At 34.8% G+C, this 115,343-nt stretch carries 100 protein-coding genes and 1 tRNA gene (2 of these 101 running past the window's edge); 48 read left to right on the top strand and 53 right to left on the bottom strand.

The window, feature by feature from the left end; translation table 11 throughout:
• The 4 genes from IPM51_10805 to era form a co-directional block, all read right to left on the bottom strand.
• Positions 1-445, bottom strand: partial view of a DUF58 domain-containing protein gene (locus IPM51_10805; GenBank protein ID MBK9284787.1) — the start only. It extends 935 nt beyond the left edge of the window; only the first 445 of its 1,380 coding nucleotides appear in the window; its start codon is at positions 443-445; the stop codon falls past the left edge of the window.
• Positions 446-526: 81 nt separating this feature from the next.
• Positions 527-1,345: a DUF4384 domain-containing protein gene (locus IPM51_10810; GenBank protein MBK9284788.1), complete on the bottom strand. Its 819-nt coding sequence runs from the start codon at positions 1,343-1,345 to the stop codon at positions 527-529.
• Positions 1,330-2,676, bottom strand: a complete 1,347-nt coding sequence (locus IPM51_10815; protein MBK9284789.1) for a caspase family protein — start codon at positions 2,674-2,676, stop codon at positions 1,330-1,332. Before IPM51_10815 ends, IPM51_10810 begins: the two co-directional genes overlap by 16 nt.
• A gap of 27 nt (positions 2,677-2,703) precedes the next feature.
• Positions 2,704-3,576, bottom strand: coding sequence for a GTPase Era (gene era, locus IPM51_10820; GenBank protein ID MBK9284790.1), 873 nt, complete (start codon positions 3,574-3,576; stop codon positions 2,704-2,706).
• A 98-nt stretch (positions 3,577-3,674) separates the two neighbouring features.
• On the opposite strand from era, the gene IPM51_10825 reads away from it, so the two are divergent.
• Positions 3,675-3,749: transfer RNA gene (locus IPM51_10825), tRNA-Met, on the top strand.
• Between the two features lie 267 nt (positions 3,750-4,016).
• On the opposite strand, the gene IPM51_10830 is transcribed toward IPM51_10825, so the two are convergent.
• Positions 4,017-4,373, bottom strand: a complete 357-nt coding sequence (locus IPM51_10830; GenBank protein MBK9284791.1) for a transcriptional regulator — start codon at positions 4,371-4,373, stop codon at positions 4,017-4,019.
• A gap of 10 nt (positions 4,374-4,383) precedes the next feature.
• Positions 4,384-4,716 carry a type II toxin-antitoxin system HigB family toxin gene (locus IPM51_10835; protein ID MBK9284792.1) on the bottom strand — a complete coding sequence of 111 codons (333 nt, stop codon included), beginning with the start codon at positions 4,714-4,716 and terminating at the stop codon, positions 4,384-4,386.
• Between the two features lie 597 nt (positions 4,717-5,313).
• On the opposite strand from IPM51_10835, the gene IPM51_10840 reads away from it, so the two are divergent.
• Positions 5,314-7,002 (top strand): tetratricopeptide repeat protein, encoded by a 1,689-nt coding sequence (locus IPM51_10840; GenBank protein ID MBK9284793.1) that lies wholly within the window; start codon positions 5,314-5,316, stop codon positions 7,000-7,002.
• 28 nt (positions 7,003-7,030) lie between these two features.
• Here IPM51_10840 and IPM51_10845 read toward each other — a convergent pair whose 3' ends face one another.
• Complete coding sequence (locus tag IPM51_10845; protein ID MBK9284794.1) at positions 7,031-7,972, bottom strand: nitronate monooxygenase; 942 nt, start codon at positions 7,970-7,972, stop codon at positions 7,031-7,033.
• 122 nt (positions 7,973-8,094) lie between these two features.
• Between IPM51_10845 and IPM51_10850 the strand changes: the two genes are divergently transcribed.
• The 7 genes from IPM51_10850 to IPM51_10880 all read left to right on the top strand — a co-directional run bounded on the left by IPM51_10850 (position 8,095) and on the right by IPM51_10880 (position 14,487).
• Entirely contained in the window at positions 8,095-9,000 is a 906-nt protein-coding gene (locus IPM51_10850; protein MBK9284795.1) for a hypothetical protein, read from the top strand.
• Positions 9,001-9,083: 83 nt separating this feature from the next.
• Positions 9,084-9,536, top strand: coding sequence for a DUF1573 domain-containing protein (locus IPM51_10855; GenBank protein ID MBK9284796.1), 453 nt, complete (start codon positions 9,084-9,086; stop codon positions 9,534-9,536).
• A 23-nt stretch (positions 9,537-9,559) separates the two neighbouring features.
• Positions 9,560-9,877, top strand: a complete 318-nt coding sequence (yajC, locus tag IPM51_10860) for a preprotein translocase subunit YajC (protein MBK9284797.1) — start codon at positions 9,560-9,562, stop codon at positions 9,875-9,877.
• 10 nt (positions 9,878-9,887) lie between these two features.
• Positions 9,888-10,838, top strand: a complete 951-nt coding sequence (locus IPM51_10865; GenBank protein MBK9284798.1) for a YbbR-like domain-containing protein — start codon at positions 9,888-9,890, stop codon at positions 10,836-10,838.
• Positions 10,835-11,428 carry a dephospho-CoA kinase gene (locus tag IPM51_10870; GenBank protein ID MBK9284799.1) on the top strand — a complete coding sequence of 198 codons (594 nt, stop codon included), beginning with the start codon at positions 10,835-10,837 and terminating at the stop codon, positions 11,426-11,428. Before IPM51_10865 ends, IPM51_10870 begins: the two co-directional genes overlap by 4 nt.
• 61 nt (positions 11,429-11,489) lie before the next feature.
• Positions 11,490-12,071 carry a 7-carboxy-7-deazaguanine synthase QueE gene (locus tag IPM51_10875; GenBank protein ID MBK9284800.1) on the top strand — a complete coding sequence of 194 codons (582 nt, stop codon included), beginning with the start codon at positions 11,490-11,492 and terminating at the stop codon, positions 12,069-12,071.
• Positions 12,072-12,219: 148 nt separating this feature from the next.
• Positions 12,220-14,487 (top strand): aconitate hydratase, encoded by a 2,268-nt coding sequence (locus IPM51_10880; GenBank protein MBK9284801.1) that lies wholly within the window; start codon positions 12,220-12,222, stop codon positions 14,485-14,487.
• Between the two features lie 46 nt (positions 14,488-14,533).
• Here the strand turns inward: IPM51_10880 and IPM51_10885 are convergent, their stop codons facing one another.
• The 3 genes from IPM51_10885 to IPM51_10895 form a co-directional block, all read right to left on the bottom strand.
• A complete protein-coding gene (locus IPM51_10885; protein ID MBK9284802.1) occupies positions 14,534-15,760 on the bottom strand; it encodes a hypothetical protein in 1,227 nt (408 codons plus the stop codon).
• A gap of 91 nt (positions 15,761-15,851) precedes the next feature.
• Positions 15,852-16,088, bottom strand: a complete 237-nt coding sequence (locus IPM51_10890) for a hypothetical protein (GenBank protein MBK9284803.1) — start codon at positions 16,086-16,088, stop codon at positions 15,852-15,854.
• A 114-nt stretch (positions 16,089-16,202) separates the two neighbouring features.
• Complete coding sequence (locus tag IPM51_10895; GenBank protein ID MBK9284804.1) at positions 16,203-17,654, bottom strand: Do family serine endopeptidase; 1,452 nt, start codon at positions 17,652-17,654, stop codon at positions 16,203-16,205.
• 120 nt (positions 17,655-17,774) lie between these two features.
• Here IPM51_10895 and IPM51_10900 point away from each other — a divergent pair, with 120 nt between their 5' ends.
• The 6 genes from IPM51_10900 to mltG are packed head-to-tail and all read left to right on the top strand — an operon-like array spanning position 17,775 to position 23,305.
• A complete protein-coding gene (locus tag IPM51_10900; GenBank protein ID MBK9284805.1) occupies positions 17,775-18,395 on the top strand; it encodes a hypothetical protein in 621 nt (206 codons plus the stop codon).
• Entirely contained in the window at positions 18,395-19,183 is a 789-nt protein-coding gene (locus tag IPM51_10905; protein MBK9284806.1) for a diaminopimelate epimerase, read from the top strand. Before IPM51_10900 ends, IPM51_10905 begins: the two co-directional genes overlap by 1 nt.
• Complete coding sequence (locus IPM51_10910; protein ID MBK9284807.1) at positions 19,180-19,734, top strand: hypothetical protein; 555 nt, start codon at positions 19,180-19,182, stop codon at positions 19,732-19,734. The genes IPM51_10905 and IPM51_10910 overlap by 4 nt, the downstream gene beginning before the upstream one ends.
• On the top strand, positions 19,734-20,264 hold the full coding sequence (locus IPM51_10915) for a GNAT family N-acetyltransferase (protein MBK9284808.1): 531 nt from the start codon (positions 19,734-19,736) through the stop codon (positions 20,262-20,264). The genes IPM51_10910 and IPM51_10915 overlap by 1 nt, the downstream gene beginning before the upstream one ends.
• Positions 20,257-22,269, top strand: coding sequence for a pilus assembly protein TadD (locus IPM51_10920; GenBank protein ID MBK9284809.1), 2,013 nt, complete (start codon positions 20,257-20,259; stop codon positions 22,267-22,269). The genes IPM51_10915 and IPM51_10920 overlap by 8 nt, the downstream gene beginning before the upstream one ends.
• Position 22,270: 1 nt before the next feature.
• Positions 22,271-23,305 carry an endolytic transglycosylase MltG gene (gene mltG / locus IPM51_10925; GenBank protein MBK9284810.1) on the top strand — a complete coding sequence of 345 codons (1,035 nt, stop codon included), beginning with the start codon at positions 22,271-22,273 and terminating at the stop codon, positions 23,303-23,305.
• 3 nt (positions 23,306-23,308) lie between these two features.
• On the opposite strand, the gene IPM51_10930 is transcribed toward mltG, so the two are convergent.
• The 9 genes from IPM51_10930 to IPM51_10970 form a co-directional block, all read right to left on the bottom strand.
• Positions 23,309-24,160: an SPFH domain-containing protein gene (locus IPM51_10930; protein ID MBK9284811.1), complete on the bottom strand. Its 852-nt coding sequence runs from the start codon at positions 24,158-24,160 to the stop codon at positions 23,309-23,311.
• Positions 24,161-24,221: 61 nt separating this feature from the next.
• Entirely contained in the window at positions 24,222-25,577 is a 1,356-nt protein-coding gene (gene mgtE / locus IPM51_10935) for a magnesium transporter (GenBank protein ID MBK9284812.1), read from the bottom strand.
• 41 nt (positions 25,578-25,618) lie between these two features.
• Positions 25,619-26,137: a hypothetical protein gene (locus IPM51_10940; GenBank protein ID MBK9284813.1), complete on the bottom strand. Its 519-nt coding sequence runs from the start codon at positions 26,135-26,137 to the stop codon at positions 25,619-25,621.
• Positions 26,128-26,925: a DMT family transporter gene (locus IPM51_10945; GenBank protein ID MBK9284814.1), complete on the bottom strand. Its 798-nt coding sequence runs from the start codon at positions 26,923-26,925 to the stop codon at positions 26,128-26,130. The genes IPM51_10940 and IPM51_10945 overlap by 10 nt, the downstream gene beginning before the upstream one ends.
• Before the next feature lie 147 nt (positions 26,926-27,072).
• On the bottom strand, positions 27,073-27,729 hold the full coding sequence (locus IPM51_10950) for a YggS family pyridoxal phosphate-dependent enzyme (GenBank protein MBK9284815.1): 657 nt from the start codon (positions 27,727-27,729) through the stop codon (positions 27,073-27,075).
• 12 nt (positions 27,730-27,741) lie between these two features.
• The gene (locus IPM51_10955) at positions 27,742-28,986 is read right to left on the bottom strand and encodes a DUF1015 domain-containing protein (protein MBK9284816.1); all 1,245 of its coding nucleotides are present in this window, start codon (positions 28,984-28,986) and stop codon (positions 27,742-27,744) included.
• A 32-nt stretch (positions 28,987-29,018) separates the two neighbouring features.
• Positions 29,019-29,969, bottom strand: coding sequence for a D-2-hydroxyacid dehydrogenase (locus tag IPM51_10960; GenBank protein ID MBK9284817.1), 951 nt, complete (start codon positions 29,967-29,969; stop codon positions 29,019-29,021).
• A gap of 57 nt (positions 29,970-30,026) precedes the next feature.
• The gene (locus tag IPM51_10965) at positions 30,027-31,547 is read right to left on the bottom strand and encodes a hypothetical protein (protein MBK9284818.1); all 1,521 of its coding nucleotides are present in this window, start codon (positions 31,545-31,547) and stop codon (positions 30,027-30,029) included.
• A gap of 5 nt (positions 31,548-31,552) precedes the next feature.
• Complete coding sequence (locus IPM51_10970) at positions 31,553-32,758, bottom strand: cell envelope integrity protein TolA (protein MBK9284819.1); 1,206 nt, start codon at positions 32,756-32,758, stop codon at positions 31,553-31,555.
• Positions 32,759-32,893: 135 nt separating this feature from the next.
• On the opposite strand from IPM51_10970, the gene IPM51_10975 reads away from it, so the two are divergent.
• From IPM51_10975 to IPM51_11005, 7 genes are all read left to right on the top strand, one after another.
• Positions 32,894-34,369, top strand: a complete 1,476-nt coding sequence (locus IPM51_10975; protein ID MBK9284820.1) for a proline--tRNA ligase — start codon at positions 32,894-32,896, stop codon at positions 34,367-34,369.
• 4 nt (positions 34,370-34,373) lie between these two features.
• Positions 34,374-35,090 (top strand): hypothetical protein, encoded by a 717-nt coding sequence (locus IPM51_10980; protein MBK9284821.1) that lies wholly within the window; start codon positions 34,374-34,376, stop codon positions 35,088-35,090.
• Positions 35,091-36,032, top strand: coding sequence for a UDP-3-O-(3-hydroxymyristoyl)glucosamine N-acyltransferase (locus tag IPM51_10985; GenBank protein MBK9284822.1), 942 nt, complete (start codon positions 35,091-35,093; stop codon positions 36,030-36,032). It abuts the gene before it with no gap.
• 12 nt (positions 36,033-36,044) lie between these two features.
• Entirely contained in the window at positions 36,045-37,175 is a 1,131-nt protein-coding gene (locus tag IPM51_10990) for a glycosyltransferase (GenBank protein MBK9284823.1), read from the top strand.
• Between the two features lie 199 nt (positions 37,176-37,374).
• Positions 37,375-38,622, top strand: coding sequence for a hypothetical protein (locus IPM51_10995; protein MBK9284824.1), 1,248 nt, complete (start codon positions 37,375-37,377; stop codon positions 38,620-38,622).
• 17 nt (positions 38,623-38,639) lie between these two features.
• On the top strand, positions 38,640-39,248 hold the full coding sequence (locus IPM51_11000) for a hypothetical protein (protein MBK9284825.1): 609 nt from the start codon (positions 38,640-38,642) through the stop codon (positions 39,246-39,248).
• A 40-nt stretch (positions 39,249-39,288) separates the two neighbouring features.
• Positions 39,289-42,972: an ATP-binding protein gene (locus IPM51_11005; protein ID MBK9284826.1), complete on the top strand. Its 3,684-nt coding sequence runs from the start codon at positions 39,289-39,291 to the stop codon at positions 42,970-42,972.
• A gap of 23 nt (positions 42,973-42,995) precedes the next feature.
• Here the strand turns inward: IPM51_11005 and smpB are convergent, their stop codons facing one another.
• Positions 42,996-43,463 (bottom strand): SsrA-binding protein SmpB, encoded by a 468-nt coding sequence (gene smpB, locus IPM51_11010; GenBank protein ID MBK9284827.1) that lies wholly within the window; start codon positions 43,461-43,463, stop codon positions 42,996-42,998.
• A gap of 5 nt (positions 43,464-43,468) precedes the next feature.
• On the opposite strand from smpB, the gene IPM51_11015 reads away from it, so the two are divergent.
• Positions 43,469-43,966, top strand: a complete 498-nt coding sequence (locus IPM51_11015) for a GNAT family N-acetyltransferase (protein MBK9284828.1) — start codon at positions 43,469-43,471, stop codon at positions 43,964-43,966.
• 74 nt (positions 43,967-44,040) lie between these two features.
• On the opposite strand, the gene IPM51_11020 is transcribed toward IPM51_11015, so the two are convergent.
• Complete coding sequence (locus IPM51_11020) at positions 44,041-44,910, bottom strand: YicC family protein (protein MBK9284829.1); 870 nt, start codon at positions 44,908-44,910, stop codon at positions 44,041-44,043.
• Entirely contained in the window at positions 44,903-45,799 is an 897-nt protein-coding gene (locus IPM51_11025) for a DMT family transporter (protein ID MBK9284830.1), read from the bottom strand. The genes IPM51_11020 and IPM51_11025 overlap by 8 nt, the downstream gene beginning before the upstream one ends.
• A gap of 31 nt (positions 45,800-45,830) precedes the next feature.
• Here IPM51_11025 and IPM51_11030 point away from each other — a divergent pair, with 31 nt between their 5' ends.
• A complete protein-coding gene (locus IPM51_11030) occupies positions 45,831-46,520 on the top strand; it encodes an ABC transporter substrate-binding protein (protein MBK9284831.1) in 690 nt (229 codons plus the stop codon).
• 88 nt (positions 46,521-46,608) lie between these two features.
• Here IPM51_11030 and IPM51_11035 read toward each other — a convergent pair whose 3' ends face one another.
• The 4 genes from IPM51_11035 to IPM51_11050 all read right to left on the bottom strand — a co-directional run bounded on the left by IPM51_11035 (position 46,609) and on the right by IPM51_11050 (position 52,264).
• Positions 46,609-47,433 carry a universal stress protein gene (locus tag IPM51_11035; protein ID MBK9284832.1) on the bottom strand — a complete coding sequence of 275 codons (825 nt, stop codon included), beginning with the start codon at positions 47,431-47,433 and terminating at the stop codon, positions 46,609-46,611.
• A 229-nt stretch (positions 47,434-47,662) separates the two neighbouring features.
• Positions 47,663-49,060, bottom strand: coding sequence for a class II fumarate hydratase (fumC, locus tag IPM51_11040; GenBank protein MBK9284833.1), 1,398 nt, complete (start codon positions 49,058-49,060; stop codon positions 47,663-47,665).
• Positions 49,061-49,151: 91 nt separating this feature from the next.
• Positions 49,152-49,469, bottom strand: a complete 318-nt coding sequence (gene trxA, locus IPM51_11045; protein MBK9284834.1) for a thioredoxin — start codon at positions 49,467-49,469, stop codon at positions 49,152-49,154.
• A gap of 116 nt (positions 49,470-49,585) precedes the next feature.
• The gene (locus IPM51_11050; GenBank protein MBK9284835.1) at positions 49,586-52,264 is read right to left on the bottom strand and encodes a YfhO family protein; all 2,679 of its coding nucleotides are present in this window, start codon (positions 52,262-52,264) and stop codon (positions 49,586-49,588) included.
• A 132-nt stretch (positions 52,265-52,396) separates the two neighbouring features.
• Between IPM51_11050 and IPM51_11055 the strand changes: the two genes are divergently transcribed.
• The 6 genes from IPM51_11055 (at position 52,397) to IPM51_11080 (ending at position 58,431) form a co-directional block, all read left to right on the top strand.
• A complete protein-coding gene (locus IPM51_11055) occupies positions 52,397-52,981 on the top strand; it encodes an N-acetyltransferase (protein MBK9284836.1) in 585 nt (194 codons plus the stop codon).
• 6 nt (positions 52,982-52,987) lie between these two features.
• Positions 52,988-54,034, top strand: coding sequence for a Gfo/Idh/MocA family oxidoreductase (locus tag IPM51_11060; protein ID MBK9284837.1), 1,047 nt, complete (start codon positions 52,988-52,990; stop codon positions 54,032-54,034).
• Positions 54,031-55,323 (top strand): nucleotide sugar dehydrogenase, encoded by a 1,293-nt coding sequence (locus IPM51_11065; protein ID MBK9284838.1) that lies wholly within the window; start codon positions 54,031-54,033, stop codon positions 55,321-55,323. Before IPM51_11060 ends, IPM51_11065 begins: the two co-directional genes overlap by 4 nt.
• Before the next feature lie 23 nt (positions 55,324-55,346).
• Positions 55,347-56,828, top strand: a complete 1,482-nt coding sequence (locus IPM51_11070; protein MBK9284839.1) for a hypothetical protein — start codon at positions 55,347-55,349, stop codon at positions 56,826-56,828.
• Positions 56,829-56,929: 101 nt separating this feature from the next.
• Positions 56,930-57,982 (top strand): dTDP-glucose 4,6-dehydratase, encoded by a 1,053-nt coding sequence (gene rfbB / locus IPM51_11075; GenBank protein ID MBK9284840.1) that lies wholly within the window; start codon positions 56,930-56,932, stop codon positions 57,980-57,982.
• A 17-nt stretch (positions 57,983-57,999) separates the two neighbouring features.
• The gene (locus IPM51_11080; protein ID MBK9284841.1) at positions 58,000-58,431 is read left to right on the top strand and encodes a CHAP domain-containing protein; all 432 of its coding nucleotides are present in this window, start codon (positions 58,000-58,002) and stop codon (positions 58,429-58,431) included.
• Between the two features lie 469 nt (positions 58,432-58,900).
• Here IPM51_11080 and IPM51_11085 read toward each other — a convergent pair whose 3' ends face one another.
• The 3 genes from IPM51_11085 to IPM51_11095 are packed head-to-tail and all read right to left on the bottom strand — an operon-like array spanning position 58,901 to position 61,792.
• Positions 58,901-59,317: a nucleoside deaminase gene (locus tag IPM51_11085; GenBank protein MBK9284842.1), complete on the bottom strand. Its 417-nt coding sequence runs from the start codon at positions 59,315-59,317 to the stop codon at positions 58,901-58,903.
• Positions 59,318-59,343: 26 nt separating this feature from the next.
• Positions 59,344-59,739, bottom strand: a complete 396-nt coding sequence (locus IPM51_11090; protein ID MBK9284843.1) for a hypothetical protein — start codon at positions 59,737-59,739, stop codon at positions 59,344-59,346.
• A gap of 13 nt (positions 59,740-59,752) precedes the next feature.
• The gene (locus IPM51_11095) at positions 59,753-61,792 is read right to left on the bottom strand and encodes a T9SS type A sorting domain-containing protein (protein ID MBK9284844.1); all 2,040 of its coding nucleotides are present in this window, start codon (positions 61,790-61,792) and stop codon (positions 59,753-59,755) included.
• A 62-nt stretch (positions 61,793-61,854) separates the two neighbouring features.
• On the opposite strand from IPM51_11095, the gene IPM51_11100 reads away from it, so the two are divergent.
• The 3 genes from IPM51_11100 (at position 61,855) to IPM51_11110 (ending at position 65,448) form a co-directional block, all read left to right on the top strand.
• On the top strand, positions 61,855-63,000 hold the full coding sequence (locus tag IPM51_11100; protein ID MBK9284845.1) for a 5-(carboxyamino)imidazole ribonucleotide synthase: 1,146 nt from the start codon (positions 61,855-61,857) through the stop codon (positions 62,998-63,000).
• 112 nt (positions 63,001-63,112) lie between these two features.
• Positions 63,113-65,074 carry a PD40 domain-containing protein gene (locus tag IPM51_11105; GenBank protein MBK9284846.1) on the top strand — a complete coding sequence of 654 codons (1,962 nt, stop codon included), beginning with the start codon at positions 63,113-63,115 and terminating at the stop codon, positions 65,072-65,074.
• Positions 65,071-65,448: a hypothetical protein gene (locus IPM51_11110; protein ID MBK9284847.1), complete on the top strand. Its 378-nt coding sequence runs from the start codon at positions 65,071-65,073 to the stop codon at positions 65,446-65,448. The genes IPM51_11105 and IPM51_11110 overlap by 4 nt, the downstream gene beginning before the upstream one ends.
• Here IPM51_11110 and IPM51_11115 read toward each other — a convergent pair.
• Positions 65,445-65,861: a hypothetical protein gene (locus IPM51_11115; protein ID MBK9284848.1), complete on the bottom strand. Its 417-nt coding sequence runs from the start codon at positions 65,859-65,861 to the stop codon at positions 65,445-65,447. The two genes, IPM51_11110 and IPM51_11115, sit on opposite strands and share 4 nt — an antisense overlap.
• Complete coding sequence (locus IPM51_11120) at positions 65,862-67,475, bottom strand: ATP-binding cassette domain-containing protein (GenBank protein MBK9284849.1); 1,614 nt, start codon at positions 67,473-67,475, stop codon at positions 65,862-65,864.
• A gap of 61 nt (positions 67,476-67,536) precedes the next feature.
• On the opposite strand from IPM51_11120, the gene IPM51_11125 reads away from it, so the two are divergent.
• Entirely contained in the window at positions 67,537-68,373 is an 837-nt protein-coding gene (locus IPM51_11125) for a carboxypeptidase-like regulatory domain-containing protein (protein MBK9284850.1), read from the top strand.
• 4 nt (positions 68,374-68,377) lie between these two features.
• Here IPM51_11125 and msrA read toward each other — a convergent pair whose 3' ends face one another.
• Positions 68,378-69,049: a peptide-methionine (S)-S-oxide reductase MsrA gene (gene msrA, locus IPM51_11130; protein ID MBK9284851.1), complete on the bottom strand. Its 672-nt coding sequence runs from the start codon at positions 69,047-69,049 to the stop codon at positions 68,378-68,380.
• 91 nt (positions 69,050-69,140) lie between these two features.
• Entirely contained in the window at positions 69,141-69,665 is a 525-nt protein-coding gene (locus IPM51_11135; protein MBK9284852.1) for a hypothetical protein, read from the bottom strand.
• A gap of 75 nt (positions 69,666-69,740) precedes the next feature.
• On the opposite strand from IPM51_11135, the gene IPM51_11140 reads away from it, so the two are divergent.
• The 3 genes from IPM51_11140 to IPM51_11150 all read left to right on the top strand — a co-directional run bounded on the left by IPM51_11140 (position 69,741) and on the right by IPM51_11150 (position 74,072).
• On the top strand, positions 69,741-71,012 hold the full coding sequence (locus IPM51_11140; GenBank protein ID MBK9284853.1) for a replication-associated recombination protein A: 1,272 nt from the start codon (positions 69,741-69,743) through the stop codon (positions 71,010-71,012).
• 103 nt (positions 71,013-71,115) lie between these two features.
• Complete coding sequence (gene rnr, locus IPM51_11145; GenBank protein MBK9284854.1) at positions 71,116-73,326, top strand: ribonuclease R; 2,211 nt, start codon at positions 71,116-71,118, stop codon at positions 73,324-73,326.
• 20 nt (positions 73,327-73,346) lie between these two features.
• Positions 73,347-74,072, top strand: a complete 726-nt coding sequence (locus IPM51_11150; protein ID MBK9284855.1) for a dienelactone hydrolase family protein — start codon at positions 73,347-73,349, stop codon at positions 74,070-74,072.
• Between the two features lies 1 nt (position 74,073).
• Here IPM51_11150 and panB read toward each other — a convergent pair whose 3' ends face one another.
• The 6 genes from panB to IPM51_11180 all read right to left on the bottom strand — a co-directional run bounded on the left by panB (position 74,074) and on the right by IPM51_11180 (position 84,780).
• Complete coding sequence (gene panB / locus IPM51_11155) at positions 74,074-74,889, bottom strand: 3-methyl-2-oxobutanoate hydroxymethyltransferase (GenBank protein ID MBK9284856.1); 816 nt, start codon at positions 74,887-74,889, stop codon at positions 74,074-74,076.
• 64 nt (positions 74,890-74,953) lie between these two features.
• Positions 74,954-75,439, bottom strand: coding sequence for a hypothetical protein (locus tag IPM51_11160; GenBank protein MBK9284857.1), 486 nt, complete (start codon positions 75,437-75,439; stop codon positions 74,954-74,956).
• Between the two features lie 9 nt (positions 75,440-75,448).
• Positions 75,449-76,342 carry a hypothetical protein gene (locus IPM51_11165; protein ID MBK9284858.1) on the bottom strand — a complete coding sequence of 298 codons (894 nt, stop codon included), beginning with the start codon at positions 76,340-76,342 and terminating at the stop codon, positions 75,449-75,451.
• Between the two features lie 21 nt (positions 76,343-76,363).
• Positions 76,364-77,560, bottom strand: a complete 1,197-nt coding sequence (gene sucC / locus IPM51_11170; protein ID MBK9284859.1) for an ADP-forming succinate--CoA ligase subunit beta — start codon at positions 77,558-77,560, stop codon at positions 76,364-76,366.
• 111 nt (positions 77,561-77,671) lie between these two features.
• Positions 77,672-81,478, bottom strand: a complete 3,807-nt coding sequence (locus IPM51_11175; protein ID MBK9284860.1) for a gliding motility-associated C-terminal domain-containing protein — start codon at positions 81,476-81,478, stop codon at positions 77,672-77,674.
• Positions 81,479-81,615: 137 nt separating this feature from the next.
• Positions 81,616-84,780, bottom strand: a complete 3,165-nt coding sequence (locus tag IPM51_11180) for a gliding motility-associated C-terminal domain-containing protein (protein ID MBK9284861.1) — start codon at positions 84,778-84,780, stop codon at positions 81,616-81,618.
• A gap of 146 nt (positions 84,781-84,926) precedes the next feature.
• Here IPM51_11180 and IPM51_11185 point away from each other — a divergent pair, with 146 nt between their 5' ends.
• A complete protein-coding gene (locus IPM51_11185) occupies positions 84,927-85,442 on the top strand; it encodes an acyl-CoA thioesterase (GenBank protein MBK9284862.1) in 516 nt (171 codons plus the stop codon).
• Here IPM51_11185 and uvrA read toward each other — a convergent pair.
• From uvrA to IPM51_11210, 5 genes are all read right to left on the bottom strand, one after another.
• On the bottom strand, positions 85,432-88,320 hold the full coding sequence (gene uvrA / locus IPM51_11190; GenBank protein ID MBK9284863.1) for an excinuclease ABC subunit UvrA: 2,889 nt from the start codon (positions 88,318-88,320) through the stop codon (positions 85,432-85,434). The genes IPM51_11185 and uvrA overlap by 11 nt on opposite strands.
• A 31-nt stretch (positions 88,321-88,351) precedes the next feature.
• Positions 88,352-88,636 carry a DUF2752 domain-containing protein gene (locus tag IPM51_11195; GenBank protein ID MBK9284864.1) on the bottom strand — a complete coding sequence of 95 codons (285 nt, stop codon included), beginning with the start codon at positions 88,634-88,636 and terminating at the stop codon, positions 88,352-88,354.
• Positions 88,637-88,638: 2 nt separating this feature from the next.
• A complete protein-coding gene (locus tag IPM51_11200) occupies positions 88,639-88,986 on the bottom strand; it encodes a hypothetical protein (GenBank protein ID MBK9284865.1) in 348 nt (115 codons plus the stop codon).
• A gap of 75 nt (positions 88,987-89,061) precedes the next feature.
• Entirely contained in the window at positions 89,062-90,063 is a 1,002-nt protein-coding gene (locus IPM51_11205) for a glycosyltransferase family 9 protein (protein MBK9284866.1), read from the bottom strand.
• A complete protein-coding gene (locus IPM51_11210) occupies positions 90,044-90,811 on the bottom strand; it encodes an FkbM family methyltransferase (GenBank protein MBK9284867.1) in 768 nt (255 codons plus the stop codon). Before IPM51_11210 ends, IPM51_11205 begins: the two co-directional genes overlap by 20 nt.
• A gap of 134 nt (positions 90,812-90,945) precedes the next feature.
• Here IPM51_11210 and IPM51_11215 point away from each other — a divergent pair, with 134 nt between their 5' ends.
• Positions 90,946-92,892, top strand: coding sequence for a T9SS type A sorting domain-containing protein (locus IPM51_11215; GenBank protein ID MBK9284868.1), 1,947 nt, complete (start codon positions 90,946-90,948; stop codon positions 92,890-92,892).
• Between the two features lie 308 nt (positions 92,893-93,200).
• Here the strand turns inward: IPM51_11215 and IPM51_11220 are convergent, their stop codons facing one another.
• Both IPM51_11220 and IPM51_11225 read right to left on the bottom strand, forming a co-directional pair.
• Positions 93,201-94,307, bottom strand: a complete 1,107-nt coding sequence (locus tag IPM51_11220) for a hypothetical protein (protein MBK9284869.1) — start codon at positions 94,305-94,307, stop codon at positions 93,201-93,203.
• A 1-nt stretch (position 94,308) separates the two neighbouring features.
• On the bottom strand, positions 94,309-95,736 hold the full coding sequence (locus tag IPM51_11225; GenBank protein ID MBK9284870.1) for a leucyl aminopeptidase: 1,428 nt from the start codon (positions 95,734-95,736) through the stop codon (positions 94,309-94,311).
• 132 nt (positions 95,737-95,868) lie between these two features.
• On the opposite strand from IPM51_11225, the gene IPM51_11230 reads away from it, so the two are divergent.
• The 3 genes from IPM51_11230 to IPM51_11240 are packed head-to-tail and all read left to right on the top strand — an operon-like array spanning position 95,869 to position 98,912.
• On the top strand, positions 95,869-97,884 hold the full coding sequence (locus IPM51_11230) for an OmpA family protein (protein ID MBK9284871.1): 2,016 nt from the start codon (positions 95,869-95,871) through the stop codon (positions 97,882-97,884).
• Positions 97,885-97,899: 15 nt separating this feature from the next.
• Positions 97,900-98,250 (top strand): fluoride efflux transporter CrcB, encoded by a 351-nt coding sequence (crcB, locus tag IPM51_11235; protein MBK9284872.1) that lies wholly within the window; start codon positions 97,900-97,902, stop codon positions 98,248-98,250.
• Entirely contained in the window at positions 98,250-98,912 is a 663-nt protein-coding gene (locus IPM51_11240; protein ID MBK9284873.1) for a queuosine precursor transporter, read from the top strand. Before crcB ends, IPM51_11240 begins: the two co-directional genes overlap by 1 nt.
• Here IPM51_11240 and IPM51_11245 read toward each other — a convergent pair.
• From IPM51_11245 to IPM51_11255, 3 genes are all read right to left on the bottom strand, one after another.
• Complete coding sequence (locus tag IPM51_11245; protein ID MBK9284874.1) at positions 98,909-99,298, bottom strand: hypothetical protein; 390 nt, start codon at positions 99,296-99,298, stop codon at positions 98,909-98,911. The genes IPM51_11240 and IPM51_11245 overlap by 4 nt on opposite strands.
• Before the next feature lie 107 nt (positions 99,299-99,405).
• On the bottom strand, positions 99,406-100,590 hold the full coding sequence (locus IPM51_11250) for a DEAD/DEAH box helicase (GenBank protein ID MBK9284875.1): 1,185 nt from the start codon (positions 100,588-100,590) through the stop codon (positions 99,406-99,408).
• A 100-nt stretch (positions 100,591-100,690) separates the two neighbouring features.
• Positions 100,691-101,743 carry a nucleoid-associated protein gene (locus IPM51_11255; protein MBK9284876.1) on the bottom strand — a complete coding sequence of 351 codons (1,053 nt, stop codon included), beginning with the start codon at positions 101,741-101,743 and terminating at the stop codon, positions 100,691-100,693.
• A 144-nt stretch (positions 101,744-101,887) separates the two neighbouring features.
• On the opposite strand from IPM51_11255, the gene IPM51_11260 reads away from it, so the two are divergent.
• Positions 101,888-103,981 (top strand): carboxy terminal-processing peptidase, encoded by a 2,094-nt coding sequence (locus tag IPM51_11260; GenBank protein ID MBK9284877.1) that lies wholly within the window; start codon positions 101,888-101,890, stop codon positions 103,979-103,981.
• Between the two features lie 7 nt (positions 103,982-103,988).
• On the opposite strand, the gene IPM51_11265 is transcribed toward IPM51_11260, so the two are convergent.
• Positions 103,989-105,251, bottom strand: a complete 1,263-nt coding sequence (locus tag IPM51_11265) for a patatin-like phospholipase family protein (protein MBK9284878.1) — start codon at positions 105,249-105,251, stop codon at positions 103,989-103,991.
• A gap of 51 nt (positions 105,252-105,302) precedes the next feature.
• Positions 105,303-105,626, bottom strand: a complete 324-nt coding sequence (locus tag IPM51_11270; GenBank protein MBK9284879.1) for a YegP family protein — start codon at positions 105,624-105,626, stop codon at positions 105,303-105,305.
• A gap of 378 nt (positions 105,627-106,004) precedes the next feature.
• Here IPM51_11270 and IPM51_11275 point away from each other — a divergent pair, with 378 nt between their 5' ends.
• The 3 genes from IPM51_11275 (at position 106,005) to IPM51_11285 (ending at position 112,021) form a co-directional block, all read left to right on the top strand.
• Positions 106,005-106,493, top strand: a complete 489-nt coding sequence (locus IPM51_11275) for a hypothetical protein (protein ID MBK9284880.1) — start codon at positions 106,005-106,007, stop codon at positions 106,491-106,493.
• A gap of 24 nt (positions 106,494-106,517) precedes the next feature.
• Positions 106,518-109,757: a gliding motility-associated C-terminal domain-containing protein gene (locus tag IPM51_11280; GenBank protein ID MBK9284881.1), complete on the top strand. Its 3,240-nt coding sequence runs from the start codon at positions 106,518-106,520 to the stop codon at positions 109,755-109,757.
• 80 nt (positions 109,758-109,837) lie between these two features.
• A complete protein-coding gene (locus IPM51_11285) occupies positions 109,838-112,021 on the top strand; it encodes an SBBP repeat-containing protein (protein MBK9284882.1) in 2,184 nt (727 codons plus the stop codon).
• Between the two features lie 289 nt (positions 112,022-112,310).
• Here IPM51_11285 and IPM51_11290 read toward each other — a convergent pair whose 3' ends face one another.
• Both IPM51_11290 and IPM51_11295 read right to left on the bottom strand, forming a co-directional pair.
• Positions 112,311-113,045 (bottom strand): tRNA threonylcarbamoyladenosine dehydratase, encoded by a 735-nt coding sequence (locus tag IPM51_11290; protein MBK9284883.1) that lies wholly within the window; start codon positions 113,043-113,045, stop codon positions 112,311-112,313.
• 1 nt (position 113,046) lies between these two features.
• Complete coding sequence (locus IPM51_11295; protein ID MBK9284884.1) at positions 113,047-113,694, bottom strand: TatD family hydrolase; 648 nt, start codon at positions 113,692-113,694, stop codon at positions 113,047-113,049.
• A 54-nt stretch (positions 113,695-113,748) separates the two neighbouring features.
• On the opposite strand from IPM51_11295, the gene IPM51_11300 reads away from it, so the two are divergent.
• Both IPM51_11300 and IPM51_11305 read left to right on the top strand, forming a co-directional pair.
• Positions 113,749-115,161 carry an FAD-binding protein gene (locus IPM51_11300; protein MBK9284885.1) on the top strand — a complete coding sequence of 471 codons (1,413 nt, stop codon included), beginning with the start codon at positions 113,749-113,751 and terminating at the stop codon, positions 115,159-115,161.
• A gap of 78 nt (positions 115,162-115,239) precedes the next feature.
• Positions 115,240-115,343, top strand: the 5' end (the start) of a protein-coding gene (locus tag IPM51_11305; protein MBK9284886.1) for a hypothetical protein. The gene runs 565 nt beyond the window's last position; 104 of the gene's 669 nt are visible here — the first part of the coding sequence; its start codon is at positions 115,240-115,242; its stop codon lies off the right edge, out of view.

Here is a 115,343-nt window from a genome sequence, read left to right on the forward strand (position 1 = left end):
ATATTTTACTTCCAAAAGGCGTAACCAATGAAAATTTAGAAGAATTTATCTCATCATTGTAAATTAATCGAACGCGTACGAAACCAAACAAAGGTTTTAAAATCGGTTTCAAAGTGATTCCAACTTTTTGTCGAAGTGCGTCGTTATTATTTTCGGGTGTTTCGAGATTTAAGGAAATACTTTTCTTTCGAATCTGTATATAACAATATAGCCAGGAAATCAAAACAGTTAGGAATCCCCAGACTAATATAATTACGCTGAAGGCAAGCGTTAAACGTATCATTAAATCAAAAACTGCGGCAAATGAAGAATCGGGATTTTCCGTTTTCCCAAACAACCATTTAAAACCGACGAACATTAATAAAGAAAAAAGAAGAAAATAAACAGTAAAGGGCAACACGTATCCCAAGTGCTTAAAACGTTTTTTCCAAATACCTAAATTCATACCTTATCGTGTTCCTATAAAGATAAGCGGTATTTTGTGTTTGCTTACTTTGAAATATTTAAAAATTGATAAAAAGTTCCATTACTTTTGAATAGTAAGGGTAAAGTACTCCGTACGGCGCTGATCAGGCGGAATAGCGTATAACCAGCTAAATATTGCTTCAGTACTGCAGATTTGTTCTTTGTCCATTTTAATGAAAGGAATTTGAGTTTTTGTAAAAACAAAAAGTAAACGATTCAATTCAACTTTTTTTTGTTCATTCCCTAAACTATATTCTATTTCTGCTTTCGGAAAGGCATATGGTTTAAGTTTGGATAATTCATTAGCAGACTCGTAATTATTAGGAAACAACAATGAAGAACCATTGTCTGTAATATTAAATATATTTAAAAAACAATCGGCTGAAACTTTTATCACAAAAGATAAATTATCACCATTGTTATAGTGCGCTTTTATTCCTTCAATATTACAGGTGAATGCAGGATCCGGTTTAGTATTATATTTAATCACCTCAGCATCGATAATCACTTCTGAAACGATGCGTTTATTTTCATTTAAATAAATTTGTTCCCCGGTAATGGTATAACTGCCAACAGCTCCTTGAATTTCCGACTGAATATCTGAACTGAAAAACTGTGAATAATCATTTTTCGCCTGACTCGTAAAAAGCATTTGATATGAATTAACGTGTTCGATGATGCCCGCTTCCTTCAATGATGCCGCTTTCGCTTCATTCAAAGCCTGAAGTTTAGCCTGATTAGGACTAATGTCACCTTCAATAAAAGATTGACCTTTTAAATTTTTAACTAAAACCGGTTGCTGTGCAAAGCAAGGAAAGTAGAAACACCCAAACAGTGAGCATGTAAAAAAAATATTTTTCATTTTTATTTCAGTTTCCATTGTTGCCAAATTAATTTCGATTCCGGACTTGCCTGCACATGCGGATTTTGTTCTTTGTTATTTAAAAGCAAACTTTCTACAGGGACATGTTTTCCTAAATAATCAAAGAGTTCTTTTAAACTTGTTTCGCCTTTACTTTCTTTGAGTTTCTTTAATAAATAGTAGGTGAACATCCCATGCTCCATCTCCTTATAACTTAATGAAGATTGATTTCCACTACTGGAAGATAAAACTACCATATTTCCTTTTAAAGTTTGCTCTTTCGGTTTTACGGTTATACTTCTTCCGGCAATCAATCCATCATTGCGCGCACCACCGGTAAAGCACGCGTCTAATATTACAAATATTTGTTTACTGGGAAACTCACTTAATTTTTCAAAACAGTCACTTAATTTAATTCCGTAATTAACATTAGCGCCACTAATATCAACAGGAATCAGATAAGGTTCTTTACTTTTTTCCTCGGGCATACCGTGTCCGGCATAATACAGAATAAGTTTAGCTTGTCCGCCGGTATTTTTGGCCAACAAATTTAATTTATGGATAGCCTGACTAATCTGACCGTATGTAGCATCCAATAAAAAAGTAATATTTTTTTCAGGAACCCCAAAAGTTTTTATTGCATATTCTTTAAAAGCAGAAGCATCATTACGAGCAAAAGGCACATTGGATTCCGATTTTAATTCTGTTTGAAAAGAGGTGTAATCTTCATTCCCAATGATCAGAGCAAATGTATTTTTATTTACCCCGTTAGTGATAGGAATATCTTGATCAACATCAGATTTGCGTTTGAATTCATATTTTTTATTCCCATTTACATAAACAATTTGTTTGATGGTATCGTTCTTAAACACCATATCTTCATCAGGAAAGTTTGCGTCTTTATGATTTTTACGGATGATGGGGTGATCTGTGTCCTCATAAATAGCGCTATATTTCTTTTTAGCCCTTTCCCAATCAGAAATTGCATAGGGTTCGTTAACCGACAGATAAATGCCGTATAGACTGCAACCTATGCGAACATAATATTTTTTATGAGGCTCTATCATTATAGAAGCGGTTCCCACATTATCACTTATGGTGTTTCGCACATAAACAAGCAGTTTTCCTGTGCTGTACATGTTGTATTCGAGCGAACCGGCCGGTTTTAAAGTGTGAATTCGGGTTTCATTTAAAATAATATCGAAACTCAGGGAGTTGCATAAGATAATATCACTACGGTAAAAATAAACTGAAGAGTATTTATTTTCCTGACCTTCAATTTTCAGTCCAAGAAATAATACGCACAATAGAAGAGATAATTTCTTGAATTGACCGCCAGTGCTGAACATGTGGTTAAAGTTAAACAAAAGGACGTTTTAATACCCGTAATTTTTCAATCTTTTGTCGTTACTGCGCCAATCTTTGTCAACTTTAACAAATAATTCAATGTGAATTTGTTTTTTGAAGAAAGCTTCTAATTCTTTTCGGGCCAGCATACCGGTTTTCTTCAGAGCCTCGCCTTTATTACCAATAATAATTCCCTTTTGTGTATCGCGTTCCGTAATAATATCTGCTTGAATGCGAATTATTTTTTCATCTTCCTTAAAGGAGTTTACTACAATTTCTACGCTATAGGGAATTTCTTTTTTGTAGTTCAGTAAAATTTTCTCCCGTATAATTTCACTTACAAAAAAACGTTCCGGTTTATCCGTAAATTCATTTTTATCGTAAAAAGCTTCGCCCGGAGGTAGCATTTCGATGATGCGTTGCATCACTTTATCCAGATTAAACTTTTCGAGTGCCGAAATGGGAATAATTTCTGCTCTTGGAAGTTTAGTTTGCCATTCCACAATTTTTTCTAATACTTTTTGCTGATTTACCGCATCCATTTTATTAATGAGTAATAAAACAGGGGTGTTAGATTTTTGAAGTTTAGCCAGATAATTCTCATCCAACTGAATATCTTCAAACACATCGGTAATGAGCAAAAATAAATCGGCATCCGTAAAAGCAGAAACCACAAATTGCATCATTTTTTCCTGCAGTTTGTATAGCGGTTTGATGATGCCCGGTGTATCCGAAAAAACAATTTGATAATCCTCTCCGCTAACAATACCCATAATTCGGTGACGGGTTGTTTGCGCTTTAGAGGTGATGATGCTGAGTCGCTCTCCTACCAGGGCATTCATCAAAGTAGATTTTCCCACATTGGGACAACCGATAATATTAACGAAACCGGCTCTATGTATTTTATTGCTGTTAATAAGATTTATTTGTTTTACAAAGAAAGTAAATATATCTTTGCGCCACAATTAAGTTGAATTTAACATTTCATTAATTGTTACAGTGCGGGATAGAGCAGGGGTAGCTCGTTGGGCTCATAACCCAAAGGTCGGAAGTTCGAATCTTCCTCCCGCTACCAACAAAACCCATCGACGAAAGGAGATGGGTTTTTTGTTTACGTGCTGAGCGTCAAACTTGTTTGAAAGCGAAGAACGGAAACAAAAAATACAATTCGCGAAGCGGATTGGGTTTTGTTGTAATCCCCTACCTGTAAGATCAACGGGGTTAATCTTCCTCCCGCTACAAGGTCTAACAAATTTGTTAGAAATAACAGTTCTGTTAGAGAACAAAAAAAGCCACATTTCAGTGACTTTTTTTGTTTAGTGTTAATTTGGTTAAGTTAGCATCAATAGGCTTGAACAAGAGTTTCATAAGGGATATTCAGTTTGTTGTGAAGATTCCTTATCATTTTTAAAGTCAATTTTCTTTCCTTACTTAAAATATCGCTTACGCGTGTGCTATATCCAAGTATCTTGCCAAGCTCCGATTTTGTTAGATTCATTTCTTCCATGCGATATTTAATTACTTCTACAGGATCCGGTGATTCCATAACAAAGTGCTTGTCTTCATAATCTTTTATGACCAAAGCCAGGAGCTGAGCTTCCTTTCCTTCTTTACTGTTTGACTTTGCGAGAAATATTTCTTCAAATCTCTTTAAAGCCTTCTCATACTGAGTTTTGCTATTGATAATTTCTACTTTCATGTTGAGTAAGTTATTTTGTTTTCTTATGTGATTTTGCTTGAAAAAGATTTATAGTGTTTGCATCTATTTTATCATACTCTGAATGTGTTCCAATAAACTTAATGAACACCCATTCATTCTCATAATTGATTTCTGCAACTAGCCTAAAATCATTTCCCTTAATGTTAAAAACTGCGCGGCTGTTTTTTAGTATACTAACATTTCCGCGGTATTCTTGTTTTATTTGATTTGGTGTTTTCCATTTTTTAGTTAAAACTTCTTCATACCATATTTCTAATGCTAATTTGGCATTCCTATGCTTTTTACAGGCCTCTGTCACAGTGCTTTTGTTGTAAATATTCATGCCTTATTATTTATACGCTAAAGATACAAAAAAGTTACCAATTTGGTAATAAAATAACCAATTTGGTAAATTTAACACTTTGGCAGTTTTCAATACCTTATTTTCCAACCCTCAATCTCCCAACCACACAGGCGTAGTTTGCGAAATCTTCGAGGGCCAATAGATCCTTTTCCAACTGCCGATAAAGACTGAGGTTCCGATATGTTAATTCGTGGGCTATGTTTGTGCTGGAAGGGTTCATAAATTTCTCAAGACTGTTCACTTCAAGAGGAATTTTTCCTACCAACAAAATCCATCGACGAAAGGAGATGGTTTTTTGTTTTTGAACTGAGCGAAAGATTAGTTTGTAAGAAAAGGGGCAGAACAAAAAAAATATGGTGCGAAGCGATTGGAAATTGTTACCTAACAAACTCAAGTAAGATTAATTTACGAAATTATCTAAACCTTAAATGAAATACTAATTTATTCTTTTAACAATTGGTAAATTGAAAAATATCGGATTGACAATCCATGAAAAATATTTCAAATAATATGCATAAATAGCCATTTAAATTTTATTTATTTTTTAAAACCCTTATTTTTATATTTCAGTAATTTATGAAAAGTTTTATAAGACTCAGAACATTGGTATTTCTTTTGTCGAGTTGCATAATGATGCATTCACAAACAAGAACCTTAGATTCTTTAAAGAATCTATTATCTCAAAACATAAATGACACCACTAAACTTAATGTTTATATTTCGCTTTGTGATGAATGGGGTATGGTTCTTCCCGACTCAATTCAGCCGGCTTTGCAAAAAGCCATGCGTATTATAAATTCTAAACCAAAAACATTAAATAAAATTGAAAATTACACTTATGAAAAAGCATACGCCGCTTTATTAAATGCGAAAGGCTTTTGTTTTGATCAGTTGGGAGAAACGGATAGTGCTTATCATTATTATAACAAAAGTTTTGATTTGTTCAAAAAATTAAAACTGCAGAACGAAGTTGCTTATACTTTAGTTAATATTGGTAATTTATCAAGAGATAAAGGTGATTTTGTTTTGGCGCTTGAAAAATATAATGAAGGTTTAAAATATGCAGAAGAATCACAAAATAAAAAATCAATTTCATATTGTCTTAATAACATAGGTCTTGTTCATCATTACCGAGGTGAGTTGCATGAAGCTTTAACATATTATCAGAAAGCGCTTAAATTAAGAGAAGAGGTTGGCTATTTACCTGATATATCACAATCCTATAACAATGTAGGAGCGATTTATAAAAATCAAGGGATTATAGAAAAAGCACTGGAATACTATAACAAGGCATTAAAAATCGACGAAAAGGTGAAAAACATAGAATCAATGGCAGGAACTATAAACAATATCGCCATGATTTATTATGGACAGGGAGATGGTAATAATGCAATTGATTATATGCAAAAAGCCTTAAAATATTTTGAATTACTGCATGATGAAAGGGGAATTTCACTCATTTATTCAAATTTAGGCCACGTCCACATGTCGTTAATGAAGTTTGATAAAGCCATGTATTATTTTAAAAAATGTTTAAACCAGCGTAACGCGCTTCAGGATAAAAGAGGTGTAGCATCAAGTTATAGTAACATTGGCACGTTATTTTCAAAAATAAATCAAACTGATAGTGCCTATTTTTATCATTATAAAAGTTTAGAGTTACGCAGATTAATGCAAGATCAGAGAGGTGTGGCAGAATCGCAAAATCTCCTTGCTAAGATCCTTTTAGAACAAAATAAACTGCTTATTGCTTCCCGTTATTGTGACAGCTCACTAAATATTTCAATTATAATACAAGATCCAAACAGTTTAAAAGATGCGTACTCAATTCAGTACCGCATAGATTCAGCATTCGGCAATTATAAAGAGGCGTTTTCATCCTTTAAAAAATTTATTACTTTCAGAGATAGTTTAAAAAACGATTCGCATCGCAAAGCGGGGATAAAAAATCAGTTGAAATATGACTTTGAGAAAAAGGAAATGTTATTGGTTGAACAAAACCTAAAAGAAAAAGCCATTGCCGAAGAAAAACAACGAAGTCAGCAATATATAATAATGGGCGTCAGCGCCATTTTAGTACTTGTGCTTGTTTTTGCCGTATATATTTTTAAAATATTGGGAATAACCAGGAAGCAGAAAGATATCATTCAGACACATCAAAATGAAATCTTAGATAGTATACATTATGCAAGGCGAATACAAATGGCTCAAATCCCAAGTGAAAAACAAATCGCTACTTATTTAAAGAAGTCAAATAAAAAATAAAACCTTAATTTTCAGTTCTTATTATTTCTCACCCACACAAATTCTTCAGCGTCTCCTCATACTCATTCATCAACTCATTCACAATCGTTGCTGCAGGTTTTATTTCTTTCAATGCATTACACACCTGCCCTATTTCCAATTCGCCTTCTTCTAAATCGCCCTCAAACATGCCTTTTTTAGCTCTGGCTCTTCCTAAAATATTTTTTAATTCTTCTCCACCCGCTCCTCTTCGCTCCGCTTCTTCAACCTCTTTATAAAATTTATTTTTCATTAATCGTACCGGCGTTAATTGTTTTAAAGCCAATTGCGTGGCGCCTTCTTCGGCCTGTATTACTGCATTTTTAAAATTAATGTGCGCACTACTCTCTTCACTTGCTACAAAACGGCTTCCTACCTGTACTGCTTCAGCTCCTAATGCAAAAGCAGCTGCCATCTGCCGACCGTTAGCTATTCCTCCGGCCGCAATTAAAGGCAGTTTTATTTTATCTCTTACTTGCGGAATTAAAACCATGGTAGTGGTCTCTTCCCTGCCGTTATGTCCCCCGGCCTCAAATCCTTCGGCCACTACAGCATCTACCCCAGCCTCTTCACATTTTACGGCAAACTTAACTGCACTCACCACATGCACCACCTTAATTCCTTTTTCTTGTAAATGTTTGGTCCATGTTTTTGGACTTCCGGCACTCGTAAAAACTATAGGTACTTTTTCGGCTACAATAATTTCAATTAATTGTTCAATATCGGGGTACAAAAGCGGCACATTTACCGCAAAAGGCTTTTGAGTGGCTGCCTTGCATTTTAGGATATGGGTCCTTAGAACTTCCGGGTACATACTGCCACTTCCTATAATACCCAATCCTCCGGCATTGCTCACTGCACTAGCCAATTCCCAGCCACTGCACCAAATCATACCTGCTTGAATAATGGGTTTTTCAATGCCAAATAATTCAATTATTCTGTTTTTTTTCATGCTCTTACGCAACTTTTTGCCATGAAATTTAACGATTATTTTCCATTTCAACTTATTAGTATTTAATAGAAATTCTTGGCAGAATTAATTAGAATTCATATATTTGGGTTTGTATTTAAACCATGAAAAGGTTACTTATTTTACTTTTCTTTTTCACTGCCCTTTCAGGCATACAGGCTCAATGGCTTTGGGACTATGGCTTTCGTTTAGGTGCCAGCAATTATTTAGGCGATATTGGGGGTAAAGAATTAACCCGTAGAGATTTTGTGGCCGATATGAAACTGGCCAAAACAAGATGGGATGCCGGGGCTTTTGTTCGTTATAAATGGCGTCCTCAAATCATGTTTAAGTTGGCTTTTGATTGGATCAGAATTGAAGGGGATGATAAATTATCAAGCAATCCGGGAAGACATTACCGTAATATGAATTTTAAAAATGATTTATTAGGACCTGAAGCAACCATAGAATGGGTATTTTATGAAGATCCTGATTTAGGGAATACCTATCGTTACCGCAATAGTTTTAAGGCCTATATTTTTAGCGGAGCAGGTGGAGTTTTAAGTAGTCCAAAAACAATTTATAAAGGTGAATATGTTAAATTGAAGAATTTTGACATTGAAGGGTATAATTACAAAAGCTTTCAATTTGTAATTCCTATGGGTGTTGGATTTTACTTTACCATTGATAAAAAACACCGTATTGGTTTTGAAATGAATTATCGCAAAACTTTTACCGATTATTTGGATGATATCAGCGGAGATTATCCAGATCAGGAACAAATTGGTGACCCGAATCTTACAATTAGAGCTTTAGCATTTGACCAGGCTAAAATTGATGAAAATCCAGGCGCTTATTACTCTCACACTTATGGGCAAAAACGTGGAGATCCAACTCATAAAGATGCTTATATGACTATGACTTTCAGTTATAGCTATGTAATTCGTGGTAAGAGTAGCTTTTATCGTGCCAAACGAAACGCTTTCTTTAGCCGTAAACGTAAAATGCGTAAAATAAGGGCTAAGTTTTAAACCAAACACTTCTGAAATCCCAAAATTATTTGGGATTTTTTTATTTTCATTTGCCTTACAAAAAACTATCTTTGTCTTTTCAAATGAAAAATATTTTAATACTCCTTAGCTTAAGTTTTATTTTTTCCTGCACGGAAAAAAAGGAAAACAAAACAGGAACCGATCTGATTAATAATAGTGCTAGTGCTACTGATAATGTAAAAATTGATTTACCTGAAATAAAATTCGAAGAAGAAGAATTTGACTTTGGGAAAATAACACAAGGCGAACGTGTGGAGCATAGCTTTAAATTTAAAAACATCGGCGCTAAAAACCTTGTTATTTCTGGCGCAAACGGAAGTTGCGGTTGCACCATTGCCGATTGGCCGAAAGAACCAATAGCAAGTGGCGCTGAAGGTAAAATTGAAGTGGTGTTCAACAGCGAAGGCAAAAGTGGTTTTCAGGAAAAAACCATTACTATTGTAACTAATTGTGAACCGGCAACAAGAATATTGAGAATAAAAACAGAAATAATCGTGGCGGAAACAGCCAAATAAACCAAACAATAAAAAAATAAACTATGAACTTAAATTTGATTTTGATGGCCGGACAACAAGGCCAGGGCGGATTGATGTCTTTTCTTCCATTAGTAGCAATTGTTGTAGTATTCTATTTTTTCATGATTAGACCGCAAATGAAAAAGGCAAAGGAGCAAAAAAAATATATTGAAGGATTAAAAAAAGGTGATAAAATCTTAACCATAGGTGGCATTTACGGCAAAGTATCGGAAGTAAATGAAGACGGTACAATTATAATGGAAGTAGAAGATGGCACAAAAATGAAAGTTTCTAAAAATGCTGTTTCAAATGAAGCATCTATATCATTAAACAGAAACTAAAAAAAGTGCATTGAATAATTTGTCAAAAAACATATTTAATTTTAAAAAGCCGGGTAAAACCACGGCTTTTTTTCTTTGTTTATTGGCCGCTACTTTTTTGTGGTTTTTGAAATCACTAAACACGTATTATATTTATAATATTAATATACCGGTTGTTTTTAAAAACTTACCTTCCGATAGAAAACCTTTAAGCCATATACCGGACGAGTTAAATATTGAAATTAAAGCGAGTGGCTTAAAATTATTTTTCATTTTATTAAATAAACCATTTAAGACACTTGAACTTGATTTAAAAAAGGTAAATAGTAGGAATAGCAATATTCCCATCGCCATCAACACTTCAAATCTTAAAAAAATATTAAAGTTTGAAGCAACAGTACGGCATATTAATCCCGATACCTTGTATTTTGCCTCTTACAATACAAAAAAAAGAAACGTACCCATTAAGTTTTCGGGCAAGATTGATTGCAAACAGGGATTTGGATATCATTTGGAACAATTAAATCCGGCATTTGTGAGTATCAGCGGCGATAGCCTTTCCGTTTATAATACAGATACGATTTTTACTCAATACTACAACATCACTAACCTCAACAGTTCTTTTCAAAAAGAATTAAAACTACAAACACCTGCCGGTAATTTATTTATGAGTGCCAATACGGTAACTATTGAATGTAAGGTTGAAAAGTTAATTGAACACAATCTTAAGTTAGAAGTCATTCCTGATCAGCTTCCCGAGGGATTAAAAGCAGAATACCTTTTTCCCAAATTCATAAATGTCAAATTTACGAGTTTGCAAAATCAATTTGATTTAGCAGATACTTCACTTTTTACAGCACGAGTAAATGCTTCTGAATTGAAAAATAAAAAAGGATACGTTTATTTAAGTCGTCAGCCTAAAAATGTCTCTATTCTTCAAATAAAACCCGAAAACGTTGAAATTATACTTTTAAAAAAATGATAGTAGGATTAACAGGTGGAATTGGAAGCGGTAAAAGCACCGTACTTAAAGTATTTGAAGTGCTTGGTTATTGCGTTTTTAAAAGTGATGAAGCGGCTAAAGCAGTTTACTTTTTAGAAGATGTGAAAAAACAAGTTTGTGATTTATTAGGTAGAGAAGTTTATCGAACAAATAATGAAATAGACCGGAAATTAATTGGAGAAAAAATATTTAATAATCCTGAACTGTTAAGTAAATTAAATGCAATCATACATCCACGTGTAAATTTAAAGTTCAAAGAATTTATTGAAAAAAATAAAAATCAACTCATTATAATTGAATCGGCTTTGTTGTTTGAAGCGGGTATTAACAATCAAGTGGATAAAACAATTGCAGTAATTGCACCCGATGAAATACGAATTAAACGAATAATTGACAGAGATGGATTAGATAAAAGTACTATTCAAAAAAGGATAGCACAACAAATGAATCAAGAAGAGAAAAAAAACTTATCCGACTTTCATATTCTAAATGATGATTTAAATCCGGTATTACCTCAAATTCTGGAAATTCATGAACGAATTTTAAAAATCAAAAACGCTGGAATATAAATTACATAATTTAGATGCGCTTCAAAAAGGAGCTTTGGATGCCGGTGAAATATTACCGGTGATGGAAATGTTTTATACCATCCAGGGCGAAGGTTACCATACCGGTAAACCTGCCTTTTTTATTCGCATTGGAGGTTGCGATATCGGTTGCCATTGGTGCGATGTAAAAGAAAGCTGGAATGCCAATCTACATCCCTTAACCCAAGTAAATGACATAGTAAATGAAGTTTCGAAAAGCAGTGCAAACAGCGTGGTAATTACCGGTGGAGAACCTCTAATATACAATCTGGAAATGCTAACTAAAACTTTGAAAAGCAAAAACATTGCCACGTTTATTGAAACCTCTGGAGCTTATCCGATTACCGGACAATGGGATTGGATTTGTCTGTCGCCCAAAAAAAACTCGCCGCCTCTTGAAGAGAATTACCAATATGCAGGTGAACTGAAAGTGATTGTACATAATAAAAATGATTTAGCTTGGGCCCAGCAACATGCAGTAAAGGTTAAAAAAGAAACCTTGCTATACTTGCAACCCGAATGGAGTAAAAGAGAAGAGATACTTCCGGCAATAATTGATTTCGTAAAATCCAATCCGTTATGGAGAATTTCCATTCAATCCCATAAATACATCAATATTCCTTAATTCTAAAGTAATGATTCAGAAACTTAAAAGATGTTGCTTTGAATCAAAATGAAATACTTATAATTTTTCAGAAATCTTAAATTTTAGTTGAATTACAGGTGCTTTTTACATCGAAAATTCGTAAATTCGTAGTCCTAAATTCAAAATTATGGCATTCGACATTGAAATGATAAAGCAGGTTTACGCTAATATGCCTGCGCGTATTGAAGCAGCACGTAAAATGCTTGGTCGTCCTTTAACTTTAGCAGAAAAAATTCTTTATTCACATTTAGATGGGCAATTACCGTCTGGCGCATACGAGCGAGGAAAATCTTATGTTGATTTTAATCCGGATAGAGTAGCTATGCAGGATGCCACAGCACAAATGGCTTTATTGCAATTTATGCAGGCCGGTCGCCCTAAAGTAGCTGTTCCTTCCACTGTACATTGTGATCACTTAATTACAGCAAAGGTTGGCGCTGAAAAAGATTTAGCGGTTGCTAATAGCGAAAGCAAAGAGGTTTATGATTTCCTGGCTTCTGTTTCTAATAAATACGGGATAGGATTCTGGAAACCGGGTGCCGGTATTATTCATCAGGTGGTATTAGAAAATTATGCATTTCCGGGTGGAATGATGATTGGTACTGATTCTCACACGGTGAATGCAGGTGGTTTAGGCATGATTGCCATAGGTGTTGGTGGAGCTGATGCATGCGATGTAATGGCAGGATTACCTTGGGAATTAAAAATGCCCAAATTAATTGGCGTTAAACTTACCGGTAAATTAAACGGTTGGGCAAGTGCCAAAGATGTGATATTAAAAGTTGCCGGTATACTTACCGTAAAAGGAGGAACTGATAAAGTGATTGAATATTTTGGAGAAGGAGCTATAAACTTAAGTTGTACCGGAAAAGGAACTATTTGCAATATGGGTGCAGAGGTTGGAGCAACCACTTCAACATTTGGATACGACGATAGTATGAGCCGTTATTTAAAAGCTACCGGCAGAGCTGATGTGGCTGCTTTGGCAGATGGAATTAAAGATCACCTAACCGGTGATAAGGAAGTTTATGCTGATCCTAAAAAATATTTTGATGAAATCATTGAAATTAATTTATCTGAACTTGAGCCACACGTTAACGGGCCATTCACTCCGGATTTAGCAACCCCAATTTCTCAATTAAAAGCTGCCGCAGAAAAAAACGGATGGCCTTTAAAGGTAGAAGCGGGTTTAATTGGCTCTTGTACCAACTCTTCATATGAAGATATTTCCAGAGCTGTTTCTTTGGCCAAACAAGTATCTGCCAAGAATTTAAAGTCTAAGGCAGAATTCATGATCAATCCGGGTTCTGAACAAATTCGCTTTACCATTGAAAGAGATGGATTTTTAAAGATTTTTGATGAAGTTGGTGCAACTGTATTTACTAACGCATGCGGACCCTGCATTGGTATGTGGGATCGTGTTGGTGCGGAGAAAAAGGAAAAAAACACCATCGTTCATTCCTTCAACCGTAACTTTGCGAAACGTGCGGATGGTAATCCAAACACCTACGCCTTTGTAGCTTCTCCTGAAATTGTAACGGCTTTAGCTATTGCCGGAAGTTTAGGATTCAATCCTTTAACTGATACTTTAACTAACGAAAAAGGAGAACAAGTTAAATTGGATCCTCCAACTGGCGATGAATTACCTAAAAAAGGTTTTGCGGTTGAAGATGCAGGGTTTCAAGCGCCTGCAGCCGATGGAAGTAAAGTAGAGGTATTGGTATCGCCAACATCTAAGCGTTTACAATTGTTAGATCCTTTTGCTGCCTGGAATGGTGTTGATTTGAAAGGATTGAAATTATTAATTAAAGCGAAAGGTAAATGTACAACCGATCATATTTCTATGGCCGGACCTTGGTTAAAATTCAGAGGTCACTTAGATAATATTTCAAACAACATGCTTATTGGTGCAGTAAATGCCTTTAATGAAAAAACAGATTCGGTGAAAAATCAATTAACCGGAACTTATGAAGGTGTTCCTGTAGTTCAGCGTCAATACAAAGCTAAAGGTATTGGAACTATTGTTGTGGGTGATGAAAATTATGGTGAAGGTTCATCTCGTGAGCATGCAGCCATGGAACCTCGACACTTGGGTGTAAAAGTGGTATTAGTAAAATCCTTTGCACGGATACATGAAACGAATTTGAAAAAACAAGGTATGTTGGCTTTAACTTTTGCCAATACGGCCGATTATGATAAAATTAAAGAAGATGATGTGATTGATGTTACCGGTTTAACTTCGTTTAGTCCCAATACTCCTTTAACTGTTACTTTAAGTCATGCTGACGGAAGTAAAGATGAATTTAAGGTGAATCACAGTTACAATGCCCAACAAATTGAATGGTTTAAAGCCGGAGGCGCTTTAAATATCATAAGAGCTAATGTAAAAGCTTAAATTTGTTTTGATTTATTAAAAGCCGTTTCTATTGAAGCGGCTTTTTTTATTGTGCCGACCTGCGGTAAATTCCCGAATTGAAAATGGAAACAAAAACGTAATTACTGTTGGCGCCTAAGCCATAAACACTCATTCCGTTTAAACCTTCATTGGCCGCAGTCCACCCCGCTCCACCATTAATTGACATAAAAACACCAGAATTCATATAACTGCCGCAATACACCTTGTTTGCATTGGCCGTTAAAGCAATAGGACCTGTAATGGATAATCCGGTATTGGCTATAGTAAAACTTTGTCCGTCATCTGCTGAACTATAAATACCGCCATTATTAAAGGTAGACGTTAACACGTAATTACCATTTACGGCTATTGAATTTACATCCGTACCCGCACCACTCACGCTAGTCCAACTAGTGCCAAAATCAGTAGATACAAATAAACCACCCCATGTGCCGGCATAAAATTTATTATTTTTAGCAGCCATAGCATTCACAGATAAATTACTTAAACCACTACTTGAAGTAGACCAACTTTGGCCGTTATCAGCCGATTTAAAAACACCGCTTGGCGTTCCGGCTAAAATGGTGTTGCCAATTACAGCCATTCCATAAACATTCATGTTGGTTAATCCGTTATTTACCGGCGCAAAACTAACACCATTATTAGAGGTTTTATAAATTCCATTTGCAGTAGTGGCTACATACAATACAGTATCTACTAATAGCAAGGTACGAACCGGAATGGTAATGCCGGTAGCAACCCAATTTAAACCGTTATCTCCTGAGTAAATTACACCGGTGGTTCCTCCGGCAAATACTTTTAAATCATTTGCTGCAAAGCAAGTATAGTTTGGGTTATTGGTATAAGTTAAAGACCAAGCCGGGAATGTTTTAAAACTCACCTCATTCCCATAAGCTGTTCCAGATGCGTTAGTAGCATAAGCACGCACATAGTAAGTTACGTTCTCACCTAATCCGGATAAAACCGAAGTGAACGTTCCTACTCCCGCTCCATTATTGGTATTGGGTTTTAGTGTTGTTGGATTTGGATTCACATCCCAACAAACACCCACTTTAGTAATGGCACTGGTACCTTCTGAACTCACATTTCCTCCTCCAATCGCTGAAAATGGCCCAATAGAAGAAATTGCGCTTGTGCTTACAACAGGTAAAGGCGAAGGAGTTGGTTGCGGTTCTTCATCCTTATTTTTCTTTTTGCAGTTTAATAAAAACAAGGCAATCAAAAACAAGAAGGACAGATTTTTTAAATTCATAATTAACCCGTTAGAATAAGTAAATGTATGAAATAGAAGGACATCATACAAGAAAGCTTTTAGTATGATTATAAAAGTAAATTAATACTCTTTATTGGCTAAGTTCACAGTTAATCTTAGTTTCTTCTAAATTAACTCCGGTTATATAAGTACCATCTAATTTATTACATTCCTTTTTGGCCTTGGCCTTAGTATATTTTGACCCCAAAGAACTTTCGGTTGTTACAGTAGTACTGGCCGATACTGATATGCAACGACATACTCTTTCTTTTCGGCAAGAACTAAAAATTAGAACGGTGGATACACCTAAAACAATTGATTTAATCATGTTCAAAATTGAGGCCTATTTTGTTTCTAAGCAAAAAGCTCACTCAATTATAAAAGGTATTTAGTAAATAAAAATGCCCGCCATAACACGGGCACTTGATTTTCATTTGTGATTTTAAAGTTCAAAGCCATAGTAAGCTCTTGCGCCATTCGGGTACACCCCTTCAATCGTTATGGCACCCGATTTATTGTACAATAAACCTTTCACATCCTCCACGCTTTTCACTTTCTTTTTATCAATGCTGGTAATGATAAATCCTTTGCGTAAACCTATCTGATGTAAACGGCCTGCCTCCAGATTTTCAATTTTAACTCCGCTCTCAATACCCAATTTTTTCAACTCTTCAGGTTGTGCTGTAACAAAATCCGCACCTAATGCATTTACAGAGTTGTTTATCATTTCTGATTTACTGATCAGCTTTGTTGTATTATCAAAACTCTTTAAAATTACGGCTACGTTCATTTCTTTATTATGTCTATTAATGGTTGCAATTACTTTATCTCCGGGTCTGTGTTTGCTTATTTGTTCCTGAAGCTGACTAACACTTTGTACAGGCACGTTATTGATTCCGGTAATCACATCACCTTCCGTTATTCCGGCATCCATGGCACTTCCTCCTTGAGTAATTCCGTTTACATAAATTCCTTTTAATTCTTTTATATTATTTTCTTTAGCAAATCCGGCATCAATATCTCTTATGCTTACGCCCATATATGCTCTTTGCACTGTACCAAACTCTACCAAATCAGCAACTACTTTTTTTACGATGTTTACCGGAACCGCAAATGAATATCCTTGGTACGCTCCATTATTGGAAGCAATAGCCGTATTAATTCCTATTAATTCGCCACTCGGATTTACCAAAGCTCCACCGCTATTTCCCGGATTCACTGCTGCATCGGTTTGAATAAAGGCCTCAATAGGTCTTTTATTCACATCTAAAATATTATTTCTTCCTTTAGCACTTATAATACCTGCCGTTACTGTACTTTCCAAATTAAATGGATTTCCTACAGCCAAAACCCACTCACCTACTCTCACATTTTCACTATTCCCATAACTTAAAAATGGTAATTCCTTTTCTTCAATCTTAATTAAGGCTACATCAGTACTTGCGTCGGCACCAATTACTGTTCCTTCATACGACCGTTTATCATTCAGAACAACCTCTATTTTTGTTGCACCGGCTACCACATGATTGTTGGTTACAATATATCCATCTTCACTTATTATCACTCCACTGCCACTGCCTTGCTGAACATATTGTTGTTGCCTACGCTGTGGACCAAAAAACCATTCCGCAAATGGATCGGCACTTAAATTACTAACCTGTTCGCTTCTTGTTTTAATGTGCACCACAGCATTTACTGATTTTTCTGCGGCCATGGTAAAATCTGTTCCCAATCCCGAACCGGTGTTGCCGGTCATGATTATTGGAGATTGATTATTGCGTTGTAAAACACTGCTTTTTTCTCCTTCTCCACTGTTCGCTACAAAATGAGCGCTTGTTAATGCAATCATGCCGCCCAGGCAAGCAATTGCAAATGTTGATACAAACTTTTTCATCTTTAAAAATCTTTTTATAGTGTTATAAACGCAAAATTAATATCAAAGTTATGTGAGTGTAATTATTTTAACATTACTTAACCGGAACAGAAAAAAATTGTAAATTTACGTTAAGAAAAAATGAATTTCAGAAAATCGATACCCACCTTTGTTTTTGGATTATCCATTGGATTATTATTAGGTATTGCATTTTTTCTTTTTAAAATCAACGACATCTTCAAGAGTTTAAAAGATAATGTAAAAGAACAAGTGACCATTGTTGAAAAACCAAATAGTGATGAAACAGAATCGAAAAAAAACAAAGAACGCTTCAAAATAAATATTAAAAAAAGCAGTAAGGTAAATTATAAAGAAGTGGATTCTTTAATTAAAAAAGACAGTGAGTTAAATGTAGCAACAGATGAACTTATTTCTATTAAAAATATTAAAATCATTCAAATTGAAAGTGAACCTGAAAATGATAGCTTAGCAAATAAATTGGTTGGTATAGAAACGAAACCGTCTCCAACACTGTGTTTTATTGAGTTTTGGAAAACGCCGCTTAATTCTAAAGGATACAGATATACTAAAAACAAATTGCAATTATATGGTTTTGCCGATTTTAACGATATATTAATCTATAAAATAAATGATGAGCAATATTTAAAAACTTCTGAGCAGGTATTTAAGTTACAATACGGCAGCGAGTTTAAAAAACTGGAAAAAGTAATTGATAATGAAGTATTGGCTAAATTAAATTAATGGAATTAGCTTTTTATAAATATCAAGGCACCGGAAATGATTTTATCATTCTAGATAATCGTGACCTCCGCATTCAACTAAATGAAGAGCAGATTAAATTTTTATGTGATAGAAGATTTGGTATTGGAGCCGACGGTTTAATGCTTTTGCAAGCGGAACCCGGTCATGATTTCAGAATGATTTATTTTAATAGCGACGGAAATCAAAGCAGCATGTGTGGCAACGGAGGAAGATGTATAGCTGCTTTTGCCAAAAAAATAGGATTAGTAAAAGACAAGTGCCGATTTATGGCCATTGACGGATTGCATGAAGCAGTTTTATTTGAAGAAGATATTGTTGCATTGAAAATGCAGGATGTAAAGGATATTGAAATGAATGATGATTTTGCTTTTTTAAATACAGGCTCCCCCCATTACGTAAAATCAGTGAGCAACTTAAATCAATATCCGGTAAGTGATGAAGGACGAAACGTTAGATACAGTAAACGTTTTAAGGATGCAGGCACAAACGTAAACTTTATTGAGAAAAAAGAAGATGCTTTACACGTTAGAACCTACGAGCGAGGCGTTGAGGATGAAACCTTTAGTTGTGGCACAGGTGTTACTGCCGCTGCATTAGTAGCCGCCATGAAAGGAATTTCCGATAGTAAAAATATGTGTCGAATTCAAACTTTAGGCGGTAAACTTGAAGTTACGTTCGATAAAGTATTAGAAAATAATTTTTATAACATTTGGCTGAAAGGCCCGGCACAATTTGTGTTCACCGGTACAATTACACTGGCCGAATGATTTCTGAACACGTGCATATTCCGGTTACACTTACCACCTATTCCTCTGAAAGAATTAACAAAGGTATTTGGCTGGTATTAATGCACATTAACCGTATACCTCCGCATGTTGGAATTATTTTTGACGGACTATACTCCTCATTAACCATTAAAGGTAAAGAAACCAATATCGATTTTTTAACTTTAGAAAAAATGATCACTCAAAAAAAAATCGAAACAGCTTATGTTGAGTTAAGCCCCCACCCTGTTTTTAGCATTGATTTTTTGCGCGAAAACTTTTTAATACAATTAGCAAAATTCGAAAGCGTAAAAGAAAACGAAGCCACTTGTTTGAGTCCGCTTAAATTATTTTTTAATGAGTTTTATTATTTAAAACTTATTTCTCCTGATTTATTACATGATTGCATGATGGAATTGAGTGAAAACAATTTCTTGCTTTCCTTTTGCAACACACAACCAACAAAATTAAATACCTTAGCTATTCCATATTATAACATAAAAGAATTAAACGAAAGAATAAAAACTGAAAGGCAACCTTATACGAATAACTGATGTTTTTAAAATCAAAAAATATTTCGCTACGAGCGGTAGAGCCCAATGACGCAGATATCTTATATCATTGGGAAAATGATAGAAGCATATGGGCCGTAAGCAATACACAAATTCCCTTTAGCAAATTTGTTTTGGATGAATTTACAAATTCAGCACATCAAGACATTTACACCAACAAACAATTACGTTTAATGGCCGATGAAATTTCTACCGGCGATACTATCGGATGCGTTGATATATTTGAATTTGATCCGCAACACGCTAGAGCCGGTATTGGCATTTACATTCATAAAGATTTTCGCGAAAAAGGATATGCGAGTGAATGCTTACAGTTAGTAGTAGACTATTGTTTTAACACGCTGCACCTCAAACAAATTTACTCGCATATCAACGCCAGTAATTTAGCCAGCATTAACTTGTTTGTTAAAAACGGATTTGAAAAAGGCGTTTTAAAGAAAGCTTGGCACAAAACTTCATTGCATCATTTTGAAGATGTTTGGTTTCTGCAACTTATAAATTACAGTGACTAAATTCGCAAAAATATTTTGCTCACTTACTCTGATCTTCTTTGCCGCATGTAGAGAGAATCAACCAATTACTGAATCCGTTAAAGAACAAGAACTCCTTTTTATGAATCATCATGATTCTGCTAATTATGTAGGAATTCAAACATGCCGGCAATGCCATGAAAAAACATATCAATCTTTCATACGAACAGGAATGGGACAATCTTTTGATTCGGCCGGTATTCAAAAATCAGCCGCCGTTTTTAATGGTAAAGTCATACACGACACCTTTCAAAATTTAAATTATCTATCCTTTGTCAACAATAAGACCTTATACATACGTGAATTTAGAAAAAAAGGAAAAGACACCACACACTCCAGAACTGAAAAAATTGATTACATCATAGGATCCGGGCAACACACCAACTCACACTTATATAATGTAAATGGTTATTTGCATCAAATGCCATTAACCTTTTATACGCAAAAACAAAAATGGGACCTTCCACCCGGATTTGAGCATGGTGTTAATACCCGTTTCAGTAGAAAAATCGGATTGGAATGTATGACTTGTCACAATGCATTTCCAAGTTTTGTGGAAGGTTCAGAAAATAAATACAAGGCTATTCCAAAAGGAATTGACTGTGAACGCTGTCATGGTCCCGGAAGTATACATGTGGCTTTAAGAAAAACAAATGCGCCAATTGACACTTCTAAATACGTTGATCGATCTATTGTAAATCCGGCTAAATTACCCGTTAATCTTCAGTTTGATATTTGTCAGCGTTGTCATCTACAAGGCAATGCTGTGCTTAAAGCAAATAAATCATTTTATGATTATAAACCCGGCATGGAGCTTCACAAATTTATTTCAGTATTTATACCTAAATATGAAAATGCAGATGATGAATTTATTATGGCCTCGCACGCCGATAGATTAAAACAAAGTTTGTGTTTTATAGCCTCATCCAAAAAATCTTCAGACAAAGATTTTAAACCTTATAAAAATGCATTAACCTGTGTAACTTGCCATAATCCGCACATTAGCGTAAAAGAAACCGGATTGAATACGTTTAATAATAAATGCATCAGTTGCCATCTCCAAAACTCAGAAGAACAAACGGAATTGTCCAAAAATCATCTTTCCGTTTTGAAAAAAATTAGTTTCAAAAACTCCGATTGTGTTTCCTGTCATATGCCAATTTCAGGCTCAACGGACATACCTCATGTAAGCGTTCACGATCATTACATCCGGAAACCAATAACGTCTGAAGAGTTATCGAAAATTAAAAAATTTGTGGGTTTATTTTCGATCAATGAAAAAAATCCGGAGCAACAAACCATTGCCCTTGCTTACCTTCAACAATTTGAAAAGTTTGAAGGCGAATCTTTTTATCTCGATTCCGCTGAAAAAATTATTAAGCAAATTAATATGAAAGACTCAGAATCGGCCTTACCCCTATTCATCCATTTAAAGTATCTTCAGAAAAAAAATAAAGAACTTATTGAAATAATAAAAAATAACAATGAAGAAAAACTAAGAACTAAAATATTTATACATTCTTCATTAAATAATAAAGATGCATGGACCTGTTACCAAATCGGAGAGGCTTATCATCAAATAAAAGATTTAAAAAGCAGTATGCTTTGGTTCGAGTCGGCAGTTAAACTGGCACCCTACAATCTGGAATTTAAAAGCAAACTCGCTTTAGTTAAAGCAGAAACGGGCCTTGACTCAGATGCCATAACTGATTATGAAAATATTTTAAGAGAAAATCCTAAATATGCTGCAGTGATGGGTAATTTAGGATATTTAAAAATTAAAAACGGAAAAGCAGAGGAGGCTTTTCGTTTGTATCAAAACGGATTAAAGCTCGATCCGGATAATGAAACTTTATTATTAAATTTAACCGCTTATTATTTATTTGTTAATGATAAAATAAAAGCAAAAGTGCAATTGAAAAAAATTATTAAAATAAATCCCAATAACAAACAAGCTTTGCAGGTTCTAAATTCCCTCAATTCATAATATGAGCAGAAGAAAAATATTTAGGTTATTTGGGTTTCTAATTTTCTGCGGATTAGTTTTAGGCGGTTGGTTAGCTTATCAAAAAATTTTCAAACCCCTTAAATTAAACAAAGGATATACCTATATTTTTATTGAAACAGGCGACAACCTGGATAATTTGATGGATGAATTGGAAGACAAAGAAATACTTCAAGAACGAAAAACATTTGAGTGGCTTGCCAAAAAAATGGATTTGAAAGAAAATATCAATTCCGGAAAATACCGTATAAATAACGGAATGAACCTTCGACAAATCATTAATTTAATTAAATACAAAAAGGAGGAGAAGATTAAGTTAACCTATAATTCTCAAATACATAATTTAGAAGAATTTATTACGTACACTGCAGATAAACTGGAAATGAATGAATCTGAATTAGAAGAATTGTTAAGTGATGAAAGTTTGCTGAGCGAATATTTTGGCTTAGACCCCGACAATGCCTTTGCGTTAATAACACCCGGCATTTTGGAAACCAGTTGGTCGATTAACGTGAATGATTTTATTAAACTGTTTAAAAACAGATTTAATGATGTTTGGAATGCAAGCAGAAAGAAAAAAGCCAAACAAATGAATATGCAAATTGCTGAAATAATCACATTGGCCTCTATTGTGCAAGGTGAAAGCGGAATATCGAGTGAACAACAAAAAATTGCCGGAGTATATTTAAATCGCTTAAAAAAAGGTATGTTATTACAAGCCGACCCTACCTTAAAATTTGCGAATAAAAAATGGGATGCTGTGAGAATTTATGACGGAGATAAAGAAATAAATTCGCCTTACAACACATACAAAGTTAAAGGATTACCGCCCGGTCCCATTAGTTTAGTAAAGGTTCAAGCCATTGATGCGGTACTAAATTACACCAAGCATAACTATATTTTCTTTTGTGCTAAACCGGAATTAAACGGATATTCTGATTTTAGCAGTAGCTATGATCAACACATGAAATTCGCAGCAGCTTATCAGCGGGCGATGAACAAAAAAGGAATAAAGTAATATTTACTTTACCGGATAAGTTGGAGTTAATCCACCGAAAATAATCGAAACGTTTTTATTATCCTTTATCAATTCAACTTTTTCCTTTTCAATTTCTAATTGACGAAGATGAAGGTATTCGGCAATAGTCATTTTCATTTGATTTTGATATGCCATATCAGCAATGGCCTTGTTAACTTCTGCTTGTTTCCTCGACAACTCAGCATCTGCTCGAGCCTTTTGTGTTAAAATACTTTGATTTTGAGCGGCCGTATTTTTGGTTTCAGTAAGCACTTGTTCAGGCGGAGTAACCGCACCAATAGAAACCTGCATTATATCAACCGGTAAATTTATTTTTTTTGCATAAGTTGAAATATCAGCGTAAATATCTTTTTCCAGTTGCGAAGAAATTTCGCGTTTACTTGCCAAATCAAACATTTTAAAGGCACTTGCTTTATCGCGAACCATGGTACGGAATGAAGCTTGTAAATTATGTTCATACCAATCCGCACCAAACTCCTTGTATAAAATCGGAGTCTCTCCCTTCCGAATTTGACATTTCAGATATGCACTGAAAGAAACAGGCGTATTATCCGCCGGTATCATATTGGTGAATTCTTCAGTAATCGTAATTGGGGTGATAGGAAATTCTCTATGTTCGGTAGTAAAAACACACCATTGTGCTCCTGTTGAAACCGGATCTGGATCTACACCACCATGTCCGAATATAAATGGCTTATAAACCAATACACTTTCTTCCCCCGGATCTGGTTTAACCCGATAACAGCTTAACATTAAAAACATGAGGCCTATTACTAGCCCTGATAAACGGATTACTCGTCTTCCTTTGGCTGGCTTATTAATATTATTTTTCATCCTTCAAAAATTAATTGAATGAATTTACAAAAAAAATGAAAGCAGTAATAGCAGAAATGCGTTAAAACATCGAATATAACAGTCGACCTACTAAAAAGTAAATGGTTATACCAATCACATCATTTAATGTAGTTACAAAAGGTCCGGTTGCTAAGGCAGGGTTTATTTTGAAGCGGTTTAAGGTTAAAGGCACAAACGTACCTAAAAAAGAGGCGAATAAAATTACGGTAAGCAGCGCAATGCTTACAGTTGCGGCTAATTGCCAATCGCCGGTTAATAAAGCGTAACCGCAAATCAATACTGCACAAATGGTTCCATTAATTAATCCTACACCTAACTCTTTCAGTAATTTCACCGAAATATTTTCTCCCAAAAGAGATTTATTGGCTAAACCCTGTACTATAATTGCAGAACTCTGTACACCAACATTACCACCCATAGCTCCTATTAATGGAATGAAATAAGACATTTCCGGATGAATTTTAATTTGATCCTCGTAAGTGCCAATAATTCGCGAACCTACTATTCCCCCACACAAACCAACCAATAACCAAGGAATCCTTGCTCGTGATAATCTCCATAAGGCATCATTACTATCCACATCATCCGATATACCACTCATTCGTTGTATATTTTCATCTGCAGCTTCTTTAATTACATCCATTACGTCGTCAATCGTAATTCTACCAACCAATCTCCCGAATTGATCTACCACAGGCAAGCCAACTAAATCAAACTTCTGCATAATAGCAGCAACTTCTTCACTGGTAGCTGATGTTCTTACAAATTGTATGTCCGGTTCATATATTTCATCTATTCTCGCCAGTGGATGTGAAATGATTAATTTTTTCAGAGAAAGCATGCCAATCAATTTATCGTTATTGTCAACAACGTAAACCGCATACATCATCTCCATATTCTCAGCCTGATGACGAATCTCTTCTATACAGGCATTCACGGTTTCAAATCCATATACACTCACTAACTCTTTTGCCATTAATGAACCCGCCGTTCCTTCTTCATAATTAATTAATTCGGCAATATCACTGGCCTGTTCAATATCTTCAATGTGAGATAATACCTCTTCTTGAATATTTTCGGGTAGTTCAGAAATTACATCGGCAGCATCATCACTATCCATGTTATCCAACTGCTCAGCAATTTCTTTAGATGAAAAGGTGGCCAATAAGGTTTCACGTTTATCATCATCTAATTCCAAAAGCACATCCGGCGCAACTTCTGAATCTAATAACTCATAAACGTATGCTGCTTGCTTATCATTCAGTTGATTTAAAATTAAGGCAATATCATGCGCATACAACTCTTCCAGTTGTTGCTTTAAAAAAGTATTGTTCGAAACCTCAACGGCTTCTTCAATTCTTTCTATATACTCATTTGTTAATTCAAACTGCATGATACTTCCCGTCTGCAAAAGTAGGAAATATCCTCTTTAATTCACTATATCTTCAATTTTTTAAAAGCATATCGGATTGTGGCTTTTAAGGCTGGTATTTTTGTGTAATGATTTACATCAAATATTAATGCTAAAAATTCATTTTTTAATTCAGGATATTCTACACAAATATTTGTTGCCGCTTTTACTAAAAAAGCTCTTACGGCAATCGACTCACTTTCATCTTTTATTTTACACATCGCTAAATCGAAAATTTCAGCACAGTATGATACAGGTATCTTAACGCTCATCCAAATACGCGTAATTGCTCTGTAAATGGAAGGGTGTAAACCGGGTTTATTCATAATGGAAATAAACCGATCAAAATAAGGCAAACTTAATTGAGGATATAGTACGGCTATCTCACCTAAAACCCAAGCTGCCTTTTGTTTTTGAATTTCATTCCCGGAAAAAAAAATTTTCATCAACTCTTTAAACTTTGATTTATCACTATTGAGAAAAGCAATAATATTATCAAGGTCCTTGCGGCTCATTCCTTTTTTCAGCACTTTCTTCAGATCCATAATGCAATTTGTTCTCTCCAAATTAAAATAAATACCCCACTAACTGCCAAAAGCACAGCGAAAAGTGAATGAATGGTTATTTTTTCTTTATGAATTAAATAGTTTAAAGGCAAAACAAAAATGGGCAGTAATGCAAATATTGTTTGAGCTTCAGCTACACGCATATAACTAATGGATAATAATGAAAAAGTTACTCCGCACACAGGCCCTAAAATTGTTCCTAATATCAGAAACTTTAAACCATTGTTTTTATTTTGAAGTATAACTTTGGCATTTGCTCTGAATTTATTGATAATAAAAGATATCAGCATGGCCATCAAAAACGCAAACAATAACCGAATCCACACGGCATGAATAGCAGGGATTGCTTGTTCACCGCTAGCTGCAAATCCATATTTAGAAAGCACTAAACCCAAACCCTGACAAACTGCTCCTGCAATTCCGGAAAGTATGCCTGTTGCACTATGTGCATAACCCATCTTAACGGATTCAGCTCTATCTTTTCTAGAAATAGTTAGCCAAACCACTCCACCTACTGTTATTAAAATTCCTAGAACACCAATAAAATTAAATGATTCGTGAAGAAAAAAATAACCGAAAACTAAAGCCGAACACGGCGCTATAGTGGTGTACACCGAGGATAATTTTGGACCTAAAAGTCGAAATGAATTGAATGTAAAAAAATCTCCTATGGTAAAGCCTACAATTCCTGATAATCCTAAATACAAATAATGATGCGCGTTAGGATTTGTTATTAGCTGAATCGGAGAACATTGAAGGAATAACATAACCAGCAAACTGATGATCACCCAGGCCAGAAATAAGCGATATTGATTTAATGCGGCAGTTCCGAAACGCTTCGCAGCCTCCGTAAACGGAAAAATTCCCAGGCTCCAGCAGAGCGTTGTTGTTATGGCAAAAAGTAAACCCAGGATTTATTTATTATAAATTCGTGACCCAAATATTAAGCTACCCACCCGAATCATATTACTCCCCTCTTCTATAGCAATTTTATAATCCCCGCTCATTCCATAACTTAAAATCTGATACTTCGGAAAAGCTTTTGCAATTTTATTTATTTTTTGAAATTCAGACCTAACTTTACGTTCATCATCAGTAAACGATGCCATACCCATGAATCCTTTTATTTGAGCTCCACTATATTTATCCACTTCTGTACTTTGCAATAAAGAAACACATGCTTCCTCATCAAAACCAAATTTGCTTTCCTCTTCAGCAATATGTATTTGAATAAGACAGGAACTAATCTTGTTTATTTTTTGAGATTCCTTATGAATTTCCTTTAATAGTTTTAACGAATCTACCCCATGAATTAAATGAACATGAGGCAGTATTTGTTTTACCTTATTAGTTTGAAGATGGCCGATAAAATGCCAACGGATATCCTTTGGTAATTCTGCTTGTTTTTGTAAAAACTCCTGAACGTAATTCTCGCCGAAATCCCGTTGTCCGGCATCGTACGCTTCCAAAATTTCGGTAACTGATTTTGTTTTAGAAACCGCTATTAACTGTACATGAGCAGGAATCGATTCTTTTATATTTTTGATATTTTCCTTTATCGATGAGCTCACCTTTTGATTTATTTAATCCAACGAATGTACAACTAATCCACTTCTCAATTTCGGTTCAAACCAGGTAGTTTTAGGAGGCATAATATTTCCGGTATCGGCTATGTCGATTAATTGTTTCATTGTAACCGGGTGTAACGCAAATGCCACTTTCATTTCGCCTGAATTCACTCTGTTTTCTAATTCACCCAATCCTCTTAAACCACCTACAAAATCTATACGCTTATCAGTTCTGAGATCTACAATATTAAATATAGGATTAAGTATTCTTTTGGAAAGTATAGTTACATCCAAAACACCTATTGGATCCGAATCATTGTATGTTCCTTTTTTTGCAGTTAAGGAATACCAATTTTTATTTAAGTACATTCCAAAATTATGCAATCCTGTAGGACGGAATGTTTTGTTCCCCTTTTTTTCTATTTCAAAATTTTCAGAAATTTTATTCAACAATTCCTCTTCTGTTAAACCGTTTAAGTCTTTCACTACACGATTATAATCCATTATGTGCAATTGATTATCGGGGAAATGAACTGCCAAGAAAAAATTATATTCTTCTGTTCCTTTATGGTTTTTATTCTGTTGTCTTCGTTCTTTTCCGACCATTGCTGCTGCCGCAGTGCGATGATGCCCATCCGCCACATAAGTAGCCGGTAATTTGGCAAAAAGACTAATAATTGTTTGAACTACCACATCATTACTCACTACCCAAAGCTCATGGCGAATTCCATCTTCGGTAGTAAAATCATTTTCAGGTGTTGCCTCCATAATTTTGTTCACCACATCATCCAAAGCTTTCATATTCGGATAAGCAAAAAATACCGGCTCGGCATTGATATTTGAAACACGCACATGATTTATTCTGTCTTCTTCTTTATCCGGACGAGTTAATTCATGTTTTTTAATTACGTTATTAAAGTAATCGTCAACAGCAGCCGCTCCCACTATACCGCATTGAGAGCGTCCGTCCATTGTTAAACGATAAATATAAAGGCAATCCTGTTTATCTTGAACAAACATCCCTTCTTTTACCAATTTATCAAAATTATCTTTTGCTTTTTGATACACCAATGGTGAATAGTGATCGATATCATCCGGTAAATCAATTTCCGGTTTTACAACATGCAAGAAAGAATGTACGTTATCTCCTGCTTCAATTTTCGCTTCTTCCGAATTAATTACATCATAAGGCCGTGATGCCACCAAACTAACTTTATCTTTTAAGGGACGAAAACCTTTGAATGCTTTAAGAATTGCCATAGTTAAAAATTATAAATTGTTATTAAAGAAAATCAGGTTAAGGCAGCTATTAATTTTTCTGCCAGTTCAACACCTATTCGTTCTTGCGCTTCATTAGTTGCCGCACCTATGTGAGGCGTTAGCGCTATTTTAGGATGATTTAATAAGTCTAACATCGGCTTGGGTTCATTTTCAAAAACATCCAGGCAAGCATGAGCTATTTTTCCATCATTCAAAACCTCAATTAAATCTTTTTCGTTAATCACTCCTCCTCTTGCCGTATTAATTAAAATAACGCCATTTTTCATTTTAGCGATCTCTTCCTTTCCTACCATTTGCCCACCCGGAACATGAAAAGTAATAAAATCGCTTAAGGTTAAAACTTCGTCCAGACTTGAAGTATTTATTTTTATTTTAACAGAATCTGCATTAAAAAGATTTAAAGTAATCTCTGCTTCTTTTACAAAAGGATCGTAGGCCACTACTTTCATTCCTAAACCAATGGCCATTTTTGCAACCGCTTGACCAATTCTACCAAAGCCAACAATACCAATAATTTTACCTCCTAATTCAACACCTTTGGCATACTTTTTTTTCAATTCTTCAAATTTGTCTGCACCATTTACCGGCATTTGTCGGTTACTATCATATAAAAAACGCACAGTACTGAAAAGATGTGCAATTACCAATTCAGCAACTGAGTTACTTGAAGCGGCCGGAGTATTTATTACCTGTATTCCTTTCGAGCGTGCATAGTCAACATCAATATTATCCATTCCAACACCACCACGCCCAATCACTTTCAAATTAGGACAGGCATCAATAATGTCTTTTCTGATTTTTGAAGCGCTTCTTACAGTAATGGCCACATAACCCTGCTTATTAATTTCCGAAGCAATATTTTCTTGCGGAACTTTTTGTGTTTCTACATAAAAACCTGCTTTTTCAAGCATAGCTTTTCCAATTGGATCAATACCGTCGTTGGCTAAAATTTTTTTACTCATGAATTCTGAATTGAGGGCTCAAAAGTAAATAATAATTTACGAATAAGAAATACTTGTTTAGAACTTTAAGCCAATAGTAGCGCAAAGCATAGAATTATCAAATTTTATGGAAGCATTTTGTGTGATGGTACTAAAAAAAACATAATCCTCCTGTGTAATCGATTTTAACCAGGCAAAATCAAAATAAAAATCACTTCGTGTTCTGAAACCGAATCCTAAGCTTCCTGTATGCCTTACAAATTTTCCGACAAAAGCGGCTCCAAACGGACTGCCTTGCATAAAATAGCCCCCGCGAATCATAACGGGCTTAAGATTATATTCAACTCCCAATTTAAAATTGTGCCCGATAGAGTATTTACTTTCAATTACAGCATTAACTCCGGCAAAATCAGAAACATTTGAGCTACTTAATTTTGCTTTACGGTAATCTATCAATTCGTAATCAACTCCCATAGCCATTTTTTTACCAATTGTAATTCCGCTTGAAAATCCGTAACGGGGCGGTGTAATTATTTTATAGGTATAGGTACCGCCATTCTCCGGATATTTAGTTTCTATTGGATTTTTCTTATCTGCATCAAATGTGGCAGCGAGACTAAAATAATAAACATCCCTTAAATTATACAAAGTAGGGCTATGCATATAAACCGAAAATCTGAAATGGTCATTCACTCTTGCGGTTACACCTGCTTTTAAATTTATACCGCTCCCATTTGTAGTAAAAAACTCTGTATACGTTAAACTGTTAAATCCTAACTTATCCGGATAATAAGCGTCTATTCCGTCAATATAAGTTGAAGTAAAGGCTTGCGTTGCCGTATTGGTAATTACAATTTGCATACTGTCTTTATCATCAAATTCAGTATGAGTTGTAGTTGAAGTATATGAAATTTTAGGAATACCTAAACTTAAGCCAAAATAATATTGATCATCTAAAGCATAAGCATAAGAAAAATTTAAGTCATTTATTTTTCCGGCCGTTTTAATTTCACGACTTTGCAATACTGTTCGTTTCAGATCCACAAATGAAATATAATTGGCATTTAAAGTGTCGATTAAATATACATTAAACGCTGCCCCCTCATAACTAAAATCCAAATCATTTACATTTTTCCCAATGGCTTTGTTCATCATATCCTTCACGATTGAATTATTATTAGTGTACGACAAGATTTGTGAACTATTGGAAAAATTAACAAGTTGGTTATTTGAAAAAGCCAAAATATGCCTATCACTTTGTCCTTTATCTCTTAACACCATAGCCATTCCAAATGAATTGAAAGTGAAGTTGGCATCGTCTACTCTATTTTCTTTTCCATTTATTTTCCCCGTATTATGGGTAAATCGTAAGCCGGCAGAAAATTGCATTTCACCCTTAGTATATAATCCCAACCCTGCCGGATTAGTAGAACTGCAACTTACATCAGCTCCTAATGATGCAAATGCCCCACCCATAGCTATATTTCTTGAACTGCCTCCGTTTCCTAATCTTGAATACCGAATGGCATCCAAATCATTTTGTGCAAATGATTTGCCTATACACAAAATGCATATACCTAAAATAAACCTGCTTACCATGGTTATTAACGAGGTCTTGATGTACCACTGCTACTACTTCGGGGAGTGGAAGTTCGACCCGGAGAAGGACTTGGACTTGGGCTAGGACTTGGATTTGAATTCCAATTACCGGAACGATTAGCATTATTACTTCCATTATTATTCTCCGATTGATTTGTTTCTCCGCTTACCCTTCCGTTTCTTGAATTTGTACGTGTATTGGTATTTTTAATTTCAACATCGTTATTTTGTTTTACCGTTCTTCCGGTATTTCCAATATTTTGATTAGAAGAATTAAGATTCACATCCTCTGTTCTTCCATTCAATCCGGAATTGTAACCGCTATTACGAATCGGTTGTTCTGTTATTGAGTTTCCTGAAGAAATTCCTGAATTATTTTTTACTGGTCGGGCAGTTTGTGTAAAACGAGGAGTTTCCTCCTGCTTTTTAACTACCGATTCAAAAAAGGCTACACGTTCGCGACCACCCAAATTAGAGGGAATAGCCATACCGGCAGAAGTCATGCGTCCACTATTTCCTCCACCATTACTTCCACGTGCGGCGAATGTCATGTTTTTGTATTGACTATTCACATCGAAACTATTTAAATAACCCCAACCATTATTGTACGGATTAGAATAATAGTAAGGCGAATACCCATAATAAGGATTATAACCAAAACCATTATACCCATTATTATACCCGTTATTGTAACCAAGTGAATAGCCAATATTAAATGAGTTATTTCCACCGTAATAAGGATAATAATTATAAGGATTGCCATAGGTAAAGCCTATACTGCTTCCGGAGTAATAATTAGGACTGCACCATCCATATGAATTGTAAATACTTTGGCCATACAAATACGGATTGGCATTGTAATAGTAGGAATTGGTATAATAATTATCGTAATAACCCGCACCGTTAATTGGATTATTAAATCGTCTAATCCGAGAAGCATACGCATAATCATAATAATCATCGTCTGAATACTGCGGATCCTGATAATACGGATTTGCATCATCCAACGCTTTTTGCGCCAATGCAGCTTCTTCCGCTTTTTGCTTCTGTGTAATTTCCTGTTGTAATTTTGCCTCTTTTGCTAATCGTGCTTTTTCTTTATCAGCAAAAGGCGTTGAATAAACATCATCCGCATAAGAAACAAGCTTACTGGTTTCGCAAGCTGTAAAAACAAGCAAAAACATTGAACTTATAAGAATCAACTTTTTCATATTAAAAATGTTTAATGAATTTTTAATGCGGAGATTTTATACGTAAATTTACAAAATTCACCGCTTAATTTGTAATTTTTATACTTATTTAGCATTCGAATTATAAACATAAAATACTGATAGAAACTTATTTTTATGAGCAAGGTCATAACTCCCAAAGAAGAAGATTACAGCAAATGGTACAACGACCTGGTTGTAGAAGCCGACTTAGCCGATCACAGTGCGGTGCGCGGATGCATGGTGATAAAACCACATGGTTATGCTATTTGGGAAAAAATGCAACAAGCTTTGGATAAAATGTTTAAGGATACCGGACATGTTAATGCCTACTTCCCACTTTTTATACCAAAATCTTTATTCGAGGCAGAAGAGAAAAATGCAGAAGGTTTTGCTAAAGAATGTGCCGTTGTAACGCATTACCGATTAAAAACCGACCCGGATAATAAAGCCAAATTAATTGTTGATCCGGAAGCTAAATTAGAAGAAGAATTAATTGTAAGACCAACAAGTGAAGCTATCATTTGGAACACCTATAAAAGCTGGATTGAAAGTTACCGCGATTTACCAATCTTAGTTAATCAATGGGCAAATGTGGTTCGCTGGGAAATGCGTACTCGCTTATTTTTAAGAACAGCAGAGTTTTTATGGCAGGAAGGCCATACTGCTCACGCAAGTAAAGAAGAAGCGCTTGAAGAAACTAAAAAAATGTTGGATATTTATGCTGACTTTGCCGAGAATTTTATGGCAGTACCGGTAATCAAAGGTGTAAAAACTGCCAACGAACGTTTTGCCGGCGCTGAAGATACTTATTGTATTGAGGCTTTAATGCAAGATGGTAAAGCCCTTCAAGCCGGAACGTCGCACTTTCTAGGCCAAAATTTCGCCAAAGCATTTGATGTGAAATTTACCGGTAAAGATGGTAAGCTAGACTATGTTTGGGCCACAAGTTGGGGCGTTAGTACTCGCTTGGTGGGTGCACTTATTATGAGTCATAGCGATAATAATGGCCTTGTTATTCCGCCTAAATTAGCACCTTATCAAGTTGTTATTGTACCCATTTATAAAGGTGAAGAGGGATTGAAAAAAATGAATGCAGAAGCAGATGTATTGGTAAAAAAATTAAAGGACAAAAATATAAGTGTAAAATACGATAACAGAGATTCTCATAGACCGGGATGGAAATTCGCTGAATACGAATTAAAAGGAATTCCGGTTCGCATTACATTAGGTGAAAGAGATTTAGCTAACGGCACTATTGAAGTAGCCCGACGTGATAATTTATCAAAAGAAACTATACAGTTAAAAGACGCCGCTGATTATATTGAAAAGTTGCTCACCGATATACAGCATTCACTATTTCAAAAAGCCGTGGAAAGAATGAATAATTGGAGTTACCACGCCGTTGATTATGCAGATTTTAAACAACTTTTGGATAAAGGAGGTTTTGTTTATGCACATTGGGATGGCACCTCTGAAACCGAAACTAAAATTAAAGAAGAAACAAAAGCCACTATCCGTTGTATACCTTTAAATAATAAAATGGAGCAAGGAATTTGTATTTATAGTGGAAAACCTAGCAATCAAAAAGTAATTTTCGCCAGAGCCTATTAAATTCATGAGAGAAAATCAGGATAAGCAAAATAAAATCATACTGAAACTTCTGAAAGATAAATCAGTTATGAAACAAAATGTGTTTAATAACACCATTGATGTATTTAAGCTTATTAAAGAAATTTTACGTGAAAGAGCAGATGAATTGGGAGATAACGCTAAAAAAATTGATAAACGTTTAGGTATTGAGTTTAAAGATCATAGCGCTCAATCCATGAATATTAAAATTGCAGGTGATGTACTCGATTTCTTTATGCATACAAACGTTTTTGAGTTTGAGAACACACATCCCATGTTTAAAACGGGTTACATCAAAGAAAATTCGCTAAACTCTTATTGTGGAATTATACATGTGTATAATTTCTTATCTGATTCTTACAAATACAATCGATTAAATGATTTAGGTTATTTGATCGCACGAATATTTATCAATCAGGAAAAAAAGTTTTTTATTGAAACCAAAACACAAATAGGTCACAAATACATGAATTTTAGTGACGAACCCATCAACAAAGATGTGTTGAGTGAAATAATAAATGAATTGATCATTTTTGCAATTATGTTTGATTTATACACTCCGCCATATGATGCAGTACGTCAGGTTTCTGTTTATGAATTACAAGAAAAACAAAGTAGCAGCGCATTAAGAACCGGTAAACGCCTGGGTTATTTCGGCAGAGATACAGATAGCGGAACCTCCGATGAATTTAATTTATTGTAAATGGAAATTAAAGCAACTACTTTAAAATTTATTGCAGACTTAATTCAAGCTGAATTCATCGGCGACCCTTCACATGCCATTACAGGCTTTAATGAAATTCATCGTGTAAAAAAAGGTGATGTTGTTTTTGTTGATCATCCCAAATATTACGATAAATCCCTTCAATCATTAGCCTCTACCATCATCATCAACAAAAAAGTAGATTGCCCTGATGGAAAAGCGATAATCATTCATCCGGAACCTTTTACGGCTTTCAATCTGCTAACGAAATATTTTAAACCTGCCTTTTATTCCGACAAGAATATCAGCCCCACAGCAAAAATCGGCAAACACAGCATCATTATGCCGGGTTGTTTTATCGGCAACGATGTTATAATTGGCGAACATTGCATTTTGCACCCCAACGTAGTGGTTTACGATGGATGTGTAATTGGTAATCACGTGCAAATTCACGCAAACACCACCATTGGCGGTAACGCTTTTTATTTTAAGAAAAGAGAATCTAATTTTGAGGCCTTAAATAGCTGTGGCTCGGTTATAATAGAGGATCATGTGCGTATTGGATCCAATTGTTCCATTGACCGGGGTGTAACTGCTATTACTAAAATTGGTAAAGGAAGCATATTAGATAATCAAATTCAAATTGGTCATGATGTTGAAATCGGTGAATTATGTTTATTTGCAGCGCAGGTTGGTATTGCCGGTGCTGTTACTATAGGAAATAATGTAACCTTATGGGGACAGGTTGGAATAGCAAGTGGACTTACGATTGAAGATGGCGTTACGGTATTGGCACAAAGTGGTGTGGGTGAGAATATAAAGAAGAATGAAACATACTTCGGATCTCCTGCAGGCCCGGCTAAAGAAAAAATGAAACAACTATTCGCTGCAAAGCAACTTCCTGATTTAATTCATAAATTATATAATCCGGAAAATAAGTAAATCTATTTTTTAATGGCTAAAATTTTCATAATTGGTCCAGCTTACCCACTAAGAGGCGGTCCCGCACAATTCAATGAAAATTTATGCAGGCAATTAAATAAATCCGGACATAATGCGGCAATCATTTCTTATTCGTTGCAGTATCCTAATTTTTTATTTCCGGGTAGCTCTCAATTTGAAAAAAGCGGCGAAGCCCCTGCAGATATTAAAATTTATACGCTCATCAATTCCATCAATCCTTTCAATTGGTTTAAAACAGCTGCATTTATTAAAAAAGAAAAACCGGACTTCATTTTATTTCGCTATTGGCTTCCTTTTTTCGGGCCGTGCTTGGGCACTATTGGCCGATTAGTGCGAAAAAAATGCAAAGTTCTTGCACTCACTGATAATGTAATTCCTCATGAAAAAAGAATGGGTGATCATTTATTTACCCGATATTTTATCAATAGCTGTAATGGGTTTATTGCCATGAGTAAAACTGTGCTTAATGATATTTCTAAATTCAGCGCAACTACTAACAAGGCCTACTCCCCTCACCCCATGTACGAAACGTACGGAGAACCAATTCAAAAATCTATCGCGCGTAAATCATTAGGAATAGCTGCTGATGAAAAAATAATACTTTTTTTTGGTTTAATTCGCCAATACAAAGGTTTGGATTTATTGCTTGAAGCTATGGCCCATGATAAAGTAAAAAATCAAAACATCAAACTTTTAATAGCCGGTGAATTTTATGACGATAAAAAAATATATTTAGATTTGATTGAGAAATTGAAAATAAAAAATCAGATAATCTTACATGATCAATTTATCGCCAATGATAAAGTAAGAGAATATTTTTGTGCGTGTGATTTGGTTGCTCAAACCTATCGTAAAGCGACTAATAGCGGCGTAAGCATGGTTGGATACTTTTATCATAAACCCATGCTGGTAACATCAGTTGGCGGATTAGCCGAAATTGTGCCCCATTTAAAATGTGGCTATAGTGTACCGGTTGATGTGTCTGAAATTGCGAATGCCATTAGCGATTACTTCGCAAATGAGCGCGAAAATGAATTTACAGTTCATGTAAGTGCAGAAAGAAAGAAGTATGAATGGTCAGAGTTTATCAACACCCTGTTGAATCTTTATAACAGGTGTTAATATAAATTTCTCCTCTCACAACCTTCTCAATCCCTTTAATATCAAGGCTTTCAGACTATATCGTGAATTACGCCCTTTTTTGTTGATAAAGACAAAAGCATTCACAATGGCATGCTTCGTATTTTTAAGAAGAGTAAACCGATGGCCTCCTCCTGTTTTGATTTTGGAAAAGACTTCGAATAATTTACTTGCTTAAATTATGGCTTTACAAGTTAATGTAAACGACATCTTATCTCAGTTATATCATCAGCGAGATGTGGTTGAATTTTTATTTGCCAACAGAGAAAACATAACAGTTAATGAATTGCTATCACGAGAAGATATCAGTGAAGAGCAATATCAAAAACTAAAATCTTTGGAATTAATTTACGAATACGAAAACATCGTAAGTTTAAATGATGCCGTTATTGCCATGTTTGAAGATTTCATGGAAATAGGTGAAGTAACACCCGGCTTCATAAATGATTACATCAATGAATTAAAACGAAACATTCGTTTTTACCAGGAAGTACACGAACATCGTTTCTTAAGAGCAATTAAAAAGTTTCTCAAAAGAATAAGTATTGCCCTGCCCAGAGAAATTATTCGTCTTCAGAAAAATATTGATGATACCTATAAGAACGAAGCTAATTATCGCATTAAAATTCAAAAACTGGAAGACTATCGCGTTAAGCGAGATACCATAATTGATTTAATTCACCGTACCGGTGAGATTATAGAAGAAATGCGTTCTTTGTTTAGTCTCACCAACGACCCTGAATTATACGGCATTGTTGTAAATCTGAAAGCCGGCCTTATTGAGAATTTAGATTTCTTAATCGAAATTCAAACCGACATAACTGATTACATCAACAAAATTCAGTTTCAATTAGACGTATATGTAAAAGCACAGCGACTAAAAGAAATTAAAGATCATGGCGCTTTACATTACCGAAGCAATTTCAGAGAAGTTGTAAATAACATCAGCGCTTTGCGATTCAATGGAATTAAAGGTCCACGTACCAAAGTAGCCATTGATTTTTTATTTACCGATGATGGACATATTCTTTGCAAAAAAGTAGCCGAGAAATACAAAATTTCGCGATTAATGATGAGAGGTGTGGCCGGAAAACTTCCATCTAACTTTAAAGATCAATTAGTAGATAATCAAATAAAATTAGACGTTGAAAAACTGGTACAACGTTTTTTAACGCAAAACAAATTTAATTTATTTGAATACCTAATGGATTACAAATTTCCTAAAGCCGTAGGAAATGTAACTTTCGAAGACAGATTGTCTTTGTTTGTTGAAATAGCCATGGAATATCAGAATGTAATGGATTTTAAATACAGATTAAATACGTTTGATTATGAAGACAAAGACAAAAATCCAAAGAGACTCGCGTATACCATAATTATTCCATTGGAAAAATCACAAAAAAAACCAAGTAAAGAGAAAGCAGCTTAATAATTAAATAGAAAAGTATGGAAGAAACAGCATATAATTTACCCAAACAAACACATGATATTTTTTCAATTATGGCCCGGGGTCATTTCATCAGCAGCAATGGCACAAAAGATGGCATGGGACGTTTGTACGATATAATTAATAATCCCGAAAATTTTGATCGTCTTCAGGCTTACTTCAATGTAATTCGTTACAATATCGAAAAAGGGAATAATTACTTCTACTTTTCAAGAATAGGTGAAGCAAACAGTATCATTGAACAAAAGCTCGAAACCTTTGAACGTTATATCGACGTGATAGATTTATTCGCCAGCATGGATAATAAAATAACAATTGGGTCACGTTTTCGACCTAGTGAAATTGCCGAAGAATGTAATGCAAACGTGCGATTGAAACAAAAATTACAAAAAATTCCAATGTACCGATCAGAAACCCTGCTAAATAAAGTAAGAGACATTTGTAATTTGATGACCAGAGATTCATTTTTAGAATTGGAAGACGAGCAAACCGAAAGCTATAAAGTAATGGATGCTTACAGTTATCTCTTTGATATGATTAATGCAATAAGCATTTATGAAGAAACAAGCGGAACCGACGAAAACAGCAGCGGAATAATACTGAACTAAAAATTTGATTAATAATAGAGGAGAATACTAAAACTAAAAAATGGAAAACGTAAGAATATTAAACAGAATTGTTGAGATAAATATCGCCAACGTAAAATACGCCGATATTGAATTATGTGGTAATACTTGCTTTGTGGGAACAAACAATTTTGGAAAGACATCTTTGCAACGTGCTATCTTATTTTTTTACAGCGCAAACAGCAGGGGTTTAGGAATTGCCTCCTCTCAAAAATCATTTGAAGAGCACTACTTTAGATACGAAAATTCATATTTGATTTATGAAATTTCAACAGAAGATAAAGCCTTTTTTGTAATGGTTTATCGACATAACAAATTAGTATTTCGTTTTGTAGATACACCGTACAATCCGGATATCTTTTTGAACAGCAATGATGAAGCCATGAAAATTAAAGAAGTCATAGGCAATCTGGAAAAAAGAGGAATTTTTGTATCTAATCAAATCGATACATTTGAAAGATATCGTAATATTATTTACGGAACTGAAACCGACAAACAATTATCCAAGTTTCATTTATTAAAAGGAAATGAAAAGTATCAAAATATTCCGAAGTCAATTACCAATGTATTTCTTTCTTCTAAAAGCAGTATTGACTCTAGATTTATAAAAGATTTTATCGCAAACTCGCTAACCACAGAAAATTCTAGCATTAAATTAGAACAGGTAGAACGTCAATTACGTCAGTTCAATGAAAAATACATCGACATTGAAACCTTCATGAAAAAAGAATCGGCGCAATTGGTTGAAATGATTGATAAAAAATACGACCAGGTTCATATGCTTAAAGGTTCGCAAATGGAATTGGCTGATAAACTAGGCAGTAGTTTACGATTTGTAGAAACACAAAATGATAATATTCGCGATGCAGCTAAGAAAAAGGAAGAGGAACTAGCAGAGCTAAATCGTGAACATGAGGAGTTAACTGAAAATATACACGCTAAACAAAATAATTATCGCGAAGAAATGGGTTATTACGACCGTACTATTCGGGAAGCCAATAAATTATTAAAAGAATACAAAACCAAAAATATTGATCAGGCTGTTGCCAAAAATGCAGAACGAGATAAATTACAAGTAGAATTGAATATAGCCCGTAGAGAATATGAAAGTTTAACCAGCAACGTTTCCAGCATCGAACTTAAATTTACCAGTTTAATAGAACAAATCAGAAACGATAAAACAGCTTATATCAATAAACTCAATTCAAAAACCAGCGAAACATTCAATCACTATAATGAATTGCAATTGGTGCAGAAAAACGAGTATAGCAAAAGAGAGGCTGAATTAAAGGCCAAAAGAGATGAGGCACTGGATGAAGTTTCTTCGGAAGTAACAGCAAAACAAATTGAATTCAATGAACTTAAAAGTGAAGAAAAAGTAATTCGCAGTACACGCATGTACGAAACTGAAATAAAAAGTTTGGAAAGCGAATTGGCGGAACTTAGGGCTGCCACCTATAAAAATAAAAGTGAAAGAGCCATTAAACAAAACGTTGTGGCTACTATTCAACGCGAATGGGAAAGTACTGAAAGTAGATTAAAAACATCCTTGGCAAATCGGGTAAATCAAACCAATAATGAAATTGCCAAAATAAAAAATGAAATTAAAGAAATTGAAGAAAAGCTAAACGTGCAAAACGATGCCTTTTACGGATTTTTGGAGAAAAATGTTAAAGATTGGCAAAACACCATTGGAAAAGTGGTGAACGAAAAACTATTATTTCGTACAGATATCACACCTGAATTGAGTGAATCTACCGCCAATACCCTTTATGGAATTAGTCTTAATTTGGAAAATGTAGAAATAATATCCAAATCCATTGAAGAGTATCAATTTGAAAAAAACGAGCGATTAGCACAAATCAGAGATTTAGAAGAATCACTTAATCAGTTTCAGAATTCAAATACAGATGAGAAAATGCTGGCTGCCGATAAATTCGGCAAACAGGCCGGAGAACTGAAAGAAGATATTAAAGTACTCACCTACTCGCTTGAACTCGCAGAAAAAAGAGAACTTAAATTAGCCGGCGAACTCGAAGAATGGAAACAAAAAGCCGGAAAAGATATTGAACAAACACTCAGCGGAAATCGTCAGCGTTTAAATATTGTGGAAGAGGAATTGTCTATTCTCAATAAAAAGAAAAATGTTTTAATCGCCGATTTTAATACGCAATTTGATCGTTTAAAAATTTATAACGACGAGCGACTTGCTGAATTGAAACAAAGACAAGAAAGTGAAATAAGTGATTTGGAGGTTGAAAAGAAAAATCAGGTAAAAGAGTTTGAAGCCAAAGAAGAGGAATTATCAAAAGAAAAAGAAGGTAATTTTAAAGATAAAGGAGTTGACTCCAAACAATTAAAACAAGTAGAAGCCAGAATAAAAGAGATAACTGAAGAATTAAAAGATATTGAACAATACTCTCAATTGGTTTTCGATTATTTAAAAGACAAACGAGAGAAGTTTGATAAATTACCTGATTATATTCAGAAAAAGGAAGAATTTATAAAAAACAACAGCGATTTAACCATTCAGTTAGAAGATGCCACCCGAAAATTCAATTTGAAAAGAATGGATATTCAAAAACAAAAAAGAGCATTTGATGAAGAATTGATTGAATTTAATAATGGTGTGAGCTTTTACACAACCAATTTCCGCGATACTCCTCTCTACAATAAATTAGCAGATATAATTGAACGTGCCGAACCTAAACGTACCAATTACAAAATAATGGATTTGTGCAGTCAGTTACTTAAGAACGAATCGCATTTTAATGAAGAATATGGTGCTTTTCAACGTTATGTAAATGAATTTGCCGGTAAATTCAGATTAGATAATCACTTTAATTTTATAATCAGAAATGATGCAACTCAAAGCGAATATGAAAAATTTGCTCAGAACTTACGTTCGTTTTTAAATGAAAATAAAATTGAACTTTCGATTGCCGAAACAGCTACTCAAATTGGATTAGTAACCGATAGCATCGCCACCAAGGTAAAAGAACTCAGCGGTCAAAAAGATAAAATACAACATATCATTGCTTTGATAGCGGAAGATTTTAAGAAAGCTGAATTTGAAGAGAGCAAACTTATTGAATTTATTAAAATTAAAATTGAAGAGTCGGATAACAAAGTATATCGCTTATTAAAACGAGTGGAAGAATTTAGAGAAGAGCACGGATTAATTTATAATGAAGGATTGTTTAACACTGACTTTGCTACAGGACAAAAAAGAGAAATAAGCACACGCGCTGTGAAATTGTTGGAGCAGTTAAGAATTGCGATAAAAGAACAAGAACAGGAAGAAATTCGTTTACAGGATTTATTTGAACTCAAGTTCAATATTAAAGAAGGAATGAATGAAACCGGATGGACACACAAAATTGACAGCATTGGAAGCACCGGAACCGATATATTGGTAAAAGCCATTATTTACATTACCTTATTGCATGTATTTATTAAAGAATCCAGTCATCGTAGCAGTACAGATTTCAAAGTACATTGTATCATTGATGAGGTTGGGCAAATATCAGCCCATTACCTTCGTGAATTATTGAAATTTGCCAAAAATAGAAATATCATGATGATTAATGGATTGCCAAATAAATCAGGATTAGAAAGTCATTATAAGTACACCTATCAGTTCAGAAGAGAAGACAGTGGTAATGTGCGTATATTCCCTAGTATAGTTACTGAAGTGGAGGCGTAAAGTTTAAAAGATAGTTTTAGATTCTAAAACTTTCTGCTCATTTCACGCTCAATATCCTTCTTCTTAATATCTTCACGTTTATCGTGCTGTTTTTTTCCTTTGGCTAAAGCAATTTCAAGCTTTGCATAGCCTTTATCATTAATGAATAACCTCAACGGAACTACTGTTAAACCCTGGTCTTTCATCTTTTTCATCAGCTTATTAATCTCGTGTTTATTGAGCAGAAGTTTTCTTTCACGGGTAGGCTCATGATTGGCAAAAGAAGCTTCAGAATATTCGGTAATATGCATATTTCGGACATAAAGCTCGTTTTTTCTGAAATAACAATAACTGTCAGATAAAGCCGCCTTTCCCTCTCTTATAGACTTAATTTCGGTTCCCTTAAGCACCAAACCCGCGGTATAGGTGTCCAATATTTGAAAATCAAACTTGGCTCTTCGATTTTCTATATGAATGCTATTACTTAACTTTGGCACAAGCAAATTTACCATTATTAATGCAAGAAGTAAAATTATCAAAAGCTTCACTTGAAGATATACCCACCATAAGTTTACTAGCAGACCTTATTTGGCGACAACATTATATTTCTCTTATTGGCGAATCGCAAGTTAATTACATGTTGGATTTAATGTACTCCAAGGACTCTCTTCAGAAACAAATGCTTGAAAAATTGCATCAGTTTTACCTGATACAATTAAACAAAGAAGATATAGGATTCATATCTGTAAATGAAGTTAGTTCGGGAAATTGGTTTTTGAATAAATTTTACGTTGATCAAAATAAAGCAGCCAAAGGAATTGGAACTTTTGTATTTAATACACTCAACAAACAATTATCACCAAAAAAGATAACGCTTACGGTAAACAAGGGTAATTTTAAATCCATAAATTTCTATTTCAAATTAGGATTTACAATAGAGAAAACGGAAGTGTTTGAAATTGGCAACGGTTATGTGATGGATGATTTTGTGATGGTTTGGAACCGAATCAAATGACGAAGTTCGATTGACGAATGAGCGAAATGATACTTCCTTAAATGATCGACATTCTTACTTCTTAATTCGTCATTTCAAAGCACATTATTGATCTGCTCCTTGATCTTCTCCAATTCATCCTTCATTAAAACCACTAATTTTTGTATGTGAGCATCGTTGGCTTTTGAACCAATTGTATTTATTTCTCTACCAATTTCCTGTCCAATAAAATTCAATTTTCTGCCACTCGATTGCTCTGCACATGCCGAAACAAAATGATCCAAATGCATTTTTAATCTTTCTTTCTCCTCGTTAATATCTAATTTCTCCACATAAAAAATCAATTCTTGCTCTAATCTATTTTTATCATATCCATCCTTGCCTAATATTTCTTCTAAATTTCCTTTAATTCTTTTTTTGATTCCGTCCAAACGCTTTACATCTAATTTCTTAATTTCACTTAAACAGTCCTCAATTTTCTGTATACGCACATTAAAATCATTTTGAATACTTTCCCCTTCTTTTAACCTGAACTTATTCAAATCCTCTACAGCTGTAATTATACATTGCTTTACTTTACCCCACTCTTTTTCATCTGCTTCTTTCCTTTCTGTTTTCATTACATCCGGAAACTTTAATATCTGATAAATACTATCATTTAAATTTTCATTCAATTCTTTGGATAAATTTTTTAATTGTAATTGATAGGCTTTAGCTAAAGCAACATTAATTTCAACAGGAGCTTCGGTTTGCTGAGATTCAATAAATACAGAAACATCAATCTTTCCCCTTTCCAGCATTTTAGAAAGTTCATTTCTAATTTCCAACTCATAATTCCGGTAAATGGAAGATATACGAATGCTAATATCAGCGCCCTTGCTGTTTAAAGAGCGAACTTCCACATTTACTTTTTTATTTTCTAACTCAGCGCTTGCTTTACCGAAGCCGGTCATTGATTTAATCATACTTTATTTTTTTTGGTTTTTTGCCAACCAAGTAAAGGCCTAAAATAATTAAAATTCCTGAGAAAATTTTTGTGGCATTTAGGCTATCTTCTCCTAACATCATGGCAAAAATTGTGGCTAAAAAAGGTTGCATGTATATATACATACTGGCCACTGAAGGATTTAACCCTTTTAATCCATATACATTTAATAGATAAGCCATAAAAGTTGTAGCAATAACTACAAAAGAAACTGCAATTGCAGCATTCCAGGTAAAACCACTCCAATTTGTTTGAAGGATGTCGTATCCACCAATTGGTAACATAAAAATGCTTCCAAATAGAAACATCCACTTCATTGCTGAAATGGTGTCGTATTTCACAAGAAGTGGTTTTGTCCAAACAATAAATATGGCAAATGACAATGAGTTAATTAATGTCATTATATCTCCAAGTATGGTTTCACTTCCAAGTTCCAAATTCCCTTTAAACAATAATAACATAAATGCACCTGCTGCCGCTATCGTTAATCCGGCCGACTTTAAAATTGTTGTTTTCTCCTTTAATATTATTAACGTAATAACAAAAACAATTATTGGATTTGAAATCATAATAATGGCGGAATTGATTGGATAAGTTAAGCTTAAACCATAAATAAAAAATGTTTGATTGATTACAATACCGAACAAGGCAAGCCAAATAAATTTTTTTAAATCTGCTTTTTCAATCTTTTGAGTTCGAATAAATAAAGAAATAAACCAGAACAATATAGCAGCACCTATAACTCTAAGAAAAACAAGAGCCAATGGACTAATATAAGTAGGCATTAAACCCTTTGCGATGGAGTAGTTTAAAGCGTAAATAATTTGCGCTATAAAAAGAGCCAGGTGACTTTTAAAAGTTGTGTTCAAAGCAATGCAAATATGCTTAATTTTGTTTGTTATGTCATCATTTATTGATCAAACAGGTAAGGAAATTATCATCCATGCAAAGCCTCGTCGTATCGTTTCTCTGGTACCCTCTCAATCCGAATTTTTATGGGAGATTGGACTGCAGGGAGAATTGGTTGGGATTACCAAATTTTGTATTCACCCTGCTGAAATGTTTAACGGAGTAACTAGAGTTGGCGGAACAAAAAAATTGGATATAGAAAAAATAAAAAGCTTAAATCCGGATTTGATTATCGGAAATAAGGAAGAAAATGAGAAGGAACAAATTGAAGAATTACAAAAACATTTCAAGGTATGGATGAGTGATATATACACTATACATGACGCCTTTAATATGATGCATGAAATAGGTAGAATTTGTGAAAGAAAAAAAGAAGTGAATGAATTGTTGATTCAAATTACAAAAGGTATTGATGAAATTAATGACCTATTTATGAATAAAAAAGTGGCCTATTTTATATGGAAAGATCCTTACATGTGCTGTGGTGGAAATACCTTTATTGGAAATGTTTTAGAAACCTGCGGACTTAAAAATATTATTAACCCCAGGGAAAGATATCCGGTAGTTGATGAAAAGGAAATAATTAAAGAAGTGGATTATTGTTTTCTATCAACAGAACCCTATCCATTTAAAGACACCGATGTTCAACAATTACAGATGCAATCAAAAAAACCAAGGTAATAAGTGTAGATGGAGAAATGTTTAGTTGGTATGGAAGCAGAATGAAATACTTGCCACAATACTTGAAAGAATTAAAAGAAAAATTAGATTAATAACTCAACGGCATGTCGGCACGTTTCATTGGATTTATAGTTAAAACCGGCACATTACTGATTTCAACCAATTTCTGACTCATCGTTCCGCTAAACATTTCACCAAAGCTGGTGTCTTTGTTATTCATTTGAACAATAATATCACACTTATTTTTATTTGCATAGTCCACAATAGCTTCGGCCACTTCTTTAGATGGAATAGACTTATTAGTACACGATAAACTTTTCTCTTTAATGAATTTTTTAACCTGATTCATGTACGGTAGCAATTTGTTTTCATAGCTCTGATCGCTCGGGTCAAAAACTGAAACAATACGTATTTCTCCACCGAAATATTTAGCCAATTGAATAACAGCCGGTACTTTTTCGCGCGACTCCATGCTTAAATCAAAAGGCATCAAAATATTTTTACATTCTGGATTTGCGTTGGTAGAACGAACGGTAATAACAGGACAAGGCGCGTTTTTTATAAATTTACTAGCGGAGCTCTTCCCCAAAAAACTTCTAAACTTAACATGTGTATCTAAACCGGCAACAATAAGATTGGCGTTTATTTTTGAAGCGATTTTATCCGTCATCTCAAATATATCTCCCTTCTCACTCATGGTATCTACCTCCAACTTGCTTTCAGCAGCGGTTGCGCGGCCTAATTTCTCCAACTCACCAGCATTAAACTCACTTGTATTTGCATAAACATGCAATAAAACCAACTTGGACTTGGTATGCTCGGCGATGGCATAGGAGTATTTAATAGCAGATAAAGATTGTTTTGAAAAATCAATCGGTATCAGTACAATACCATTTTCTTTAATACTCGACATTGAGCGAAAGTTTTAGTTTACCGTTGAGGTAGTGATATTACCATTTATACAATAAATTGTCGTATCAACAAACATCAACATAAAGCTAAGTTAGTGATTTAAATGAGATACGCAATAAGCAAGTAATAGAAACTTTTTAAAACTAGAATGTTCATATCTAAAAAATGGCTTTTCATCGAAAAAAAAACCACTCTTGTGGAGTGGTTTATAATAAAGCGGCATTAATTAATTACTTTAAACTACCAATCATATCTTCGGGTTTAACCCATTCATTAAATTGATCGTTAGTAAGATAGCCTAATTCTAAGGCGGCTTCGCGAAGGGTTTTATTGCCCTTATGCGCCGTTTTCGCAATTTTGGCAGCCTTCTCATATCCTATATGAGGGTTTAATGCAGTAACCAACATAAGTGAGTTTTCAAGGTGCTTTTTTATTTCCGGTAAATTAGCTTCAATACCATCTGCGCATTTTTCAGTAAAAGAAACGCATGCGTCGCCAATTAATCGTGCTGATTGCAAAACATTAGCAGCTATCAATGGTTTAAAAACATTTAATTCAAAATGTCCCATCGACCCACCAATAGATACGGCTACGTCGTTACCAATTACTTGTGCACAAACCATGGTTAAGGCTTCGGGTTGTGTAGGATTTACCTTACCAGGCATGATGGAACTGCCGGGTTCATTATCCGGAATAACTATTTCACCAATTCCGCATCTCGGTCCGGAAGATAGCATTCGAATATCATTGGCAATTTTCATTAAAGCAACGGCACTTCTTTTTAGTGCTCCACTCAATTCAACCATTGCATCATGCGCGGCTAAAGCTTCAAATTTGTTAGGCGCAGTTATAAATGGAAGTTTTGTAAGTTCAGCAATTTTTTTAGCCACTACTACATCGTATCCTTTTGGCGTGTTTAATCCGGTTCCTACAGCAGTACCCCCTAATGCCAATTCTTTCACTGCTTCTAAAGCATTCTTTAATGCTCTTATACTATTATTAATTTGTTGCACGTAACCGCTGAATTCTTGACCTAAGGATAAAGGTGTTGCATCCATAAAATGGGTTCGGCCGGTTTTGATTATAGACTGAAATGCTTTTGCTTTTTTATCTAACGAGTCTCTTAATTTTTCCATTCCGGGAATGGTAATCTCTGCCACTTGTTTGTAGGATGCGATATGCATCGCCGTTGGATAAGTATCATTACTACTTTGCGACTTGTTTACATCGTCATTCGGATGCAATACTTTTTGTTCGTCACTTAATTTTCCTCCACTCAACACGTGTGCCCTATATGCAATTACTTCATTGGCATTCATATTACTTTGTGTACCTGAGCCGGTTTGCCATATTACTAAAGGAAACTGATCATCCAACTTTTTATCAGTTATTTCATCACAAACTTTCGAAATTAAATCACACTTCTCTTTACTCAATACACCCAATTCACAATTGGCTAAAGCCGCAGCTTTCTTTAAATATCCGAAAGCATAAATAATTTCTTTGGGCATACTGGCCTCAGGACCAATTTTAAAATTATTTCTACTGCGTTCTGTTTGTGCTCCCCAATATACATGAGCGGGCACTTTAACCTCACCCATGGTGTCTTTTTCAATTCTGAATTCCATAATATTATTTTGTTTAAAATTAGCTATTTCCATATAAAAAGAAAACCCTGTTCCAAAACTGAAACAGGGTAAATTTGACGATTTCTAAAAATTACATTTGCGCATCCAATTTAGCAGCTAATACGGATTTTTGTGCTACACCTACTTGTTTGTCAACTACCTGTCCGTTTTTAAAATACAATAAGGTTGGTATATTACGAATTCCGTAGTTCATGCTGATGTTTGAATTAAGATCTACATTCACTTTACCTATAACGGCTTTACCGTCGTATTCCTTAGCTAATTCTTCTACTACAGGACCAACCATGCGGCAAGGCCCGCACCATTCTGCCCAAAAATCTACCAAAACCGGTTTATCGCTTTTTAATACTAATTCTTCAAAATTTGCGTCGTTTAACTCTAATGCCATAATATATTGTGCTTAATTAAGATTATAAAAATACGATTCAAAAGTAAAAAAATAGCTAGAGTATAACAAGATATAATTCACTTTTAACTAACAATAACTTTAGTTTATTTGAGAATTTAAGCGTTTTTACTTTTTCCTTTTTTAAACCCTAAGTATATCCCGCCTAAAACAATTAAAAAGAGTATAACCGATCCTAACAAAGCAATTGAATTGCTTGTTTTATAAGTATCCGGTTCAAATTTAAATTCAATTTTATGTTTGCCGGCAGGAATCTCCAAGCCCCTTAAAATATAATTTACAGCTGCATGAGGCTTTATCTGTCCATCCACATAAGCATTCCATCCTTTCGGATAATAAATTTCGGAGAATACAGCGAATTGATTTGTACGGGCATTAGATTCATACACTAAATAATTAGGTTCATAATTCGTCATTTTAATTTCTCCTTCGCCCGTGTACGAGTTCTTAATATTCTGTTCGCTAACAAATTTATTATTTACAATTGCGGTGTTTTTGGGATCAATAAAATATAAACCTACAATTTCGCTATCGGCATCGTTTACAAACTTTAAATTTTTAATAAACCAGGCATTACCATTTGCATAATTGTTTACCAAAGGCATCGTTTCCCGTTCTCCGGTTGGAATAATTATGTATTTTGTATTAAGCATATTAATTACTCGTAATCTGGATAACAATACGCCCATTAAACTATCACTGGAAAATGCTTTACCTGCATTTTTTCGGAATAAGTTTATCTCTTCATCTAAATGAAAATCGATTAGCTCCTGATACTTTTTCAATTTGGCTCCATGATAGCCTCCAATAGATTTATGATAATATGAAGTGGAAGCATCATTAAAAGTACTGGTTGAAATATTTAATACACGATAATCCAGCGCCGGATCTTTTAATATTTCGTCATCGGTTGGTGTTTTTCCACTTATTAATTGTTGGTTTTGCGCTTTGGTAATAAATGATTTTTCATTTAAGTAACGCATATCCACACTCCATAAATCAATCGTAATAAATATCGCTAATGCCGCAATCAATAATTCTTTTTTTAGTTTTCCGGTGAAATACAAATAAATTACTCCGAACGTGAGTAAAATAAAAATTAATGAACGCATAGCATCAGATTTGAATATAGCTTTACGCGCAATTTCAATCTGCGGCATTAACTCAGCAACTCCTCCTCTTATTTGTTCTTCGCTACCCTGCCCTGCTCCTAAAGCCGAACTAATCATCTGATCTTCTTCCCCCATTGCGGTAAATCGATTAAAAGCATCAGGCATTAAGTAACTAATTAAACAAAATCCACCCACTACAATCAATGCAATAAATACTAGTTTTTTTATACTTAAAGCTTTTTTAATTATTTTAAGTTGAATTAATTCGTTCCAATCTTTCTTTTTCAATAACTCGTTTATTCCTAAAATAGCCAGCAAAGGGAGCGTTAATTCGGGAATAATCATAATCATAGATACTGCTCTGAATTTATTATAGCCCGGCACATGATCCATAAAAAAATCGGTTAATGGCATAAAATTACTTCCCCACCCTAATGCAATACACAAAAGGGTTCCGAAAAAAATCGGCCACTTTAATGGATTTTGAACTACAAACATACCGAGCACCGCTAAAAAAACAATGATTGCCCCAATGTAAACCGGACCACTCGTAAAGGGTTGATCGCCGTAATAAGAATTACTACCCGAAACCATTTCTCTATATTCAGGATTTACCTTTTTCAAAGCACTCGGATCACTTTGTCCAATGTAACCACTAGCACCTCCTTTAAAATCCGGAATCAAAAATGTAAAAGTTTCTCCAATCCCATAACTCCAATTGGTCGCATAATCTTTATCCAATCCACTGGTAGTGTTTTTTTCTCTTCTTTCTTTGGCAGCCGGATCAACTCCGGGTGTTGTTATTCCAGATTCATTGTTATTTGCAGAACCATCTAAACTTACTGCTTTTGAACGCGCTGCACGTATAGAATTATAGTCTATTGTTAACTCAGTTCTTCCTCTGGTACTGTATTTACCATATTCATTGGTAGTCATTAAATTTCCGGCATTGGGTAATGCTCCCAATAGTGAAGCTAATAGAAAAAAGGCTATTGCTTTGCCATATTCTTTCAAACTTTTCTGTTTAAAAGCTTGCCAAGCAGCTCCAGCTAAAATTACGCCTATTAAAATATATCCGTAATACGTAATCTGAACGTGATTGGCATTTAGTTCAAGTGCAGAAAATAATGCAGTTATGGATAAACCCACCCAATAACGTCCCTTCAATAATAAAACAATTCCTCCAATTAATGCCGGCAAATAACCTAATGCATTGGCTTTTGAATTATGTCCGGCTTCAATAATAATTAAAAAGTAAGAACTTAATCCGTAAGCCAAGGCACCGGCAATGGCCAACCAGGGATTCACTTCAAAACAAAGTAACAGAATAAAAAATCCAAGAAAGTACAAAAACAAATATCCTCCCGGATGTGGTAGATACAATTTAAACGCCGCATCAATTTTGCTGATTAAATTACCATGATGCGCAGTTGAAATTTGATAGGCCGGCATTCCTCCAAACATGGAATTGGTCCACAGTGGCTCTTGATTGCTGTGCTTTGCCCGGTAATCAACTATTTCTTTGCTCATCCCTCTGTGTCGAACAATATCGTCCTGCTTCAATTCCTTACCACTCAACAAGGGTTTAAAATAAACCAAGGTTAAAATAGCAAACAATACAATGGCAACTAAATAGGGTAGAAATTTTTTATAATCCGGTTTCATGCGGTTTTTATGGTTTAAATGAATAAATACGATTCAAAAAATCACTTATTTAAAGCCCAAATATATCAATTATTGCACTCATATTTCTTTTTGCCATCAGGGCTAATTTCTTATTTTTGCATAGTTTAATTTATGAGCGGATCTCAACATTATTTTGCCCATGCTTCGGCTGTTATTGACGAGGGTTGCACTATTGGAGAAGGTACAAAAATATGGCACTTCTCACACATCATGCCCAACTGTGTTTTAGGAAAAAACTGCAACATTGGCCAAAATGTGGTTGTTTCTCCGGAAGTGGTTCTAGGTAATAACGTAAAAGTTCAAAATAATGTTTCCATTTATACCGGCGTTACCTGCGATGATGATGTATTTTTAGGGCCAAGCATGGTATTTACTAATGTGATTAATCCGCGTAGCGCAGTTAACAGAAAAAATGAATACGCAAAAACACATGTAGGAAAAGGAACTTCTATTGGTGCGAACGCTACCATAGTTTGCGGACACGATATTGGTAAATTTGCTTTTATTGGCGCGGGAGCGGTGGTAACTAAAAACGTTCCGGATTATGCACTGTTAGTTGGTAATCCTGCACGACAAACCGGATGGATGAGCGAGTATGGTCATAAACTGGAATTTGATAAAAACGGATTGGCTACTTGCAAAGAAAGCCAACAACAATATAAATTAAGCGATAATAAAGTAACACGTATTAGCTAAAAAAGTATGTCAAATCTTAAAATAAATTTTGCTGTAATCGGCCAGGGACATATTGGCAAAAGACATGCCGAAATGATTCGAAGAAATCCGGAATGTAATTTAGTTGCCGTTTGCGATATTAGAACACCTGCAGAATTAGGTTTAAATGATTTGAAAGAAAAGTTTTATAACAGCGCTGAAGAAATGCTGCTTAATCATGCTGAAATTGAAGTAATCAATATTTGCACACCCAATGGTTTACATTGCTCCAATGCATTACTTTCTTTAGACCATAATAAACATGTGGTAGTAGAAAAACCAATGGCCTTGAGCAAAAGTGATTGTGAGAAAATTATTTTCAGAGCACTTCAACATAATAAAAATGTGTTTTGTGTTATGCAAAACCGTTACTCACCTCCAAGCGCCTGGTTAAAAGAGGTAATGGACAAAAAAATTCTGGGTGATATTTACATGGTACAATTAAATTGTTATTGGAACAGAGATGAGCGCTATTATAAACCCGGTGGATGGAAAGGAACCGAGGAATTAGATGGAGGGACTTTATTTACGCAATTCAGTCACTGGATAGATATTCTATTTTGGTTATTTGGTGATATAGATAATATTCAAGCCAAGTTTGCCGATTTTAATCATCAAAAAACAACCGATTTTGAAGATAGCGGATTTGTGAGTTTCGATTTTATTAATGGCGGAATGGGATCTATTAATTATTCAACTTCTGTGTATGATAAAAATTTAGAATCATCACTTACCATAATAGGAAGTAATGGAAGTATTAAAGTTGGTGGACAATACATGGATCAAATAGAAACCTGCAATATTAAAAATTATGAAATGCCGGTGTTAGCAGAAACCAATCCGGCTAATGATTATGGCGCGTACAAAGGTTCGGCCAATAATCACCACAGTGTAATTGAAAATGTTATCGACACCATAAAAGGAAGAAAAAAAATTACTACAAATGCATTAGAAGGTTTAAAGGTGGTTGAAATCATTGAAAGAATTTATGCACACCGTCAATCTTCAGTACTTAAAGCAAAAATAAAATTATGAACTTATACCAAAAAATTTTAAAGAAAGAAGCTCCCATTGCCGTAATCGGATTAGGATATGTGGGTTTACCCATTGCATTGGCCTTTGCCAAAAAAGTAAAGGTGATTGGATTCGATATCAATGAAAAAAGAGTAAACCTGATGAAAAAAGGAATTGATCCCAGTCAGGAACTTACTAAATCAGATTTTAAAAACTCCGATATCACTTTCACGCACAAACTGGAAGATTTAAAAAAAGCGAAATTTTTTATTGTAGCTGTACCCACTCCAATTGACGAGCATAATTTACCCGATTTAAAACCACTAATCAGTTCATCTACAACCGTAGGAAAAGTTTTAAAAAAAGGAGATTATGTAGTGTATGAATCTACAGTTTACCCGGGTTGTACCGAGGAAGATTGTATTCCGATTTTAGAAAGAGAAAGTGGTTTAAAGTTTGTAAAAGATTTTAAAGTAGGTTACTCACCTGAAAGAATTAATCCCGGTGATAAGGAACATACCATCACCAAAATACTAAAAATTGTTAGCGGTTGTGATAAAGAAAGTTTAGAGGTTATTGCTAATACCTACGAAATTATTGTTGAACCCGGCACACATCGCGCTCCAAGTATCAAAGTAGCTGAAGCTGCTAAAATTATTGAAAACACACAACGCGATGTAAACATTGCATTAATGAATGAGCTTTCTATTATCTTTTCCCGCATAGGAATTAATACTTACGACGTTTTGGAAGCTGCAGCAACCAAATGGAATTTTTTGAAATTTTACCCGGGTTTAGTAGGCGGACATTGTATTGGCGTTGATCCCTATTACTTAACCTATAAAGCAGAAGAAATGGGCTATCATGCCCGCGTCATCAATAGCGGCCGTTATGTGAATGACAGCATGGGATTTTATGTAGCCAAAACCTGCGTTAAAAAAATTATTGCAGCACACAAAAATATAGCCAAATCAAAAGTATTGGTGATGGGCGCTACTTTTAAAGAAGATGTGAGCGACATCAGAAACAGCAAAGTGGCTGATATAGTAAAAGAATTAAAAAGCTTTGGTGTTAAAGTTGAAATTGTTGATCCACATGCTGATCATGAGGAATTAAAACACGAATATGGTTTTGGTTTAAATAAATTAGGCAAAAGTTATGATGGTGTGATTGTAGCTGTTAATCACAAAGAATACATTAACCTAAACGAAAAGTTTTTTGAAGGTATTCTCTCCAAAAAAGGTATAGTGGTTGACGTGAAGGGCATTTATAAGAACAAAATAAAGAAATTAAATTACTGGAGCTTGTAAGCCATTCCGGTAAAAAAAAGGGCATGCGAATATTATTCATATTTTTTTTTCTTGCTCTACAATTAAAAAGCCAGCAAATACAGGTTATTAATGGTGAAGAATTTTCTACACCATCAAAAACCGAGGATGATTTCTACATCAAAGGAGACACTTCCGCTTTTTTTATCATCAACAATAAAAACAATATTAAACAAGGTCATTGTTTTTTAAGTAAAATCACCTACTCCACACAAGCGCCGGTTTATACCCGAGAAATATTTTACAGGGATAACTGGAAGACGCAGCTTTTATTTGCCAATTATGTCAATAATAAAATTGCGCTTTATCTTGAAATTAAAGAAAATGATAACAAAAAGGCCGTTTTACTCAAAAAATATTACTCAGCTGATTATGGTATAGAAATTAATCAGGAAGAAAGATTAGACAGTGTATTATTTGATCACGCCATTAATCATAGCGTTTGGAAAATTATTTCAAGCGAATCAGAAAACGTGTTATACACTATTCAATCACTTCATCCTAAAAACGAATACGATTTTAAAATCGCTTCTTATGCAACAGAAAATTCTATCCGCAACTGGGTTTATGTGGAAACAGACAGTTCGCGCCAATCCATTCGGCAATGGCTTGGCGATGATAAAGGAATACTTTATGTTTTAAATACCGATAAGCAAAATCATTTCCGATTAAAAATTTGCACAGGCAAAAAAGAGAATGACCAACAGCAGTTATTGCCGAATGCTAAAAAAACTATTTTTGAACCTGTACTTAAAATAATTAACAACCAATTGTATTGTACGGGTGAATTTATACCCGGCATTGGAAAAAACAAAGAAATGAATGATTTGCCGGTAAATGGTTTTTTTCTGCTCCGTTATGATGCAAATACTTTAGTATTAAAAGACAGTTGCTTTGATGATTTAAACCAACGATTAAGAAATAAACTAAATTATAAATACAAAAATAAAACAATTAAACTGGAAGGTCCTAAAAATACCCTTTGTGCTTCTAAAAATTATGTACATCATAGTTTATTTAGTTTTAAGGGAAGTATTTATGCCATTAAATTTCACGCAATATTTAAAAACGGGAAAATTGCTGCGCGGAATGAAATCATCGTTTTAAAATATACGCAAGGTAAACCCGAATGGATGCAGATTATTCCCGGCAATAATGTGCTGGAATCCAAAATGGGATTTGAAATTGTGGTAGCCGAAAAAATGCATCTGTTTTATTTTGATCGTAAGGATAATATTATTCATTATCCGGATATTGGATTTTACGCTCCAAAAAATTACAAAAGCGTAATGGATAATGCGGCCATTTTGGTTAGAATTGGCATTGATGAACGAGGAATTATGGAAAGAGATAATATTTATACTTATGTTGATTGGGACTTTAATATATATTCCGATATTCAGAAATTAAACTCCGGAAATAAAATTATTATTACCGCAGATAAAGGAAAAACACGAAGATTTGACCAGTTGATTTTAACGGAGTGATTTCACATTAAGTTAATAAACCCTAATACCCCAAAAAGAAAAAATAAAAGTTTTTTCATCCACGCGATTTTATCCTAAATTTACAAAATAAAAGCATTAAAATGAAGATTCTAATTACAGGAGCAGCCGGATTTATCGGGTCACACGTGGCTCGTTTATTTGTCAATAAATATCCAACTTACACTATCCACAACCTCGATGCCTTAACTTATGCCGGTAATCTGGCCAACTTAACGGATATTGAAAATAAACCCAATTACACCTTTATTAAAGGTGATATTACCGATGCTCCCTTCATCAATACCCTTTTCGAAAAAGAAAAATACAATGCGGTTATTCATTTGGCAGCTGAAAGTCATGTTGACCGAAGCATTACCAATCCGCTTGAGTTTGTCATGACTAATGTAATTGGTACGGTTAACTTATTAAATGCAGCTAAAGTTTTACATAAAGCTAACCCCAATGGTTTTAAATTATTCTATCATGTAAGTACGGATGAAGTTTATGGTGCCTTAGGTGAAACCGGAATGTTTGTGGAAACTACTGCTTACGATCCGCATAGTCCATATTCGGCTTCTAAAGCAAGCAGCGATCACTTTGTGCGGGCTTATCATGATACTTATGGATTGCCGGCCCTTATCTCCAATTGCAGCAATAATTATGGTCCTAATCATTTCCCTGAAAAACTAATTCCACTTTGTATTAATAATATTAAAAACAACAAACCCTTGCCCATTTATGGTAAAGGCGAAAATGTGCGCGACTGGCTTTTTGTAAAAGACCATGCTACTGCCATTGATACCATTTTTCATAAAGCCAAACCCGGAAGCACTTATAATATCGGCGGACATAACGAGTGGACCAATATTGATGTGATTCGATTATTATGCAAAGTGATGGATAAAAAATTAGGCAGAGCCGTTGGTACCAATGAAAAACTAATCACCTTTGTAAAAGACCGAGCAGGCCACGATTTACGTTATGCGATTGATGCAAGCAAATTACAAAATGAATTGGGATGGGTACCATCCGTAACTTTTGAAGAAGGACTGGATCAAACCGTAGATTGGTATTTGCAAAATGAAGAATGGTTGAATAATGTAACTTCAGGTAATTATGCCAATTACTACGAAGCGCAATATGTGAAGCGTTGATTTTAAGGTTTAGAATTATGCATCGGAAAATTGTAATCATTTTTATTTTTTCATTTACTTACAGTTTCTCCCAAACCGTACCACAAAAAGTATTCAATTTCGCTAAACAAAATCTCAATAAAAAAGTAGACCGGGGGGAGTGTTGGGATTTAGCCAATGCCGCTTTGAATGCTGCCGGGGCACAATGGACTTCACCTTACGATTTCGGAACTAAAACTAATATTCAAAGTACGCAACCCGGTGATATTATTCAATTCACCAATACCAAATTAAAGTTTCCTTATGGAAGCATGAGCTTTCCTAAACACACGGCCATTGTTTATGCATCTACTAAAAAACAAATCACGCTAATCCATCAGAATTTCAATAACAAGCGTACTGTGGATACGATTACCATACAACTGGATTATATTGTAAAAGGTAAAGCCGAGGCGTACCGACCTAAATAAATCTTTAAATTTCCTTGTTTAAAAAATAGAAATGGCAAATACTACTGAATTTCTTTGAGGCCGGAATGATTTCGAGTTTTATTTAATCTTTTGTAGAGATAAACAGCGGTTTGCGCAAAACAGTATGGTGATTAGGCGTTAAGAAAGTGAAGCGCAAACCGGCGTTGGTTTTCCTTTTGCTCCTTTCTTAAAACAGGCAAAAGGAAAAATCTCCTCAAAAGATTAAAGCGTTTTTGTTACTTTTTGCGCGACAAAAAGTAAAGAAAAAAGGGTCTCAATACTAGCATACCGAAAACTCTTGCTCTACCCGACCTGACAAAATAATTTTAATTTAGGTGGCTTCTCCGCCACAACGGAAAACTCAGCCACCGGACATCTCCATTGCTGCAGACGTTCAATCAAGGTGCTGAATCGTGAATCAGATTATTTAATAAAATCCCAACGATGGTTGAGGATTCATTGGATAAATTTATTTCCTTTTGGAAGCGAAAAAAGATTTTAATAAGGTCTCGCTTTCTTCCGCTAAAATACCGGAGATTACTTTTGTTTTTGGATGTAATAATTCGGTGCTATAAATACTATATCCAAATTTTTTATCGCTAGCGCCGTAAATTATAGTCCCCACCCTACTCCACTTTAATGCTCCTGCACACATTACGCAAGGTTCAAGTGTTACATACACCGTACATTCATTTAAAAATTTACCCCCAATGGCATTGGCTGCGGAAGTAATGGCCTGCATTTCGGCATGTGCTGTAACATCGTTCAAACGCTCGGTTAAATTATGACCACGGGCTATTATTTTATTTTCAGCAACAATAACTACACCAATAGGCACTTCATCCAGTTCATAAGCTTTTTGCGCTTCTTTAAGCGCTTCTTTCATGAAATAATCGTGGGTATATAAGGGAGCTATTGACAAGTGCAGGTATTGGCTGTGGTTATACTTATATCATCAATACGACTGATGGTATCGCAGTCATTAATAATCAACTTATAATTGTATTGTGAGGCAAATTCTTCTTTGGGTTGAATATAATATTCTCCACAAGGTTCTTGATGTACATTACTTACCTCATAATTCACTTCAAAATGTCTTAATTCCACTTTCACCAACATTTCATTTTTCTTGAGGTAATTTAATTTGCATTTGGCTTTATCCGATAATTGAAATTGCTGATAAACCAATTCCTGCATTTTTTGTTCATTGGGGGTAACGCAACTTCGGGTACCAAACATGGAGTAAACAATTAATAATCCAATTCCAAATCCTATTCCGTATAATTTTAATCTGTGCCAGAACTTCATAGTAGCCTAAATTTTAATCTTGCTTCACAATTTTCTTCAACAAAGCGCCCTGTGCAGATTTTATTTTTATAAAATAAACTCCTGCGCTTAATTTATCAATTTCATTGATCTCAATTTTGTTTTCGCGACTTTCAATCTTGTTTTCCGCTAAAACTCTTCCGCTTACATCCATAATCTGATAAGAACTTAATAAAATATTTTCTTTGTTATGCAAATACAGATTTGAGGAAGTTGGATTCGGGAAAAGTTGTAGTGAGGTATTTGCTAATTGAATTTCAGACAAACCCACTATTGCATTTAAATTGATATCATCAATAAAAAAATTATTTCCGGGTCCGTTAATATCCGGTGTAAATTCAAATTGTATATGAACCTGCGGATTACCCGAATAATCCAATAAATCAATATTTTCGGTTTTCCAGTTCCAGGCCGGAGCCATAAAAGGTGATGTTACCGGAACACCTGCAGTACTCAATGCCGCACCCGTTTTTGAATAAAGTGGGGTCCAATTAAAGCCACAATCGTTGCTGATTAAAACTCTTAAGCGATCATTATTGCCGGAAGTTTGTTGCGCATACGCATATTTAAAACTTAATTGTGCACTTACCTGATTTTGAAAATTTAAACCCGGAGAAAAAATCAATACCGGAGCATTTGGGTTATCGAAATAATTATTTATCCAGGCCGATGAGCTTCCACTTGCTGCGCTTAATGTGGTTTGCACAAAGGAACTTCCTTGAGTTGGTTGAGACACTATCCAATTATTTGTTGGAAAAATATTCTCAAAACCTTCCGACAAATTAATATTCCCTGATGTAGTTGCATTGGCGAGAACCGTTACCACTTGTTTTATACTGCTATCACTACCATTTCCATTGCTTACTTTTAATTTAATATCTGCTAAACCTGAACCCGTAAACGTTAAAATACCATTTTGTAAGGTGGAAACCGGAGCCGATAAATTGCTGCTCCATTCCCAATTATTAATAGGGGCATTATAACTGTGATCATAAAAACCTAAAGAGTATCCAACGCAGGTGATGGTACCGGCTTGAAGAAACGATGCAATAGGCGCACAATTTAATGTAGGATTTACCACTCCTGTTGCTATTAAGTTGGCGTTGGTCCAAAGATTATCACGTCCGCCTACATTGCTATTTAAAGCATTGTGCATTCTAGTTTTTTGTCCGTAAGTAAACATTCTGCTGCAAAAAGCATATTCCATATAATTTTGAATATTTTCTTTAATTCCGGGGGTACATACTATCGCATTACCCAAATTACAGTTGGTAAATCCTTTAGTAAGAGGCGTGTCTCCTACTCCGTCATCTCCACAGGAAACGCCGGGATTATTGGTTGAACCCCATGTATGCTGCAGGTTTAACCAGTGTCCAACCTCGTGAGTAAGTGTTCTTGAACTGAAATTATTGGAGGTGCCAATATTGCCAACATAACCGTGTAAGGAAACTATAGCATCCATATTACCGGGAACCGAGCCGGGTAAAAAAGTAAATGCTGCCGCTCCACCTCCGGATATACTTCTCACCACATAAATGTTCAAGTATTTATTTGCCGGCCAAGTATAAATATAATTACTTTGGTCTGTGTCCCAGTTGGTATTTTCATCATAATGCCTGGTAATTCCATTAGTACAATTCCCGTTAGGATCTTTAGTGGCCAAACGAAATTCAATTTCACAATCGGCTGCCAAATTTTTGAATTCAGTGACAATACTGGTTGTATCTGCGTTTAATTTGCGAAAATCTCTATTCAATATGGTAATGGCACTTTGGATTTGAGCATCGCTTATATTCTCACTTCCATTTTTATGCAATACATGAAAAACCACAGGAATGGTATAAGCAACTGCGCTGGGTTTCGCCTGCAAATTGTTGGTTGTTTGCTGCTGAATAATCTTATCAAACTGAGCTTTAGCTTCCGGATTGGTTTTAAATAGCTTTTCGTAAGCATCCAACATTCCGCAAGTTTTTGGTTCCTGGGCAAAAACATTCAAAATGAGCATTGAAAAGACCAGATTTAGATAATATTTCATATGAATTTTAAAATTTAAATATAATCAAATTAACTTTAACTAATTTTACATTTTCGACCACCATGAATAAACAAATACAGGAACTAAATATTGGCATATTAGGAGGCGGGCAACTGGGCAGAATGCTGATACAAAGCGGTATTGATTATAATCTGCAAATTTCAGTACTTGACCCCGATAAAAATGCACCTTGTAAATTACTGTGTAAAAAATTCACATGCGGAAGTTTAACTGATTTTGATACAGTATATGATTTTGGAAAAGATAAGGATATTGTAACCATAGAGATTGAAAACGTAAATACCGATGCTTTACGTAAATTGGAAAAAGAAGGAGTAAAAATTTATCCTCAACCGGATATCATTGAATTAATACAAGACAAAGGAACTCAAAAAATGTTTTATCAGCGCCACAATATTCCAAGCGCTGATTTTTTTCTTGTTGAGAAAAGAGAACAAATTAGCAAATACGCCGATTTCTTTCCTTTTTTTCAAAAACTACGAAAGGGCGGATACGATGGTAAAGGTGTAATTAAACTTGCCGCATTAAATCAAATTGAAAAAGCCTTTGATGAACCCAGTGTTTTAGAACGTCTTGTGCCGTTTGAAAAAGAATTATCAGTAATTGTTGCCAGAAGCGAAAGCGGCGAAATAAAATGTTTTCCGGTGGTGGAATGTGAATTTAATCCTCAAGCCAATTTGGTTGAATTTTTATTTTGTCCGGCTAATATTAAAAAATCCATTGAAAAAGAAGCGCTATCTATTGCTCAGGAAATAGCAGAAAAATTAAATATTGTTGGATTACTGGCTGTAGAAATGTTTTTAACCAAAGACGGAAAAATACTGGTGAATGAGATGGCGCCCAGACCACATAATAGCGGACATCACACTATAGAAGCAAACATCACCTCACAATTTGAACAAATGTGGAGGGCGATTTTAAACATGCCACTTGGCGACACCCATTCGGTGCAGGCAGGAGTTATGCTTAATTTATTGGGAGAATACGGACACGAAGGTGTTGCACATTATCAGGGCATGGAAGATGTTTTAAAATTTAGCGGAGTTCATATACATTTATACGGTAAAGCCAACACCAAATCATTTCGCAAGATGGGTCATGTTACTATTGTAGATGCAGATCTGCTTAAGGCCAAGAAAAAAGCTACAATGGTAAAGGAGATTTTGAAGGTTGTTTCGAGCATTTAAGAAATATTAAATAACTCCGTTCGTCTAATTAAAAATTTTTTATTAAATTAGATAGAATCAAAATAGGAGTTTTTTGCGATTAAAAATAAAATATATAATTTTCATAGCTTTATTGGCAAGTTTTTACCATGCCCAGGTAAGTCCGGTTCTGTTTGATAAAATTACTTCCTCGTTAAAAGGTAAACAATTGGAGGAATTTGATAAAGGCCGTCATGAGTTTAATCAAGACTATTATTTAGATGCCTTACCTCATTTTGAAAATATTATTGCGGATAGTGTAGAACTACCGGAATTATATTATCTCACCGGCATCTGTTATTCTTATCACATTCATAAACCAAATAAAGCCTTAATATACTTTCACAAAGCAGAAAAAAATGCAGCTCAGATAAACGGGTTTTATTTTAATATGGGTTTTGCTTATGAAAGAAATGACAGCATTAATGATGCCATTTCATTTTACAAAAAAGCATTGGAAATTGCACAAAACAATCACGACCCCAAAGAATTAATTAATGAAATTAATTTACGACTAATAAGATGCGAAAAGATAAATGAATATAAAAGCAAAAAAAACTTAGTAAGAATAAAAAACATTGGATTGCCAATTAACAGTGATGCCTCCGAATACGCACCTTTAATTACTTCCAACGAAAGCATGATGATTTTCACCTATAGAGGATCGAAGTCAAAAGGAGGCAAACAAAAAATTAAAAATGCCAACAGCCAAACCAAAGATAAGTTGGATATGTTTTTTGAAGACATTTACATTTCCCATAAAATAAATGACAGCAGCTGGACCTCACCGGTTCCGATCAATAATTTAAATACCATTTTGCATGATGCCGCTGTTTCTTTAAATCCGGATGGCACCGAATTATTTGTGTATCGTAACAATGGTGCAGGAAAAGGAGATTTGTATTTGAGCAAGTTAGTGAACGATGAATATACAAAGCCTGTTTACCAAGCCGGATTAAACAGTCACGAATGGGACGGTAGCGCATGCTTTATTCCTTACCAAAATACTATCATTTTTGCCAGCGAACGAAAAGGTGGATTAGGAGGCAAAGACTTATATACAGCTGAACGAATAAAAGATAATTTGTGGGGAAACATCAAAAACATGGGGCCGCAAATAAATACTAAATATGACGAAGACGCTCCATTTGTTACAGCCGATGGTAAAATTTTATTTTTCTCTTCCAACAATCAAAATAGTTTAGGCGGTTATGACATATTTCGATGTGATTTAAAAAATAATGAATGGACAAAACCTTATAATTTAGGTGCGCCTATCAATAGCAAAAATGATGATAAATATTTTATTACAAGGGCTGATGGAAAAGTGGCGTATTATTCATCTTACCAAGCAGAAGGAAGAGGCGATCAGGATATTTACAAAATTGAACCCGGTATTCCAGGCATGCCGGTAGAATTACTGGAAGTAAATGGATTTACGAGTAAAGACGGGAAAGCTATAGGAGCTGAGATTGAAATCAACTCGCTTTTAAAACACAATAAATTTAATTTATATACCAAATCCAATAAAAAAGATGGTAGTTTTATGGTGAATTTACCGGCCGGTGACAAATATGAAATTATAGTAAAAACCAATGATTTTCCACAACAGATTATTGAATTGAATACAGTTGGTATTGATTCTTTTGTTGTATTAAATGTATTTGCCGACTTCACTTCACCTGAATTTGATAAAAAATTAGCAGAACTAGAAAAAGATAATTTACAATTAAATTTTGATCAGGCTTCTTTTGCCGCTAAGTTTGGAAATTATACAAAAGATGAATTAGTATTTAAAGTTCAAATTGCAGCTTACAAATTCTTTGAAAATTTCAATTACAATAATGTAATGGGATTCCCTAAAATAATCCGACGTACTGAAAATGATTATATCACCCGCTTTTTTATGGGCAATTACCAAAGTTATAATGATGCGCTTGAATTATTAAATAAACTAATAACTGCAAACGTATTAAAAGATTCATTCATCATAGCAGAATACAAGGGACAAAGACTTTACCTAAACGAGTTGCTATCAAAGAATATTATTGAATGAGGGCAATAAAAAATACCGAAAGATTCAGTATAGAATTAATAAACAAAAAGTACTATGAGTTTATTATTTTTGAAGATGTTGACTTTACGGAAGAAGATTTAAAAATAACTGTGCAGTTTCAGAAAGAAATTGACCCCGGAAAGTACCCCGTTTTAATTTTACCACACCCAACAGCAATTGCCCAGGCAGAATTTTTAAAACACCTTTCAAACGATGATAACGCTCCATTTAATAAAGCTGATGCCTTTGTACTTTCTTCAATCGCCCAAAGAATACTGGCCAGTCTTTATAAACGATTTATAGGGAAAAGTAGGCCAACCGAATTTTTTAAAAATAAAGAAGAAGCGCTTAATTGGTTAAAACAATACTTTTAGTGTCGCTTTTTCTTTTTAACAACATCGCAATTCACGCAATTCGGAAACCAAATTTCGTACAAATCTGGTAATTTTAACGGATGTCCTTCATCATCCAAAACATAAATATCAGTAAAGTAAATTTTGGTTGATTTTTTAAGCTTATTTAATTCTTTGGATATTTCCGGACCTAAATTGTTATCAAATCCATTAATTGGATTTCGATTTCCTTTAATCCAGAATTTAAAAGAAGTGATTCTATTTGCACTCACATTACCGAATTTATCAATAGCAGAAAGTTTTAATTCGGTATTATCAAAATAAGCTTTGGCTAATCGTTGCTCTTTACGAACTTTGATGGTAAGGGGCTCTTGAGCTTTAATGGCAAAAGCAAAACCAATCACAAATGCTAAGATATACTTACCTGTTTTCAATCAATTATACAGCTTTTCACGTTGTTCTTTAAATCCTTCATTAGTTAAATACTCGTCATAAGTGCAAACTTTATCCATAAACCCTTTAGGACCAATTTCTATAATTCGCCCGGCAACTGTTTGCACCAATTCATGATCATGACTGGTAAATAAAATTGTGCCCGTAAAATCTTTCATGGCATCATTATAAGCAATAATACTTTCCATGTCCAAATGATTAGTTGGCTCATCTAAAATCAACAAATTCGGATTCTGCAACATTAATCTACTTGTCATACATCTCACCTTCTCTCCTCCACTTAACACATTACACTTCTTTAACACCTCTTCTCCGCTAAACAACATTTTACCCAAAAATCCGCGAATATAAGTTTCATCTTTATCTTTGCTGAATTGCCTTAACCAATCAATTAAATTCAAATCACTTTTAAAAAAACTTTCATTTTCATTCGGCAAATGTGCTTTAAAAATTGTAGTGCCAAAAGTAAACTTACCGGTAAATTTGGTCTCCTCATCTGCTAAAATATTGAATAATGCAGAAACTGCTAATTGGTTACGACTGATAAATGCTATTTTATCCCCTTTTTTCACATTCAAGTTCAATCCACTAAATAAAGTACCGCTGTCACTTTTAAATCCCAAACCTTCAACATGCAAAATTTGATCGCCGGCTTCACGTTCTTGCTTAAAAATAATAGCCGGATATTTTCTGGTACTTGCCGGAATTTCATCTACCGTTAACTTTTCCAATAACTTTTTTCTGCTGGTAGCCTGCTTGCTTTTACTGGCGTTAGCGCTAAATCGCCTTACAAAATCTTGTAATTCGGCACGCTTATCTTCTATCTTTTTGTTTTGATCGCTGCGTTGTTTCAATTGCAACTGACTCATGTGATACCAAAAACTGTAATTACCCGTGTAAATATTTAATTTTCCGAAATCAATGTCGCATATACTGGTACAAACGGCATCTAAAAAATGTCGATCATGACTAATCACAATAACTGTATTATTAAAATCGGCCAAAAAATTCTCTAACCAGGCAATGGTTTCCACATCCAAATCATTTGTGGGCTCATCCAATAATAAAATATCCGGGTTACCAAAAAGGGCTTGTGCCAATAAAGTTTTTACCTTTTCCTTACCATTTAAATCTTTCACCAATTGCTGATGCAAAGCCGGTGCAATACCCATATTAGTTAATAATGTAGCCGCCTCGCTCTCCGCATCCCAACCATTCATTTCTGAGAATTCTGCTTCCAATTCGCTTGCCTTTATTCCATCCGCTTCCGAAAAATCGGGCTTCGCATAAATGGCATCCTTTTCTTTTAAGATTTGATACAAACGTTTATTTCCCATCATCACCGTATCCAAAACTGTAAATTCATTGTACACATAATGATCTTGTTTTAAAACACTCAATCTTTGCCCGGGCATAATATGTACCTGTCCCTTTGTAGGATCAATTTCTCCACTCAGAATTTTCATGAAAGTAGATTTACCCGCTCCATTCGCTCCTATAATTCCATAACAATTACCCGGCGTAAATTTCACATTCACCTCATCAAACAACACCCTTTTACCGTATTGTAAACTCACATTTGTAACTGTAATCATATCTAAAAAAATTAAGGCACAAAAGTACTCAATTTAGCCGGGACTTTCTTAGTTTTACAGTATGAAAAAAGTAATTTTTTCTTTTTTTATTCCATTCAGCTTTTACGCCCAATCTGTTTTTCAGGGCAAGCTAACAGAAATGGACTCTACTCAAGTAATACCCTTTGCGGCAATTGGCATCGTAAACAAAGCAATTGGTGCACTTAGCAATGAGCAAGGACACTTCATTTTTGAAAGCAAACTAGTAACACCTAACGACAGCATTCAAATTTCTGCTATTGGATATAAAACACGTATATTTTCTGTACGGGAATTTGAAAATCACATGTACAAAACCATTCAATTAGAGAAATTGGCTAATGAATTAGACGAAATAATTATAGAATCAAAAAAACTGAAAACGGAAATATTAGGCGCCAAAAAATTCACCATTAATAATTGTACAGGTTTTGTGAAGGGAAGTAAAAACTGGCAAGGTTCAGAAACGGCATCCTTAGCCGGAAACAAAGAAGGAAGACATGTTTATATTCAGGAATTCTCATTTTACATCATTCAAAATAAATACACCGATTCATTACAATTCCGTTTGATGTTTTACGAAGCTTCACCAAAAAAATGGCCAAGATGGAGAACGTTTCTTAGAAGACCTATTTTATTTAAAATCGGAATTGAAAAAGGTCTCTACACTTTAGATTTAAGAAAATATCAACTCAATACCGAACACGATTTTTTCATAAGCATTGAATGTTTAGAAGAAGAAATAGATATTTCTAAATTCTGTTATTCAGGCGCCAACGCTCAACCGGCATTTGTGAGACCTGCAGCCTATGAGTGGTGGAACAAAACAAGAGGCGGTGGTGCTGAATTACAAGTTAAGGTAGCTTACCCCGCTAAATGAAAATTTATTTTTTCATTTTATGTTTGAAAATCTTTTCAAACTTCTCCAACTTAGGTTGTATCACATACCTGCAATAACCTTCCGAACCATTTAAATTATAATAGTTCTGGTGATAATCTTCCGCAGGATAATAATTAATAAGCGGACTAATTTCTGTTACAATGTCAGTAGGATATGCACCACTTTTATTAATCTCGGCTTTATATTTTTCCGCAGCTGCTTTTTGATTTTCATTGTGATAAAAAATAACCGAACGGTATTGTGTACCAAAATCATTTCCCTGACGATTTAACGTGGTAGGGTCGTGTGTTTTCCAAAAAACTTCCAATAATTCATCAAAATTAATTTTGCGCGGATCATAAATTATTCGGCAAACTTCTGCATGTCCGGTTGTACCCTCACAAACTTCTCGATACGCAGGGTTTTTAATTGTACCACCGCTATATCCGCTTTCAATATGCTCAACGCCGTTTAATTGTTGAAAAACGGCTTCAACGCACCAAAAACAACCTGCACCAAAGGTGGCGGTATCTTTATTGTTATCCGAATTTATGTTAATTGACATAGCTTCTTTTTGTTTTGATTCAATTTGAGGATTCTGACCACAGGCATTCACCATGAAAAGTGAAAATAGGCCAAAAAAAATATTTGATACAATTAAAACTGAACTTTTCATTTTCATCTTACTTAATTTTAAATTCAGTTAAATAGACGAATGAATAGAGCCAAACTTACCGGCGATTTTCTTATTTGAGATTTTTTAACAACTAATCCTCCTTAGGCGGTTCCTTCATTTTACCGGCTTCTGCTTCCTTATCCTTCTTTTTAAGCTTTTTAGGTTTTCCGCCTTTTTCACGCCCAACTACATCATAATACCTCTTTGGCTTATCGTTTTTAGTAATTTTTATAGTTCCTTCAATATCCCAATCTTCTATAATTAAATTTACAGTGAGCGTGGTATTACTTTCATCCGTGCTGATGGCTTCAATTTGAATATATCTGATTTCCGAATCTGTTTCAACATCATTATAAATAGAATCTTTATCTATTCTGTATTTTACCCATTTATAACCAAATTTATCTTTCAAAAAATCACTATAAAGCTGCCCGTTCTTAAAACTCATCAAGTCGGTCAATCTTTTTTTCTGAGGCTGACCATCCTTTACCTCTGTTAAGCCTAAATTGAAATCCCGTTTGTGTAGCGGATCTTTTTCATCTTTATTTTTTGCAATAAAAGACAAATTAAGAATCAATAACGAAGTAATAAGGGGGATAAGTTTCTTTAAATTCATACCAAAATAGTCTTATTTTTATCTACGTAAAAATACAAATTTATTCAACAATCTGCCGTTAAATTATTTAAAGAAATGAAGCCATTAGCCGAAAGAATGAGGCCAACCTCCTTAAAAGAGTATTGTGGGCAGCAACATTTAGTTGGTGAAGGAAGCGCATTGGGTAATGCCATAAAACAAAACCTGCTACCCTCTTTGATATTATGGGGACCACCGGGCGTAGGTAAAACATCATTAGCCAACATTATTTCGCATGAATTAGACAGGCCTTTTCATATGCTTAGTGCAATTAACAGCGGAGTAAAGGATGTGAGAGAAGTTATTGAAAAAGCCGGCGATAATAACATTTTCAATCAAAAAAAACCCATACTTTTTATTGATGAAATTCATCGCTTCAGCAAATCTCAGCAAGATTCATTATTGGGTGCCGTTGAAAAAGGAACCGTTACATTAATTGGAGCAACAACTGAAAACCCTTCTTTTGAAGTTATTTCTGCTTTATTATCGCGCTGTCAGGTTTATATTTTAAAACCACTAAACGAAAATGAATTAATTCAGTTAATTCAAAAAGCTTTAGTGCAGGATGAAATATTAAAGCATAAAAAAATAAAGTTGGTTGAACATCAGGCTTTACTAAGAATTAGTGGAGGAGATGCCCGTAAACTTTATAATGCCTTAGAAATTGTGGTGAATGCTAACGGTGGCGAAGTATTAGAAATTACAAACGAAATGGTTACCAAAACCATCCAGCAGAACTTAGCTTTATATGATAAAAACGGCGAACAACATTACGATATTATATCAGCCTTTATAAAATCTATACGTGGTAGCGATCCTAATGCTGCTTTGTATTACTTGGCTCGCATGCTAAAAGGTGGAGAGGACCCTTTATTTGTTGCTCGCCGCTTGTTAATTTTGGCTAGTGAAGATATTGGTAATGCCAATCCAAACGCCCTTTTATTGGCAAACGCTTGCTTCAATTCCGTGCAAACAATTGGCATGCCGGAAAGCAGAATTATTTTAGCGCAATGCACCAGTTATTTAGCTTGTAGCGTAAAAAGTAATGCATCGTATCAAGCCATACAAACGGCATACGATCTCGTGAATAAAAACGGAGATTTACCGGTTCCCCTGCACTTGCGAAATGCGCCAACGCAATTAATGGAAGAAATTGGATACGGTGCCGAATACCAATATGCACATAGCTTCGAAAATAATTTTGTACCGCTTGAATTTTTACCGGAAGCACTAAGCAATTACACCATTTATAAACCCGGCAATAATATCAGAGAGCAAGAACAACAAAAATGGCTTAAATTTTTATGGAAAGAAAAATATGGCTATTAATTCTTTACTTCATTTGTTTTAGTATTAAATTCTTTTGTCATTTTTAAATATTATACTAACAATGCATTTTAAAACCACAAATCATCTTTATCTTTAATTCCGAATGACAAAAAAGAAGAAAAATAAAAGATACCTTTTTGAAGAAGTATTGGATTTTTTGAAACACAACGATTCAAAAAGTTTTAACTACAAACAAATTGGCGCCGCCATGGAATTAAGTAACGACAGTGATCGTGTTGAATTAATAGAGGTATTACAAGCTTTAAAACAACAAGGATTTGTGATAGAAGGAGAAGTTGGAAAATTTCAGGTAAAAGAAACAAAAAAATTTATTACCGGCACTATTGATTTTACATCGCAAGCCACAGCTTTTGTTATACACAGTGATAGCGATAGTGATATTTACATTCCTGCTAAAAAAACAAAGGATGCACTGCAAGGCGATTTGGTAAAAATTCAGCTGGACTCCAAGCACAGAGGGAAACGTAAGGAAGGAACAGTAGTAGAAGTAATTAAACGGGCAAAAACAGAATTTGTAGGAACCATTAAAATTAGTCCGAAATTCGCATTTGTAATTGCAGATCATTCTAAAATTCATGTTGATTTTTTTGTTCGACTCAATCAAATCAACGGTGCAAAAGACGGACAAAAAGTGTTGATACGGTTAGTCGAATGGAAAGAAAAAGAACAAAATCCAACCGCTGAGGTTATTCAAGTATTTGGCAATCCGGGTGAACATAAAACAGAAATGAATGCCATCATGGCTGAATATGGTTTGCCCACACAATTTCCGGATGCCATTGAGTATGAAGCAAAAAAATTACCTACAGAAATTACTGAAGAGGAAATAAAATTGCGACGCGACTTTCGGAAAATCACAACTTTTACCATTGATCCTAACGATGCAAAAGATTTTGACGATGCACTTTCTCTACAAAAATTAGAAAATGGTTTATGGGAAGTGGGTGTACACATTGCAGATGTTACGCATTATTTAAAACCTAAAACAGCTTTGGATAAAGAAGCATTAAACAGAGCAACTAGTGTGTATTTAGTTGATAGATGCATTCCTATGCTTCCCGAAGTGTTAAGTAATTTTGTTTGTTCATTGCGACCTGATGAAGAAAAATATTGCTTTAGTGCTGTTTTTGAAATGGATGATAACGCTGTGGTTCACAACCAATGGTTTGGTAAAACCATAATTTTAAGTGATAGAAGATTCGCCTATGAAGAAGTTCAAACCATAATTGAAGAACAAAAGGGCGAATATAGCACCCAAATTTTAGTGCTTGATAAACTGGCGAAAAAATTAAGACAAGAACGAACAGCTCATGGTTCTATTTTCTTTGATAAAGCCGAAGTGAAATTTAAGTTAGACGATGAAGGAAGTCCGGTTGGTGTGTTTTTCAAAACGCAAAAAGATGCGCATAAATTAATTGAAGATTTTATGCTATTGGCGAACCGAAAAGTTGCCGAATTTTTGGGTGGAAAAAAGGAAGAAGGTAAAACCAATACTAAAAAAACTAAAAACAGTAACGAGAATTTATGCATTTATCGTATTCACGATATACCAAATGATGAAAAATTACAGGAGTTAAGCGGAATGGCTGCTAGATTTGGGCATAAAATGAATATTTCAGATAAAAGAAAAGTTTCTCAATCCATCAATAAACTTTTACAAGATGTAAAAAATAAAAAAGAACAAAGCATGATGGAATTGTTGGCTGTGCGAAGCATGCCTAAAGCAATTTACACTACAAAGAATGTGGGTCATTATGGTTTAGGATTTGAATATTACACACACTTTACCTCACCCATCAGAAGATATCCCGATGTATTAATTCATCGCTTATTGGATGCTCGCTTAAAAGGTGAATCTTACGCTAGCATTGCAGAACTAGAGGCGTTTTGTAAACATTCCAGTGAAATGGAAAGAGCGGCTGCCGAAGCTGAAAGAGCTTCCATCAAATACAAACAAGTTGAATTCATGTCTGATAAACTTGGAGAAACGTTTGATGGAGTGATTACAGGTGTTACTGAATGGGGTATATATGTGGAGATTGTTGAAAATAAATGCGAAGGCATGATCCGAATCCGAGATATTAAAGGTGACCAATATATTTTTGATGAAGATAATTACCGATATGTTGGACGAAACAGCGGCAAAATTTATTCACTTGGAGATGCTGTGCAAGTAATTGTGGTGAGTGCTGATTTATTAAAAAAACAACTGAATTATCAATTTGCAGATATCAATGAACTAACCGCTTCAGTAGAAAAAAGAAACCCGGGTAAAAAAAGAAGACGTAGGTAAATTCAAATTAAAAAGAAAAAATGAAAAAACTAATTATACTTTTTATTATTCTGTCAAACGCACTTTTGGCGCAAGAAATAAAAACGGAATTAATTTATAAGTTTAATAAACCAACTAAAAAAAGCGACAAGACACCGGTAGTTATTTTATTGCACGGTTATGGAAGCAATGAATCAGACTTATTTGAAATTTGTAAATCTTTTGATCCTAAATTCATGACTTTTTCATTAAGGGGGCCATATAAATCTTCCGGATTCGACGGTGCTTCTTGGTATGATTTAAAAAGGAATAATAACGAAATGTCGCACAACTATACCGAAGTCTCAAATAGCCGTAACAAAATTTTATCATTTATTAGTCATGCATGCAAAGCTTATCATTTAGACAGCACCCAGGTTTTTCTTATTGGCTTTAGCCAAGGTGCAATTATGTGTTATGATTTGGCCTTTAGAAATTCTAATAAAATAAAAGGGATTGCAGCGCTTAGCGGTTTATTACTTGAAGAGACAAAAAAACAAAAAAACAAAACTTCTGAATTACTTAAAGTAAATTATTTTATTGCACACGGCTCAATGGATAATGTAATTTCAATAAAAGAAAGTCAAGATGTTTCAAAATATTTAACGGAAATAAAGGCACGATTAACTTATAAAGAATATGAAATTCCGCATTCAATTAATGGTTCAGAGTTAAATGATATTAATGCCTGGCTAAGGAGTAACTTAAAGTCAGAAAAGAAAAAATAAATTAATACTGTTCTTTAGAATTCGGGAAGTCGCGACTTTTTACTTCGGCAATATACTTTTTGAATGCATCACTCATTTGTTTATTTAAATCCAAATACCTTCTCAAAAATCGAGGAGAAAATTCACTGGTCATTCCTAGCATATCGTGTGTTACCAGCACTTGTCCATCCACGCCTCCCCCTGCACCAATTCCGATAATTGGAATATTAACAGATTTAGCCACTTTTTCAGCCAACTTAGCCGGAATTTTTTCCAATACGATAGCAAAGCATCCGAACTGTTCAAGTAATTGGGCATCTTCCACTAATTGCTTTGCTTCTTCCGCCTTTTTTGCTCGTACTGTGTACGTCCCGAATTTATAAATACTTTGCGGGGTAAGGCCCAAATGCCCCATTACCGGGATACCTGCAGTTAAAATACGCTCTATACTCTCTTTTATTTCCTTACCGCCTTCTAACTTAACCGAGTGTGCTCCACTCTCCTTCATAATCCGAATAGCAGAATTTAAAGCCTCCTTTGAATTGGCCTGATAGGCGCCAAAAGGTAAATCAACCACCACCAAGGCTCTATTAACCGCTCTGATAACACTAGAGGCATGATAAATCATTTGATCGAGCGTGATAGGTAAAGTAGTTTCATGACCAGCCATTACATTACTGGCACTATCTCCAACCAAAATAACATCAATACCAGAGCTATCTAAAATCTTGGCCATGGTGTAATCGTATGCAGTTAGCATAGATATTTTCTCACCACGTTGCTTCATCTCCTGAAGCACATGGGTAGTTACTTTTTTTATGACTTTTGGGCCCGGCATTTCTTAAAAACAAAAACCCAACCTTCAGATAAGGAAGGCTGGGTTTAACTTAAAAATTAAAATTTTAATATTGAGAGAAACCTTGTTTATCGGTTACTTTGTGTTCAATTAATAAACCAACACATGCTGCATCTGTAGCTTTGTGCTTATCTTTCTCGGTTGCACCTGTAGGAACCATTACTTCGATGATTAACTGACGAGTGCTTACACTTTGAAATTCAAAAATCTGGGTATCTTCAGCAGTAGCATTATCAAATAACATTTCGCTTGTACGCGCATCCAGAATCTTATAATTTACTTTATCTCCTAAAACAGTTTCGCAACAAACGGAAATTCTGTAATCCATTCCTTTGTAAATAACGCAACGAAGCTTTGAAGTCATTCCCTGATTAAATAATCCACTCTTACTTTGCGCGTTGTATTGCCATTTTTCGTTTTTTGCTTTTTCCAACACACAATATTTTTGATGGAACTTACCGCAAACTCCCGCTTGAGAGAATATTGCGTTGCTGATAAAAACAGCTAAAATTATGGTTATAATATTTTTCATGGCTAATTCTTATTTAGTTTGTGTATAAGAGTTACGTATTGTCTTGATCTTTTCTACAATTCCCTTGTAAACTTCCTCGCTCATTACTAATTGCTGACCACCTGCTAAAAGTTTTTTGCTGTCGTCCTTCTTTTTTACATCGGCTGCATCTTGAACATTAATTTTATTAAACTCTGCCAATAAACCTTCAAAGTCTGCTTTTACAGCTTGTACATCAGGGTCAGCTTCATGCTTACGCAAAAACTCGATTAAGTTTTCTAATGTATACTTTTGATCGGCCAATCTTTCAATTACCGGGCTATTAGCTTCAAACTTAGCTAAGTTAATTGCAATATAAATTGACTCAATCCATCCGCCGGCAACTACTAGTGCTAAGGTTGGACCTTGTTTACTATCTTCTAAAGTTTCGAACGATGAAAAGTAAACATCATCGGTAATTACAGCAAGAGAATCAGGCGATCCAACATTGCTTTCTAATCTTTTTAAAACTTCTGGTTTAATGGCAGTAGAAACGCCAATTTGATCACCCATAGTTTTAACAGTTTTGAAATACTTTAAAGCTTCAGAACCGATTTCGAAAATACTACAGTAACTCAAATCACAGCTATAAATACCAAAATTTAAGGCTTTAGATTTAGCATCGGAGTAATTTTTTTCATTACTTGCTGAGTTAAGGAAAGTGATATTTTTATTATTCTTTCCACCAACCATTTTTATAAAGGTTAGCATTTCACCCGGAGAGGGAACTTGAAAAAAAGTTTCAGAAACAGGGTTTACCTTTGTTTCCGTTTCAGTTTTAACAGAATCTGTGGTTACAATTTCATCAGATTTTTCACTATCACCACAACTGTTTAATGCAAACATGGCAGCAGTAGATAGAAATAATAAAGTTGATTTCTTCATAGGAGTAAAGATATGTTTTTTTTAATTACCTTTTAATAATTTATTAACTAGTGCTGCCGCTTCGTTAAATTCAATTGCTGAATAGACTTTCAGGCCTGATTCGTCGATTAATTTCTTAGCCGCGTCGGCATTTGTACCTTGTAAACGAACGATGATAGGAACCTTTATATTTCCCATGTTTTTATAAGCGTCTACTATTCCTTGCGCTACACGATCACATCGTACAATACCGCCAAAAATATTAACTAAAATTGCTTTTACATTGTCATCTTTCAATATTATTCTAAAGGCTTTTTCAACCCTTTCAGCGTTAGCTGTACCACCAACATCCAAAAAATTGGCAGGTTCGCCACCACTTAATTTAATTAAATCCATGGTAGCCATTGCTAATCCGGCACCATTTACCATACAACCCACATTTCCGTCTAATTTTACATAATTTAACTCTGCATCTTTAGCTTCTACATCAGTTGGATCTTCTTCTGTTTTATCGCGCATAGCTAAATAGTCCGGATGTCTGAATAAACCATTATCATCAAATGAAACCTTGCTATCTACAGCAATAATTTTATCATCGCTGGTTTTCAAAACGGGATTTATTTCAAATAATGAAGCGTCAATAGACTCGTATGCTTTGTAAAGTGAAGTGACAAACTTCACCATTTCTTTAAAGGCATTACCACTTAAACCTAAATTAAAGGCTATTTTACGAGCTTGAAAAGCTTGTAAACCTACACGCGGATCAATTTCTTCTTTCCAAATTTTATCAGGTGTATGTTCTGCTACAGCTTCAATATCCATTCCACCTTCCGTTGAATAAATAATGGTATTTCTTCCTTTTGCTCTATCTAATAGAACACTCATATAAAACTCTTTGGTTGGAGAATTTCCGGGATAATAAACATCTTGGGCTACCAATACTTTGTGTACCTTTTTACCTTTAGCACTAGTTTGAGGGGTAATTAAATTCATTCCTATAATAGCGGATGCTTTTTCCTTCACTTCATCTAAATTCTTGGCTAGTTTAACTCCGCCGCCTTTACCTCTTCCACCTGCATGTATTTGCGCTTTAATAACTACCCAATCACTATTGTATTTTGCTTTCATTTCCTTTGCAGCGGCTACAGCTTGATCAACGGTTTCTGCTACAACACCTTCTTGAATGGCTACACCAAAACTTTTTAAAATGCTCTTACCCTGGTACTCATGTATATTCATAAAACTATATTTATTGCTTCAAATTTAAGATTTTATTCCATATTTGACCGTTTGCCAAAAAAAAATCCCTCCATTTTGAAGTGGAAGGATTTAATTTATAAGATTAGAGGATTATTTAAATAAGCTTACGTTTCCTTTTTGTTCGTATTCTTTACCATCTTTTCCTTTTGATTTGATGATATAGAAGTATACACCACTAGCACATTCTTTACCTGAGAAATTCTTGCCATCCCAGGCAATATTACCGGTTGAACTGGTTGTTTCGTATACTTTATTACCCCAACGATCAAGGATAACAGCATTAATTTCAGTTAGATTGGCCACTTTTAAGAAGAATACATCATTGTTACCATCTCCATTTGGCGTAAATACGTTTGGTACTTCCATTTTTGAAGGAATATCAACTGTAATAATTTTATACGCTGTATCCACACAACTTCCTTTTGTAGCAATTAACATTACTGTATAAGTGCCAGGAGTTGGATATGTTGCTGAAGTATAAAGGGCCGAGTTGGTAGTTGTTTGAGATGTTCCGTTACCAAAACTCCAAACTGAAGTAATGCTTCCGCTACCACCACTACTTGCCGATGTATTTTGGAAACCTACGGTATGAGGTGCATAACCTGTTGGTGCATCTGGAGTAAAGTCTGCATTTAATCCTCCAGGAAGTACAGTAAAGTGTCCTATTGCCTGGCAACCTGTTAATGTATTTGAAACGATATATTCATATTCACCTAATTTATCAACTGAAACGCTTTGTGATGCAGTACCACTCAATAATGGATTTAAGTTCACCTGGATTGCATTAGTTGGTGTGAAGGCAGTTCCTGAAGGGTATTCTGTTACTAAGTATCTGATACCTCCTGTCATTGTTCCTGTTAAGGCAAAGCTTAAAGTAGCCGCTGTATTAACACCACCACAATCTAAAGTTGAAGTAGCAAAAGCATTGGTTATCACAGGAGGTTGGGTCCTGTCTAAAACATTTACAGTACCGGTATGTTTACAACCATTGTAATTATCTTCTATCGTTAATGAATATACTCCCGGCACATAACAGCTGTATGAAGATGCTCCTGCTACCGTTCCCTGAGGAGACGGACCTTCCCAATAAGGATTTGCAACGAATGCACTTGGGCCACCACCCGAAGTGGTTGTACTACTACCTGTTGTTAATACTACTGGTGCACTACCTGCATTACAATAAATAGCTGTAGGTGTTGCTATAGAAATAGTAGGGCTAGAAATCGGCGGTTTGAAGTTTTGATTAATCTGAACCACAGAAGTAGATTGACAAGCGTTTAACGTGTTTGTTGCTACAACCGTAAAGTTAGCATAGGTTAATGATGTAGTACTTGTGTTTGGACCATTTGCCGGATCACCAATAACTACTGTAGGAGTTGACAAGGTTGGAGGCGTTGACGGTACATTCCAAGTAATAATCGTATTGCCTGTTGTAGTTGTTCCCGTAGCAATTACGGTAGGGTTTTTACAAGTAAGCGTTGGAGTAAATAATGATGCCGAAACATTAGGCGCAACTGTGTTTTGTAACACCGGAACCTGAATTGTGGTTCTACAGAAGTTTGAGTTATCCTGCACTATGATAGTCCAAGTTCCAGGTAACGTAGTTACTGTTGAGCTGTTATTTCCTAAAATTACACTTGGTGTAACTACTCCTGTAAATGTTGGTGCTAAAAACGTATAACTACAAGTTGCCGGCGGTGTTTGTGTAGATACCGGATTAATAATAGATAATGTAGTACTGTTTAAAGGTGCACATCCAACAGAGAAATTGGTTGGACTACTTAAAGAGAATGTAGGCCATGCAGATAATGAAGTAACTGTTACCGTTTTAGCAGACGAACAACCGTTTACCTGATTAGTTGTTACCAAGGTGTACACGCCCGGAGGAATTGCTCCACTTAAAATACTTATAGTATTATTTGAAGTCGCAATTGGAACACCACCCGGTAAAGGGTTTAATGGGCTATACCAATCGTGTTGAATATTAACTGTTGGATTAGAAACTGTTCCACTAAATGTTACCGGCGCACCAGAATTACATGTAATAGCTTGCGATAATGGATTTACAGTATTTGTTGGTTGCGTAGTAAACATAGCAATTGATACTATTTCTGTTGTGAAGCAACCTGTAGCAGGGTCAGTAGCAGTAACTGTTATATTATTAGCAGCCGTAATGCCTACTTGCGCTTGGTTTGAAGTGAAGGAAGGACTCGACCAAAAATAATTCAAGGTCCCATAAGTGTAATTAGATACAGCTTGCAAATTAATTGTTGGATTAATACAAGTTATAGAATAAGAACCGGTTAAATTATTAACGGTAAAGGTTACCGGAGGAGGGGCAGGTAAAACATTTAATGTTAATGTTACTTTACATCCTAAAGGATCTTGCACGACGACAGTAGTTATTCCTATTGGTAAACCTGTGGCCGTGAGCGAGTTTCCGGATAATGATCCCGGTATCGGACTCCAAGTAATTGTAGAGTTGACGGAAGCAGACCCTGCTGTAGTTAATTGTGCAACTGATAAAGAGTTTGTACAACCCGCTTGAGTGGCAGATATTAAGGCAATAGGTGCTGGCGTAATACTTACTGTAATTACTTTATTAATAGGAGCACATGATCCCGGAGGCTGCATGGTTAATATTAATGTACCACTTTGATTTGTAACTAAAGTAGTGTTTGTATTATTCGGAACAGTTAATGGAGCAGGAATACTGATTTGTCCTGAATTCCAACTGTAAGGCCCTAGTCCCGGAGGAGCAGTAATAGTTGCACCGTTAGCACCACAAGTAGGTAATGTAATACTTGGAGTACCGGCAGGGAATCCCTGACCATTTCCTATAATATCCATTGGTAAACATTGGGCATCAAAGTAAACTTGACCCCAGTGACCACCAGCTGTACAATCCGCAACAATAATGTCTAATGTTACGTTTTGTCCTAGATAAGCAGTTAAATCTAAAGAGTTAATAAACCACTTACTGAAAACTTGCGCATTTCCTCCTGTATATGGATTTCCTGAAGGCATTAAGTAATATGGCATTGGAGTTACAGTAGTACATTGAGCACTTGGAGCAGCTACTGAAAATTGCGGACAAGATAAAGTATTACCGCCTACTGAAACTAAAATTTTAAATGAACTAGCATCACAGCAACCATGTCCGGTAGAAAACACCGACATAAATGCAAATTGAAATACCGCATTTTGAGGGGTAACCGCAAATGTTTTAGATAATTTTTCTAAGCTATAGTTGTTTTGGTTGTTATTTATTCGAATAACTTTAGTTCCTTGCATTGGGAACGAAATTTGAGGGTTAATCCCATTTCCATTATTCGCACCGGTACCAAAAACTGAATAAATAGGATATACACCACCAATATTTGGATCAATATATCCTGTTCCACTTGGGCAATCAATCAAAGCACCTTGATAAGGCGGATTTGGACAACATCCTAATAAATTACAAGCATCATTAATACCTTGTACATTACCTGATGTAATTGACCAACCTGCAATTTGATTAATGCCTGTTAACGGAGCCGGAGTTGAAGCTTCAAAGTCTTCATTAGTACAAGCCGGAACTACCACATTATTCCCAAAATTGAAGTTTTGAATAGCAGTTTTCTTAGATACTTGTGGCCATAAACCATATTTACTGTTAACAAACTCTCTTTTTAATTGCCACATTTTTACCGGAAATTCTTCTCCCGTAAAGCCTTCGCTAATAGCGGCGGCTGAAGCTGACTGCTCATCAAAGCCGTTTAATGAATCTATACCAAAATTGTAATTCTTACAAAAATTGGCGAATACCTTATTCGGTACTTGAGCACTTAAATCACTGATTGCTAGTGTAATAATAGCAAAAAGGATCGCGATGATTTTTGTGTTTTTTTTCATTTTATTTTATATGTTAATCTTTTTATTTGATAAAACTTTTCAGTACATAAATACAATAATCGTACCAAATATTGTTAAAAATGAAACCTCGATGTTTTTTAACACATCGAGGTTTCATTACAATTAATTATTAGATACTATCGCATTAAAGTGACATTTCCTTTACTACTATACTCTTTACCATCTTTGCCTTTGGCAGTGATAATATAAAAGTAAACACCTGCTGAACATTCAGCCCCTTGGAAGTTTTTACCCTCCCACGCAATATTGCCGGTTGCTGAATTGGTTTCATAAACCTTATTTCCCCATCTGTCATGAATGATAGCATGTATTTCTCCGATTCCGGCCACCTTTAGAAAAAACACATCATTACTTCCATCTCCATTTGGTGTAAAAATATTCGGAACTTCAAGTTTTGATGGCATTTCTGCTAACACCACTCTATATGCAGTGTCAACACAAGTTCCTTTTGTAGAAATTATCATAACTGTATAACTCCCAGGAGCGTTATAAATGCTCGAAGTATTAATATTTGATGTAGTGGTTTGACTTGTCCCATTACCAAAACTCCAAACCGTTATAATACTATTAGAACTCAAACTTGTACTTGAAAGATTAGTGAAATTAACGGTTAACGGGGCATAACCCACAGATGGATTAGCTTCAAAATTGGCATTTAAATCGCCAGGTACCACCTCTACAGTGCCATTCGCTTTACAACCGGTTAAGGTATTTGTTACTGTATAAAAATATAACCCCGGTTCAGAAACATTTATTGTAGACGAAGACGTTCCACTTAAAATTGGATTAATATTATGCGTTATTGCGTTGGTAGGAGAAAAGGCGGCACCATGCGGATAATAATCAATTAAATATTTAACACCTCCAGTCATTGTTCCGGTTAATGCTAAAATCATAGTAGCCTGACTGGTTCCGCAATCTAAAGTAGCTTGAGCAACAGGTTCTGTAATTACAGGCGGTTGCGTTCTATCCAAAACATTCACCGTTCCGGTTTTTAAGCATCCATTATAATTATCTTCTATAGTTAATGAATATACTCCCGGAACATAACAACTATAAGATGACGGTCCGCAGGTTGGCGTTTGAGGTGATGGGCCCTCCCAACATGGATTAACCACAAATGCTAATGCCCCACCACCTGAAGTAGTGGTACTGTTACCTGTGGTCAATACTACAGGTGCGTACGCTCCGGTACAATATATCGCAGTAGGTGTCGCAATTGAAATTGTAGGGCTTGAAATGGGCGGTTTGAAATTTTGATTTATGGTAACAACCGAAGTTGACTGACAAGCATTTAAAGAATTGGTGGCAACTACAGTAAAATTAGCGTAAGTCAGGGCGGTTGTACTTGTATTTGGACCATTCGCAGGGTCACCTATAACTAATGTTGGAGTGGATAGTGTTGGGGGCGTAGAAGGTACATTCCAAGTAATACTTGTAAAAGGAGTAGTAGTTGTACCTGTACCTACAAATGTTGGCGTACGGCAAGTTAATGTTTGTGTAATCATAAAAGCAGAAACATTTGGCGCTACTGTGTTCTGAAGCACAGGAACCTGAATGGTAGTTCTGCAAAAATTAGAATTATCCTGAACAATTACTGTCCAGGTTCCGGGCAATGTGGTGGTGGTTGAACTATTATTTCCTAATACAACGCTAGGCGTCACAACGCCTGTAAATGTTGGAGCTAAAAATGTATAACTACATGTGGCAGGCGGTGTTTGTGTTGAAACCGGATTAATAATGGAAATGGTAGTACTATTTAACGGTGCGCATCCGACAGAGAAATTAGTTGGACTACTCAAAGAAAACGTTGGCCAGGCTGATAACGAAGTAACAGTTACCGTTTTTTGACTCGTACAACCGTTTACTAAATTAGTTGTAACTAATGTATAAACTCCCGGCGGAATTGCACCACTTAAAATACTTATAGTATTATTTGAAGTGGCAATTGGAACACCGCCTGGTAAAGGATTCAACGGACTGTACCAATCGTGCTGAACATTTACGGTTGGATTGGTTACTGTACCTGAAAAAGTGACCGGAGCCCCGGAATTACACGTTATTACTTGTGTAGTTGGGTTGACTGTATTAGTTGGTGCTGTTGTATTAATCCCAATTGATAAGGTGTTCTGTAAAAAACAATTTGTTGTGAGATCTATCCCTAATAAGGTTAAAGTAGGTATTGGTGCAGATATAGAAACGGTTTGAGTATTAGAAGTAAAAGATGGACTAGTCCATGAATACGTTAAAGGACCATAAGTGTAATTACTAATAACCGCCAGATTAATTGTTGGATTCGTACAAGTAATAGAATTACTTCCTGTTAAATTAACTATAGTATAAGAAACAGGTGGTGGAGCCGGTAAAATATTTATAGTAACGGTCTTTACACAACCGACAACATCAACTACAGTGACTGTAACTACTCCTGAAGGAAAACCTGTACCTACTAATGAATTACCCGAAATACTTTGAGGAGCCGGACTCCAAACCACAGAAGCCGGTACAGAAGCCGAACCCGCCGTTGTTAGTGAAATTACAGCTACAGAATTGGAACAGCTTACTTGAGTAGCTGTAGCTAAAACTTGTGCACTTCCACTACTTGTATAAACTGTTACCGCATTGGTGGCGGTCCAACATGATAATGAACCACCTTGAACGGTAACCGTATATGTAGTTTGATTGGTTGGACTAGCAATAGGATTAGAACAAGTTGAACAACTTAAACCAAGAGCCGGTGACCAGCTATACGTAATAGAACCCGGCCCACAAGCGTTTTGTAATTGGGCCGTTAATTGTGTTGTATTGGTAGGACAAATTGTTGGGTTAGGCATAGGTTGAATAATGGGTAAAATAAAACTACCAGGGGTGGTAAATGTATAAGTTGGCGTCCAACCACTCGGTGTAAATCCTCCGATATTATTTTCTCTAGCCCTGAATTTATAGGTTGTACCCGGACACAAAGTTGCCAGGTTAATGGCCCATACCGGATAATTCATTGGCTGTGTATTGGGTTTAGTTATTGAATTTGAAACGAAGAATGGAGCAACACCATCAAAATTTGTATTTAAACATTCCAGCTCCAACTCAATTACATATGTACAAGCCCAAGCGGTATTACTTACCCAAGTTAAATTTAAACTACCACCGGAAACAGATATCACGCTTAAGGTAGGAATAGCCATTGGTGTACAAGCTTTGGTTTTTTGAAAGCTCACTAAAATCAAGGCCAAAACTAATAATGCGCTTAATTTGTTTCTCAGTTTGTTTAAATTCTTCATAGGATATAATTATTAATAACTTAAAATTAACAAATATTATGCCAAGAATACATAAATTGGTGAATGAGATAGTAAAAACGTAATTTTAACATATTAATTTCCGAAATAAAAAGAATTCTACGTTTGTTCTAATTTAATGATTCACCATGAAACCAAAAACCCCATCACAATCACTTACTATTAATACTGAAGTTGTATTACCCAACGACACCAATCATGTAGGCAACCTCTTTGGAGGCAAATTAATGCAATGGGTAGATATTACGGCTGCGATTGCTGCCCAAAGACATTGCGGACGCGTAGTGGTAACTGCTTCCATCAATCAGGTTAGTTTTGATAATCCAATAAAACAAAACAGTGTGGTTACTTTAGAAGCAAAAGTAAGCAGAGCTTTTACCAGTAGCATGGAAATATTTGTAGACGTGTTTGTGGAAAACACAGTAACCGGAGTACAAACCAAATGCAATGAAGCCATTCTTACGTTTGTGGCTATTGATCAAAACGGAGCCCCTCTACCCGTTCCGGCAATCACACCTGAAACAGATTTGGAAAAGAAGAGATATGATAGCGCTTTAAGAAGAAGACAACTTTCCTTGATTCTATCAGGCAGAATGAAACCGGATGAAGCAACCGAACTGAAGGCACTTTTTATTAAAGATTGAGCATTTCCTTTTTTAAGTAAGATCCGGTAATACTTTTTCGATCTTTAATTAATTCTTCGGGTGTTCCGGTAAACAATATCTGTCCGCCTCCTCTACCTCCTTCAGGCCCCATGTCAATTACATAGTCTGCCATTTTAATCACATCCAAATTATGTTCTATCACTAAAACTGTATTTCCGCTGTCAACCAACTTCATCAAAACATCCATCAATATTCGAATATCTTCAAAATGTAAACCCGTTGTGGGCTCATCCAAAATATAAAAAGTATTTCCTGTATCTCTTTTGCTCAATTCTGAAGCTAATTTCACACGTTGCGCTTCTCCACCACTCAGTGTTGTTGCTTGCTGACCCAAAGTGATATAATCTAAACCAACATCTTTTAATGTTTTCAATTGACGATAAATAGTAGGGATATTTTCAAAAAATTCACACGCATATTCAATCGTCATATTCAGTACATCACTTATCGATTTACCTTTGTATCTCACTTCAATTGTTTCCCTATTGTAACGTTTACCGTTGCACTCATCGCAAACTACATATACATCAGGTAAAAAATTCATTTCAATAGTTTTTAAACCGGCACCACCACAGGTCTCACATCTTCCTCCTTTTACATTAAAGGAAAATCTTCCGGCCTTATAACCTCTTATTTTTGCTTCCGGAATTTCAGCAAATAAATTTCTGATGTCTGTAAATACCCCACTATAAGTGGCCGGATTGCTTCTGGGTGTTCTTCCAATTGGGGATTGATCAATATCTATCACCTTATCAATGTTTTCAATACCAACACACGATTTGAAGGATAATGGTTTTCTTTCGGAATTATAAAGATGCGCTGCTAATACCGGGTATAAAGTTTCATTGATTAAACTGCTTTTTCCACTACCGCTCACACCCGACACGCAAATTAATTTTCCCAAGGGAAAACGTGCATTTACTTTTTTTAAATTATGGCCTGTACATTCTTTTATTTCAATAAATTTACCATTCCCCGCTCTCCTTACTTTGGGTATTTCAATTTTTCGTTTTCCATTTATATAATCGGATGTAATGGTATTAAATTTTATCATTTCACTCGGACTTGATTCTGCAACAATTCTCCCACCATGAATACCGGCACCAGGCCCAATATCAATTACATAATCACATTCTAAAATCATTTCTTTATCGTGTTCCACAACCAATACACTATTTCCTACATCCCTTAAATTTTTTAAGGCCTCAATTAAACGTGCATTATCTCTTTGATGCAAACCAATGCTTGGCTCGTCTAATATATAAAGCACTCCAACTAATTGAGATCCTATTTGAGTAGCTAATCGTATACGTTGCGCCTCACCTCCACTAAGAGAATTAGAAGATCTGTTTAACGTAACATAATCTAATCCTACATCCATTAAAAATCCAATTCGGGATTTTATTTCCTTCAGTATTTCCTGAGCAATAATATTTTGTTGCGGAGATAATTTTCGTTCAATATTATTAAACCATTCTTTAAGTAAGGATATATCCAGTTCGGCTAACTCTGCAATATTTTTTTCATTGATTCTAAAAAACAAGGCTTCTTTTTTCAAACGGGTTCCGTTGCAAACCGGACAAGTTTTTTTGTTGGTGAAAGCCTGAGCCCAACGCAGCATAGCCGGACTTGGATCATCTTCCGACATCCTAGATATAAAAGTTGCGATGCCTTCAAAAGACACATCGTAAGATCCTGCTTCTGTACTTACTTTAAATAATTCATCGCTTCCGTTTAAAAGCACTTGTAATGCTTCATCACTGAAATTTGTAAATGGTGTGTCGAGATCAAAATCGTATACTTTGCCAATTGCTTCTAATTGTTTTAATATCCATGAATTTTTATTTTTTGTAATTGCTACAATTCCGCCTTTTGCAATGCTTAATTTTTTATCAGGAATAATTTTATCTATGTCAATTTCAGAAATATTTCCTAAACCACTACAGTTCGAACAAGCGCCATAAGGTGAATTAAATGAAAAAAGATTAGGAGCGGGCTCATCGTAACTAATTCCGCTGGTTGGACACATTAATAAACGACTATACAGTCGGGCTGAACTTTTACTTGTTGGATTTTTTTTTAATTTTGTTTTCGGTTTTTGCTCAACGGCATGCTCCAATATCATTAAAGTGCCTTTCCCTATTTTCATTGCCAATTGCACAGATTGAGATAATCTACTTTTAACACTGCCTTCCACTTCTATTCTGTCAATTACAATTTCAATATCGTGAACTTTATAACGATCAAGTTGCATTTTTGGTTTCAACTCCTGCAATTCACCATCCACTCTAACTTTACTAAAGCCTTTTTTTCGAATATCTTCAAATAACTCTCGGTAATGTCCTTTCCTCCCCTTAACTACCGGTGATAAAACAACAATTATTTTTTGATCAAAATCTTTCAGAATACTTCTCACAATCTGATCATCGGTAAAGCGCATCATTTTCTCTCCGGTTACGTAAGAAAATGCTTCACCTGCACGGGCAAAAAGCAAACGCAAGAAATCATAAATTTCAGTGATTGTTCCAACAGTAGAACGGGGATTTTTATTTACTGTTTTTTGTTCAATAGAAATAACAGGACTCAATCCGGAAATTTTATCCACGTCGGGTCTTTCTAAATTTCCAAGAAATTGCCGGGCATAAGAGGAAAAACTTTCCATATAACGTCTTTGACCTTCCGCATATATTGTATCAAATGCTAAAGAAGATTTTCCGCTACCGCTCAAACCCGTAATAACCACCAGTTTATTCCGAGGTATGTTTATTGAAATATTTTTAAGATTATGAGAACGGGCACCTATAATTTCTATTTGCTCATCATCTATCCGATCCTTTTCGTGCTTATCAAGTGCCATGCATCAAAAATAGTCTGGATTTTCTGAAAAATTAAATCAGTTTAATAACAAAGTTTAAAGTCATTACTAAAACGGTGCTACTAAACAATATAACAATATTACGTGCGCCATTTTGAAAATTCATTCGGATATGTAACAAACAATAAACAAGCGTAAAAATAAAGGGTAGTAAGCTAGGATTTAATTGAAGACTTAAAAAAAAATCTCCTTTTATTAAGGCGATAAAAGCCCTTTGCATACCACATCCCGGACATTCAACTCCCAAAACAGCCTTAAATGAACAGGCTAATAAATTATTTTCAATAAATTCAATCAAGCTTATAATGCATTGAGGGCCCCAAAAGCTAGGGTGCCAACAATAAAGAAATACACTACCAAAAACAGAATATATAAACCCGACAAACTCATGCCGATGATAGCACAAATTTTACCGGCTTTTAAATTTTTGTAGGAAGCAATTGAGTAAGCAGTTGGATTCTCTTTATACAATTTATCGCCTTGATTAGCCAGAACAATAGCTATAATACCCAATATAATTGATACAATACCGTAGCACCAACAAAAAACAATAGATAAAATTCCAAGCACCAACACCCCAACGCTATTCGGTACATTTTGAGTCCCGCCAAAATTCTGATTTACGGGGTTATTAGAATTTGTATTCATTTCTTGCTCCATAACATTAAAATAATTTGATGTAAAAGTGAGAAAAATAATTGAGATTTAAGCCGCCTTGCTTAATTACATGAATTTCTCAAGTTCAGAAAGTACAAAATCGGGCTTTAAATCGTTTAAACATTTAAAATCGGGGCAAAGTAAAGGGTTACTTGCTTTACTTTTATTTGGGTTTAACCAGGCATTACAAGGCATACAGTTTAAATTCAGTTTAACAATTTTGTAATCCACTTTTTCAACTTGTTCATAACTATAGTAAACGCTAGACGAGGCACCCCAAATCACAAAACTCTTTAAACCTAAGGCAAAAGCCAAATGCATCAAACCACCATCCGGGCCAATAAAAAGTTCGGCACCTTTTAGTATTCCATCTAACTCATTTAAAGATGTTTTACCAATTAGCGAAATAAATTTTTGAGGATTAAGATTTAATTGATTGAAAACAATCTCCTCTCCCTTTCCGCCCAAAAACACAAAATCTTTATCAGGATATTTAATTTGTAAAGACTCAAGAAAAGTTTTCCAATGGTGAACAGGCCAATTTTTATAGGGTGTTTTTGCATTGCCGGCACACAGATGAATACAAAAATAATTTTTAACCAATTTTTCCGACGACTGCGATGGAACAAGTGAAAAATGGTTTTGATTTAATTTTGGGGTCTTACCCAAAACTAGTAAATAGTTTTGAGAAGCGTCGTGTATGTTAGGTTCGGGATTTTTTATTATTAGATTCCCACTTCTTGAAGAAATATTTTTGGAGTTTGTAATTACGGTATCACCGCATTTTTTTAAAAAAAATAAAATAAGTTTACCACCGCACAAATGATTTAAAAAAATATTGTTGTACTTCTTTCGGTTTTTCCAGGAGAATAAAATCCATTGTAATTTTGAATTTACTTTCAAAATTTCATGAACAAGATTGTTTTTTTTTAGAATTTCTAACTCAGGGGTATCGTTAATTAAAAGAATGTCCGGCTTAACAATTAAATCTTTTAATGTAGGTACCCAAAGTAAAACATCGCCAATGCCACCATGGATGACAATTAAATTATTTTCGTGCTTTTTCAATTTTGGAATTTACCTGACCAATTATTAACAAAGCATCATTTTCAGTTGGAACAAAAATGAAATTATTTACATATTGTAAGCTTCCATAATCTTCCATTTTTTGTTCAAGGAAAGAATCGGGATTATATTCAATCAAGCGGTTTTGTAGTATTGAATAATAAAAAGCTTTATAATTTAAATCTGATTCAATTCTTGATATTATTTCTTGAATTCCATTTTCATGTTGCCTATTTTCAATTTCAATGATTAAAACCGGACGTAATTTAGTAACCGTTTTAAGAGCTCCTTCCAGCACATTTAATTCATTACCTTCTACATCAATTTTTATCAAACCAATATTGTTATTTTTTAATTGCTTTACAGTTTCGTCTAACGTTGTTATTTTAACTTTATAATTGTGTGCATTATTTTCATCGGGCTGAGATTTAAGATTAGCCAAACAATCATCAGCTTGATTCTCGGTGAAAGGGATGGTTAAATATCCTTCGCCTGGAGTTGATGCAAGCGCTTTTTGAAAAACAATAACTTTTCTGAAAACAAAAGAAAGTCTTTTGGCCAGAATCGGATTAGGTTCAAATGCAACTATGTGATTTGGTTTTAAAAACTGTAAGGCCGAAAAAATGTAAGAACCTTTATTAGCCCCGATATCTATAAAAATTTCGTCAGGCTTAATAAAAAAAGGTAATATCAAAAGTTCAGGTTCAACACCTAATGAAATGAAGTTAGTGAGATTTGCCTTTTTTAGCAACGTAAAGTTTTTCCTAATGTATAAGAATGGAAATAAAAATATTATTAAATCTTTGAATTTCAATATCTTACTTTTTAATTATTCTACTAAAACGTTTTAATTTATTTTTTTATCTTTACAAAAATACATTTAAAATGAAGAGTTTACACAAAGCAGCCTTTCTATTATTAACAGTTCTATGTAGCTTAACAATAAGTGCTGCGCCTGGAGATACAACCTGGGTAACCATATACAATCAAAGAAAACTAACATACTACGGGAATTATGATACAACCACCACGCTTCCAACCGGACTTCGCTTTCGGAAAATAAGACTGCATTATATTTTGGGTACTTATTCTTGTCCGGGTAATCCGCAGTATTGCGGTTCATGGGATTATACCACTCAAATTTTTGCTCGACCTCCGGGGAACGATAGTGTAGAAATTGCTCGAGTAATAACTCCTTATGCAACCAATTGGTTGTCTCAAAATAAAAAGCATGATTATGTTATTGATGTGACCGATTATTCTCCCATTTTACAAGGCAATTTAGGTATACGATTTGGTTATCAGGGTTACTCTTACGGTTTCCATGTTACCGTTAAATTAGAAATGATTGAAGGGATTCCGGCAATGGATGCATTACAAATAAAAAATATATATGATGGGTATTTTCCTTACGGAAATCCGGGAAATTCCATTGAAAATTACTTAACCAACAAAACTTTTTCATACGCTGCCCCTGCAACCAAAGCCTTTATTAAAAATTCCATTTCAGGGCATGGTGCTGATAATAATAATTGCGCTGAGTTCTGCAGCAAATATTATCAATTGAATATTGACGGGAATCAAATTGCGCAAACGCAATTATGGCGAAACAATTGTGGTATTAATCACGTTTATCCACAAACCGGAACATGGCTGTATGATCGCGCCAATTGGTGTCCGGGTGCCGTTGTTTGGCCGATTTACCATGATATTTCCGGTATCACTACAGCTAATACCAATTTCAGTGTTGATATTAATATGGAGAGTTATACCGATAACGGATCAGCAGGATATAGTTTTGAATCACAATTAATCACTTATAGTGTTGCCAATCATTCTAGAGATATTTCTATTGAAGATATTGTTGCCCCAACATCCAATGAAAACTATTTCAGAAATAACATCAATTGCTCCCATCCAATCATCAAAGTAAAAAATACCGGAACCACCACAGCAACTCAAATCGTTTTTAGTTATGGGTTACAAGGTCAAACTCCCCTGAGTTACACGTGGACAGGATCTATACCATTTTTAGCTGAAGAAGATATTGTTTTTCCTTCCTCGGTATCCGTATTTACAGCAAATACGATTGGAGATTTTGAAGTGAATGTGGTTGCTGTTAATGGCGTTGCCGGCGATGAAGATACTTTTAATAATACTTACAAATCTAAAACAGGAGCAGTAAGTATTTTTCCTGATAAATTTGTTGTGATTCTTACCACAAACAACGCCACAGACCCGGGAACTTTAAAAAATGAAACTACCTGGAAGTTGTATGATGAAAACAATGTTTTAATTGCATCAAGAAGCAATGCGAATAATTTAACGCTATTTCAAGACACTGTAACTCTGCAGCCCGGTTGTTATAAATTTTCGATTGATGATGCGGGTTGTGATGGTTTTAGCTGGTGGGCTTATCAATATTACAATCCTAATCCGGGAACTGGAACTTTACGTTTTGATTATGCTAACGGTCCGGGTACATTCCAAATTTTTAACGGAGATTTTGGTTGTAACGTAACCAAATATTTTAGAGTAAATACAGTGTCAACAAATTTAACCAAAGCGCAAACACTGCAAACTGAAATGGATGTTTATCCTAACCCTGCAAATGAAAATATTTATATTCGACTACACGTCGGCGCTAAACAAATTGGTCATTTAAACATTTATGATATAAGCGGAAGAAAAGTCCTTGAGCAGGACGTGAAAACAAATATTGACTCGTATGAGAAAGTTGATATTCGCAGTTTATCAGCAGGAAGTTATTTATTGGAATTAAAACTAGATGACGGCACGCTTTTAACTAAAAAACTTATTATTGCTAAATAAATTTTAAATACAAATTATTAGTTTATAGAGCGTAAGTAAGAACCATAGGTTAAAATAAATATTACAAGCGTAAAAAGTATTAAGGCAATTACATTTAAAATTATGGGAACTTTTTTGTTTGCATACTTATTTATGTTGAAATGAATGGCCGTAATCATTCCGAAAAGAATAAGATTTAAAAAGGTAAGTTTTTTATTTATACTGTTTAACATGCTTGTAATAAATTGTTAAACGAATGTACTTTTTAGATCAGAATAAATGAAATAAGCTGCGTTAATATAGGATAAGTGCTATCAGTATATAAAATCCTACTCGTTTACAAATCCCACTAAAGTTAAAACCTCCTCAGCATCTACCGTTTTTAAGGCTTGTTTGTTATTATCCCAAACTCCTAATCCTTGCTGATAACTTTCGGTTCCCATCACTAACTCTTTAACTACAGCAGCAATATTTTTTTCGGTTTTAAAATTTTTAGCCTGAAAATGCGCCTTGGCTACATCTTTATCATTATACTTTATGATATGTCCGTAAGGATTTGTTTTAATTTCAAAACTAAATCCATTACTTGGGTTTGAAAATATTAAGTCATTCACCATTTCCACATCTACATCAATATAAATTTGTTTAGAACCATAATTCATTATTGCACGGCCTTCATCAATTTTTGTTAAAGTAGCAGGTACTGGCTCGGGTTTAACGCTAACTTTTCCAACAACCGAACTAGCTTTTGTATTTGCATTTACTTTATAAAAAGTTACCTCGGTACATTCTTTATTAAAATTAGCGTAAACAAAATTTGTATTATCTATCCACCACATCATAGGATCCGGGGTTCTGCTTTCCTTTGTGCCTTGCTGACCGTATCCTGCATTACTCACCAATTCTATTTTAGGTTTATTGGCTGGGTATAAAAACAATTTAAAAGGAGTTGTTGTTTTATCAAACTCAACATCTTGTCCTAATTTTGCCTTAAAAACTAAATTTTTTACTTCACCGTATTGATTAGTTTTAAAATTAAATACGGAATAGTATTTTCCTTTAAAGGCGTCATTGGTGTAATAAACAGCGCTGTCATTTCTCAACCGCACTAAATTTGCTCGTCCATCCCACAACACCTTTTTTTCTTTTAAATCGATAACATTACCAATGCCTGTAATCAAATAACGATCTTTGTATAATAAATTTGTGCCTAAATCAGTACGTATATAATCTTTTCCGTCTTTTTTTCCGGCTACTGCCAATAATTCTTCACGACCAACATAAGAACCATTTAAAAAATGATAGGTGTAAATTTTCTGTTTAAATTCACTTCGACCATTGGGGTCAACATGCACTACAATTAAACCCTGGCGAACATCTTGGGAAAAAACCAAGTTGGCCAATACTAAAAAAATAATCGCGTAAACTTTGCGCATTTTACTTATTTTTTAAAAAGTCAAACAATAATCTAACTCCTACTCCGGAGCCACCTTTGGTACGATAAGCCTCTTTTGCACTTAAAAACGCAGGGCCTGCTATATCCAAATGAATATAGGGATAGTTAGTGAATTTTTCCAAAAACTTTCCGGCTGTTATGGAGCCAGCCTGCGGACCGCCTAAATTTTTCTGATCAGCAATATCACTTTTCAACAAATCAGCATATTCATTCCAAAAGGGAAACAAAGCTACTTTTTCATTCACCCGCATTCCGCTTTCAACCAATTTATTCAAATAACGTTGAGATGCGTTTCCCATGCCAACTAGTCCTTGAGTTCCAATCGCCGCAGCAGCTGCGCCGGTTAATGTAGCCACGTCAATTGTTAATTCCGGATTATAACGTTTCGCATAATGCAGTGCATCAGCCAATATCATTCTTCCTTCTGCATCACTATTCAACATTTCTACCGTACTTCCATCCATCATGGTAATAATATCACCGGGTGCAAATGCATTAAATCCGGGACGATTATCAGTTGCAGGAACCAATGCAATAACGTGTATTTTTAATTTTGATTTAGCTATCGCATAAATAGCACAACCAACAGTTGCCGCACCGGCCATATCACATTTCATTAGATCCATGCTGTTGGCGGTTGGCTTCAAACTTAATCCTCCGGTATCATAAACTACGCCTTTACCCACTAATACTAAAGGCTTTTTATTTTTAGCACCTCTAGGTTTGTATTCCATAATGGTGAATGTAGGTTCATCAACACTACCGGCATTAACAGCCAGTAAACCACCCATTTTATTTGCAACAATTTGCTTTTTATTCCAAACTTCTACATTAAACCCAGCCGATTTACCTAACTTTTTAAATACGTTAGCTAATTCACCGGCGTTTAAATGATTAACCGGCTCATTCACCAAATCACGCGCGATACAAGTTGCTTCAATAACATGATTAAGTTCAGACAACTTAACAGGATTAATTTTAGTTTGTGCTATAATAATAGTTTGCACTGACTCTTTATGAACTTTATCCCCGGTCTTATGCTTGTCAAAACTATAATTACCTAATGCTGCACCTTCTGCCGCATATAAAGATAAATCTGCTTTTTTGGTTTGGTTATAAATATAAATTTCCGACCCTTTTAAGGCATTAACGGCATCGGCAACCGCTGCACCTTGTTTCCTAATTTGCTCAGCTAATTCATGCTCATTCTTTTTAGAATCAACAATAAATATGGTAATGTGTTTACCTATATAATTATACGTTAGATTTTTAACACCTTCCTTTTTTAATTCGGCTACGAAATAATCATTTACCTTTTCAGGTAATCCAAATTCATTATTAAACTTGTTGGTGAGTACCAAAAGATGCGAGGAGGCATTAACTTTTGCCCGTTGTACAATAGAGGTCATAAATTAACAAAAAGTTGAACTACGAATATACGGATTCGCATTCACAAATAAAATGTAAAATTCACAAATGTTAAATGTATAATTAAGGCCTAATTGGGTGATTTTTTAATTAATTTAGAATCGTTTCAAACAATGGCAAAAAAATTGATAATACTCTTGTTTTTTTTAGTCCAAACTACAACTTGGGCTGTTAAACCTGAAAGTAAATATCTAAGAAAAGCGCAACGCCAAATTGAAAACGGAAATTTAATTGAGGCGAAAAAAAATTATCAGAAAGCGATAGAAAAAAACCCAAATAGTTTTAAAGCTAATTTAGGAATGGGTTTACTGCTTTCTGAATTTCTATCCAACTATACATCAGCACAACCTTTTCTCGAAAAAGCGAATAGCATTACAGGTCAAGACACGGTGCCTGCTTTAATATTTGCTTTAGCTAAATGCTATCAGCATAATGGAGATTTTAATAAAGCTATTACGTATTTTAACTTATTAGATGGTTTTACCGATCCAGATAACGAAGTAGACATTCAAAAAGAAATAGTAAAAAGAATAAACGATTGTAACTATGCGTTAAAACACACCGAAAAAACACAGACTAAAGAACTTTATATTGTAAATATTGGCTCTAAAATTAACAGCGATATGCCGGAGTATGTTCCGGTTCTCACTCCTCAAAATGAATTGATTTTTACTTCAAGAAGAAAAGATCATGAGAAGGAACAGTTAAGTTATTTGGATGGAAAATATTTCGAAAGCATGTACATTTCAAAAATTAATGATTTTGGAATGAGTGAACCCAGGCAATACACCTTACCCGACAAGTTTAGAAAGATTAAAAAACAAAAAGATCATACTTCAGTAGTGTCTATGAGTCCGGATGGCTCCATACTTTTCACTTTTCATAATAATAAAATTTATGAAATTAAAATGGACCAAAGAACCACAGAAAAACCACGAAAAAGTAAAACGGTGAATTTTGATTTTTATCAGAATCACGCTTTTTTATGTAAGGATAATAAAACCCTTTATTTTACCAGCGAAGGGAAAGGAAGTAAAGGAGGTTTAGATATTTTCAAATCTGTTAAGGCCGAAAACGGAGAATGGAGCGAACCGGAAAATTTGGGTTATGATGTTAATACGGAATTTGATGAAGACTCCCCTTTTGTAACCGAAGATGGCAATACCCTATATTTTGCAAGTAATGGTCATGAAGGTTATGGCAATTTTGATTTATATCGAAGTAAATTAATTAATGGAAAGTGGGGACCTGCAGAAAATCTGGGTCAACCTATTAATTCGCCGGGTCATGACATTTTTATGGTTCTTGACAGTAAAGAAATTAACGGGTATTTTTCATCCTCCAGAAACGGTGGATACGGCGACATGGATATTTATAAAATAAATTATCTCACCAATTTAAACAGAGAATGTACTCCGGGCATAGATATTCTGAGTTTAAATATAAAAGATGATGATAAGTCTGATTTTAAAAATACAATTACAGCCAACATTTCAAATCCTTATAACGTAATTGCTTCAGAATGGAAAGTAAATGAAGTAAAAGAAGAAGGCGAAAAATTAAGTTTCACCAAGGATTATCTGAAAGACGGTAGTTATGCAATAAATTACAAAGTAATTGTGTATTGCGATACTTGTTTTGCGCCCTTAGTAGCCTGTAAATCCATTGAAAATAAATTCGAATTAGAAAAAGCGGTTGTTACAGAAACAAAAACAGAGATGCCTGATTTAAGCAAAATTAAAGGCGAATTAAGTAGCGATCAATTAAAAGCATTGGGATACAATGCCAGTCCGATTTATTTTGATTTTGATAAGAGTACTTTAAGCGATGAGTTTATTACCGTTTTAAAAAACAATGCAGTAATTCTTAAAAAACACAAGGAGCTACACCTTGAAATAATTGGATATACAGATGCGAAGGGAACTGAAAAACATAATAAACGTTTATCTAATAAAAGAGCAAAAATAGTACGAGAAATTTTAATACAAGAAAATATAAATCCAAATCAAATTTTACAATCTAAAGGAAAAGGAGCTGATAATCCGGTAATCGATTGTCAAGGAAAAGATTGCGGCGAAGAAGCGCACAAGCAAAACCGAAGAGTTGAAACAAAAGTATTTAGTAAATAGTTTTACCAGTGTTATATGAATTATTTAATGGTTTTTATCGGGGGTGGATTTGGGTCTTTGTTAAGATATTTTATTGGAACAACAGTACAGTTTACAGGCCTAAAACTTCCAATTGCAACGCTTGTATCCAATGTTATAGCCTGTTTAATTTTTGCAATTTCGTTAAATGCAATACTTGGAAAACCCAATGAAAACACACTTAAACTATTAATACTAACAGGATTTTGCGGCGGCTTAAGCACCTTCTCTACTTTTGGATATGAAAATTATTTACTCTTAAAGCAACAGCAATATTTTTGGATTATCGCAAACATTGCAGTAACATTATTTCTCTGTATTTCCGGATTTTTTATCATTAAAAAATAATGGATTTTAGAAAAAGAAAAGATTTAGTATTCATTATACTGGCTGGTTTTTTTATTACTAATGCCATTGTAGCGGAATTGATTGGCGGAAAACTGGTTCAGTTTTTTGGATTATTTACACAAAGTATTGGTATTATTTTATGGCCTGTTGTTTTCATCTTAACAGATCTTATTAATGAACATTATGGCAAAGTCGGAGTTCGCCGACTTACGTATATAACAGTAGGATTAATAATTTACATGTTTGTTTTAGTTTCTATTTCCATTGAGCTTCCGGCTGTTGGATTTAGTCCGGTTGGTGATACCCATTTTAGAATCGTATTTGGCCAAAGTCAATGGATAATGATTGGAAGCGTATTGGCATTTCTTACTTCTCAATTGGTAGATGTATATATATTTTGGTTGTTTAGAAAGAAAACCGGTAATAAAATGATTTGGCTTAGAGCAACCGGTAGTACAATGGTAAGTCAGTTGGTAGATACTTTTATTGTACAATATGTTGCATTTGTATTACCCGGCAAATGGGCTTTTGATGAATTTATGGTGAATGCCGGTTGGGGTTATTCGTTCAAATTAATTTTAGCAATTGCATTAATTCCTTTAATTTATTTAGGCCATTATTTAATTCGGAAATTTTTGGAAGGACAAAAAGAAAAAAATTAAAGCTGTTTTCTCAGCCACTCAATCGCTTTTTCTCGTTCAGAAAATACGGCTGTTTTCATAACCGGCTTGTTGATTGATAAATAAAAATTACCCATAATTTTTTGTCCCATTGATGTTACTAATAAAGCTTTTGCTTTGGTAGACATTAAATATTCCGATGACGAAACAGCCTCTCGAGCATCTTTTGTTATATCCGCTAAGTATCCCGCTTGAAGTAATACCACATATTTTTCGCCATTTGCCAACTCCAAATTAGCCTTTTTAAGTTCCCAGGCTTTTTTTGCATCAAAATGGACACCTTCTTTAATGAAGTTTTCTAATATACCTTCCTCTAAAACATTTGTTTTAAAAAATTCGGTTTCTATTTCTTTATGAATAAATGGCATTTTAAAATGCAAAGTGAAAATAAATTTACAACTCAGCCTTCTAAAATAAAAATTCTAAAAGCATTTTAACATTAAAAAAGTATTATTTGTCTGTAAAAAAAGTGTTTTTATCGCTTTTTTTTATGAAATGGCTTACTAAATGATTTACCTCCGGATTTAGATTTATTATTATGGCTATTCATTTTGTTTTTGTAAGCTTCCGGATCATATTTGGGTCCTTCTCCCAATTGTGTTGGTAAAGTTGGTTTTTCTACGTCAACACCCATTAAACTTTCAATTTGAAAGAATTTTAATTGATCGCGTTGATTCACAAACGTTATTGCAACTCCGGGTTTTGAAGCGCGAGCAGTTCTTCCGATTCGATGGATATAATCTTCAGGGTCAGGTGGCGCATCGTAATTAATAACCAAACTAATATCTTCCACATCAATACCGCGCGATAGAATATCTGTTCCAATTAGTATTCTCAATTTTTTGGATTTAAATTCACGCATTATTTCTTCCCGTTCTGCTTGCTCCAAGTCTGAATGAAATGCCCTAACCCCTCCGGGTAAACCTCTCAACTTTTTATCAAGCAATTTCACATTGTCTTTTGTTGAAGAAAATATTATTACACTAGTATAATCTGGATTACTGAGAATTTCCTTTAGCAAATCATCTTTTTGATTGTCATAAACCACATAAGCCAACTGAACTATTCTTTCTGCCGGTTTACTAATAGCAATATTAATTTGAACAGGGTTGTTAGAAATTTCACCGGCTAATTTTCTTATTTTCGGAGGCATGGTTGCCGAAAACATAATGGTTTGACGGTTTTTAGGAAGGTAATTGATAATTGTTTTTAAATCATCAATAAATCCCATATCCATCATCCGATCGGCCTCGTCTAAAACTAAATGCTGTAAATTACTGAAATCTATTTTTCCAGACTGTAACAAAGCAATCAAACGACCGGGAGTTGCGCAAATAATATCAGCTCCTTCTTCCAGCGCATGTCTTTGTTTTTCCCAGGTTATTCCATCGTTACCTCCGTAAATGGCAATACTACCTACTCCACAAAAATAGCCTAAACCATCAATCTGTTGATCGATTTGTAAAACTAATTCGCGCGTTGGTGCAATAATCAAAGCATTTAAATGCCGATGTTTCGCCAAAATTATTTGATTAATAATGGGCAATAAATACGCTGCTGTTTTTCCTGTGCCGGTTTGTGCACAGCCAATAATGTCTTTCCGCTCGAGTATAATGGGTATAGCTTGTTGTTGAATGGGCGTTGCTTGCTTATAACCCATGCTGTATAAACCTTCTAATAGGTTTGCTTCCAGCTTAAAATCATCAAAATTCAATGTATAGTAGTATCAATTTAATTACAAAGTTAATTTTTATTTTAACTTAAGAGGTTTCATTCACATAATATAACTTATAAAACTTCAATCCATTTTCTTCATCATACCCCCGCTCCACATAATCATGTCGACCATGAATATAAATATGAAAATTCTTATCTAGTTTAACCACGCTTTTCATATACTTTTGATTTTTTTTAACCGCAGTAGGCGAAACTTCAAATTCTTCAATATCGGTTAAATCAAATCGGTTATTAAAATCTTTTTTATAATCTCTAAAAGCTGAAATTAATTCCGGTTGCTCCAACACTTCCTTCTCAAAATCTTTCATTTTAAACTGATCCCTTTCTTTAAAATATCCTGTTGCTTTATTCAACATCATCATTTGATCTTGTTTAGCCACATTGTTTGATTCAACTAATATTTCCTCGCAAAATCCACGCGAAGCTTCCATAAAATTCATGGTGTGGAAATAAGCATTAGCTTTTAGTTCTGCATTTAAAAAGTCTAATTCCCAATACATAGCAATTTCGGCATTTCGGTTATTGGTATCAATAACACTCATTTTGTATCCTTTTTTGCTATCCAAATTATAAACTAAACAACCTTTGTCCAACTTATTAATATCTATTCCGTTTTCGCATGCAATATCAACATTCCCGTTTTGTTCAAATACTTTTAAAAAGGTTTCTTTATTTTCTGATTTAAAAAAACCAACTGCGTCACATAGCTCTGCATCTACCAGCACATCTTTAAAATAAGCTACATAAAATTCACCTCCTTTTATTTTAGGATGCGTGCTTTGTTTAAACAAATGTTTAGCTGCTTTTTGCGACTGTTTTAAAAATGATTTTGGCGAAGAAAACATTTCTTCACAAACTTCCATTACCGGATTTAAGTTAATATCATGCGTTTTTTTGAACTGATAATAAATATCTGTTTTAAACGGACCAGTAAAATACCTAAATAGCGTTTCTTTTATAAAATCATCTTTAGCTTCAAATAAATTTTCACTTAACACCATTTCCTCACCTAAACCGTTATTACCAACGATATGTACCGCAAAATGGGTGAGCTCAGCCCTTGTAAATTCAATCATTTTTTATTAACTTATTATTTAGGTAAATATAACGATAGGCTTGAAATTTGATTTAACAATATTTAAACATGTTTTTAGTCTTAAACTTAAAAACTCTTGGTTATTAAGTATGATTATTGCGTTATAGAATTTAAATTTGTATATATGATTAAGTTCCTCAAAAAAATAAAATACAAGTCGTTTTTAGTATTACTGACTTTATCCATAAGCTCTTTTACTGTTCTACGATATGCTCTTGATAAAAACGATATCATTTTTAGCGTTTTGTTGGATGCCTTAGAAACTCACCACTATAGTAGTATTTCTATAGATGATGCTTTTAGCGAAAAGGTTTACGATTTATATATGAAAAGCTTAGATCGCGAAAAAAAATTCTTACTGAAATCGGATGTGGATAACTTAAATAAATTTAAAAAAGAAATTGATGATCAGATTAATAATCAGCGTCAGGATTTTTTTAAATTATCTGTGGAGTTGATTGAAAAAAGAATTAAGGAAAAGGAAAAATGGGCCGAAGAAATTCTTTCTGCTCCTATGGATTTAAATGTAGATGAAGAATATGAAACGGATTATAAAAAACTTGAATTTTCAGCTACGGAAGCCGATTTAAAAAATGAGTGGAGAAAAATGTTAAAGTATCAGATTATTGCCAGAATGGATGATATGCTTGAAAAACAGGAAAAAGCGATAGAGAAAAAAGACACCGCTTATAAAGTTCGAACCATTGATTCTATTGAAGTGGATGCCCGCCGCAAAACCAAAAAATGGAGTCAGGATTATTTTAAATTTTATAGCAAAATTTCTTCTAAAGATCGTTTTGCACAATACGCCAATGCCCTAACCGGCGTTTACGATCCGCATACTGAATATTTTGCGCCCCGCGAAAAAAAGAAATTTGATCAGATGATGAGCGGACAGTTTGAAGGAATTGGAGCCCGTTTACAAAGTAAAGATGGTGCTTTACGTGTAAGTGAAATAATTGTGGGAAGTCCGAGTTTTAAACAAGGCGAATTAAAAGCCGGAGATGATATCATTAAAGTTGCACAAGGCGCAGGTGAACCGGTTGATGTAACGACCATGGATATGGATGATGCCATAGAATTGATTAAAGGAAAAAAAGGCACTGAAGTTCGATTAACCGTTCGTAAAAGTGATAACAGTATTAAAGTGATTCCTATTGTTAGAGATGTGGTTGCTATTGAAGAAACATTTGCAAAGAGCGCCATACTTGAAAATAAAAACAAATACGGTTATATCTATTTACCTTCTTTCTATACTGATTTCACCCGAAACGGTGCCCGCCATTGCGCGAGAGATGTGAAAGATGAAATAGAAAAATTAAAAGCCAACAACATCAAAGGATTAATACTCGATTTACGCGATAACGGCGGAGGTTCATTATCCGAAGTAATTGATATGGCCGGATTGTTCTTTTCACTAGGACCTGTAGTACAGGCAAAAAGTAAAAATAATATGGTGACTATTTATCCGGATAGAAATCCCGATATAACCTGGGAAGGTCCATTGGCCATCATGATTAATCATGGAAGTGCCAGCGCCAGCGAAATTTTAGCGGCTGCCATTCAGGATTATAAACGCGGCGTGATTATTGGAACACCAAGTTTTGGTAAAGGAACTGTACAATCTTTTTGGGACTTAGATAATGCCTTATTTTCGCAATTTGATACCATAAAACCGGCGGGACAGGTAAAAATTACGCATCAGAAGTTTTATCGTATTAATGGAGGCACTACTCAGTTAAAAGGTGTAGAGCCCGATGTACATTTGCCTGACCCTTATAGTTTAATTGATGTTGGGGAAAGACAATTGGATAATCCAATGCCTTGGGATGAAATTAATAAAGCCGTATACTCCGAATTTAATACTTTAAATTATCCGTTATTGGTGAAAAATTCAGCTAGCAGAATTAAAAAAAGTTCACAATTTGCTTTATTGGAACAACAATCCAAAGAAATAAAATTGAAAAAAGACGATAGTAAATACAGTTTAAATATTAATAAATTCCGTCAAGAACAAAAGCAATATAGGGCTCAGGCTAAAAAGTATGAGGATTTAAGAAAAGAAATTAAAGGCTTCAATGCTACTTTAACGCAAGTGGATAAAGATAAATGGGCCGTAGATACAACCCGTTTGGGAAGAGAAAATCGCTGGGCAATAAATTTATCCAAAGATATTTATGTACACGAGAGTACGAATGTTTTGAACGATATAAAATAATTCAAAGCTAAGTTATCGAATCCTTATTTAAGGTATTGTGCATTATCACCGTACCTTTTCTCAATTCTTTATATTGTGGCCAATTAAATTCTCTTAAAAATTTGGCGGCATCTTTGGCACCGCGCACAAACAAATCAATTTTATCCTGGTCATTAATATTAAAATTCAACCAATTATGATGACCAATATTAATTACGCAAATCAGTTTTTTAAAATCCGGATTTTTAAATAAATAATTATAATCGTGAACATGGCGTGCCGAATCAAACATGGCACCGATGAATGAAAATATTTTATCCGTTTTTTTTGTCTCCGATCTATCTACTCCTAATTTTACGCCAAACGTTGGGCTTTCCGGAATCTTTCGGTGTTCATGAAAAATATCTATTGGAAAATTAGACATGATTCCTCCATCTACAAATGCCACTTCAGTAGGAATTACCCCTTCAAACCCAGTGTGTTTTTTCCATTTTTCATTAGCTATTGTACCCTGCGGAATACTTTTTACACGATAAGGAAAAAAGAAAAATGGTATCGACATGGTTGCTCTTACAAATTCAGCCGGGTTAATATTTTCAGGCTCACTCCAAAAAAGCTCGGCCATTTCCGGAAAAATAATTTTACTCTCCGTAGTCACATCCGCACTTACAATAACAATGCGCTCATAGGCTTCCGGACCATATTTCACCTCCTTATTTATTTTATTATACAAGCCGGTTGGTGGTCCGGTTTTTCTTAAAGTCTGTAAATCTTTCAAACTTACAATACCTTTGCTGTGTAATAATTGTTTTATCCAACTTTTGAATTCATTACCGGGATTCAAGCCTAAATCATTATTTAAATTATCTATTACCTGAACACCTTTCAAAGCCATTTGCAATTTTCCGGCATCCTGCAAAACAGCTTCAATAAATTTTTTGGCATCCTTATCGCCATCCACAAAATCGTAAAAATTTTTATTACATATCTGTTCTAATATCCAGCCTGTTTTAGCTTCATGAATTGGGCCTGACGCAGCCATCAACATGGTATTAATTGCTCCTGCCGATGTGCCGCCCAATTGCAGAAAACGAATATTCATTTCTTCCAACACATGTACATAACCGGCTAAAGCAATACCCAAAACACCACCACCTTCCATCACTAAATCAACGTACTGATGAATGCCATCCGTGACATCCGAAAATTCTTTTTGATGTATTCCTTCTTGCTTTAAGTTCTGAATAATTTGAACAATTTCGTTGTTGCCTATAAATGCATCTGCTTTCATCCCTATAAATTTGATTCATTTAAAATTAATCAATTTAAAAGGAATAAAAAATCACGGTACTTCTGCAAGCGGAGCACAATGCATTACTGCTTCTATACCTTTATCTCTCGATTGCACGGAAGAATACATTTCGCTAACACCTATTACCTCACCGTTTAAGGCTACTAAATTAAAGTAAGGCTCGCCTGCTTTTGAAACAAGTTCTTTAAACTGACTTCTGATTGATGCATTATGGCGAACTGATTCAATTCCGTTTTGACAACTTTGTTTGCTTGTGTAAGCTTCACTGGCTAAAATAATTTCTCCGTTTTCCGCTTTTAAATGAAAATAAAACTGTTCATTTTTACCGGTAATAATTTCAAATTTTGATTTCATCTTTAATTATTTAGTATATTATTCTAACAAGTTATATCGGCTTGCGCGGATTTAAATTGACTATTATCATATTTTGCGGGTGTTTATAAACAGAAAAAAGTGAATACTAAAACTAAATGAGTGAGTTTTTAAGTTTTAAGCATTGTAAACATTTAAAATAAACCGGTTATAAACAAAATGTATATTTTCTTCGTCTGAATTAAGATTAAAATCGACAAACATTGGTTTTTAAGTAACCAAAACACAAAGCTTTATCTAATGCCTTATACTTTAAGTTACTGAAAATGACTTAATAATGAGTGAAAAATTGGCTACATTTTGAATTAGTTGGTAATTTTACTTTAGAAAAAAAGAAGCTAATTGTAAAATTTTCAGAATATGAAATCATCTATAATTCCATCCAAGAAAGCATTAATTATCGCATTTTTATTTTGCGGATTTATAGCTTTATCTCAAACCAGAGAGCAAGCTCGAACATTTGTAAGTAGGAGTCATATTGCTTTAGCAAAAATTGAGAAGGAAATGTATTATTCAAAAAACACACAATTTGAGTCCCAATTAAAAAAGGCCATTAAATATCAACTTACTGCCGTAAAACTTTATAAAGAGAATAAGTATTCCGACGCCGTAGGATATTCTTATAAGTCGAGATCATTAAGTATGGAAATTTGTAAGGACATGAATATTTCTGAAGGCACATGGTATAATTTAAATGATGAAGAAAAGGTTTATTGCGATCCGGCTAAATACGTGTCCGGTGATTTTAATTTTAATATTTTAAATGCTGATCAAATTAAATTAATTGATGAATTGGATTTATTAAATCCACAAAAGTTTCACGAAATTGAATTAGGAAATCTTAAATAATACGCATTGAATAAAATAAAAAACATGAAGAAAATATTAAATATTTTATTTATACTCTCACTAACATTTAGCTATAAATTAAATGCACAGTGCGCTGGCTGTCCTACTGTAGATGCCCAGTTTAATACCGGACCACAAGTGAATATTTGTTTGGGACAATCGGCGAACTTATCAGCCAGTAATACACCCATTTTAGGTGCTAATACCAGCAGTTATACTGTTTCTTCTATTCCTTACAATCCATTACCGTTCACCGGTGGCAACGTTGCCGTTTCAAACTGTGATGATTGTTGGGGAGCTCAGCAAACTTTACCTTTCAACTTTTGTTTTTACGGTAACACGTTTACTAATTTTATTGCAGGTTCTAATGGTGTATTAACTTTTGATCCGACCGCGGTTGGTTATTGTCCTTGGCCGATTAGTGCACCATGGCCTAATATTATACAAATAAACAGAATTAATGACATAGGAGCTCCTTGGAGAGACATCAATATGGCGGGTGGATCAAGTGCCAGATGGTATGTAACAGGTACGGCCCCAACAAGAACCGCTGTAATTTATTGGGGAAATGTTCCTTATTATAGTTGCGGGATGATTGGCGGACAAGGAGAAACCATGCAAATACAATTGATGGAATCAACTAGTGTAATTGAAATTCATATTCAAACTTCTCAAAGTTGTCCTTGGAATAGTGGCGCGGGGATTGTTGGAATTCAAAACGCCACTCCGGTGGGCGTTATACCTCCTGCCCGTAATTTCCCGGGTGCCTGGTCAACTACCAATGAATCTTGGCGATTTTCTCCAATGCCTGCTGTACCATCTTGGACTTGGACGAGCCCGACAGGAACAGTGGCCACAGGTACAACATCAGTAACCGTTAATCCAACTGTAACTACAACGTATTCTGCATATGTTATCCCCGGATGTCCTCCGGGCACAGTACAGGTAGTAGTGAACACACCTCCGGTTATTACACCAACAAATAATAGCCCAATTTGTCAAGGTACTGCAATTAATTTATTAGCAGGCGGTGGCGGAACAAACACAACTTATGCCTGGACCGGCCCGAATTCCTATACATCAAGTTTCCAAAATCCGGTTATCGCTAATGCGCAACCTAGTATGACAGGAACTTATAGTTTAGTTGCTACAAATAATTTTACAGCCGGACCAAGCTGCGCAAGCAGCGGCACCACGCAGGTGAGTGTTGTACCTGTAGATCAAGTTACAGTAACTCCTAATTATACATTATGCCAGGGTGACGCTTTAAATTTAAACGCAAACAATTTAATTCCTCCAATGTCATATAGTTGGGCCGGGCCAAACAGTTTTACCTCTACTCTTCAAAATCCTACTTTACCAAATGCAACTCCGGTTTTAAATGGAGATTATACAGCAACGGCAACTTTTTCAACACCGGGGATACCATTAGTTTGTACAAGTAGTGCAGTATCTAACGTTTCGGTAGTTGCCACATCTCCACTTACCCTAACTATGCCCGCGAATATATGCGAAGGTTTTACGGCTAATTTGTCAGCTACTGCTAATCCAATGCCGTTGCAATTTGATTGGACAGGACCAAACAACTTCAACGCTTCAGGTAACAACGTTTCAATTCCAGGAGTTCTTCCTTCTCATACCGGTGTTTATAACGTTGTGGCCACATGGGCTATCGGAACAAAAAGTTGTACCATTAACAGTTTTAATCAAATGAATGTAGTTCCGGTTGCACCAATTGCAATTAATGCACCTACCATGGTTTGTTATCCGGATAATGTGCATCTAACATCCAGTTCACAAGGCGCGATTTCATATAGCTGGGGTGCAACAACAGGATTTACTTCTAATATCCCAAGCCCAATATTAGGTGCGCCGGGTACAACTGCAACCGGAATTTATACCGTATTTACAGCATATACTAATGGAGCTTTAATTTGTTACAATTCAAATACCACACAAGTAACAGTGAATCCTATTATACCGGTAGATTTAATTCCATACAAACAACTTTGTTTTAATTCTACCTATTCAATCAGCGCACCTGCCGGTGCAACATCTTATTTATGGTTAGGGCCAAATAATTATACCAATACCAATCAATTATTAGTTATCCCTTCCATACAAATGCCTTATGCAGGAACCTATACTTTAGAAGTAATGTTAGGTCCATGTAAAACAAAGGGAACAACTCAAGTTGATGTGTTAACTCCTATTTCATTCACTCAAACACCGGGCAATAAAACAATTTGTCAGGGTGATAGTATTGCTTTAATTGCCGGAGCTTCCGGCGGAAGTCATAATTACGCTTATGTATGGAATCCACAACAATGGTTAGGTTCTCCAACAGGAAGTGTACAATATGGACACCCACAAGGAACAACCATTTATAATTTAACCGCATATGATATTGCTTGTCCGTTTTATACCATTGGCGCGTCTTTTACAGTGAATGTGAATAAAGCTCCTGAGCCACAATTGGATCTTACCAAACACGAAGGTTGCGAACCCTTATGTTTAAATTTTAATTCTAAAACACAAGCCCTAGCTTCGCAAATAAGTTATGATTTTGGCGGAGGAACTGTTTTACAAGCCGATGATTTTAATTATTGCTTTAATGAAGCAGGAACATACAGCTTAAAAATAAAAACAACAGGCAAGAACGGATGTACCTATTTATGGGAGTATCCAACTCCTATACATGTTTATCCTACACCCAATACAATTTTGGAATCCGATCCGGTACAAGTTACAACTACAAACAATAACGTAACTTTTTATCCTTCTTCAACAAAAGGAAATGTAGTTCAATATCAATGGCATTTTGACGGAGTTAAAGGAGGCAATGCCGGAAATGACACTTCTTCGATGAAAAATCCAACTCGAATTTATGATGTGATTGGAGATTATCCGCTCTTATTGATTTCTACTACAGATAAAGGTTGTATAGACACTTTATTTAAAGTAATCGAAGTTCGTGATGAGTTCGCAATTTTCATTCCTAATACCTTTACTCCAAATGGTGATAATCTAAACGACATCTTTAACGTGAAAGGTGTAGGTATGAAGGCAGAAGGATATAGTATGGAAATATATGATCGTTGGGGAAGTTTGATATATTCAACAAAAGAAATAACTAAGGGTTGGGATGGTACCGTAAAAGGTTTATTCGCAGAAAATGGAGTTTACGTGTATAAAATAAAGGCTCAGTCTTCAAACGGAGAAGGTCGTAAAGAATACGTTGGACACGTAAGTCTTTTAAAATAAAAATTTTAGCTGATAAAAAAAACCTTTCCTATGTAGTGAAAGGTTTTTTTATACCTATTTTTGTTTTAGTTTTGAAACGCTTGCCAAAAAAAATTCATAATTTTTCACTCTCACTAAGTTTACTAATAATAAATCTTTTTTCTTTTAGTCAACCGCCAAGTTTTAATTGGGCACATGGTTTTGGTGCAGGCGGAACTAACGTAAGTAACTCAATCACGCACGATTCATTCGGTAATTTAATCACCACCGGATCTTTTTCAGGAACAGTTGATTTTGATCCGGGAATAGGAACATACACCCTTAGCACGCTTTCAACCAATGCTATTTACGTGCATAAATTAGATGCTAATGGAAATTTAAATTGGGCAATCAAATTGGAAGGCAACGGAACCGGTGAAGGCAACTGCGTTCAAACAGATCACTCTTCTAATGTTTACGTTTGTGGATATTTTACGGGCACAGCAGATTTTGATCCGGGGCCTGGCACAACTAACTTAACAGCATTAGGCAACCAAGATGTTTTTGTGTGTAAATTTAATAGTACCGGAAATTTAGTTTGGGCCAGACAACTAGGCGGACCTGCAGATGAAGTAGGCCAGGGATTAACTGTTGACAACTTAGGTAACGTATATACAACCGGCTTTACGCAGGGTGCCGGAGATTATGATCCCGGGCCAGGTACTTTTATTATCAATCCTATTGGAAGTGCTGATGTTTTCATCAATAAACTGGATAATAACGGAAATTTTGTTTGGGCCAAACAATTTGGGGGTGATAATACCGGTTCAGGCAAAACAATTAGTTACGATGCATCAAATAATATTTTTATCGGAGGATTTTTTTCAGGGAATATTGATATGGACCCTAACGCTGGAGTATATAACTTGACTTCAGATGGAAGTACAGATATTTTTATTACCAAATTAAGTGCATCGGGGTCTTTTATATGGGCGAATAAAATGGGTGGTACATTTTCAGATTATTGTAATTCTTTAGTAGTTGACCAATTTAGTAATGTATATTCCACAGGAGCTTTTCAATCTACCTCTGATTTTGATCCGGGTCCCGGCATTGCTAATTTAACTTCATTAGGTATTAATGATGTTTTTATTTCAAAATTAAATGCCAACGGTACTTATGCTTGGGCAAAAAAAGTTGGCAATACTAACGATGATATAGGAAATACAATTTATCTGGACACAAGTGAAAATGTAATTACCATTGGTTCGTTTCAAAGTAGTGTTGATTTTGATCCGGGTCCGCCGGTTTCCAATTTAGTTGCTTCGGGAAGTAATGATGTTTTTATCTTGAAGCTAAATTCAACCGGAGATTATATTTGGTCGCTTAAATTTGGCGGAACGGATTCGGATATAGGCAAAAGTTTAACAGTTGATACTTTAAATAATATTATCAGCAGTGGCTACTTTGGTGGCACTGCAAACTTTAATCCGGGCCCGGGTACATTTACCGTTATAGCCGGAGGATACAACGATTATTTTATTCAAAAACTCTGTGCAATTCCGGCAACACCCATTAACACCACTTCACCTGCTTTTCAAAATGTTTGCAATGGACAATCTGCAACATTAAGTGTTATCGGAAGCGGGATGATTAACTGGTATTCATCGCCAAACGGAACTATAAGTATTGGAACAGGCACCACGTTCATAACGCCCACACTAAGTTTAGGGACGTATAATTTTTACGCCGAAGCTTTCACTTGCGCTAAGAGTCCAACGCGAACCGTTATTGGAGTTTCGGTAACTCCCCTACCCGCTTTTAGTGTATCAACAAGTATCGCTTTAATTTGTGCCGGTGAAACCGCCACCTTATATGCAAGTGGTATTACCAATTGCACTTGGAGCCCTGGAAATTTAACCGGAACCGCTGTTGCTGTTTCTCCGGGCGTAAGCACCACATATACAGCATTTGGTTCCAATGGAGGATGTGTGAAAACCGTTACCATTACACAATCCGTGTCGCCATGTACATTTCTACCATTAAATAATAATGAAAACAATGTGATAAGCGTTTATCCAAATCCGGCTTCGGAATATTTATATATTGATGCAGACGAGGTAAAAAGTATTTCTGTGTTAGATCTTTTAGGAAAAAGTATTTATTCTAAAAACACCTGGAAAGAACAACATAATTCAAAAGAAAGAAATAAGGAAATTAATATTCAAAACTGGCCACCCGGCATTTACTTTCTGAAAATTGAAACGCAAGATCAAATCCGACTTATAAAGTTCTATAAACTTTAACTTTGCTGGCTTCAAAAATCTGAATACGCTGAATTTTTAGGATTCATTTCAAATAGGACTGTTCATCTTGTTTATTCATGATAAAATATGCTTCATTCATCGAATAATTAAAAATTAAGGCTGAGCGGTATTGACAAAGGCTTTTTGTGATATTAACTTAGTTGAGCAAAAACCCTAATAGCATGAGTAAATTTACACAGTTACTGAGTATTGCCTTCTTCGATAAGCATTTGTCTTATCAAATTCTGTTGATGTTTATGCTTCTATTTCTTCTGAACATCCTTCACTCTTAGTACTTTACCTCTTTCCAACCCGAAATTTCGCGTATTACAACTGATGCGCAAGTTAAACCAAAAGCGGCCGGTAAATAAGATATGGTACCATATGCTGACTTTTTAAACTTACTGCCATCGGTATGCATAATTGAATATTTTGCAGGTAACTCATTACTATAAACACATTTAACACCCTTGTATATATTCATATATCGCAATCGTTTTCTAACATACTGCGCTAATGGATCGGTGTGGGTTTTGGAAATATCAGTTACCTCAATTCGAGTTGGATCCATCTTTCCACCTGCTCCCATACAAGAAATTAATTTCTGATTATTCCAATACGCGGTTGATATTAAATAAAGTTTTGGTGTTATGCTATCTATCGCATCAATGATGTAACTGAATTTTTGTTCAAGCAATTCTTTCATTGCTTCCGGTGTCATAAATGTATCTATCGAATTTATTTCAACCTCCGGATTAATTGCTTTAATTCTATCATGAATTAATTTGGCTTTGCTCATTCCGTGCGTTGTAGCCAGCGCCTGTAACTGCCTATTTCTGTTTGTTGGATCTACTACATCCCCGTCAACAATTGTAATTTTACCTATACCTGTTCTGGCAATGGCTTCGGCGGCATAAGAACCAACTCCTCCTAAACCAACAATCAAAACATGCGCCTTCATTAATTTATCCAATCCTTTTTGACCAACCAAAAGAGCAGTTCTCTCCATCCATTTATTATCCATATTACTTTTTTACTTTAAAAATTGTTTCAAAATTACTTTGTATCTGCATTTTTAGAATTTCCTCTTCAATGCATAATATTTCAGCGGCTTTTTTATAAATATATTTTATTGATATATCATCATTATCTGTTTCTAATAAAAAATTCTTTCGTCCTACTTTTTTTATAATTTTTGAAGCATTGGATTCATATCCTAAGAGTGCTTTACCAAAGGAAAATAACAAACCATGTGTTTGAAGTACACGGGCAATATTTTCGTTATTATTAAAGCCGTGAACAATAATAGGCACACTGTTATCACTTAAGTTAAGGCAGTTTATTAATTCATTAAATGCTTTAACACAATGAATAATCATCGGTTTTTTTACTTTATTAGCTATCCTAATTTGCTCATTAAATACCAAAGTTTGTAATTTAAAATCAACATCGCTCAACTTATCTAATCCACATTCGCCAATTGCAATACATCTAGCCTCATTTACTTTTCTCTCTAATTCAAATAATTCATCTTTGTAAGTGTCAGTTTTAATATTCCAGGGATGAATGCCGTATGAAAAATATTTGGGTAAATTCTTTTCATAAACGGAAACATTTACTAATTCTATCGTTGCATCATACAATTGCTCGTGCGTATGTGAATTTATAAACAAATTTCTCGACTTCTATCAAATCAAAATTATTACATTTATACAATTAATCCTGAGATGTTAAACCATAATTATAACAAAGCAACGTCAATAACCTTTGCCGATTTAAAAAAAATTTGCGGTGCTGAATATATAAGCAATGATTTGGATCAACTGGAGAAATACGGACAAGATGAAACAGAAGATTTAATTTATCATGCAGAAATTGTAGTAAAACCACAAACTACCGCTCAAGTTTCGGCGATAGCCTCTTATTGTAACACAAACCGCATACCATTAACCACTCGTGGTGCCGGCACCGGATTAAGCGGAGCTGCGCTTCCGGTATTTGGTGGCGTATTGCTGAGCATGGAGAAATTCAATAAAATATTGAATATTGACGAGAGAAATTTGCAGGCTACTGTTGAACCGGGTGTAATTAATTATGTCTTTCAGGAAGAAGTAAAAAAGCTGGGCTTGTTTTATCCACCCGATCCTGCCAGTTGGGGTAGTTGTAGCTTAGGTGGCAATATTGCGCATAGTAGTGGTGGGCCCAAAGCAGTTAAATACGGAACAACCCGGGATTATGTTTTAAATCTGGAAGTAGTATTAGCTAACGGTGATATTATTTGGACCGGGGCGGATACACTTAAATACAGTACCGGATATAACCTCACCCATTTAATGATTGGAAGCGAAGGTACCTTAGGTATAGTTACCAAAATCGTTTTTAAATTAATTCCACTTCCTAAACATGATTTGCTTATGTTGATTCCATTTAAAAACCCGGAAGATGCCTGCGCTGCCGTGGCTTCTGTTTTTAAAGCCGGAATTACTCCAAGTGCAATGGAATTTATGGAAAAAGATGCAATCGACTGGAGCATTAAGTTTGCCGGTGAAGTGAATTTTAGTATTCATCCGGAATGGAAAGCTCTCCTGTTGGTAGAAGTAGATGGAAATGATATGGATATTTTGATGAAAGATTGCGAAACAATTGGAACTGTTACCCAATTACATCATTCAGATGAAATATTATTTGCCGAGTCAGCCGAACAAAAAGCCGCGCTTTGGAAAATCAGAAGAAAAGTAGGCGAAGCGGTTAAAAGCAACAGTATTTATAAAGAAGAAGATACCGTGGTTAGACGTGCTGAATTACCCAAACTATTACGTGGCGTAAAATCAATTGGTGAAAAATACGGTTTTCAATCTGTTTGCTACGGACATGCAGGAGATGGAAACTTGCACGTAAATATTATTAAAGGATCATTAAGTGATAAGGCCTGGAGCGAGGAAGTGCCAAAAGGCATACGCGAAATTTTTGAATTATGTAAATCCTTGGGCGGAACAATAAGTGGAGAGCATGGAATTGGCCTTGTACAAAAAGATTATATGAACATCATGTTTAGTCCGGGGCACTTAGCACTTTTCAAAAATATTAAAACTGCATTTGACCCCAATCAAATTTTAAATCCGGGTAAAATCTTTGATTAACCCTGTTAAACTTTCTAAAAATCATTAATTCTTTTTACTGCAATTCTCACCATTGCTTAATTTCACATGAATATAAGCATGCATAAAAAATTCATATTCATTTTTTCCATCCTGGCATTAATTTTATTTTTCAGCATCATAGCATTGCATGAAAAAGAACAAAACACATTAATTAATCAACC

It is taken from the genome of Sphingobacteriaceae bacterium (assembly GCA_016715905.1).
Classification (GTDB): Bacteria; Bacteroidota; Bacteroidia; order B-17B0; family Aurantibacillaceae; genus Aurantibacillus.

Coding starts and splice junctions, on each gene's coding strand:
- IPM51_11085 (MBK9284842.1), bottom strand. CDS start 59,317: ATGAAAGAAGCGCTTAAAGAAGCGCAAAAAGCTTATGAACTGGATGAA.
- IPM51_10980 (MBK9284821.1), top strand. CDS start 34,374: ATGAGAGAAAATCAGGATAAGCAAAATAAAATCATACTGAAACTTCTG.
- IPM51_10870 (MBK9284799.1), top strand. CDS start 10,835: ATGATAGTAGGATTAACAGGTGGAATTGGAAGCGGTAAAAGCACCGTA.
- IPM51_11120 (MBK9284849.1), bottom strand. CDS start 67,475: ATGATTACAGTTACAAATGTGAGTTTACAATACGGTAAAAGGGTGTTG.
- IPM51_11160 (MBK9284857.1), bottom strand. CDS start 75,439: ATGAAAAATATTATAACCATAATTTTAGCTGTTTTTATCAGCAACGCA.
- IPM51_10880 (MBK9284801.1), top strand. CDS start 12,220: ATGGCATTCGACATTGAAATGATAAAGCAGGTTTACGCTAATATGCCT.
- smpB (MBK9284827.1), bottom strand. CDS start 43,463: ATGGTAAATTTGCTTGTGCCAAAGTTAAGTAATAGCATTCATATAGAA.
- IPM51_11175 (MBK9284860.1), bottom strand. CDS start 81,478: ATGAAAAAAAACACAAAAATCATCGCGATCCTTTTTGCTATTATTACA.
- IPM51_11150 (MBK9284855.1), top strand. CDS start 73,347: ATGAAAAAACTAATTATACTTTTTATTATTCTGTCAAACGCACTTTTG.
- IPM51_11100 (MBK9284845.1), top strand. CDS start 61,855: ATGAATAAACAAATACAGGAACTAAATATTGGCATATTAGGAGGCGGG.
- IPM51_10845 (MBK9284794.1), bottom strand. CDS start 7,972: ATGAAAAAAAACAGAATAATTGAATTATTTGGCATTGAAAAACCCATT.
- IPM51_11245 (MBK9284874.1), bottom strand. CDS start 99,298: ATGCCATTTATTCATAAAGAAATAGAAACCGAATTTTTTAAAACAAAT.
- IPM51_11185 (MBK9284862.1), top strand. CDS start 84,927: ATGAAACCAAAAACCCCATCACAATCACTTACTATTAATACTGAAGTT.
- IPM51_11250 (MBK9284875.1), bottom strand. CDS start 100,590: ATGGGTTATAAGCAAGCAACGCCCATTCAACAACAAGCTATACCCATT.
- IPM51_11050 (MBK9284835.1), bottom strand. CDS start 52,264: ATGAAACCGGATTATAAAAAATTTCTACCCTATTTAGTTGCCATTGTA.
- IPM51_11230 (MBK9284871.1), top strand. CDS start 95,869: ATGGCAAAAAAATTGATAATACTCTTGTTTTTTTTAGTCCAAACTACA.
- IPM51_10855 (MBK9284796.1), top strand. CDS start 9,084: ATGAAAAATATTTTAATACTCCTTAGCTTAAGTTTTATTTTTTCCTGC.
- IPM51_10945 (MBK9284814.1), bottom strand. CDS start 26,925: ATGTTATTCCTTCAATGTTCTCCGATTCAGCTAATAACAAATCCTAAC.
- IPM51_10975 (MBK9284820.1), top strand. CDS start 32,894: ATGAGCAAGGTCATAACTCCCAAAGAAGAAGATTACAGCAAATGGTAC.
- IPM51_11000 (MBK9284825.1), top strand. CDS start 38,640: ATGGAAGAAACAGCATATAATTTACCCAAACAAACACATGATATTTTT.
- IPM51_10830 (MBK9284791.1), bottom strand. CDS start 4,373: ATGAAAGTAGAAATTATCAATAGCAAAACTCAGTATGAGAAGGCTTTA.
- IPM51_10960 (MBK9284817.1), bottom strand. CDS start 29,969: ATGAGTAAAAAAATTTTAGCCAACGACGGTATTGATCCAATTGGAAAA.
- IPM51_11255 (MBK9284876.1), bottom strand. CDS start 101,743: ATGATTGAATTTACAAGGGCTGAGCTCACCCATTTTGCGGTACATATC.
- IPM51_10995 (MBK9284824.1), top strand. CDS start 37,375: ATGGCTTTACAAGTTAATGTAAACGACATCTTATCTCAGTTATATCAT.
- IPM51_10940 (MBK9284813.1), bottom strand. CDS start 26,137: ATGGATCTGAAGAAAGTGCTGAAAAAAGGAATGAGCCGCAAGGACCTT.
- IPM51_11080 (MBK9284841.1), top strand. CDS start 58,000: ATGCATCGGAAAATTGTAATCATTTTTATTTTTTCATTTACTTACAGT.
- IPM51_10900 (MBK9284805.1), top strand. CDS start 17,775: ATGAATTTCAGAAAATCGATACCCACCTTTGTTTTTGGATTATCCATT.
- IPM51_10815 (MBK9284789.1), bottom strand. CDS start 2,676: ATGTTCAGCACTGGCGGTCAATTCAAGAAATTATCTCTTCTATTGTGC.
- uvrA (MBK9284863.1), bottom strand. CDS start 88,320: ATGGCACTTGATAAGCACGAAAAGGATCGGATAGATGATGAGCAAATA.
- fumC (MBK9284833.1), bottom strand. CDS start 49,060: ATGGAATTCAGAATTGAAAAAGACACCATGGGTGAGGTTAAAGTGCCC.
- IPM51_11275 (MBK9284880.1), top strand. CDS start 106,005: ATGAAATCATCTATAATTCCATCCAAGAAAGCATTAATTATCGCATTT.
- IPM51_11005 (MBK9284826.1), top strand. CDS start 39,289: ATGGAAAACGTAAGAATATTAAACAGAATTGTTGAGATAAATATCGCC.
- trxA (MBK9284834.1), bottom strand. CDS start 49,469: ATGGCATTAGAGTTAAACGACGCAAATTTTGAAGAATTAGTATTAAAA.
- IPM51_11065 (MBK9284838.1), top strand. CDS start 54,031: ATGAACTTATACCAAAAAATTTTAAAGAAAGAAGCTCCCATTGCCGTA.
- rfbB (MBK9284840.1), top strand. CDS start 56,930: ATGAAGATTCTAATTACAGGAGCAGCCGGATTTATCGGGTCACACGTG.
- IPM51_10885 (MBK9284802.1), bottom strand. CDS start 15,760: ATGAATTTAAAAAATCTGTCCTTCTTGTTTTTGATTGCCTTGTTTTTA.
- IPM51_11270 (MBK9284879.1), bottom strand. CDS start 105,626: ATGAAATCAAAATTTGAAATTATTACCGGTAAAAATGAACAGTTTTAT.
- IPM51_10955 (MBK9284816.1), bottom strand. CDS start 28,986: ATGGCAATTCTTAAAGCATTCAAAGGTTTTCGTCCCTTAAAAGATAAA.
- IPM51_11215 (MBK9284868.1), top strand. CDS start 90,946: ATGAAGAGTTTACACAAAGCAGCCTTTCTATTATTAACAGTTCTATGT.
- crcB (MBK9284872.1), top strand. CDS start 97,900: ATGAATTATTTAATGGTTTTTATCGGGGGTGGATTTGGGTCTTTGTTA.
- IPM51_11030 (MBK9284831.1), top strand. CDS start 45,831: ATGTCATCATTTATTGATCAAACAGGTAAGGAAATTATCATCCATGCA.
- IPM51_10985 (MBK9284822.1), top strand. CDS start 35,091: ATGGAAATTAAAGCAACTACTTTAAAATTTATTGCAGACTTAATTCAA.
- mltG (MBK9284810.1), top strand. CDS start 22,271: ATGAGCAGAAGAAAAATATTTAGGTTATTTGGGTTTCTAATTTTCTGC.
- msrA (MBK9284851.1), bottom strand. CDS start 69,049: ATGAAAAGTTCAGTTTTAATTGTATCAAATATTTTTTTTGGCCTATTT.
- IPM51_11280 (MBK9284881.1), top strand. CDS start 106,518: ATGAAGAAAATATTAAATATTTTATTTATACTCTCACTAACATTTAGC.
- IPM51_11240 (MBK9284873.1), top strand. CDS start 98,250: ATGGATTTTAGAAAAAGAAAAGATTTAGTATTCATTATACTGGCTGGT.
- IPM51_11140 (MBK9284853.1), top strand. CDS start 69,741: ATGAAGCCATTAGCCGAAAGAATGAGGCCAACCTCCTTAAAAGAGTAT.
- IPM51_11090 (MBK9284843.1), bottom strand. CDS start 59,739: ATGAAGTTCTGGCACAGATTAAAATTATACGGAATAGGATTTGGAATT.
- IPM51_11035 (MBK9284832.1), bottom strand. CDS start 47,433: ATGTCGAGTATTAAAGAAAATGGTATTGTACTGATACCGATTGATTTT.
- yajC (MBK9284797.1), top strand. CDS start 9,560: ATGAACTTAAATTTGATTTTGATGGCCGGACAACAAGGCCAGGGCGGA.
- IPM51_10895 (MBK9284804.1), bottom strand. CDS start 17,654: ATGAAAAAGTTTGTATCAACATTTGCAATTGCTTGCCTGGGCGGCATG.
- IPM51_11225 (MBK9284870.1), bottom strand. CDS start 95,736: ATGACCTCTATTGTACAACGGGCAAAAGTTAATGCCTCCTCGCATCTT.
- IPM51_10910 (MBK9284807.1), top strand. CDS start 19,180: ATGATTTCTGAACACGTGCATATTCCGGTTACACTTACCACCTATTCC.
- IPM51_11135 (MBK9284852.1), bottom strand. CDS start 69,665: ATGAATTTAAAGAAACTTATCCCCCTTATTACTTCGTTATTGATTCTT.
- IPM51_10875 (MBK9284800.1), top strand. CDS start 11,490: ATGGAAATGTTTTATACCATCCAGGGCGAAGGTTACCATACCGGTAAA.
- IPM51_11290 (MBK9284883.1), bottom strand. CDS start 113,045: ATGGATAATAAATGGATGGAGAGAACTGCTCTTTTGGTTGGTCAAAAA.
- IPM51_11220 (MBK9284869.1), bottom strand. CDS start 94,307: ATGCGCAAAGTTTACGCGATTATTTTTTTAGTATTGGCCAACTTGGTT.
- IPM51_10810 (MBK9284788.1), bottom strand. CDS start 1,345: ATGGAAACTGAAATAAAAATGAAAAATATTTTTTTTACATGCTCACTG.
- IPM51_10890 (MBK9284803.1), bottom strand. CDS start 16,088: ATGATTAAATCAATTGTTTTAGGTGTATCCACCGTTCTAATTTTTAGT.
- IPM51_11180 (MBK9284861.1), bottom strand. CDS start 84,780: ATGAAGAATTTAAACAAACTGAGAAACAAATTAAGCGCATTATTAGTT.
- panB (MBK9284856.1), bottom strand. CDS start 74,889: ATGCCGGGCCCAAAAGTCATAAAAAAAGTAACTACCCATGTGCTTCAG.
- IPM51_11300 (MBK9284885.1), top strand. CDS start 113,749: ATGTTAAACCATAATTATAACAAAGCAACGTCAATAACCTTTGCCGAT.
- IPM51_11020 (MBK9284829.1), bottom strand. CDS start 44,910: ATGATTAAATCAATGACCGGCTTCGGTAAAGCAAGCGCTGAGTTAGAA.
- IPM51_11015 (MBK9284828.1), top strand. CDS start 43,469: ATGCAAGAAGTAAAATTATCAAAAGCTTCACTTGAAGATATACCCACC.
- IPM51_10835 (MBK9284792.1), bottom strand. CDS start 4,716: ATGAATATTTACAACAAAAGCACTGTGACAGAGGCCTGTAAAAAGCAT.
- IPM51_10850 (MBK9284795.1), top strand. CDS start 8,095: ATGAAAAGGTTACTTATTTTACTTTTCTTTTTCACTGCCCTTTCAGGC.
- IPM51_11070 (MBK9284839.1), top strand. CDS start 55,347: ATGCGAATATTATTCATATTTTTTTTTCTTGCTCTACAATTAAAAAGC.
- IPM51_11260 (MBK9284877.1), top strand. CDS start 101,888: ATGATTAAGTTCCTCAAAAAAATAAAATACAAGTCGTTTTTAGTATTA.
- IPM51_10930 (MBK9284811.1), bottom strand. CDS start 24,160: ATGAAAAATAATATTAATAAGCCAGCCAAAGGAAGACGAGTAATCCGT.
- IPM51_10905 (MBK9284806.1), top strand. CDS start 18,395: ATGGAATTAGCTTTTTATAAATATCAAGGCACCGGAAATGATTTTATC.
- IPM51_11265 (MBK9284878.1), bottom strand. CDS start 105,251: ATGAAAGCAGATGCATTTATAGGCAACAACGAAATTGTTCAAATTATT.
- IPM51_11165 (MBK9284858.1), bottom strand. CDS start 76,342: ATGAAGAAATCAACTTTATTATTTCTATCTACTGCTGCCATGTTTGCA.
- rnr (MBK9284854.1), top strand. CDS start 71,116: ATGACAAAAAAGAAGAAAAATAAAAGATACCTTTTTGAAGAAGTATTG.
- IPM51_11095 (MBK9284844.1), bottom strand. CDS start 61,792: ATGAAATATTATCTAAATCTGGTCTTTTCAATGCTCATTTTGAATGTT.
- IPM51_10965 (MBK9284818.1), bottom strand. CDS start 31,547: ATGGTAAGCAGGTTTATTTTAGGTATATGCATTTTGTGTATAGGCAAA.
- sucC (MBK9284859.1), bottom strand. CDS start 77,560: ATGAATATACATGAGTACCAGGGTAAGAGCATTTTAAAAAGTTTTGGT.
- IPM51_11060 (MBK9284837.1), top strand. CDS start 52,988: ATGTCAAATCTTAAAATAAATTTTGCTGTAATCGGCCAGGGACATATT.
- IPM51_10915 (MBK9284808.1), top strand. CDS start 19,734: ATGTTTTTAAAATCAAAAAATATTTCGCTACGAGCGGTAGAGCCCAAT.
- IPM51_10970 (MBK9284819.1), bottom strand. CDS start 32,758: ATGAAAAAGTTGATTCTTATAAGTTCAATGTTTTTGCTTGTTTTTACA.
- IPM51_11110 (MBK9284847.1), top strand. CDS start 65,071: ATGAGGGCAATAAAAAATACCGAAAGATTCAGTATAGAATTAATAAAC.
- IPM51_11200 (MBK9284865.1), bottom strand. CDS start 88,986: ATGAATACAAATTCTAATAACCCCGTAAATCAGAATTTTGGCGGGACT.
- IPM51_10990 (MBK9284823.1), top strand. CDS start 36,045: ATGGCTAAAATTTTCATAATTGGTCCAGCTTACCCACTAAGAGGCGGT.
- IPM51_11125 (MBK9284850.1), top strand. CDS start 67,537: ATGAAAAAAGTAATTTTTTCTTTTTTTATTCCATTCAGCTTTTACGCC.
- IPM51_10840 (MBK9284793.1), top strand. CDS start 5,314: ATGAAAAGTTTTATAAGACTCAGAACATTGGTATTTCTTTTGTCGAGT.
- IPM51_11055 (MBK9284836.1), top strand. CDS start 52,397: ATGAGCGGATCTCAACATTATTTTGCCCATGCTTCGGCTGTTATTGAC.